We start from the raw sequence: 110,183 nt of genomic DNA, 5'->3' as shown, positions 1-110,183 counted from the left end.
GCTGGTCCTTGCGCGGCCGGACCTCCTCGGGGATCGACAGCCACCATTCCTCGGTGTTGTCGAAGACCGGGTCGACGTCGAACACGACGCCCCGAAAGGGGTAGATCCGGTGGCGCACCACGGCGCCGATGGCGAATTTCGCGGTTCTCAGGGTTACGTCCGTCATGGTTCAGTCCGTCCTGACCGGACAGATAGGACCGATGGCGGGGCCTGTCACCGGGCGGGCGCCGATCCCCCCGGCCCGGCGGCCCGGGCCAGCAGGTCCCGGACCGCGATCGCCGCGGGCAGGGGGCGCCACAGGACGCTCATCTCGGCGATCCGCCCGGCCGCGTCGAGGCGCCAGACGTCCACGCCGTCGAGCCGGTGCGGGCCGGCCGACGCCCCGAAATACGCCGCCGCCCGCCCGGGTCCCTCCAGGATCTCGCGGATCTCGAAGGTATCGATCGTCGCCAGCAGGGCATCGACCACCGGGCGGATCGCCGCCTTGCCGCGCACGGGCTCGGCGGAGAGCGGCGTGTTGAGCACGACGCCGTCGGCCATCTGCGCCAGCATGCCGTCGGCATCCTTGGCCTGCATCGCCGCCGCGAAGGCGCGGACGTGGGTGAGGGTCATCGGAGGTCTCCTGCCTGTTCGAGGGTCCGGATGCCGAGTTCGGCCGCGATCACCCGCGCGGTGGCCGCGCGCCGGGCGGTGAGGTCGGCCACGCGCGCGCGCGCGGCCTCCACGAGGGCCGGTGGGGCGGTCCGGGGGGTGCCGCTGTCGAAGGGCGGCTCGGGGGCGTATTGCATGCCGAGCTGGATGCCCTGCGCGGCCTCGTCGCCGCGCAGTTCGGCGGCGAGGCGCAAAGCCCCGTCGATCCCCGCGGTGACGCCGGCCGCGAACACCCAGGTGCGGTTCTCCGCGTCGCGGTCGATCACCACCCGCGCATCCACCGGCTCGGCCCCGAAGAAGGGCAGGAGGTGGACCGCGTTCCAGTAGGTGGTGGCCCGGCGCCCGACGAGGAGGCCGGCCGCCCCGAGGATCAGCGCGCCGGTGCAGACCGAGAGGACGTGGGAGGCGCTCCCCGCCTGCTGCCGGATCCAGCCGAGCACCACCGGATCGCGCATCAGCGCCTCCTGGCCCTGGCCGCCCGGCACGTGGAGCACGTCGAGCCGGGGCGCCGCGTCGAGGGTCGCGTCCGGCAGGATCCGCAGGCCGCGCACGTCGCGCACCGGATCGGGGCTGGCCGCGTAGATCCGGTAGGTGCTGTTCGGGATCCGGGCCAGGATCTCGAACGGGCCGGTGAGGTCGATCTGGTCGAGCCCCTCGAACAGGAGCGAGCCGATCTGCAGGTGTCTGTCGGGCGGGATCATCGAAGGGCTCCGGGGTGGACAGGGCGACCCTACCGCGTCACGCTCTGGCCTGAATGACAAAGAGCCCTCGTTTCCCGCCAGATGCGCGACGGCCCGTCGAGGTGCTGGCCTTTCCCGCGGTGCAGCTCCTCGACGTGGCGGGGCCGCTCCAGGTCTTTGCCACCGCCAACGAGCACGGCGGGGTCGGCCTGCCTTACGCGCCGCGGGTGATCGCGCCCGGCGAGCCGACGCTCACCGCCTCGGCGGGCCTGCGGCTGGTGGCCGAGCCGCTGCCCGGCGACGACACGCCGGTGGACACGCTGGTGATCGCGGGCGGACCCGGCGTCCTGGCGGCCTGCGACGACCCCGCCCTGGTCGCGTGGGTCCGGGCGCGGGCCGGGCGGGCGCGCCGGGTCGCGTCGGTCTGCACCGGGGCGTTCCTGCTCGGGGCGGCCGGGCTCCTCGACGGGCGGCGGGCCGTGACCCACTGGCAGCATTGCGGGGCGCTCGCCGGGCGCTACCCGCGGATCCGGGTCGAGCCCGACCCGATCTTCGTGCGCGACGGCCCGGTCTGGTCCTCGGCGGGGGTCACGGCGGGGATCGATCTGGCGCTCGCGCTGGTCGAGGAGGATCTCGGCCGTCCGCTCGCGCTCACGGTGGCGCGCCACCTCGTGATGTTCCTGAAGCGTCCGGGGGGCCAAGCGCAGTTCAGCGCGGCGCTGGCCCTCCAGGCGGGCGAGGAGCGGTTCGGGGCGCTCCACGCCTACATCGCCGACAACCTGTCGGGGGATCTCGCGCTGCCGGCGCTCGCCGCGGCGGCGGGGATGAGCGAGCGCAGCCTCAGCCGGCACTACCGGGAGGCGACCGGCCTCACCCCCGCGCGGGCCGTGGAGCGCCTGCGGGTGGAGGCGGCCCGGCGGGCGCTCGCCGAGACCGCGCAGCCGGTCAAGCGCATCGCCCGGACCTGCGGCTTCGGCTCCGAGGAGACGATGCGGCGGAGTTTCCTGAGGCACGTCGCGGCTACGCCGCAGGCGTACCGGGCGCGGTTCGGGGGGTGAGGGGGGATCACCCCAGCTGATACAAAGCCGCCAATTCCGGATCCTTCGCGGCGACCAGCTTGGCCAGATCGACGATGACCTTGGCCTGCTTCCACGTGGCATCGTCCTGCATCTTGCCGTCGAGCATCACCGCGCCGGTGCCGTCCGGCATCGCCGCGACGATCCGGGCCGCGAAGGCGACCTCGGCGGGATCCGGCGCGAAGACCCGCTTGGCGATCGCCACCTGGCTCGGATGCAGCGTCCAGGCCCCGGCGCAGCCCATCAGGAAGGCGTTGCGGAACTGCGCCTCGCAGGCATCCCCGTCGGAAAAGTCGCCGAACGGGCCGTAGAACGCCTTGATGCCGTTGGCCATGCAGGCATCGACCATCCTGGCGATCGTGTAGTGCCAGAGATCCTGCTGGGCCGCGGCCCGGGGGGCGTCGCCCGCGGGATCGCTGAGCACCCGGTAATCCGGGTGGCCGCCGCCGACCCGGGTGGTCTTCATGCCGCGGGACGCCGCGAGATCGGCCGGGCCCAGGCTCATGCCGTGCATCCGCGGCGAGGCCGATGCGATCGCGTCGACATTGGCGACCCCCTCGGCGGTCTCCAGGATCGCGTGGACCAGGATCGGCTTCGTCACCCCGTGGCGCGCTTCGAGCTGGGCGAGGAGCTGGTCGATGTAATGGATGTCCCACGGCCCCTCGACCTTGGGCACCATCACGACGTCGAGCTTATCGCCGACCTCGGCCACGATCGTGAACAGGTCGTCGAGAATCCACGGCGAGTTGAGGGCGTTGATCCGGGTCCAGAGGCCGGTGCCGGTGGCGGCGAAGTCGGTCGCCTGCGCCATGGCCACGAAACCCTTGCGCGCCGCCTCCTTCTGGTCGGCGGGGACCGCGTCCTCCAGGTTGCCCAAAACCACGTCGACCGTGCCGGCCAGCTCCGGCACCCGGGCGCGGACCTTGTCGTTGTGGGGCGGCACGAAGTGGATCATCCGCTCCAGCCGCACCGGCAGCTCGCGGAACGGGGCCGGCGCGCCGGTGGCGAGCGGCTGGAAGAAGCGGCGGGGCAGTTTCATCGGGGGCCTCTTGGACGGGCTGGCGTCTATCTCCCGTTAGAGCCGATCCCGATCGCATTGCAATCGGACCCGATGAGGGATTCCAAAGGACAAGTCCTTTGGCGGTTGCAGGGCAGAGCCCTGCGGTACGGCTCTTTCACCCCCTGCGAGGGGGTGGAAGAGCCGTGCGCCGGGGTTTCACCCCGACACCCCACCAAGGGGACGGGGTCCCTTTGGAAACCCGTCAGCCGCGCCGGCCGCCGCGGTCGCTCAGGCCGATCCGGCCGAACAGGCCGCCGTCGCCGGCCACCACCACGAGGCGCCGGACCTCGCCCCGCAGGAAGGCCTGCAGGAAGCGGTTGTAGTCGCGGAACGAGACGCAGCCGTTCGAGGCGCCCGGCTGGCGCAGCATGTAGGTGTGGGCGAGCAGCCCGTCACGGCCGTGGATCGACCCGCTGCCGGCCACCGGGGTGAGGCGGATCGCCCGCACGCCGTGGAACAGGCGCTCGCGCTCGGTCAGCATGTAGGTGCCCGGCGGCGTCGAGCCGCGCATGCGCAGGTGGACGAAGCGCGGGTTGTCCATCGCCTCGCCGAGGCCGGAATGCGCCTCCAGCACCTCGCCGGAGGGGAGCGTCACCGTGCGGGCGGTGATGTCGTAGACGGCCGTGCCGGCGACGGAGTCGGGCTCCGGGCTGATCCGGGCGCGCGGGGCCTCCTGGGGCAGGGTATCCGGGCTGGCATAGGCCAGGGCCTGACGCGGTTCCTGCCGGGGCGCGGCGGCGCCGACGCCGAACAGCTTCTCGAAGAAGGACGGCTCCTCCGCCATGGCGGCGCGGAACACGTCGCGGGTGCGGGGCAGGGCGCGGGCCGCGACCCGGGCGGGCGGGGCGGTGGTCGCCACCGCGGGCGGGCGCCGCAGTTCGGGCGGACGGGCCATCGGCAGCGGCACCAGCGCGGGCGTCGCCTCGGCCGTGGTGAGCCGCAGCGGCGCGGGCTTGGCCGGATCCGCCTCGGACGCGGCCTGCGCGGTCCGGATCCGCTCGGCCTTGTTCCGCTCGGCTCTGTCCCGCTCGGCTCTGTCCCGCTCGGCCTGGGCGACCTGCCGGGCGATCTCCCGGACCGCCGGGAACGGCTCGGCCACTGCGACCTGGGTCGTGGCAACTTGGGTCGTGGCAACTTGGGTCGTGGCAACTTGGGTCGTGGCAGCTTGGGTCGTGGCAACTTGGGTCGTGGCAACTTGGGTCGTGGCGACCTGGAACTCGGTCGGCAGCGCCACGCCCCCGAAGTCGGTCGCGGCGGCCGAGCCCAGGGCGGGGCTCGGATCGAGCATCCAGGCGACGTCCGGCTGCGGCGTGGCGTGCGGGGCGGTGGCCAGGGCGGGCCGCAGCGCGGGGGCCTCGGCGGGGGCCGGGGCCTGCGGCTGACCGAGGATCGCCCACCCGGCCAGGGTCATGGCCGTCAGGCCGATGAGCCCAGTCAGACGGGCGCGGCGGCGGGCGCGCCGCATGGCGCTGGGATAGGGCGCCCGGGTGCGGGCGATCGGATCGTAGGGGGTCTCGACATAGACGATGGGCCGGGGCGGCGCCGTCCGCACGGGCTCCGCCGCGACGCGGTACGCAGTTCGGGACAACGCAGCCTGGGCCATTCGGGGAACTCGCGTGCGCGCTTCCCCGCGGGCAGCCGCCGCCGTTCGCCCGCGGACGCCGTGTCCGCACGCGTGGCTTGGCTTGCCCATCTGGGAAGGACATCAACCGTCCGTCCCATTAAGCAGCCTTATGGTTAAGTCTTGCTGAAGACGCGCACGTCGCCGCGAATACGCGTTCAGGACGCGTCCGCGGGGGCCCCCGGCGCGTCCATCGGACCGTGCCGGTGCGCGACCAGCAGGCAGAGGAGGGCCACCGGCACGCCAATCAGCGACGTGCCGACGAAGAACCATGAGAACCCGGTCCACTCGATCACGAAGCCCGAGAGCCCCGCGAGCAGGCTGCCCGGCAGGGCGCAGAGCGAGGTCAGCAGGGCGTACTGGCTCGCCGCGTGGGCGGTCGCCGAGAGCCGCGACATGTAGGTGATCAGCACGATCGACGCGAAGGCGTAGGCGAACCCGTCGATGCCGACGGTCGCCGCGAAGGTCCAGAACGCCGCCCCGCCATGGCCGCCGTGCCACGCGAGATAGGCCAGCGCGAGGTGCGAGGTCGAGGCCGTCACGGTGCCGATGAGCAGGCTCGCCATCATGCCGATCCGCGGGATGATGGCGCTGGCCAGGAACGTCCCGCCGAGCGCGATCCAGAACCCGAACAGCTTGGTCACCGTGGCGATGTCGGTGTTGGAGTAGCCCAGCGTCTTGAACAGCGGGATCGCCATGGCGCTCGACACGTAGCCGGGCATCCGGAAGCCCGCCACCAGCGCCAGCACCGGCACGGCGAGCGGCCCGAGCCGGGCGAGGAGGTCGCGGATCGGCGCCCAGACGGTCTCGGCGAAGCCACCGGTGGCCGGCGTCTCGGGGGCGGGGGGCTCGGGGGCCATGAGCGCCGCGATCGTGCCGGGGGCCATCAGCGCGGCCATGCACAGGTAGGCGGCGCGCCAGCCATACGCGTCGGACAGGTAGAGGGCGCCCGCCCCCGCCGCGAGGTTGCCGACCCGGTAGCCGATCTCCGACCACGACGACATCAGCGCCTGCCGCGCGGGGGGCGCGACGGTGATGCGCCAGCCGTCGATCACCACGTCCTGTGTCGCGCCCGCGACGCCGAGCGCCAGGGAGAACGCCACCGTCCAGCCGAGCCAGTGGGCCGGATCGCCGAAGGCGACGCCCGCGAGCGCCAGGGCGACCAGGATCTGCGTGGCGACGATCCAGCCCCGGCGGCGCCCGAGCCAGCGGCCGACCAGCGGCGCGTCGTGCCGGTCAAGGAACGGCGCCCAGAGGAACTTCAGCTTGTAGGCGATGGTCAGTTCGCTCATCAGCCCGATCGTGGCGAGCGGGACCTTCGCCTGGACGAGCCAAGCCGACTGCGTCGCGTAGACGAGCAGGAACGGGATGCCCTGCGCGAAGCCGAGGCCCAGCACCGCGGCGACCCGCCGGTCGGTGAACAGGGGCGTGAGGAAGGCGTTTTCCTGGGACTTTGCCGGCGTGGACGGGGCGCTGGCTGCAGCCGGGTTTGCCATCCATGCGTCTCCTGAGCGTCGCGAAAGAGAGAGCAGAGATGGGCGGGCGGTGCAACGATCGTGCGACTGTCCGGCTCGCACGCTCATCCCGAGGTCACGGTGGCGCGAGCCCCGACGACGGGCTCCGTCGGGGCCTGCACTGCCCCAGGATGCGCGACGGCACCCCGTTGCGGGGGCATTGGGTGATCCCGCCAATGCCCCTTATCCTGGGGTGTTGCGCAGCAGCCTCGAAGGAGGGCTCCAGGGATCGCACGGCTGGCTGGAGGGCTCCTTCGAGGCCTGCGCTGCGCGCCGGCACCTCAGGATGCGGGGGTTGGATCGGAGAGCCGATCAGAGCCGTTTCACGCGTGTGTCGTGTCCCTTGGCGCTGCGCTGTCCGGCGCCTCCGAGCCGGGGCGACGGACATCCCTGTTGACGCCGGGTCCCGTACCGCTTGACCCCGCCGTCGTGCCGCGCTCTTTCGGAACAGATCAGGAACTCACGGCGGATCTCTGAGGCGGCGATGGATCCGGAGGTCGCGCTCCGAAAGATCATCCACATCGACATGGACGCGTTCTACGCCTCGGTGGAGCAGCGCGATAACCCCGCCCTGCGCGGCCGGCCGCTCGCGGTGGGCGGCTCGAAGGAGCGCGGCGTGGTGGCGGCGGCGAGCTACGAGGCCCGCACGTTCGGCGTCCGCTCGGCCATGCCGTCGGCCACCGCCCGGCGGCTCTGCCCGGATCTGCTGTTCGTGAAACCGCGCTTCGAGGTCTACCGGGGGGTCTCGGAGGAGATCCGCGACATCTTCGCCCGGCACACGCCCCTCATCGAGCCGGTGGCCCTCGACGAGGCCTATCTCGACGTCACCGAGAATCTTCTGGGGCTGACCACCGCCACCGCCGTGGCCAAGGCGATCCGGGCCGAGATCCTGGAGCGCACCGGACTCGTGGCCTCGGCCGGGGTCTCGTACAACAAGTTCCTGGCCAAGGTGGCCTCCGACCATCGCAAGCCGAACGCCCTGTTCGTCATCACCCCCGCGATGGGGCCGGACTTCGTGGCCGCATTGCCGATCGGCCGGTTCCACGGGGTCGGCCCGGTCACCGAGGCCAAGATGAAGCGGCTCGGGATCCACACCGGGGCCGATCTGCGCGCCTGGACGCCGGAGCGCCTGCGCGAGACCTTCGGTTCCGCGGGCGCCTACTATCACGCGGTCGCCCGGGGGATCGACGAGCGGCCGGTGCGCGCCCACCGGGTGCGCAAGTCGATCGGGGCGGAGACCACCTTCTCGGACGACACCGCTGCCTTCGAGGTGCTGGCCGCACGGCTCGCGCCCCTGTTCGACAAGGTCTGGGCCGGGGCCGCCGCCAAGGGCATGCGCGGCCGGACCGTGACCCTGAAGCTCAAGTTCTCGGACTTCGCCCAAGTCACGCGGGCGAAGTCGCTCATGGCCCCCGTGCCCGACCGGGCGAGCCTGGAGCGGATCGGCCTCGACCTGCTCGCCGGCCTGTTTCCCCTGCGGCGCAGCGCGCGGCTGGTCGGCGTCTCGCTGTCGGGCTTCGCGCAGGGGGCGTCTGAGGCGCCGATGCAACTCGGATTCGAACTCTAGAGAAGCGATCAACGACAGGCCACGGATCGTCGGATGGCCGCCGCGCCGATCGCGCGGACGCCGCCGCCTTCAGCGCCCCGACACGGCGCTTCCACCGGACAGGACCGCGGGCCACGGCCGCCGCCCCTGCGGGCCGAGCACCGCCGGCGAGGATCGGCCCGACACCGGCTCCGTCGCCCTCACGCCGCCTTCTTCCCCCGCTCGGCGATCTTCACCAGGCTCCGCAGCACCTCGGTGGCGGTCTTGAGCCGCGCCGGGATGGTGTTGAGCTCGCGCACGAACACCACGCTCATGTCGGGCCGCACCTTCGCGAAGGAGGCCTGCTCGGCGACGTAGGCCACCAGCCCCTGCGGGTTGGCGTAGGACCGGTCGCGGAAATGGACCACCACGCCCTTCGGCCCGGCCTCGACCTTCTCGACATTGGCCTTGCGGCACAGGATCTTGATCGTGCCGATCTTGAGGAGCTGCTCCACCTCCGGCGGCAGCGGCCCGAACCGGTCGATGAGTTCCGCTCCGAAGCTCTCCATCTCGGCATCGTCCTGGAGGGTGGCGAGGCGCCGGTAGAGGGCCAGCCGCACCCCCAGATCCTCGACGTAATCCTCCGGGATCGTCACGGGCGCGCCCAGCGCGATGGTCGGCGACCACGCCTCCTCGGGCAGGTCCTCGATGCCGGCCTTCAGCGCCGTCACCGCATCCTCCAGCATCTGCTGATAGAGCTCGTAGCCGACCTCCTTGATGTGGCCGGACTGCGCGTCGCCGAGCAGGTTGCCGGCGCCGCGGATGTCGAGGTCGTGGGAGGCGAGCTGGAAGCCCGCGCCCAAAGTGTCGAGGCTCTGGAGCACCTTGAGGCGCTGCTCGGCCTGGGCGGTGAGCTGGCGGTTGGCCGGCGTCGTGAACAGCGCGTAGGCCCGGGCCTTCGAGCGCCCGACCCGGCCGCGCAGCTGGTAGAGCTGGGCCAGCCCGAACATGTCGGCCCGGTGGACGATCAGCGTGTTGGCGGTGGGGATGTCGAGGCCCGATTCCACGATCGTGGTCGAGAGCAGCACGTCGAACTTGCCCTCGTAGAAGGCCGTCATCACGTCCTCGAGCTGGCCCGCCGCCATCTGACCGTGGGCCACCGCGACCTTGATCTCGGGCATCTCGGCGTCGAGGAATTTCTTGACCTCGGCGAGATCCTCGATCCGGGGAACGACGTAGAAGGCCTGGCCGCCGCGGTAGCGCTCGCGCAGCAGGGCCTCCCGGATGGTCAGCGGGTCGAACGGCGTCACGAAGGTGCGCACCACCAGCCGGTCCACCGGGGGCGTCGCGATGATCGACAGTTCCCGCACCCCCGTCATGGCGAGCTGGAGCGTGCGCGGGATCGGCGTCGCCGAGAGGGTCAGCACGTGGACGTCGGCCTGGAGCGCCTTCAGCCGCTCCTTGTGGGCCACGCCGAAATGCTGCTCCTCGTCCACGATGATCAGGCCGAGATCCTTGAAGGCGATGTTCTTCGCGAGCAGCGCGTGGGTGCCGACCACGATGTCGACCGTGCCCGCGATGAGGCCCGCCCGGGTCTGCTTCATCTCCCCGGCGGAGGCGAAACGGGAGAGCTGCGCCACCTGGACCGGCAGCCCCTTGAAGCGCTCGGCGAAGGTGCGGAAATGCTGGCGGGCGAGCAGGGTGGTCGGCACGATCACCGCCACCTGCTTGCCGGCGATCGCCGCCGCGAAGGCGGCGCGGAGCGCCACCTCGGTCTTGCCGAAGCCGACATCGCCGCAGACCAGCCGGTCCATGGGCCGGCCGGCATTGAGGTCGTCCAGCACCGCGTCGATGGCGTTGGCCTGATCCTCGGTCTCCTCGAACGGGAAGCGGGCGGCGAATTCTTCGTAGAGGCCCTCGGGCGCCTTCAGGGACGGGGCCTTCCGGACGAAGCGCTGGGCCGCGACCTTGATCAGCTCGCCCGCCATCTCGAGGATGCGGCGCTTCATCTTGGCCTTGCGGGCCTGCCACGCGCCGCCGCCGAGCCGGTCGAGGGCGACCTCGGAATCCTCCGAGCCGTAGCGGGTCAGGAGCTCGATGTTCTCCACCGGCAGCAGCAGCAGGCCGCCGGTATATTGCAGCTCCAGGCAATCGTGCGGGGCGCCCGCGGCGTGCACGGTCTTGAGGCCGACGAAACGACCGATGCCGTGATCGGCGTGGACCACGAGGTCGCCGGGCTGGAGCGCCTGCACCTCCAGGATCACGTCCTGGGGCCGCTTGGCCTTGCGCTTCTGACGGACCAGCCGGTCGCCCAGGATGTCGCCCTCGGAGACGACGGCCAGTTCCCCCGCGGTGAAGCCCGCCTCCAGGCCCCAGACGGCGACCGCTGCGTCCGTGCCGCGCTTGAGCGCGTAGACGTCGGTGAGCCGGGTGATCGCCACGGGCTTCTTCAGGCCGTGGTCGGCGAGCACGCCGCAGAGCCGGTCGCGCGACCCGTCGGACCAGGCTCCCAGGATCACGTGATGACCGGATCCCTGGAGGTCGCGGATATGCGTCACCGCGGCGTCGAACACGCTGGCATTCTCGTCGGCCCGCTCCGGCGCGAAAGTCCGTCCGGCCCTGGCGCCGCAATCGATCACGGCGCGCTCCGGAGATTCGGGCTGCGCGAAGGGCGTCAGCCGCGCCACCGCGGCGGTCCCGATCCGCTCCTTCAGCTCGTTCGGCATCAGGTAGAGGGCACGGGGCGGCAGGGGCTTGTAGGGGGCGACGCCGGCCTGCGGCGTCTTCATCGCGGCCTCGCGGGCCTGGTAATAGTCCTGGACCAGACTGATCCGCTCGGCGGCGGCGTCCTCGACCTGCGGGTCGAAGATCAGCGGTACGCCGGGGAGATAGTCGAACAGCGTGTCGAGGTGGTCGTAGAACAGCGGCATCCAGTGCTCGAGGCCGGCATAGCGTCGCCCCTCGCTCACGGTCTCGTAGAGCCGGTCGTCCCGGGTCGCGGCGCCGAAACTCTGGATGTAGCCCTGGCGGAAGCGCCGGATCGTCTCGGTGGTGAGCTGGACCTCGCTCATCGGCATCAGGTCGAGCGAGCGGAGCTGGCCGGTGGTGCGCTGCGTCTCCGGGTCGAAGGCGCGGATCGATTCCAGCGTGTCGCCGAAGAAGTCGAGGCGGATCGGCGCCGGCAGGCCCGGCGGCGACAGGTCGAGGATGCCGCCGCGGACCGCATATTCGCCGGTGTCGCGCACCGTCCCCGTGCGCAGAAAACCGTTGGCCTCCAGCCACGCCACCACGTCGTCCATCGCCACGACGTTGCCGATCGCCGCCGAGAACGTCTCCCGGGCGATGTGACCCCGGGGCGGCACCCGCTGCACCAGGGCGTTGACCGTGGTGCAGAGGATGCGCGGACGATCCTCGGCCGAGCGCGTGCGGGCGAGGCGGGCAAGCGCGGTCATGCGGGCGGCCGCCGTGGCCGTGGTCGGCGAGACCCGGTCGTAGGGCTGGCAGTCCCAGGCCGGCAGGCTCATCACGTCCATCTCGGGGGCGACGAAGCCGAGCGCCGCCTGGAACGACGCCGAACGCCCGGAATCGCGCGCCACGTGGACCAGCACGGCCGGGGCATCGACGGTCGGCGCCAGGGCGCGGGCGAGGTCGGCCAGCGCCAGGGCGTCGAAGCCCTCGGGGGCGTTCGCCAGCACCGGGCTGTCGCCGCGCTTGAGGGCGTCGATCGCCCGGGCGAGGGCGGAGGATTTCGGCAGCGCGAAGCGCGCGACCTGCGGCTTGGCGGCGGGCTTCGCGACGGGCTGGGCGGCAGCCTTGGCGGCGGGGGCGGAAGGCTTCGGTTGCGGCTTGGCCATCGGGTCTTTCGCGGGGGATCCCGCCGGGCGCGTCAGGGGGCGATGTCGGGTGGCGTTAGCCCATCGGGCCGTCGCGATAAAGCATCCCGGCGGTGGCGTTCGGGTGGCTGAACGCCTCCTATATGGCCGTTCCGGCGCGGCTTGGAACGGTGGTCGTCGTCGCGCTGCACCGGATCACGCCGCTGCGCTCGCAGGGACGGGACTCGCCCCCACGCGGCAGCCCGCGAGAGCCGTGCCCGATCGCAACGCGCGGCTCTCAGCAGGTTTCGCAAAAGTGGACTCCGGTTTTGCGACGAAAACCTGCGGCACACTAAGGACCTCAGCGGACGAAACGTTGGCCTGCCTACTCAAGTCTGCTTAGAACGGCGGCCGGCCCCCCGTATCCGTGGACTCGCGCAGGACGAGGCGAGTGGGAAAACGCTTCTGCGCCAAGTCGTCCGGCGCCCGCGTGCCTTCGATCACCGCCACCAGCGTCGCGAAGGCGAAGCGCACCATGTCGAGGGTCGGCACCGCGATCGAGGTCAGGCTCGGGATCGCGTAGGCGCCCTGGGCGACGTTGTCGAAGCCGACGACGCGGATCTCCCCGGGGGCGCGCACGCCGCGGTCGTGCAGGGCCTTCAACACCCCGAACGCCACCCGGTCGTTGGCGGCCACGATCGCGTCCGGGCGGGACGGGCCGTCGAGCAGGGCGAGCGTCGCCCGGTAGCCGCCCGCGGGGGTCCAGTCGCACGCCGCCACCAGATCCGCGCGCAGGGGCAGACCGGCCTCCGCCAGGGCGTCCCGGTAGCCCCGGAACCGTTCGGCCGCGCGCTCGCCCCCGAGGAAGCCGATCGCGCGGCTGCCGGTCCGGGCGAGGTAGGCGACGGCCTCGTGGACCGCGTCGCGGTCGGCCCGGGCGGCGCAATGCGCACCCGGCACGTCGAGGCCGAACACCACGAACGGGACGCGCCTGGCCTGCAGCAGCGCGATCAGCGGATCGTCCCGCCGCTCGGCGCAGACCACCAGGCCGTCGACCCGGGCCTCGCTCACGAGGCTCGCGATCCGGGCGCGGCTCTCCGGGTCGTCGCTGCGGCAGCGCCGGTGGATCAGCGTGTAGCCGTGCTGGTCGGTCACCTGCGCGAAGGCCTGCAGCACGAGGCCCGGGTCGGCCTCGGGCATCGAATCCGGCTCGTCGTCGGGGGTCTCGAGACCCAGGCAGCCCACGCAGGCGATGCTGCGGCTCGGCTTCTTGCGCAGCGCGCGGGCCGCGAGGCTCGGCACGAACTCGAGGTCGCGCATGGCCGCCTCGATGGTCGCGCGGGTTGTGCGGGCGACCTTCTCGGGGTGGTTCAGGACCAGCGACACCGTCTGGAAGCTGAAGCCGGCCCGCCGCGCGACGTCCTTGATCGTCGTCTGGCCCATCGTCCCCTCCGGCCGGGGCGGCGCCCCTGGAGGATTCCGCTTCGCCCGTCTCGACCAGTCTAGATCCGGGCGGATCCGAGATAAAGCCGCACGGATCCGCGGTCCCATTTCCGAATATGGCGATGTTCGCCCATATCGAGGTCGAAAACCGGCATACCGCCCGATAAGAAGCCCGCCGCGGCCGGGCCGGGCGGGCTGAAGGTGATCTCGTCTCGGAGTACGCCGCCACCGTAAGCCTCGTGGACGGGCGGCGCATCCCTCATCCGGGTGAGGCCGGCACACGATCCTGCGACCGTCTTCAGGACCGCGCGCGCCGGCTCGGGCGGGTCCGCGACCACGCCCGCGCGGTAACGCCCGGTCCCGACGCGGATGGGGGCGGCCATCGGCGCCTCGATCCTCCGGGGCGCGGATCAGCCGGCGACAACGGCGTGCTCCTCGATCGCCGGACGCGCGGCGCGCGGCGCGATCTCGCGGGAGAACCACGCGATCGTCGCCTCCAGCCCCTCTTCCAGCGGCACACGGGGTGACCAGCCCAGCAGGGTCTCGGCCCGGGTGATGTCGGGGCGGCGGCGCTGGGGATCGTCGACTGGCAGCGGCCGGCGCACGATCCGGGAGGGCGTCCCGGTCATCCGCACCACGCGGTCGACCAGCTCAACGACAGTCATCTCGTGGGGGTTGCCGAGGTTGACCGGCCCGGCGAGGGGGGTCTCGGCCGCCATCAGGCGGAGCAGGCCGTCCACGAGGTCGCTGACGTAGCAGAACGAGCGGGTCTGCGCGCCGTCGCCGTAGACCGTGATGTCGTCGCCCGCGAGCGCCTGGCAGATCACGTTGGAGACGACGCGGCCGTCATCGGCGCGCATCCGCGGCCCGTAGGTGTTGAAGATCCGGGCGACGCGGATGTCGAGGCCATGCCGGCGCTCGAAGTCGAAGGTCAGGGTCTCGGCCGAGCGCTTGCCCTCGTCGTAGCAGGCCCGCGGCCCCGTGGGGTTGACGTTGCCCCAGTAGGATTCCGCCTGCGGGTGCCGCTCCGGATCGCCGTAGACCTCGCTGGTCGAGGCCTGGAGGAAGCGCGCGCCCGTATCCCGCGCCAGTTCCAGGAGCCGGCCGGTGCCGAGCACGCTGGTCATCATCGTGTGGACCGGGTCGGCCTGGTAGTGCGGCGGCGAGGCCGCGCAGGCGAGGTTGAACACCCAGGCGGCCTTCGGCAGCGCCGGCAGCGGCTCGGTCACGTCCGCCTCCACGAGATCGAAGCGCGGCTCGCGGGCGAGATGGGCGAGGTTCGCCCGCCGTCCGGTCAGCAGGCTGTCGACACAGGTGACGCGGGCGCCGTCGGCGAGGAGCGCGTCGATCAGATGCGAGCCGATGAACCCGGCGCCGCCGGCGACGAGGACTCGGATACCGCTCCTGGTTCCCACCATCATTCTCCCGAGTGCCTGAGGACCGATCATCGCGAGAGCGGATGCGCGCGCCTCGCACAGATAGCGCTCCGGCTCCGCGGCGCGGGCGGCGGCGGTGTGCCGCGCCACGTTCTTCGCATTGAGGCGCCGCCGCGCGCCCGCGGATCGCGCGCAGCCGGGCGCGATCATCATCCGGGGCTTTCGGACGGCGCTGGCGTGCTCTCAGCGGTGACGGCGACCTTGAGGGTGCCCTGGAGCGGCAGCACCTCGCCACGCGGTGCCGAGCGCCCTGCGCAAGTGCATGTCCCCCTCGGGGAGACGCCCCGCGGCAACAGCAGTCGACCGCTCGGTCCGGATCAACGCCGTACTGCGCCGCTTCGGACCTGCGTACGGTCGGGCCGTTCGGCTGTCAGTCCAGGACGGACGTGATCGCCATGAGGCCTTCGCGGAGGATCCTGTCCGCGACGGGTCTCTTCACCGGGATGCCGGTAGGCGTGTCCGCGCGGTTGGGGGCGCCCGGGGTGCAAGCGTTCACCGCCTGCATGATCCTGGCTCCGTGTCCTCGCCGAGAGGCCGGGGCGGACCGTAAGGGGTGGGGCCTCGGACACAAGGATGCACATCGATCGCCCCTAGTATCAGAGAGGATACCGTGATGGGACGGAGTCGCCATCCAAATTTCGATTGCGGCCCGGGCTGCCCGGTCGAGGGAACACTTGAGCTGATCGACGGCCAGTGGAAGGGCGTGGTGCTTTACCATCCCCTGTCCGGCACGCTGCGCTTCAACGCGCTTCGCCGCCACCTGAAGACCTGCACGCAGCGGATGTTGACCAACCAGCTGCGTCAGCTCGAAGCCGACGGGCTAGTTCATCGCGCGGTCCATGCCGAGGTTCCGCCGAAGGTCGAATACGGCCTGACGCCGCGCGGCCGCGCGCTGGAGCCGGTGATCCGAGCCTTGAGGGATTGGGGCGAGGCGACCATCCTCGTCGGCAACGCGCCTGTTGCTTGAAGCGGCGGCGTCCCGTTGGCGCCCCGCTCATCAACGGTGCGCCTCCCTGGATCGCTCCGCTCAGCGCGAAAACGGCCGGGTCCGGCCTCAGCCCCCGAAGGCCCGGGGGTGGCTCGCCGCGCGGATGGCTGGGTCGGGTCCGATCTCGGTCCGCTTCGCCTTCCTGGGCCTGTTCTCGACTCAGGCCGGGCCCGTTTCCAGCACCGCCCCGATCGAGCGACGGAAGTCTCTTCAGGGACCGGATCGGCGGTCGTAGTCTCCCGTCCAATCCTGCGCATCGCCACCCTCGGCAGAGGCGCGGCGTTCGTACACGTCACGCGCGATGGTCCTTCCTGCCGCGGTCTGCGATCTGCCGGTGGAGATTGTCGGCCGACGGAATGACACCCATCCGTTCCAGGGCCACCAGGAAGGCCCAGGTCTGGAGCAGATGGACGTGCCTGCCGAAGGTCATGCGCTTGACCTTCTCCTCCTCGAACAGGACGAGGATCTGGTCATCCAGCGGCAGAACATCGCCGACCCGTGCCGCGAACTCCCTGATGGATTCCTCGCCGGCATTCGGGAATTGCCGCTTGATCGTCCGTCGTGTCGCTTCGGGCAGCGCCCGCCACATGGTGCCGTACAGGGTCTCCACCGTCTGGATCCGGTTGGCCCGCCCGGCATACCAGCGCTCGAAGACGGCTTTGTCGGATGCCGTATCGGGTCCGCGCGTCAATTCGGCGTGGATCATGTCGGTGACCAGGATCGGGCACCGGAACCGATCGAGCAGATCCAGGCGGTCGACGAGCGCCAACGTGATCAGCGGCCCCGAATCCGGGATCACGAGGTCAAGCATTGCCGCGGCCATCGTCGAGAACGGACAGCAGTAGAGGCATCGCCGCGGCCAGTTGAGCCTCGACCTCCGCCTCGGCCGGGCGGGGCAGTCGATGGCCCGCATCGGCCATCGCGACGATCAGGTCGCGATACCCGTTCAAACCGAGCGACGCGATGGCATCGTCCGCGCCGATCTCGGCCCGGGAATAGGCGGACAGGATGTCGTGCGGGGTGACCAGATCCATCCGTATCCCGTGATGCCGCTCCTGACGGGAATCGATGGTAGCACGGCATTATCGACGACGCCCGCAGCGTGAGGGCCGCCAGGTCCCGCCGTCACCCCCCAAACGCCCGCGGCGGCAGCCCCCGCACGCCGACATCGACCTCGAACAAGGCCCCGGCCTCCGGCACATCCTCGGCTCCGCGCGCGGCCGAGGTGACGAACAGGCGGTCGAGCCCCGCGCCCGCGAAGGCGCAGCTCGTGATGTTGGGGGCGGGCAGCGCGACCGCCCGCATCACACGCCCGTCCGGATCCGCGCGGCTCAGCCGCCCGCCGCCCCAATGGGCGATCCAGAGGCAGCCCTCCGCGTCCGTGGTCATCCCGTCGGGCCAGCCCCACGCCTCCGGGAAGCGCAGGAACGGCCGCTTGCCCGAGAGCGTCCCGTCCTCCGAGAGGTCGAAGGCGTAGACCGTCCGGGCGGCGCTGTCGCTGTGATAGAGGGTCCGGCCGTCGAGGCTGAAGGTCGGGCCGTTGGCGACCCCGTATGCACCGTCCATCCGCTGCCAGGTCAGGTCAGGGTCGAGCCGGTGCAGGGAGCCCGAGACTGCGGTCTCGGCCTGGTGCATGCTCCCGGCCCAGATCCGGCCGGCGAAATCCACCTTGGCGTCGTTCAGGCGGTTGTCGGGGTAGCCGGGCTCGGGATCGCCGATCGGCACGATGCGGTCGGCCTCCAGATCGTAGGTCGCGAAGCCGCTCTTCAGCCCGACGACGAAGTCCCGCCGGCCCGCGCGCGGGATGATCCAGCCCAGAGGCTCCGGGAAGGGCCGCCGGCCGGTCTCGCCGCGCGCGAGGTCGAGCCAGTTCAGGGCCGGGGCCTCGATGTCGACCCAGAACAGCCTGCCCCGTTCCGGCACCCAGATCGGCCCCTCGCCGAGCCGGTCGCGCGCCATCTGGGTTCCGGAACGGGTGACGATGCGGATCCCTGCCCCCATGGCTTCGCCCCTCGGTCAGGTCGCGCGCGGGGCCCGGCAGCCCCAGACGGCGTAGAACAGCACGTAGAGTTCGCAGGCCGCGGTGATCAGGAAGGAATGCTGCAGCCCGAACCGGTCCGCCGCCCAGCCCTGCACCACCACCAGGGAGCCGCCCGCGATCGCCATGATCAGCAGCCCCGCCCCCCTCTCGGTGAGCGGCCCGAGGCCGCGGATGCCCAGCGTGAAGATCGTCGGGAACATGATCGCGTGGAACAGACCGACCGCGATCAGCGCCCACATCGCCGCGGGTCCGGTGGTGAAGGCCGCCGCCAGCATCACCGCGCAGGCGCCGACCGCCGCCCCGGCGAGCACCGCCTCGGCCGGCCGGCTCTGCATCAGGTAGCTGCCGACGAAGCGGCCGATCATCATCCCGCCCCAGAGCAGGAACAGGTAGCGCGCGGCCTGGGCGTGGGTCAGGTCGCCGATCCCGGGCTGCGACACGAAGCTGATGAACAGGTTCGACACCCCGATCTCGGCGATCAGGTAGATGAAGATCGCCGGCACGCCGAAGACGAGGTTGCGGTGGCGCCAGAGCGACCCGCCCGCGCCCTCGGCCTTGGCCGACAACGCATCCACCCCTCCGCGGATGGCCGGCAGCGGGAACCGGGCGATCACCACCGCGAGCACGATGAGCACCGCCGCCACGATCAGGTAGGGCAGCTGCACCGACTGCGCGTCGGCCAGCCGCTCGGCGGGGGTCAGGACGGTGCCCGCCGCGGCGTTGCCCGAGGTGGAGCGGCCGAGGATCAGGGCGCCGCCGAACAAAGGCGCCAGGGTGGTGCCCAGCGCGTTGAACGCCTGCACGAGGTTGAGCCGCGCCGAGGCACTCTCGGCCGGGCCGATCACCGCCACGTAGGGGTTGGCGGCGACCTGCAGCAGGGTGATGCCGCTCGCGATCACGAACAGGGCCGTCAGCGTGATCGCGTAGGAGACCTCACGGGAGGCCAGCACCATCCCGAAGGTGCCGGCCGCCATGATGCCGAGGCCGATCACCAGGGCGCGCTGGTAGCCGACCCGCGCGATCAGCTTCGCCGCGGGGATCGAGGCCACGAAGTAGGCGATGAACCAGACCGACTCGATCAGCGTGGTCTGGGTGTAGTCGAGGTCGAACACGCTGCGCAGGTGCGGCAGCAGCGTGTTGTTGATCACCGTGATGAAGCCCCACATGAAGAACAGGCTGGCCAGCAGCGACAGGGCCGGGCGGTAGCGCCCCTGTTCCTGCGCGCCGGCCGCCGTCCGGCCGGCCGCCTGTCCGACGCCCGCGATCGGTGCTGCCATCGCGCGTTTCCTTTCCCTTCCCCGCCGGACCCCTAAGCGGGACACCGTGTTGCCCATTTAATTTGTCTGAGTATATAATGGATCTTCAGTGGTCAACCGCGGCTGCCGGCGCAGGATCGGCGGAGCGGGTGGACCCGCCAAGGAGGGAACCAATGCGCGGCGGGGGACCTGTGACGCTCTGCGCCGGCGCGATGATCCCGGCCCTGGCCCAGGCGGCCGAGCCGGTCCGAACCGTGTTCGGCACTCTTCCGGACGGCCGCACGGTCGAGGAGGTGACGCTGACCAACGGGCACGGCATCACGGCGCGGATCCTGTCCTGGGGGGCGTTGCTGCGGACCCTCGATGTCCCGGACCGTGCCGGCAAGCCGGCCGACGTGGTGCTTGGCTACGGCGACCTCGCCGGCTACCTCGCCAAGCCCAACTATTTCGGCGCGAGCGTCGGCCGCTACGCCAACCGCATCCGGGCGGGCCGCTTCACCCTCGACGGGCGGACCTACCGGCTCGCCACCAACGACGGCCCGAACGCCCTGCACGGCGGCACCGCCGGCTTCGACAAGCGGCTCTGGACGATCACCGCCGTGACCGGCGGGGCGGCCCCCTCGGTGAGCCTGCGCTACGTCAGCCCGGACGGCGAAGAGGGCTATCCCGGCACGCTGACGGCGACCGCCACCTACCGGCTGGACGACACCGATACGCTCACCCTCACCTACGAGGCGACCACCGACCGGCCGACCATCGTCAACCTGACCAACCACAGCTTCTTCAACCTGGCGGGGGAGGGCTCCGGCCGCACGATCCTCGATCACGTCCTGACCATCCCGGCCGAGCGCTACACGCCGGTGGACGCCACCCTGATCCCGACCGGCGCGCATCGGCCGGTGGCGGGCACGCCGTTCGACTTCCGCACGCCGACAGCGATCGGCGCGCGCATCCGCGACGGCCGGGACGCGCAGATCGTCCGCGGGCGCGGCTACGACCACAACTGGGTGGTGACCGACGCGCCCACGGCCGAGCCGCACCAAGTGGCGCGGGTCGAGGATCCGCATTCGGGCCGGGTGCTGGAGATTGCCAGCAACCAGCCGGGGGTGCAGTTTTACGCCGGCAATTTTCTCGATGCGACCGCGGTGGGTAAATCCGGCCTCGCCTACCGGCAATCGGACGCCCTCGCCCTGGAGCCGGAACTTTTTCCCGACACGCCGAACCAGCCGGCCTTCGGCTCCGCCCGGCTGGACCCGGGCCAGACCTACCGGAACGTGATCACCTACCGCTTCTCGACCAGCCCAGCCCACCGGACCCGCCGATGACCGATCCCAAGACCGCCCGGCCCCAGACCGCCCGCCCGCTGCGCTCCCGCGCCTGGTTCGACAACCCCGACAATATCGACATGACGGCGCTCTATCTCGAGCGTTACCTGAACTTCGGCCTCAGCCTGGAGGAGTTGCGCTCGGGCAAGCCGATCATCGGCATCGCCCAGACGGGCTCCGACCTGTCGCCGTGCAACCGCCACCACCTCGTGCTGGCCGAGCGGGTCCGCGAGGGCATCCGCGAGGCCGGCGGCATCGTGCTGGAATTCCCGGTCCACCCGATCCAGGAGACCGGCAAGCGGCCGACCGCGGGGCTCGACCGCAACCTCGCCTATCTCGGCCTCGTGGAGTTGCTCTACGGCTACCCGCTCGACGGGGTGGTGCTGACCACGGGCTGCGACAAGACCACCCCGGCCTGCCTGATGGCGGCCGCCACCGTGAACATCCCGGCGATCGCCCTCTCGGTGGGGCCGATGCTCAACGGCTGGTTCAAGGGCCAGCGCACCGGCTCGGGCACGATCGTGTGGAAGGCCCGCGAGATGCTGGCGGCGGGGGAGATCGACCATGACGGCTTCATCAAGCTCGTGACCTCGTCGGCGCCCTCGACCGGCTTCTGCAACACGATGGGCACCGCCACGACGATGAACACGCTGGCCGAGGCCCTGGGCATGATGCTGCCGGGCTCGGCCGCGATCCCCGCCCCCTACCGCGACCGGCAGGAGGTCGCCTATCGGACCGGCAAGCGCATCGTCGAAATGGTGGCGGCGGATCTGAAGCCCTCCGAGATCCTGACCCGCGACGCCTTCCTCAACGCCATCGTGGTCAATTCGGCGATCGGCGGCTCGACCAACGCGCCGATCCACCTCGCGGCGATCGCCCGGCACATGGGCGTGGACCTCGACATCACCGACTGGCAGACCTACGGGCTCGACGTGCCGCTGCTCGTCAACCTGCAGCCAGCCGGCACCTATCTCGGCGAGGATTACTACCGCGCCGGCAGCCTGCCGGCCGTGGTGGCGCAGCTCATGAGCCGCGGCCTGATCCGCGAGGGCGCGCTGACGGTCAACGGCCGCACGATCGGCGACAATTGCCGGGGCGCGACCATCGAGGACGCGGACGTGATCCGGCCGATCGACAGGCCCCTGATGGAGGCGGCCGGCTTCCTCGTGCTGCGCGGCAACCTGTTCGAGGCCGCGGTGATGAAGACCAGCGTGATCGGCGCGGAGTTCCGCAACCGCTACCTGTCGAACCCCGAGGATCCGGACGCGTTCGAGGGCCCGGTCGTGGTGTTCGACGGGCCGGAGGATTATCACCACCGGATCGACGATCCGAGCCTCGGCATCACCGACGAGACCCTGCTGGTGATGCGCGGTGCCGGGCCGGTGGGCTATCCCGGCGCCGCCGAGGTGGTGAACATGCGCCCGCCCGCCGACCTGATCCGGGCCGGAATCCACGCGCTGCCCTGCCTCGGCGACGGGCGGCAATCCGGCACCTCGGCCTCGCCCTCGATCCTCAACGCCTCGCCGGAGGCGGCGGCCGGCGGCGGCCTCGCGCTGCTGCGCACCGGCGACCGGGTGCGGGTCGACCTGCGCCGCGGCACCGCCGACATGCTGGTGGACGCGGACGAGCTGGAGCGCCGCCGGAAGGCCCTGGAGGCGGCGGGGGGCTACGCCTACCCGGCCTCGCAGACCCCCTGGCAGGCGATGCAGCGCGCCGCGGTCGGGCAGATGCACACGGGCGCGATCCTGGAGGGCGCCGAGCGCTTCCAGCGCATCGCGCAGACCAGCGGACTGCCGCGCGACAACCACTGAGCGGATCCGAAAGGTCCGGGACCTTTCGCGGGTGCAGGGCGGAGCCCTGATGGGCTCGGGCAAAGCCCGACATCGGGGCTCCGCCCCGATAACCCCGCCAAAGGGCTGAGCCCTTTGGGATCCCGGTTTCTCAGGGCCGCAGCGCCAGCTCGGTGTCGGCCAGGGCGAGGCGGACCAGATCGGTCATCGTCCGGCGGGCGGCGTCCGGGTCGCCCGCCACGATCGCCTCGTAGAGGACGCGGTGGTCGGGCATCGGGTCCCGGGGCAGGCCCTGGCGGCGATGCTTGAAGATCGTCGTCCACGTGACGGCCGCCGCGATGGAACTCGACAGGGCGATCAGCGGCCCGTTGCGAGCAGCCTCCAGGATCGCGGTGTGGAAGGCCTGGTCGGCGGCCCGGCCGGCCTCCGTACTGAGGCCGTGGCGGCCCATCTCCTCCAGGGCATGGCCCATCCGGGCGAGGTCGAGGCCCGAACGCCGCTCGGCCGCGAGCGCCGCCGCGGCCGGCTCCACGATCATCCGCAATTCGAACAGGTCGCGGATGAACGTCTCGCTCGGCTCCGATTCGAAGGTCCAGGCCAGGATGTCCGGATCGAGCAGGTTCCAGCGGCTGCGCTGGCTCACCCGCGTCCCGGTGCGCGGCCGGCTCTCCAAGAGCCCCTTGGCGCTCAGGATTCGAACCGCCTCGCGGTAGGCGGTTCTGGAAACCTTGAGTTGCTCCGCGAACTCGATCTCCCCGGGCAGCACGTCGCCCGGCGCGTAGCGGCCCCCCAGGATCGCCACCCCGAGATCGCGCGCCACCGAGCCGTGGATGCGACGCGAGCCTGAGGCGAGCGGGAGCCTGATATCCTCGTGTCCGCGATCCTGTCTCACCCACGACCTCCAGTCCGAGCCACGGGACGGGCCAGGATCGCCAGGATCGTACCCGGAAGTTGTAGGAGCGCAAGATTCGACACCCTTAAGCGAATGGATGAACGCTTGCGGCTCCGATCGAACTGCTCTACCCTATTTGTATGAGTAAACAACCTCGAGACATCGCGGCGATCCGCGGCACCGCCCTGGTCGGCGAGGCGGAGGTGACGACGTCGGAGACGTTCCGGGCGGTCGAAGCGGCGACCGGGGCAGCCCTGGAGCCGGCCTTCGCATCCGCAGGCGCCGGGGAGGTCGAGGCCGCCTGCGCGCTGGCGGAGGCGGCGTTCCCGAGCTTCTCGGAGACCGATCCGGAGACGCGGGGGCGCTTCCTCGAAGCGGCGGCCGAGGAGATCTCCGGCCTCGGCTCCGCCCTGATCGAGCGCGCCATGGCGGAAACCGGGCTGCCCCAGGCGCGCCTGGAGGGCGAGCGCGGTCGCACGATCGGGCAGTTGCGCCTGTTCGCGAACCTCGTCCGCTCGGGCGACTGGATCCAGGCGACGATCGATCCGGCGCAGCACAAGCGCCAGCCGCTGCCCCGGCCGGACCTGCGACGGCGCCACGTCGCCCTGGGTCCGGTGGCGGTGTTCGGGGCGTCGAACTTCCCGCTGGCCTTCGCGTGGGGGGGGGGCGACACCGCCTCGGTGCTCGCGGCCGGTTGCCCGGTGGTTGTGAAGGGCCACCCGGCCCATCCGGGAACCGGGGAGCTGGTGGCCCGGGCCCTGCGCGCCGCGGTGGCGGCGAGCGGCCTGCCCGCGGGGGTGTTCTCCTACCTGCCGGGGCCGTCGAACGCGCTGGGCACCGCCCTGGTGGCGGATCCGCGGATCAAGGCCGTGGGCTTCACTGGTTCCCGCGGGGGTGGGCTGGCGCTGATGCGCGCGGCGGCCGCGCGCCCTGAGCCGATCCCGGTCTATGCCGAGATGAGCGCGGTCAATCCGGTCCTGCTCCTGCCCACCGCCCTGCGGACCCGGGGCGCGGCCCTGGCCGCGGGCTTCGTCCAGTCGCTCACCATGGGGGCGGGGCAGTTCTGCACCAATCCGGGGCTGCTGATCGGCATCGCGGGGCCCGGGCTCGACGCCTTCGCGGTGGCGGCCGGCGCCGCGATCCGGGCGAGCGCGCCGCACACGATGCTGACGGCCGACATCCGCGCCCGGTTCGAGGGCGCGGTCGCCGCGATGGCGGAGCGCCCGGGGGTGATGGTAGCGGCCCGCGGCGAGAAGGCCGGGCCCGGGGGCGCCCCCGCCGCGCTGCTGCGCACGGAGGCCCGCCACCTGCTGGCCGATCCGTCGCTGACCGAGGAGATGTTCGGCCCCGCGGGGATCCTGGTGGCGGCCGCCGACGCAGCGGAGCTTACCCGGGTGATCGAGTCCCTCGGGGGGCAGCTCACCGCGACGCTGCACATGGACCCGGCGGACGAGCCGCTGGCCGCCGGGCTGGTGCCGCTGCTGGCGCGCAAGGCCGGCCGCGTCCTCGCCAACGGCTGGCCCACGGGCGTGGAGGTGTGCCACGCGATGGTGCATGGCGGCCCGTTCCCGGCGACCTCGGACGTCCGCACCACCTCGGTCGGGACCCTGGCGATCGAGCGGTTCCTGCGCCCGGTCTGCTACCAGGACCTGCCGGCGGCGCTGCTGCCGCCGCCCCTGCGCCCGGACAATCCCTGGCATCTCGCGCGCCGGATCGACGGCGTCCTCGAACCGCAATCCGGCCGCTGACGGGCCGCCTCGGCCGCGCATCGGGACGGCCCGCAGAGGCCGCCGAACAAGAACGCCCCGAGGGGGAATTTCGAATGGGACGATCACTCCTACAATTCCAGCGTCTGAACAGGGGGCGCGGCGTCAGCCGCATCCTGCGCGACGGCGCCGTGCTCTGGGAGAAGCCGTTCCCCTCGGGCGAAGCGAACATGTCCCACAGGATCGACAACCTGGAGCGGCACCACTTCAAGTATGCGCTGTTCCGCCGGCCCGGGGACGTGCACGTGCATTTCTTCGGGACCGCCACCCTGTCGTTCAGCGACGGGGTCGCGGCCCGGCCGGGCGACGTGTTCGAGATCGCGGCCGCCCCCTTCACGCTGCCGCTACGCAATCCCCTGGCGGTCGCCCCGGCCGCCGACATCGCCGTCCGGGGGCTCTGAGATGACGCATCCGATCCGCATCGGGCTGGTGGGCGTCGGCAAGATCGCCCGGGACCAGCATCTGCCGGTGATCGGCACCTCGCCGGACTACACCCTGGTGGCCGTGGCGAGCCGCCACGGCGGCCTCGACGGGGTGCCGAACTACCGGACGCTGCCCGAGATGCTGGCGGGGGAGGGCGATCTCCAAGCGGTCGGCCTGTGCCAGCCGCCGCAGGCGCGGTTCGCGGCCGCCCTGGCGGCGATCGAGGCGGGGCTGCACGTCTTCCTGGAGAAGCCTCCGGGGGCGACCCTGGCCGAGGTCGGGATCCTGTCCGAGGCCGCGCGGCGGCGGGGGGTGAGCCTGTTCGCGAGCTGGCACTCCCGTTTCGCGCCGGGCGTGGAGCCCGCGCTCCAATGGCTGTCCGCGCGTCGGATCCGGTCGGTCTCGATCGCCTGGATGGAGGACGTGCGGCACTGGCATCCGGGCCAGGACTGGATCTGGGAATCCGGCGGGATGGGCGTGTTCGATCCGGGGATCAACGCCCTGTCGATCGCGACCCACATCCTGCCGCCCTTCTTCCTGACCGGCGCGACCCTGGAGGTTCCGGAGAACCGGCAGGCGCCGATCGCCGCCGACCTGCGCTTCACGGATTCTGCCGGCACCCCGATCCACGCCGTGTTCGACTGGCGCCAGACCGGGCCGCAGACCTGGGACATCCGCGTCGAGACCGAAGACGGGACCCTGGTCCTGTCGCGGGGCGGCGCGGCCCTGACGATCGACGGCCGCGACCAGACGCTGCCGCCCGAGGCCGATTATCGCGGCCTCTACGACCGCTTCGCCGCCCTGATCCGCTCCGGCGCCAGCGACGTCGACCTCAATCCCCTGATCCACGCCGCCGACGCCTTCCTGCGCGGCGAGCGCCGCAGCGTCGCGGCCTTCACGGACTGACCGGGAAGCCCCTGCGGGACACGAACGCGACGGACTCGAGACGGCCGCACGGGCAGGTTCGCCGCCAACCCAAGGGGCGGCATCCGACGGGCGGCATCCGCGACCGCTCGGCCAGAGGATCCGGGAGCCGCCGAGGCAAGGATTGCAGCCAGGATTGCAGCAAGCGCCATCCGGCGCTGTGGCTGCACACGAAAAAAGGGCCAGCCGCGAGGGCTGGCCCGGTCGTTCCATCTCCGCCGGGACGCGGAGAGCCCTGCGGGCCTTACTCGGCCGCGGTCATCTCGGCGGTGAAGTGGCCGCACCAGTCGTTCGTGGAGACCACCGGCCACAGGCCCTTGGACTCCGGCTCCGGCTGGCTGACCGGCGGGTTGAACCGGCACAGGCCGGCATCGGCCTGGGGCGCAGCACCGTTGCCGGTGTGCTCGTCGAAGAACTTGCAGCTCTCGCAATGGGCGTTGGCCATGTCGCGTATCTCCCGATGACGATCGGCGCCGTGCCGCTCTGTTGCGAATTAGAACAGCTATAATCTGGAAGTCAAGACTGCTATTCGGCCGCGGCCCCGGCTGCCGGCCCGATTGGACGACGCGGGCCACACGGCCGGGCGACGGAGGTCCGCGCGTCGGCCCGGCCCCGAAGCCGATGAGATTCCTCCTCGGGCGCCGGCTTTCGAAGGATGATCGAACGCCGCGCCGCGCGATCCGGAGACTCAACCTGCCGCCGAAGCGGCTTTCCGGAAGGTCATCCCGATCCGTCGCGAGATATCCAAGCGCGGCGCCGGATAAAACTTCGCTATCGATGCGGGGAATTGAGGAGAACCATTTTTCCATCCCGCATGAATAGGGAAGAGCATTTCATTGACCTGCGGCGGAAGGAGCGTCAAGTCTAGGACCTGTCGGGAAATCGGGCCGGACGCCCGTGCGTCTCGACCGGCGCCCCGCGCCTCCCCATGGCCTCCGAGCAAGGCACCTGAAGCATGACACGACCGAGACTCGTCGGGCTGAGCGCGAACGTGCAGCGGCCGTCCAAGACGCGCGCACTGGTCGACGCGGTGCTGCGCGCGGCCGGCGCACGGGGCGCGCTCGACGCCCGCGCGCTGGACTTCGTCGATGCCGGCCCCGGCCTCGGCGCCGCCTGGACCCGCGACCAGCTGCCGCCGCCCGCCCGGGCGCTGCTCGACGCGATCGAGGCGGCGGACGGGCTCGTCGTCGGCTCGCCGGTCTACAAGGGCGCCTATACCGGCCTGTTCAAGCACCTGTTCGATCTGGTCGATCCGGGGGCGCTCGCCGGCAAGCCGGTGGCCATCGTGGCCACCGGCGGCGGGGCGCGGCACGCCCTCGTGGTGGAGCACGCCTTCCGGCCGCTCTTCGGCTTCTTCGGCGCCCTCCAGATCCCCACCGCAATCTACGCCTCGGACGCGGATTTTCGCGAGGGCGTGCTCGTCGAGGCGGGCGTGCGCGCCCGAGCCGCGGAGGCGGGCGGGCAGCTCGCCGCGCTGCTGGCCCACCGTGCCGCTCAAGGCGCGGCCCACAGAGCGGCCCCGGTCGCCCTCGCGGCCGCCGAGTGAGTCTCAGAGTGTGAGCCCCGCGATGCTCGACCGCCGCAGCCTGCTCGCCGCCCTGCTGGCCGTTCCGGCGGCCCTCGCCAACGCCCGGGCGGCCGAGCCGGGCGTGCTCCGGATCGGCTACCAGAAGAACGGCATCCTGGTGGTGGCCAAGCAGCAAGGGATCATCGAGCGCCGCCTGGAGCCCCTCGGCCACACGGTACGCTGGATCGAGTTCTCCTTCGGGCCGCCGCTGCTCGAAGCCCTCTCGCTCGACGGGATCGATCTCGGGCAGACCGGCGACGCGCCGCCGATCTTCGCCCAGGCCGCGCGGTCGAACCTCGTCTACGCGGCCGCCCAGGAGGCGGGCGGGTCCGGCGCCGGGATCCTGCTGCCGAAGGGCTCCGGGATCCGGAGCCTCGCCGAGCTCCGGGGCAAGCGCGTCGCCTTCGCCAAGGCGTCGAGCGCCCACAACCTGACCATCGCGGCCCTGGAGAAGGCCGGCCTGACCTACGCCGACATCGAGCCCGTGACCCTGGCGCCCGCGGATGCGGCGGCGGCCTTCGCCCGGGGCAGCATCGACGCCTGGACGATCTGGGACCCGTACTTCGCCATCGCGGAGGCGGGGGAGGGGGTGCGCGTGCTGGCCTCCGCCACCGAGATCGCCCCGCAGACCAACTTCTTCCTGGCGAGCCGGCCCTTCGCGGAGGGCCGGGGCGCCGTGCTCGCCGCGGCGATCGACGCCCTCGGCGACGTGGCGGCCTGGTGCACGCAGAACCGCGGCGCGGTGGCCGCGCTGCTGTCGCAGGGCACCGGCGTGCCGCTCCCCGCGACCCGCCGGGCGGTGGACCGGACCGACTACGTGATCGGGCCGATGACCGCGCGCGTGATCGCCGCGCAGCAGCAGGTCGCCGACCGGTTCCACGCCCTGAAGCTGATCCCGAAACCGGTCCGGATCGCCGACGCGGTCTGGGCAGCCCCCGCCCGCAACGGCTGAGCCCCATGACCGACCGAACGCCCCGCGCCCTGGCCCTGCCGTCCCCGGCCGGCCCTGCCCCGCACCGCCGCCTGCTCCTGTCCGCCGGGCTCGGCCTCGCGGCGGCCGCGCTGCTGCGCCCCGCGCGCGCCGCCGGCAGCATCCGGATCGGCTACCAGAAATACGGCTCCCTGGTGCTGTTGAAGGGCCGCGGCACCCTGGAGGCGGCGCTCCAGCCGCTGGGCACCACGGTGTCGTGGTCGGAATTCCCGTCCGGGCCGCCGCTGATGGAGGCGCTCAACGCCGGCGCGGTGGATTTCGGCTCGGCCGGCGAGGCCCCGCCGATCTTTGCCCAGGCCGCGAGCGCGGAGCTGCGCTACGTCGGCACAGAGCCGCCGGCCCCGAGGGGCGAGGCGATCCTCGTGCCGAAGGACAGCCCGATCCGCAGCCTCGCCGACCTGCGCGGCAAGACCATCGCCCTCAACAAGGGCTCGAACGTCCATTACCTGCTGGTCCGCGCCCTGGGGCAGGGCGGCATACCGTATGACGCGGTGAAGCTCGCCTTCCTGGCGCCGGCCGATGCCAACGCCGCCTTCGTGCGCGGGTCGGTCGATGCCTGGGCGATCTGGGACCCGTTCCTGGCCGCCGCCGAGCGCTCCACCGGCGCCCGGGTGCTGGCGGACGGCAAGGGGGTCGACGGGACCGGGATCGCCCCGAACCGGCAGTTCTACCTGTCCCGGCGCGGCTTCACGGATTCGAGCCCGGAGGTGGTCTCGGCCGTCCTGAAGGCGATCGGGGAGGTCGATGCCTGGGCCGCGGGCCATGCCGAATCCGTGGCGGCGGAGCTCGCCCCCACGGTGGGCATCCCCGCCCCGGTCCTGAGCGTCGCCCTCGGCCGCCTGTCCTACGGCGTGGCGCCCCTCGACGCGACGGTGATCGCCGACCAGCAGAAGGTCGCGGACGCCTTTCACACGCTCGGCCTCCTGCCGAAGCCGATCCGGATCGCCGACGCGGTCTGGACGCCGCCCGAGCGCCGGGCCGAGGCCCTGGGAGCCAACCGCTGATGCCCGCATCCAAGCGCGACCGCCTGCGCGACGCCGCGATCCCCTGGCTGCTGCCGGCCGCGATCCTGGTGGGCTGGCAGGCCGCGGTCTCGACCGGGCTCGTCTCGAACCGGTTCATGCCGGCGCCCCTCGACGTGGTCCGGGCCGGCTGGGAGGCCGGACGGACCGGCGAACTCTGGACCAATCTCGGGGTCAGCACCCTGCGGGCGCTCGCCGGTTTCGTAGTCGGCGGCGGGATCGGCTTCGCGCTGGGGCTGGCCAACGGGTTGTCGCGCCTGTCGGAGCGGCTGACCGACACCTCGGTGCAGATGGTGCGCAACGTCCCCCACCTGTCGCTGATCCCGTTGGTGATCCTGTGGTTCGGCATCGGCGAGGCGGCGAAGCTGTTCCTCGTGGCGCTCGGCGTGTTCTTCCCGATCTACGCCAACACCCTGCACGGCATCCGCTCGGTCGATCCGGGCCTCGTGGAGATGGGCCGGGTCTACGGCATGTCCCGGGCGGAGCTGTTCGCCCGGGTGGTGCTGCCCGGCGCCCTGCCGTCGATCTTCGTCGGCCTGCGCTACGGCCTGGGCATCATGTGGCTGACCCTGATCGTCGCCGAGACGATCTCGGCCTCCTCGGGGCTCGGCTACATGGCCATGCAGGCCCGCGAGTTCATGCTGGTCGACGTCGTGGTGCTGGCGATCCTGATCTACGCGGCGCTGGGCAAGCTCGCCGACGCCCTGACCCGCCAGCTCGAGCGCGCCTGCCTCGCCTGGAACCCCGCCTACAGGAGCGCCTGATGCTGCTCGACGCCGTCCGCCGCGAGGCGCTGTCCGATCCGGGCCCCGAGCCCCGGCAGTCCGGAGGCCCGACCCCGTCGCCCGCGGAGCCCTCCGCCCGCGGGATCGCCGTCACCGTCCGCGACCTGCACAAGAGCTTCGACGGCCATGCGGTCATCGAAGGTTTGAACCTGTTCCTGCCGGCGGGCGGGTTCACCGCGGTGGTGGGCCGCTCGGGCTGCGGCAAGAGCACCCTGCTGCGCCTGATCCTCGGCCTGGAGAATCCGACCGGCGGCCGGATCGACCTGGAGGGGCCGGAGGGCTCCCCCCGCCGGTCCGAACCGCCGAAGCGGATCATGTTCCAGGAGCCGCGGCTCCTGCCCTGGGCGCGGGTGGTCGACAACGTCGCGGTCGGCCTGTCGGGCCACGGCACCCGGGCCGAGCGCCGGGAACGGGCGCGCGCCGCCCTCGCCGAGGTCGGCCTGTCCGACAAGGCCGGGCATTGGCCCGCGACGCTCTCGGGCGGCCAGCGCCAGCGCGTGGCGCTCGCCCGGGCGCTGGTGAGCCGGCCGGGCCTGCTCGCCCTCGACGAGCCGCTCGGGGCGCTGGACGCCCTCACCCGCATCGGCATGCAGGACCTGATCGAGCGGATCTGGCGGGCGCAAGGGTTCACGGCGCTCCTCGTCACCCACGACGTCGCCGAGGCGGTGGCCCTGGCGGACCGGATCCTCGTGGTCGAGGCGGGCCGCATCGCCCTCGACCTGCGGGTCGACGTGCCGCGCCCGCGCCGGCGCGGCGACCCGGACCTCGCGCGTCTCGAAGGGCGCATCCTCGATCACCTGCTCGGCGGATAGCAAGGACCAGGTTCCCAAAGGGCGAGCCCTTTGGCGGGGTATCGGGCAGAAACCCGAGTTCATTGGCCCCGATCTCGGGCTTCGCCCGAACCCAGCATGGCTCCGCCCTGCACCCGCAAAAGGGCTCGCCCTTTTGAAACCCCAATATCGTTCAGTGAGGAAGATCCCGATGACCGCACCGCAAGACGGGCGTGCCGACGTCCTCTGGTTCCTGCCGACCCACGGCGACGGCCGCTATCTCGGCGCCGGCGAGGGGGCCCGCGCGGTGTCCCTGTCCTATCTCCGCCAGATCGCCCAGGGCGCGGACGACCTCGGCTATTACGGCGTGCTGCTGCCGACCGGGCGGTCCTGCGAGGATTCCTGGATCGTCGCCTCGGCGCTGGCGCCGCTGACGAAGCGCCTGCGCTTCCTCGTGGCGGTGCGGCCGGGCCTGATGGAGCCCTCCGCGGCGGCCCGCATGACGTCGACCCTGGACCGGATCTCGGAGGGGCGCCTGCTGATCAACGTGGTCACCGGCGGCGACCCGGTGGAACTCGCGGGCGACGGCGTGTTCCTGTCCCACGATGCGCGCTACGCCGTCACCGACGAGTTCCTGACGATCTGGCGCGGCCTGCTCGCGGGCGAGACCGTGACCTTCGAAGGCACTCATCTGCGCGCCGAGAACGGCCGGCTGATCTACCCGCCGGTGCAGAAGCCCTATCCGCCACTCTATTTCGGCGGCTCCTCGCCCGCCGGCATCGCGGTGGCGGCCGAGCATTGCGACGTCTACCTCACCTGGGGCGAGCCCCCGGCCCAGGTCGCCGAGAAGATTGTTTCCGCACGCCAGGCGGCCGAGGCACGCGGAAGGACGTTCTCCTACGGCATCCGCCTGCACGTGATCGCCCGGGAGACGGAGGGTGAAGCCTGGGATGCGGCCGAACGGCTGATCTCGCGGCTCGACGACGCCACCATCGCCAGGGCGCAGGAGACCCTGAAGCGGCAGGATTCCGTGGGCCAGAGCCGGATGATGGCCCTCCACGGGGGTAATCGCGAAAAACTGGTGGTGTCGCCGAACCTCTGGGCCGGCGTCGGCCTCGTGCGCGGCGGGGCCGGGACGGCTCTGGTCGGCTCGGCCGATCAGGTCGCCGACCGGATGAAGGAATACATCGATCTCGGGATCGACCGCTTCATCCTCTCGGGCTACCCGCACCTGGAGGAGGCCTACCGCTTCGCCGAGCTGGTCTTCCCGAAGCTGCCGCTGCGCGCCACCACGGGCCGCCCGGCCACCGACGCCCGCAACGACGGCCCGTTCGGCGAGATCATCGCCAACGACCTCGTGCCGGCCCGGCGGGTCGGGGCGCATTGAGCGGGCGATCAGCCTGAGCTGTCCAGTATTGGGCATGGCTGATCTGCATCCGTGCCACCCGGGTGTCATGCTGACGCCATCCTTGGCGTCCATCCGCACCGCCCATCGCCGCGTCCGCGCGGCCCGGATGAGCGAATGATGTCCATGCCTTCGACGATTTCGACCAAGACGGCCCTGCTGGCGATCGGCCTCGTCGCGGCCCTTCCCGTGGCGGCGCTCGCCGAGCAATCCCCGGCCCGGGACGCGCTCAAGCAGCACTGCACCGGCGACTACATGGATTATTGCAGCGCCTACGCGCCGGGCGGCCCGGAGGTCGAGGCTTGCTTCAAGGCCAACCTGAAGAAGCTCTCCGCCGGCTGCTCGGCGGCGATCATCGCCTACAAGAAGGAGCAGCGGGCGACCAGGCGGGTCAGCGAGGCGCGCTGAGCGGTCGCTCTTCCGTGCGGGCCGCGATGTTCACGGATCGCTCGGAGACGGGGCGTGATACCCCCTGCCCCGCGCGCGGGGCAGGGGGACTTGCGGCCCTCACCGGCGCGGCGCGCGATGTGGGAATCCGCTGGCGATGCGTGGAGATCACGGCGGCCTAGCGAGGGGCAGCGACCACGCCGCGTCGACCCTCGGACCCGACCTCACCCAGCGATGCCAGCGCTCGACCTGACCGACCCGGCCGCCCTCCGCGGAGCCGACGACCACGCCGCACGCGCCCGGCGCCTGTCCACACGGCTGCTGTTCCTGATCGTCGGCCTCGCCAACGCCACCTGGGCGCCCCTGGTGCCGCTGGTGAAGGACCGCGCCGGCCTCGACGAGGCCGGGCTCGGCCTGCTGCTCCTCACCTTCGGCATCGGCTCGATCCTGGCGATGCCGAGCGCCGGGGCGGCGGCGGCGCGGCTCGGATACCGCCCGGTCCTCCTCGCCGGGACGTCGGCGATCGGCCTCGCCCTGCCGGTGCTGGCCGAGGGCACGGGTCTCGTGCCGCTCACCCTGGCGCTCCTCCTGTTCGGGGCCGGGATGGGGGCGGTGGACTGCGTCATGAACCTGCAGGCCATCGCGGTGGAACGTGCCGGCGGGCGGCCGATGATGTCGGGCTTCCACGGCCTCTACAGCCTCGGCTGCATCCTGGGGGCGCTCCTCGCCAGCGGATTGCTGGCCGCCGGGCTCGGGGCAAGCTGGGCCGTGCTGATCCTGGTCGGGGGCATCGCGGCCCTGTTCGCGGCGGCCTGGCCCGGCATCCTGCGGGCACCCGGCCATCGGCCGGGCGACAGGGCGGGGGACATGACGGGCGGCAGCGGCGGCCCGTCCTCGCGCTGCCCCGGGGTCCGGTGCTGGTGCTCGGCCTGCTCTGCTTCGTGGTGTTCCTCACCGAGGGCTCGGCCCTCGATTGGAGCGCGGTCTTCCTGATCCAGCAGCGCGGACTCGATCCGGCCTGGGCGGCGCTCGGCTACGCGGCCTTCTCGGTGACCATGACGGCCGGGCGGCTCGCGGGTGACCGGATCGTGGCCCGGCTCGGCCGACGGCGTGTGGTGATCCTCGGCGGCCTGCTGGCCGCCGCCGGCTTGGCGCTGTCGGTGGTGATGCCGGCCTGGGCGGCGACGCTCGCGGGCTACGCCCTGGTCGGGGCGGGCTGCGCCAACATCGTGCCGATCCTGTTCACGGCGGCGGGCCGCCAGACCGCGATGCCCGCACACGCGGCGGTGCCGGCGGTGACGACGCTGGGCTATGCCGGCGTGCTGGTGGGCCCCGCCCTGATCGGCTTCGTCGCCCACGCGCTCGGCTTGCCGGCCGCCTTCCTGATCGTAGCGGCCCTGCTCCTCGGTGTGGCGGCGGCCGGGCGGTCGCTTCGGTTCTAAGACCCTGTTCGACGGGAGCACATGGGGTCGTGCGTCGCGCGGACGGATCCCGTCGCGGTTTCGAAAGGTCGAGACCCAGCCGTTTTAGGGTGTTTCGCGCTCGACTTGGCCACGACCGCTCGCCGTCATCGCGAGCGCAGCGAAGCGACCCAGGGCAGCGCGACCTCGGTGAGCGTGCGCCACCCTGGATTGCTTCGCTGGCGCTCGCAAGGACGACGGCCGCGCATAGGGCGCGATAATCCAGTGCCTGACAGGAAGAAAACTTCACCTGAGCGGCTGTCGGAAACACCTTGAAAGGGCTGGGGCTCAGCCCTTTGGAACCCCGGACTCGGCCGCGTAGGGATGGGTCGAGCCGAGCGGATCGGCCATGAAGTCCTGGACGGTCCCGGCGCCCGTGCCGAAGGTGATGAGCAGGAAGCCGCCCGCGAGGGCGAAGTTCTTCAAGAAGTCCCAGAACAGGTCGCGGCCCTTGCCGCCGGACCAGAAATCGCCCGGCTTCCAGAACGGCTTCCACAGGAGCGCCGTGACCCCGCAATAACCGGCCAGCACGAAGGCGGCGGCCCGGTCGGCGGTGCCGGTCAGGATGCACAGCGACATCCCGATCTCGACGGAAAGCCCGATCAGGATCAGCACCGTGGCGAGCGCGGTGGCGTGCACGGCCTGCCGCGCCTGCCCGACCGCGCCCTTGAAGTTCAGGATCTTGTCGAGGGCGCTGAACGGCAGGAACAGCAGCACGAGGAGCAGGCGGACGCCGAACGCGACTGCGACGCTGAGGCTGGCCATGGGCGTGAGAGGGTGTCCGATCCGGCGCCGGGGGGCGTCAGCGATCAACTAGGGCGTGATCGGGCAAGGGGAATCCGGTTCGTCGGGGGCCGCGCATGATGGCAACGCGCCCGGGCACGGCGCCCTGGAGACCGGCCGTCCGGAACTGGCTCTACGGGTTCTGCGGGTCCCGGTGATCGATCATGGACGATGGCGCATCGGTGATGTCGTCCATCACGAGCTGGTTCACGGCACAGATGAACGACGACAGCCGGTAGCCGTCGTGGCGCGAGAGGGCGTTGTCGAAGGCCCGGACGTTCCAGAACGGGTCGTTGGGGCGGGTGATCGGCGCGATGCCGGTCAACTGAAGGCCGTGCAGGAAGCGTGCGGCCGGGCCGCTCTCGTCGGACCGGCCGGGCGCGAGGTCGGCACTGTCCCAGAACATGCCGCGCCGGGCCGCGCGCGCCGCCCGGGCCCGGGTCAGCCAGTGGTCGGAGCGCGGGCAGTCGAGGGCGGCATCGGCCAGGGTCGCGTAGGGGTGGTGCCGTTCGAGGCCGGGCGCATCCAGCCCGAGCAGTTCGTGGGTCGTGCCGAACGGCGCGGCCGAGGGCTGGGCATCGGCGAGCACGCCGGCCGCCGGCCGCGGCGGGTCGAGGTTGCCGATGGTGTGCGAATCCTCGCGCGCGGTGTTCTGGAACGGGAAGGTCGCGGCCAGCAGCGACAGGGTGCGCAGCGGCAGCGTCAGCAATCCGGCTCCGAGGCCGACGGGCGGCGGCGGGCTGCAGCTTTCGCCCCGGGGCTGGCGGCCCTCGAACCGCGCCGCCACCCGGTCGAGAAAGCCCGCGGCCGGTCGGAAATCGAACTTGAAGGTCGGGAACAGGTCGTGCGTCGCCCAATCGTAGTCGACGCCCGCATCGAACATGCTGTCCGTCGCCGCGAGCCGGCTCCGTATCTTCCGGCGGGCGGCCGCGAAGGCGTCGTCGACGTCGAGGCCGATCCACGCGCAATCCCCGGGTCGCAGCCCGCCCGCCGGGAAGGCCAGGGCCGCGGTCACCGACATCAGGACCGGCCTCTGGTCGGCCGGAAAGAAGCCGTCGTCGTGCACGACCTCGGCGGCCGGCGTATGCGCGTCGGCATGGTCGGCCAGCCTCATCCAGACCTCGCGCTGGATCGCGGTCCATTTGCTCGCCTCGGAGGCGGGGTTGATCAGCACCACGAGATTGCCGAGGACCGGCGGCAGCGTCTCGCCGAACCGATGGCGGCGCACCGCCTTGACCACGTCGTCCTTGAGCCCGCTCGCCAGCATGTTGCCGCCGAGGCTGTGCCCGGCGACGATCAGCTTGTTGTGCGTGCCCGGCGCGCTGAGGGTCGTCTCGAGGGTGCGCAGGGCCGAGATCGCCGCGGGCGCGATGGCCTCGCTCACGGGCTTGCGATCGAACAGGGTGGCGCCGGCCGACAGGTTTCCGAAGACGCCGCCGAGCGCGTCGCCGAACCGGAGCCGCAGGCCGCGCTCGTCGACGCGGGCCCCGCGCCAGCCGATATAGATCGCGGTGACGTCCATGTCGCAGACGCTCGGGTCGCTCGGGCAGCGCTGCGCGAGAAAACGGGCGGCGTGCGCCGCGTAGAGGCGCAGATCCGCCACGTTGCCGTCGCCGATCCGCGCGTCGTGCCGCCAGCCGTGGATGAAGGCGATCACGTAGTGCGACCCGGTCGAGAGATGCGTCTTCAGCGCGTCGAGCTGCGTGATGACGGGCTTGACCATCGTGGCCGGCTGGCCCTTGGCCCGCATCTCGGTCTCCATGGCGTGGCGCAGCATCGCGCTGTCGATGGCGGCGTCGCTCGTCCCCTCGCGGGAGACCAGGGCGTAGGGCTCGCCGTCCTCCTGAAACTCGATGAAGCCGAGGTGGTAGGCGAGGTCCTGTCCGCCGGCCTCGCGGGCCGGAACGACGTGGCGCTGAAGGGCGCAGCGCAGCCGTGTCGCCCAGCGGGCATCCGTCGCGATCACCGCGTCTTCGTCGTTGCTGGCGTCGACCCAGCCGTCGCCGTCGGTCGGCATCGTCGCCCGCAGGGTCTCGCGGCCGGTATCGGCCAGGATCGTCCAACCCCGCGCGAGCCCGTCGCGGCATTCGGCGAGGCTCGGGTCGAGGTTGCGATAGGCGTGCGCCTTGTCCGTGGAGAGCACGACGTAGTTCAGAAACAGGATGCCGAGGGCTCCGAGGACGAGGGCGCCGGCAATCCGGATGGTGGTCCGCAACGCGGACAGGACCCCACGCACGAGCCGCAGGGTGGCCCGGCGTGTGGCCCGCCGCGGCTCGCCCTGCGCCGATACCCGTCCCAAACTCATCGCGCGCCCACCCCGGCCGGAGGCACCGACGGTCGCCGCAGCCGTCGAAACGCGTACGGCGTCATCGAGATGCCTCCCTGTCCTGCCGCCCTTCTCTCGACGTCAGCCCGCCGCGGGCGATGATGGCCCGATCCCGGTAACGGCTCAGCCCCGGACCGCGAAGTCCCATCGATCGAACCGGAAGGGATTTATCATGATGCGCGCAATTGTGCCGGCTGTCGCTCTCCTCGCCGGCACCGGCGCGGCCATGGCCTCCCTATCGGGCCTCGTCGGCGCCTGGGGACACGATTTTGTCGTCACGCCGTTCGAGCCGATGCAGCTCATGGTCGCGATGGCGACCGACAAGATCACCGGAAAGCAATTCAACATCATCAAGATGCCGGATGGTCACGTGATGGCGGTCGTGCCCTTCGACCAGATGGCCAAGATGCCGGAGATCGACAGCAGGAGTTTGTTACCGATGAAGGGCGGGCGATAAGCGATCGTACGCCTGCCTGGCGTCTCATGAAAGGCATTCAGCGGGATGACACCTTGCAGAAAACCGGGCGGCGGGCGGCCCGAAGGCATATCCAGCGGAGATGGATCTGAGAGGAGGCTCCAAAGGTCGTCCATCGCGTGCGGGAAAATTGCCGATCGAAAGGTGTAACCTGGGGGAGACTGCGTCGAATTCAGCTCAGTGCCACGACTTGGCACCGCATTGCAGGAGCACCGACATGCGCAATCTGTTCCGCCTCGCCTCGGCCGTCTTCCTTGCTGCCTCGGTTGCAGCGAGCCCCGTGATCGCCGCCGAAGCGATGGGCAAGGATACGATGGCCAAGGACTCTATGGCCAAAGATTCCATGGGCAAGAAGGACGCCATGGCCAAGGATCATATGGCCAAGGATCATACGGGTAGGGACTCCATGGCCAAGGACAGCATGGCCAAGGACTCGATGAAGAAGTAAGATCACAACGGATTCCGGGTGGCTGTATTCGGCAACCCGGCCTCCCGCTTCGTTCGCGATCACCTCCGTCGCAAGGCTCGCGACGGCCGACGGTCGAGAAGGCCAGGCCCCTCCCCTCAAGCCGCCCGCACCCGGTCCAGAAAGCCCGCCACGGCCTGGCGCAGGGCGCCGGCCTGCCGGGAGAGGTCGCCTGCGGCCTGCAGCACCTGGGCCGAGCCCTGGCTCGCCGTGTCGGCCGCCTCGCCCACGCCCGCCATGTGGCGCGAGACCCCGCTCGTATCCTGAGCGGTCTGCGCCGTGGTCCGGGCGATCTCGGCGGTGGCCGCGCCCTGCTCCTCGACCATCGCGGCGATCTCGGCGCCGATCCGGGCGAGGTTGCGGATCACCCCGGTGATGCCGCCGATCGACCGGACCGAGGCCTCCGTGGAGCCGGCGATCTCCGCGACCTTGGTGCCGATCTCCTCGGTGGCCTTCGCGGTCTGCTCGGCCAGCGCCTTCACCTCCGCGGCCACCACGGCGAACCCCCGGCCCGCCTCGCCGGCCCGGGCCGCCTCGATCGTGGCGTTCAGCGCCAGCAGATTGGTCTGGCCGGCGATCTGCGAGATCATCGCGACGATCTCCCCGATGCTGCCGGCGGCCTGCGCGAGGCGCCGGATCTCCCCGGCCATGCCGTCCGCGTCCCGGGTCGCGGAGGCCGCGAGGTCGGCCGAGCTCCCGACCTGCACGCCGATCTCCCGCACCGAGGCGGTGAGTTCCTCCGTCGCCGCCGCCACCGTGTCGGCCGAGCGCGCGGCCGAATCGGCCGACGCCGCCACCGCCCGGCCGAGGTCGGTCGTGTCCCGGGCGGCCCGGGCCATGCCGTGCGCGGAGGCCTCCAACTGGGCGGCCGCCGCCGAGACCGCCTCGACGATGCCGCCGACCTGGCGCTCGAAACTGTCGGCGAGGCCGCGCGCGGCCGCGCGCTGGGCCTCGGCGTTCCCGGCGGCGAGCCGCTCCTGCGCGGCCCGCGCCGCGCGGCGCTCGGCGACGCTGTCGCGGAACGCGAGAGCCGCCGCGGCGATCGCCCGGACCTCGCGCGGGCCGCCCGACGGGATCGCCAGGTCGGCCGTGCCGTCCGCCGCCTCATCCCGGCCGATCGCCGTCAGCACCGCGGCCATCCGGCCGAGCGGCCGGGCGATCGCCGTGCCCAGCCAGACCGCGAGGCCGGCCGAGAGGGCGAACAGGGCCAAGCCCCCCGCGCCCCAGAGGGTCAGCATCCGGTCGGCCCGGGCGCGCACGGCGCCGGCGGCTGCCACGAGATCGGCGGTCAGCCGATCCTCCACGCCCTTCAGGGCGTCGATGCGCTGCGTGGCGAGGCGGAACCAGCCCGGCGCGTCGCGGAACGCCGGGCTTGTGCCCGGCATCGTCTCCTGGGCGACCTGGCGCAGGCGCGCCACGTCACGCGCCGGTTCCGTCGCCTCCGCGGCGTCGAGCAGGGCGGCCTGGGGCGGCTCGGCCCCGGCCCGGAACAGGCCGGCATAGGTCGCCTGCTCGGCCGAGAGCGTGGCGAGCCGGCGCGCGGCCGGCAGGTCCAGGCTGCCCGACGCGAAGGCCGCGGAGACGGCCGCCCGCTCCTGGCCGGCGGCCTCCTTGAGCGCCAGGAAGGCCGCATAGGCGTTCGCCCGGGCGGCGAGGCCGGCCTCGTCGATCACCCCGCCCATCCCGCGCACGAGCCCGAGCCCCTCGCCGATCAGGCCGGTGTAGAAGCGGGCGGCCTCCGGTGCGCTCGGCGTCAGGGCGTCCACGGCCCGGCGCTGCGCCGCGAGCCCGGTGAGCGCCCGCGTGAACCCCGCCCCGCGCGCCGCGAAGGCCGGTCCGAAGCCCGCGGCGGCCGTCATGGCCTCCGGCAGCCCCGCCAGCGCCGCGTCGGTGCGCCCGCGCTGGGCGGCGAGCTCCGGTCCGAACTGCGCGCCCTTCGCCCCCAGGAACAGGCTGGAGGCACCGCGCTCGCGCTGGACCTCGTGCACGAAGGCGCTGATCCGCGAGGCGAGGCCGACGAGGCTCTCCACCCGGTCCATCTCGGCGCGGCGCGCCCACTGATCCGCGATGGTCAGGCCCGCCGCCCCCGCGAAGGCGAGGCAGGGGGCGAGCGCCACCGCCAGGATGCGGGCGCGGAGCGAGGACAAGAGACGCATCGGAAAGCTCTGGGACCGCGATCGTTCAGACCTTCCGGTGTCGATGAGTTTGGTAAACAGCCCGTTCACGCACCGACCGGCGATCTGCGAAGAGTTGCGCCTTCAGGCTGCAGTGTGCGTCGGTACTGGTGCTTCCGCATACAGATCAACTCGGATCTTCCGGGCATCGATGACCGTCTCCAGGGATCGATCGTGCGCGTTCAGGCTGTATTCCTGCTTCGGGGATACCTGAGCGTGGATCGTGCGCGTGATCAGCCGGCTCGCGTCCATCGCGCGCACCTGATGGGTGCGCCTGCGCCGCATCGCGCTGGTCAGTCGCCGCCGGCGCGCGTCGAACCGCAGCGTGCCGTCGATGAGCCGGAGGGGCGCCGCGACGGCGCAGCCGGGGCTGCCGGCGTGGGGCGGAAGCCACGGGGCATGGCGACGCCTCTCACGGTACCCTCCTCGACCCTATGGGCCCTTTATGTGCGTCCTTGCGCATCGCGAAGGCGGGCGGCATCTCTCCGGCATTGAGCCACAGGAGGCCGTGATGCGTGCCGTCGGATACCGCAAGTCCCTGCCGATCACCGATCCCGAGGCCCTGGTCGATTGCGACCTGCCCCAGCCAGAGCCCGGCCCCCGCGACCTCTTGGTGAAGGTCGAGGCAGTCTCGGTGAATCCAGTCGACACCAAGGTCCGGCGCCGGGCCGAGCCGGAGGAAGGCGGCGTCAAGGTCCTGGGCTGGGACGCGGCCGGCACCGTCGTCGCCGTCGGCGCGGAGGTCGAAGGCTTTTCCGCGGGCGACGCGGTGTTCTACGCGGGCGATCTCACCCGGCCGGGCACGAACGCCCAATACCATTGCGTCGACGCCCGCATCGTCGGGCACAAACCCGAAACCCTCGACTGGGCGCAGGCCGCCGCCCTGCCGCTCACCGCGATCACCGCCTGGGAGACCCTGTTCGACCGGCTCGACGCGGGCAAGCCCGTGCCGGGTGCTGCCCCGGCGATCCTGATCGTCGGCGGCGCGGGGGGCGTCGGCTCGGTGGCGATCCAGCTCGCCCGGCAGCTCACCGATCTCACCGTGATCGCCACCGCGTCGCGGCCCGAGACGGCGGCCTGGTGCCGGGATCTTGGCGCCCACCACGTGGTCGACCATGCGAAACCCCTGGCGGCCGAAGTGGCGGCGCTTGGCCTCGGCGCGCCGGGCCTCGTCGTCTCCACCACCAACACCGACGACCACCTCGCCGCGATCGTGGAGCTGATCGCCCCGCAGGGCCGGCTCGGCCTGATCGACGATCCGGAGCAGCTCGATGTCGGGCTGCTCAAGCGCAAGAGCCTGTCGCTGCACTGGGAGTTCATGTTCACCCGCTCGATGTTCGCCACCGCCGACATCGCCGCGCAGGGCGCGCTCCTCGACGAGGTGTCCCGCCTCGTTGATTCCGGGCGCCTGCGCACCACCCTGGGGGAGCATTACGGCCGGATCGACGCCGCGAACCTGCGGCGCGCCCACGCGCTGATCGAGAGCGGGCGGGCGAGGGGCAAGATCGTGCTCGAAGGCTTTGCGGAGTGAGGCGATGGCGGAATCGGGCACCGGCCTGTTCGACGTGGCGGCGCTGGCGGCTTCCCTGCCGGACAGCGCAGAAACCCTCCTGGTCGACACCTACCTGACCGACCGGGCGGCGGCGAGCGCCCGGGTGTTCCGGGTCTACCGGCCGACCCCGCCGCACTACCACGCCACCTGCGACGAGTACCTCTACTGCGTCTCGGGCCGGGGCCGGGTCTGGCTGGGCGACCCGGCCACCGAGACGGCGTTCGGCCCCGGCCAGCTCCTGTTCTTCGAGAAGGGCACGGTCCACGCGATGCCGGACCTCGAACCCGGGGACCCGGTGGTGTTCCTGTCGATCGACACCCCGCGCCGAGCGCCGACCGACATCATCTTCGTGAACCCGGAGGACGGCACCCCCGCCACCTTCATGGCACGCAACGCGGAGGCCTGAGCCTCAAGATCCCGGGTTTCCGAAGGGCTTGCCCCAGCCCTTTCAAGGTGTTTTGCCGGCCAGGCGGGATGCGGTTGAGAAGTGGGGGCCGCTGTCGGGTCCGGGCTTTGCCGTTCGATCCTTGGGTTTTCGGTGGCTGGTTCTGACGCGTGCGGGGTCGATGCGGCGGGCCAAGCTGCGGGCCAAGCTCAGGAGGCGTGCAGCCAGGGCTGGCGGGTCGATCGGGCCGCGGCCCGCCCGGTGCTCAGGCGCCAGGGCGATGCACAGGCCATCGTAGCCGCTGCGGATCTGCAGCACGAGATGGTAGAGCGACACCTGCGGCGCGGCCCCCGCGTCAGGGGCGCGCGCTCTCCACGCAACGCGCGATCAGCGCCAGCACGGTGTAGGCCAGCAGCGCCACACCGAAACCGAGCAGCGCCGCGCGCGGATGGCCCAGGCTCGGGATCTCGCTGCGCAGCACGCCCTCCAGACGCTGGAACATCCCCTCGATCCGCCAGCGGTCCCGGTAGGCTTGCGCGATCTGCCTAGCCGTCACCGCGGCCGGCAGGTTGCTCCACAGCCGCCCAGGGCGCCGGAAACGCCTGTTCCAGCAGTGTGCGCGCCATCACGCTGGCCGGCGCCCGCTGCTCAAACTGCTCCAGAACAGCGTGCCCGAGTGGTCCCGATCCGTCCAATGGGCTCGTCATCCCGATGATGTGGGGCCAGCTCAAACACCTTGAAAGGGCTGGGCCGAAGCCCTTTGGTGGGGTGTCGGGGCAAAGCCCCGACCGTCTCGGGCGAAGCCCGACACCAGGGCTCCGCCCTGGACCCGCGAAAGGGCTCGGCCTTTCGAAACCCGGACCGGCGCTCAGCCCTTCGGTACGGTGGCGGTCATCGAGGGCCGGCGCTCGGCCGTCGCGAACCACGCCGCCAGGGCGGGGCGGCCCTCCCGCCACGCGAGGTCGGGGAAGCGCAGGTCGAGGTAGCCCAGGGCGCAGGCGAGCGCGACCGTGCCGATATCGAGCGCCGGCAGGGCGGCCGCCAGGGTCTCGAACCGGTCCAGCGCCGCCGTGATCTTGCCGATCTGGCCGGCCTCCCAGGCGTCCCAGCGCTGCGCCTCCGGGCGCAGGACGAGCTCGTAGCGGGTGAGCAGCGCCGCATCGAGCAGCCCGTCGGCGAGCGCCTGCCGGGTCAGCGCGTCCCAGCGGGCCGCCCCCTCGGGGAACAGGCGCGGGCCGGTGGAATGGCCGTCGAGGTATTCGCAGATCACCCGGCTGTCGTAGAGGGCGGTCCCGTCCTCCAGCACCAGCGCGGGGATCTTGCCGAGCGGGTTATGGCCGGCGACCTCCGCGGCGGAGCCGGTCGGGGAGGCCGCGGCGGCCGTGACCGTGATCCGGTCGATCAGCCCGGTCTCGTGGGCGAGGACCAGCACCTTGCGGGCATAGGGCGAGGCGGGAGAGTAGAGGAGCTTCATCGGACCGTCCCGGTTGGTCGTGACGCCGCGAGGGCGGCGCCGGACCTTGCACCGATGGGACCGGGAATCCAGTCCCCGGCCCGGTGTCGGACTATCCGTCAGACCTTCCGGGTCAGCCCGGGACCGGCATGCACCACCCGGCCCCGGCGCGGCTGCCGCGATGGCTGCCTGGCGCGTTCGCGCCACGCGAGGAGGGCGCTCGCCGTCCGGTCGAGGAACAGCATGAACAGGCTGCCGACGATCGCCAGCACGCAGGCGGCCCCGATCAGCACGCCCCAGATCCCGGGAGCCGGGATGATCATCAGGCACAGGAGACCGAACACGGCCGCGCCGGGTATCCACTTCGCCATCGCGCCGCTCGCCTGTATCCGATATCCGTATCTGGCCAATTGAAACTGCACCGATAGCCTCGATAGCGGTGGCTCAACTTGTAGATCATCACAGGGATTTGTATAAAAACCAACATATCCCGTCCGTTGTGGTTTATAATGAGTTCTTACTGGTCACGGTCGGTGATGCGGGAGCGCCATCGAGCCCCCCCGGGCCGGGCTCGGCCAGCGGCAGGGTCCGGCCCTCGCTGATCAGATGGTAGAACCGGCCCTCGAACAGCTGCATCACCGCCTCGGTGGCGGCGTGGGATTCCGGGCGGATCGAGGACGCCAGGCAGGCATCGAGCGCCGCTTGGTCCAGAAAATCCATCTCCAGGATCATGGCGATCGGCCGCGCATCCGCGTCCTTGGAGACGAGGCGCTGGACCCGCACCGCGGTGACGCCGGGGAAGCGCCGCCAGAACGGCTCCAGCTCGTCGCGCACCCGGCGGAAGAACTCGTCCTCCCGGCCATCGCGCACGGTGCCCTCGTAGATCGCGGTCCTGGTCAGCATCGGGCGTCTCCGCAGTCGAATCCCGACTCTCAACCGACGGGGGGCGGGATCGCTCCCGGTCGGTGACAGCGCGCACGGGCTGTCCGCGGAACGGGCAGGATGCCGGGAATCCGGGCTTCTCGGGGACCGCCGAATCGGGGTATCGAGGGGTCAGCCCATCGCGACGATGCGGGAGAGACCGGGATCCACCCACAGAGGGGGACCCGGCGCCGACGGAGCAACCGCCCCGGAAACTCTCAGGCACCGGAACCGTGTCGTCAGGGCGATCTGGAGAGCGGTGCAGCGGGCAAGCCCGTGGGCACCCGCCGAAGGGGACGTCCGCCAAAAGGCCTCGCCAGGCCGGATGCGGATCAAGCTCTCAGGCACCGGGACAGATGGGGCGCGCAACCGGCCGACCGTTTGAGGCGGCCTCCACGCGTCCTCGTTCCGGAGTATCACCCATGACCCACATCGCCGTCATCGGCGCCGGCATCACCGGCGTGACGACCGCCTACGCGCTCGCCCAGCGCGGCTACCGCGTCACCGTCCTCGACCGGCAGCGCTACGCCGCCATGGAGACCTCCTTCGCCAATGGCGGCCAGCTCTCGGCCTGCAACGCCGAGGTCTGGAACAAGCTCTCCACCGTGCTCCACGGCGTCCAGTGGATGATGCGCCGCGACGCGCCTCTGCTGATGAACCCCACCCCCTCCTGGCACAAGCTGTCCTGGATGGCGGCGTTCATGCGCGAGATCGCGCATTACCGCCAGAACACCGTGGAGACCGTGCGGCTGGCGCTCAAGGCGCGCACCGCCCTGTTCGCCATGGCGCAGGCCGAGGGGATCGACTTCGACCTGAAGACCCGCGGCATCCTGCACTTCTACCGGGACCGGGCGAGCTTCGAGAAAGCGACCGCCGTCAACGCCCTGCTGCGGGAAGGGGGTCTGGAGCGCTACGCCGTGAACCCGGAGGAGATCCGCGCCATCGAGCCGACGCTCGCCGGCACCTACCACGGCGGCTATTTCACGCCCTCGGACGCCACCGGCGACATCCACAAGTTCACCCGGGGCCTGGCCGCCGCCTGCGCGCGCAAGGGCGTGCGCTTCATCCAGGACGCCGATGTCGCGACGATCGCGCCGGGGGAGGGGGGCTACGCCGTCGGCTGGCGGCGCGCGGGCGATCACGCCGCCGAGGCACCGCAGGTCCTGCAGGCCGACGCGGTGGTGATCTGCGCGGGCTGCGCCAGCCGGCACTTCGCGGCGATGCTCGGCGACCGGGTCAACGTCTACCCGGTGAAGGGCTACTCGATCACCGTGAACCTGCTGACCCCGGAGGCGCAGACGGCGGCACCCGAGGTCAGCATCCTCGACGAGGCGGCCAAGATCGTCACCAGCCGGCTCGGCGACGAGCGCCTGCGGGTGGCCGGCACGGCCGAGTTCAACGGCTTCAACCGCGACATCCGCCACGACCGGATCCAGCCGCTGGTCGACTGGACCCGGGAGCAGTTCCCGCTGGTCGACACCGACCGGGTGGTGGCCTGGAGCGGCCTGCGCCCGATGCTGCCGAACATGCTGCCCAAGGTCGGCCGGGGCCGCCGGCCGGGGGTGTTCTACAACACCGGCCACGGCCATCTCGGCTGGACCCTCTCGGGCGCCACGGCCGAGCTCGTCGCCGCGGCGATCGCGGCCGAGCACGCGCCGGAGCGGGTGGTCCTGCCACTGGCGGCCTGAAAAGTCCGGGATCCCAAAGGGCCTGAGGCCCTTTGGCGGGTTGTCAGGGCGGAGCCCTGACGCGGATCGCGGCGCGCGGTCCCATCCCCGCGACGGGGGGCGCGCCGCGGAAGATTATTTTGTATTCTCTTTCCGAACCGCCCCGGAAACCGAGCCGCGATGCCCTCATCCGCCGCCTATCTCGACCCCGCCACCGGGGCGACCTACCCGATCGAGGTGCCGCGCTGGCGCTCCGAGACGGGCGGGCCGCTGATGATCACCGACCTGCCGGGGATCGACCGGACCGAGATCGACACGGGCACGCGCTCCCTCTGGCGCTACGCCGCCGCGCTGCCGGTGGCGGTGTCCGACCCGGTCACCCTCGGGGAGGGCTGCACCCCGCTGGTGCGCCGGCCCTGGCGGGGCGGGCACGCGCATTTCAAGCTCGAATGGTTCGCCCCCTCGGGCAGCTTCAAGGACCGGGGCGCCTCCGTGATGCTGTCGATCCTGCGCCAGCAGGGGGTCGACGCGGTGCTGGAGGATTCCTCGGGCAACGGCGGCGCCGCGGTGGCGACCTACGCGGCCGCCGCCGGGATGCGGGCCAGGATCCTGGTCCCGGCCGCGACCTCGCCGGCCAAGACCGTGCAGATGCGCGCCGCCGGCGCCGCGGTCGAACTGATCCCCGGCACCCGCCAGGACACCGCCGATGCGGCCGTCGCCCAAGCCGATTCGATCTTCTACGCCAGCCACAACTGGCAGGCCCATTTCCTCCAGGGCACCAAGACGCTCGCCTACGAGCTGTGGGAGGATCTGGGGTTTTCCGCGCCCGACCATGTCATCATCCCCTGCGGGGCGGGCAGCAACATCCTCGGCTGCGATATCGGTTTCTCGGAACTGCTGCGCCGGGGGGCGATTCCCCGGCTTCCCCGCCTCTACGCGGTGCAGCCGGCCCATTGCGCGCCCCTGCATGCGGGCTTCGAGGCCGGCGCGGAGGATTTCGTACCGGTGACGCCGCGCCCGACCCTGGCCGAGGGCGCCTCGATCGCCCAGCCGGTCCGCGGCCGCGAGGTGCTGGCGGCCTTGCGCCGCTCCGGGGGCGGCACCGTGGCGGTCTCCGAGGCGGCCATCGAGGCGGCGCTGATGGAGCTCGCCCGCGCGGGCCTCTACGTCGAGCCGACCTGCGCAATGGCGGCGGCCGCACTCACCGACCTGACCGCGCGCGGCGCGATCCGGCCGGAGGAAACCACCGTGGTGGTGCTGACCGGCACCGGCATCAAGGCGACGCCGCGGATCGCCGAACTCCTGGGCCTCGCCCCCTGACGGGACCCGTCGACCCGACACCAACGATCCGGAGGAGACACCCATGCGCAACAACATCCCCGCCAGCGTCGGCATGACGGTCGAGGAAGTCGATACCCCCTGCCTGCTGGTCGATCTCGACGCCCTCGAGCGCAACATCGACAAGCTCGGCGGCTTCATGAGGGAGCGCGGCCTGCGCCACCGGGCGCATGCCAAGACCCACAAGTCGTCCGACATCGCCATCCTGCAGATCGAGCGGGGCGGGGCCTGCGGCGTCTGCTGCCAGAAGGTCAGCGAGGCCGAGGCGCTGGTCAGCGCCGGCATCCGCGACGTGCTGGTCTCCAACCAAGTGACCGCGCCGAAGAAGATCGAGCGCCTCGCGGCCCTGGCCAAGCGGGCGCGGGTGCTGGTCTGCGTCGACGATCCCGGCAATGTCGACGACCTCTCGGCGGCGGCGGTCCAATACGGCGTCACCCTCGAATGCCTCGTGGAGATCGATGTCGGCGCCGGCCGCTGCGGCGTCGCCCCGGGCGAGCCCGCTTTGGCGATCGCCAGGCGAATCGCCGCGGCGCCGGGCCTGCACTTCGCGGGCCTTCAGGCCTACCAGGGCAAGGCCCAGCACGTGCGCGATTTCGGTGAGCGCAAGGCCCTGATCCAGGCGGCGATCGACGAGACGAAGCGCACCGTCGACCTGCTCAAGGCCGAGGGCCTCGACTGCGCCATCGTGGCGGGAGCCGGCACCGGCAGCTTCGCCATGGAGGGCGGCAGCGGCGTCTACAACGAGCTGCAATGCGGCTCCTACGTCTTCATGGATGCGGACTACCAGCGGGTGAAGGACGCCGAGGGGCGGCCGATCACCGATTTCGAGAACAGCCTGTTCATCTACACGGCGATCATGAGCAAGGCGAAGACGGACGTCGCGATCTGCGACGCCGGCCTGAAGGCGCAGAGCGTCGACAGCGGCCTGCCCCTGGTGTTCGGCCGGGACGACGTGGAATACATCAAGTGCTCGGACGAGCACGGCGTTCTCAGCGACCCCGGCAACGTCCTGAAGCTCAACGAGCGCCTGAAGCTGATCCCCGGCCATTGCGACCCGACGGTCAATGTCTACGACTGGTACGTGGGCGTGCGGAACGGCCGGGTCGAGGCGATCTGGCCGGTCACCGCCCGCGGCATGACGCTGTAACGGGATCCCAAAGGGCGGAGGCCCTTTGGCGGGGTGTCGGGGCAGGGCCCCGGCACCGGGCGAAGCCCGGCAGCAGGGCTCTGCCCTGCACCCGCGAAAGGTCTCGACCGTTCGAAACCATGACTTGGGAGGTCCATGAACCCATGCGCTTCATCTCGGAGGAGGAATCGGCCGCGCTGGTCGATCACGCCATGGCGTTCGACGCGGCCCGCGAGGCGCTGATCGCCGCGGTGACGCCGGGCACCACCCTGTTCCCGGCGGTGCTCGGCCACGGCTCGGAGCCGACCAACCGGTTCTCGATCAAGTCGGGCGCGACGGCCGACTATGCCGGCCTGAAGGTCGGCTCGTTCTGGCCCGGCAATCCGGACCGGGGCCTGCCCCGGCACAATTCGGTGATCCTGCTGTTCGATCAGGCCGTTGGTCGGGTCGATACGGTGATCGAGGCGGGCCGCGTCAACGCCTATCGCACCGCCGCCGCCGACGCGGTGGCGGCGAGCGTGCTGGCCCGGCCGGATTCGGCGGTTCTCGCCGTGTTCGGGGCCGGCAACCAGGCCGAGTTCGAGTGCGCGGCGCTGGCCCGGGTGCTGCCGATCCGGACGGTGCTGGTCGTCGCCCGGGACACCGCCAAGGTCGCGGGTTTCGCCGCGCGCCTGGCAGGGCAGGGGGCCTCCGGGATCGACGTGCGGGCGGCCGCGCCCCGGGAGGCCTGCGAAGCCGCCGACATGATCGTCACGGCGACACCCGCCCGCGCGCCGCTGTTCGAGGCCGATTGGGTCCGCCCCGGCACGCATGTCTCCGCCATGGGGGTGGATGCCAAGGGCAAGCAGGAATTGCCCCCCGCCCTGCTGGAGCGGGGGCGCCTGTTCTGCGACCTGCCGGAGCAGTCGCGCACCATCGGCGAGTTCCAGCACGCCTCCGCGCAGGCCCAGGCGAGCCTCACGGCGATCGGCGCCGTGCTGCGGAGCGGGGAGGGGGGCCGGATGGATCCGGAGGCGATCACCGTATTCGATTCCTCCGGCATCGCCCTGCAGGACCTGACCATCGCCCGGGCGATCCTCGCCAAAGCCGACGCGCGCTTGTAGGGAGGCCGGCGCCGGCCCGCCCCGGCGGAGGACGGTATGCAGAACAGGCAGATCCGCGTCATCGGCATCGGCACGGGCGATCCCGAGCACCTGACCCTCCAGGCGGTGCGGGCGCTCGCCGACGTCGACGTCGTGTTCGTGCTCGACAAGCGCGCCGAGACCGCCGACCTCGTCGAGATCCGCCGCCGGATCTGCGCGGCCCATATCCGAAAACCCCACCGGGTGATCGCCGTGGAAGATCCGCCCCGGGAGCGCCAACCGGTCGATTACGGCAGCACCGTCGCGGCTTGGCACGCGGCCCGGGCCGAGCGGCTGGAGGCGGCCTTCGCGAAAGATCTCGGGCCGGGGGCGGTGGGGGCGATCCTCGCCTGGGGCGATCCGGCCCTCTACGACAGCGTGCTGCGCATCCTCGACCGCATCGCCGCCCGCCAGCAGGTGGCGTTCACCCGCACGGTGATTCCCGGCCTGACGAGCGTGCAGGTGCTCGCCGCCCGCCACGGCGTGCCGCTGAACGGCATCGGCGGATCGGTGCTGATCACCACCGGCCGGCGCCTCGCCGCGGGTTGGCCGGGGGAGATCGACAGCGTCGTGGTGATGCTCGACGGCGACCCGGCCTTCGGCCATCTCAACCCGGATCTGACGATCTTCTGGGGCGCCTATCTCGGCAGCCCGGACGAGATCCTGATCGCCGGCCGGCTGGGCGACGTCAGCGACGCGATCCGCCGGACCCGGGCGGAGGCCCGGGACCGCCACGGCTGGATCATGGACATCTACCTGCTACGCCGTGACCCCACCGACACGGACAGGGACGCCAAGCCCCGCTAGAGGGCGGTTCCACCACGCGACAATCCCAGATTCAAAAGGTCTGCGACCTTTTGCGGGTGCAGGACCGCGCCCCGCGGTCGGGCTTCGCCCGATATCGGGGCTCTGCCCCGACACCCCGCCAAAGGGCCTAGGCCCTTTGGAATCCGAGAATGGCGGCGGATCGGGCTGAGGCGAAGACGGGTATGCCACGTCCTGAGCAGGGATTGCGACTGCGGGACTACCAGCGCGCCAGTCTCGATGCCCTCGCGGCCGCCTGGGGGCGGGGCGGGGCGGACGCGGCGGCGCCCGGCCACCTGATCGTGCTGCCCACCGGCGCCGGCAAGTCGCTCGTGATCGCGACCCTCGCCCGGGAGACCCTTGCAGAAAACCCCCTCGCCCGGGTGGCGATCGTCACCCACAGCCGCGAGCTCGTGGCCCAGAACTTTTCCGAACTCACCCGCGCCTGGCCGGAGGCGCCGGCCGGGATTTTTTCCGCCGGGCTCGGGCGGCGGGAGGCCGGCGCGCAGGTTCTGGTCTGCAGCATCCAATCGGTAGCCGGTCGGCTCGACGCGGTGGGGCCGCGCGACCTCGTGATCGTCGACGAGGCCCACCTGATCCCCCGCGCCTCGGAAACGCGCTACGGCCGCTTCCTGGCGGGACTGCGGGCGCGCACGCCCGGGATGCGGGTGGCGGGCTTCACCGCGACCCCCTACCGGCTCGATTCCGGCCGGCTCGACGAAGGCCCGCACCGGCTGTTCTCCGGCATCGCCTACGAGGCCGACACCTTCACGCTGATCCGGCAGGGTTTCCTGGCGCCGCTCATCTCCAAGGCGACGCTGACCCAGCTCGACGTCTCGCGGGTCGGCCGGCGCGCGGGCGACTACATCCCGGGCGAGCTGGAGGCGGCGGTCAACCGCGACGCGGTCACCCGGGCCGCGGTCGCGGAACTCGCGGATTACGGGCGCGGGCGCCGGGCCTGGCTCGCCTTCTGCGCCGGGCTCGCCCATGCCGAGGCCGTGCGGGATGCGGTGCGGGCGGAAGGGTTTCCCTGCGAGACCGTCTCGGGCGAGACGCCCCGCCGGGAGCGCGACCGGATCGTCGCCGCCTTCCGGGCCGGAACAATCCGCTGCCTGACCTCGGTCGGCGTCCTCGGCACCGGCTTCAACGTGCCCGAGGTCGACCTCGTGGCGCTGCTGCGCCCGACCCGCAGCACCGGCCTCTACGTCCAGCAGGTCGGCCGCGCGCTGCGCCGCGCGCCGGGTAAGTCCGACGCGCTGATCCTCGATTACGCCGGACTGGTGCGGATGCACGGGCCGGTGGACGCCGTGACCGCCCGAAGCGCCGGAGAGGTCCAGAGCCAGCTGCTCGGCGGGGCAGGGGGCCTGCGCGCCAAGCCCTGCCCCGGCTGCGGCGCCCTGATCGCCCTCAACGCCTCGACCTGCGAGCCCTGCTGGACAGAGCCGGACACGGATGCGCAGGGCGATGCCCCGCACGCGGCCGCGGCCGACGACGAATGGCCGATCCTCTCGGCCGATCCCGGCGCGGACGGCATCGGACCGGCCGGCCCTGCCCCCGCGCCGGACGACCCTCGGGACGAGACTCCCTGGCATCCGGTGACGACGTTGCGCCTGGAGGCCGCGCCCGACGGGCTCGACCTCGTGCTCGGCTGGCGCGACGGTGCCGTGGAGGCCGCTTGGTCCGTGCGCTTGCGCCCCGAGCGCACCGGTTACGAGCGCGAGAAGGCGGTGCACTGGTGGCGCGGCCTCGGGGGCGGCCGGGATGCGCCCATGACCACGGACGGGTTTCTGGACCGCGCCGATCACCTGATCCGCCCGGCGGTGATCCGGATCCGGCCGGGCCGGCTGACGGAGCAGATTGAGTGCCGGGCAGATGACGGACGGATGCTCGGCGATACCCGTCGGCGGCGCGGATGCGCAGCGTGATACAAGCACGCGGGGAGGGGGCTGAGACCGCCCTCACCCGGATCATTCGAACTCGCCGTGACGTCGACCCGGCCGGCTCGCACCGCCTCGACCATCCCCCCCGCCCCGCCGGTACGGCCTTTATGTTCCATAATATATCTTATGCGAACACCTGATGGCTTTAGCGTTCCCCGCCACCGCGGAGATCGGTTCGGCGTCGGAGCGCGTCGGCGGCCGCGATGAACCGCCGTCACGCGATCGAGGCAGGACTTTATCGAGGCAGGACTTTCTGGCGGCCGCCCGGAGATGCGGCGACAGAGGTTGACCGGACGGAGAGACCGATCAGAGCTTCGTTGGTGAGGGATTCGGCGCGGGCTGACGGCACGGGGCGGCGCTTTGCCGGGTGAGGGCCGTTCAAGGTGCCCTCCCCGCGCAAACGCGCCGCGGTGGCGCCCGGTCTGCACGCGTGTTCCCGCGGACTCCGGTGATGGGCCGGGTCGAGGCCCAGCCTTGCGGGCGCCGGCCGGTCTCGATGCCCCGGCTGGATCTGTCGGTGCCAGGGCGACGCGTCGAAGCCAGCGTCAGTCCGGCGACACCGCGGTCGCCGTGGCTTCGAGACCGATGGCGGGTTTCGGTATCGCGCATCGGGTTCTTCCGGCCGCTCCACCAAAACCGGACCACGCAATCTATTGACTTATTTACGACGGTAAAAATTCGTTCATTCTAAATGTTTGTGCGTCTTTAACGAGCCGACGCTTAGATTCGCTCGCCGGTCGGTCTCGTCACGAAGATTCGGCCAGCGGGATCGTTCGCGTCAGGAGCTTCGTCGATGCTCAGATTCCTCACGGCTCCGGCCGCTTATCTGATCCTATGTGGCGCGGCCGCCGCGCAGGACATGCCCGGGCTCGCGACGCTCGGCCCGCCCGATCTCGTACAGCCGAGCGAGCGGGTACCCGAGCCGAAGGTCGACACCGATCACCCGCAGGGCGATCCGTCCGTGTTGCGGGTTCTCGGGACCGGCGAGCAGCCGTCCGGCGGCCTCGCCCCGCGCGGGGCCGAATCCGGTGCAGGCCAAGCCGTCGCCAACCTGAAGACCGCGCCCAGCCCCGCCAGGCCCTGGTGTGTGCAGGAGCGCCGGATCGGGACCGGGGCCGGCTTCTGCATGATCAACTGAGCCGGGCCGCGCGGCCGGCGGCTCATGAGGCCGCGTAGACCGACACCTCGTCGAAGGTCTCGTCGGCTCCCGGTGCGTAGGTGAGGGAGGCGGCGAGGAGCAGCAGCACGGTCGCCACGACGACCGCGGTGACGAGCAGGCGCGTGAGGCGTTCCGCATGCGCCCGGGCGGCATGGATCACCGCACAGCCGAGCACGAAGGCACAGGCCTGCGCGGCCGGGTTTGCGAGCGCCGCCGTCACCGCGCAGCTCCCGGAACGCGCCCAGGATTCCGTCCCCGGTGGATCCCGTCCATGACATCCCCTCCCCGGCCCGGAGGCCCGGCCGCGGCGCGGGCCCCGCGCCGTCCCGCAGCGCGACCAGTCCCATCAGGTTTTCCGGCGCCCTGCGACCCCGATATGAGGGAGGCGGTCCCGGCCGGGGCCGGCCGTCGCGCATTCGTGACCGGTCGGCGGCCGATCAGGCCGATACCCCGTCCGCCGCCAGCGCGTAGGTGGCCTCGCCGACGCGCCGCAGGGGACCACCCGGGCCGGACCGTTTCCACAACCGGGTATTGAGCGCCGCCACGGGATCGCGGCCCGGCAGGGTGAAGCCCTGCGCCGAGAGGACGTCCAGGATCTCCGCCGCGTGCAGGGGCCGGCCAGCCCGCGCGAGGGCCGCGCAGGCGGCCTCCACCAGGGCCCGGCCATAGCGTCGGGCCCCCGCGACATCATCCGTAAAGGCGATGGCCGGTGGGATCGTCGCCGCCATCGGTCGGGCCTCGGAATGCCGCGACGCGGGCAATCCGGCGGGTGTGATTCCGTGGTCGGACGTGCGCTCCGCGCCCGGCGCCGGATCCGGCGGGATCGTTCGGTCCGCGGCGGGACAGGGGGGTGGGGTCGTGTCCCGTTCGCATGTCCGAGCGGGCGCCGGGGCGGAGACCGGGCCTGCGTCCGATCCGGTATCCGGATCGTGCCCGTCGGCCCCGCCCCTCACGGCCCCGAGGCGGCGGCCAAGTTCCTGATAGAGGACGAGATCCGCGATCTCCCGGTCGAGCGCCTCGCGCTGGCGCCGCAGGGCCGCGAGCCGCATCTCGATCTCGGCATCCGAAACGCCCATCGATCAGTCCCTCCCGACAGAGGGAATACAACCTTTGTTCCCTAAATGGAATAGCCGTCCGTTGGCTTCGACCGTTCCGGAATACGACCGCCCTATTCCCTTGCGCGCGATCGTGTTCCCTTTGCGGCCGGCCGGGGCGGCACCAGCAGGGTACTGGGATCGGCCGGGTGCAGGGTCAGGCCGCCATCGTCGAGCAGGATCGGCAGGCGCGGAAAAACCTCGCGCAGATGCGTGAGATCCGCCTTGAAGGCCTGCCGGAAGCTGCGGATCGAGGCGTTCTCGGCCCCGAACTGCGCGTGGAGGTTGTTCCAGGTCAGCCGCAGCGGCCGCTGGAGCGACCGCAGCCGGTAGCCGGTCCAGAACAGCAGGTCGAGCTTGCGCGCCGAGCCCGAGAAGGCCCGGGCGGCCCGGATATCGACCGGCAGAGCGTGCCGAATCAGGGTCTCGTAGAATTCCGGATCGAAGCGCACGGTGCGTTCCGCGGTCTCGTCCCCCTCCCCGGCCCGGGGGCGCCACAATTCCAGGCTGCGGAAGGGCGGCACGTTCAGGGTGGTGGCGCTGTCGCGTCCGTCCCACAGGCCGATCTGCATCGAGCAGGCGGCGAGCCGGTTCAGCTGCTCCTTGAACTGCCGGATGGTGCCGCGCTCGCCGCCGGTCACCGCAAAACCCATCTCGCGCATGAAGCCCGACAGGGTCTCGGCGACCTTCACGGTGGGGCTGCGCTGGCGCACGGCCTCGGTGCAGAGGTGGAGCAGCATCAGCCGGGCTTTCGGCCCGTAGGGCAGGCCCTGGGCCACGAAGGCGCCGGTCTCCGGATCCTTGATCCGCCCGGCGATCAGGCTCAGCGAGTTGCGCCCGTAGGTGCGGGAGAACTCGCGCACCGGCCCGGGGTCGCGGTACGGCAGGCCGCAGAGCGCCAGCACCGAGTGGATGTGCTGCAGGCTCGACGGCAGGGCCGGCTCGCTCTCGATCACCAGCCGCACGGCGTCGCGGCGGCGCTGGTCGCGGGAGAGGCCCGACCGGCGGCGCTCCTCCTCCCCGAGCAGGGCCGCCTGCGCGTCGCGCGCGCGCTGGCGATGCAGGACGTGCTCGACGATCTGCGCGAACAGGAAACCGCCGCGCGCCGCCTCGACCTCGGCCCGCAGGTCCGGATCGTGGATTCCGGCGATCTTCTCCTCGATGGTCATCGCCCCTCGGCCCGAGTCGCACGGTCGCGTCCCACCCTGGCAGGCGGGACGGCGGCCCGAACCCGCCATGCCACGATTCGGCGGTCGGGGTCCGGGTCCGATCCGGTTTGTCCCGGCAATCCACGCTTCCCCTCCCCGCCCGGATCCGCGGGGTTGTGGGCGGGATCGCGCAGAGTCGCATACGGCCCGCGCCAGCCGCCCGACCCTGCGCAGAGTTCGATACGCCGCGGACCGGGTATTCCATCCCCGTTATCCACCGCGCCCGGCCGGATTTCGCGCCGAATCCGATACGCGGATGCGCAGACTCCGATACGCCGACCCGCCGATCCGGCGCAGACTCCGATACGCCGGGACGCAGAGTTCAATGCGACGCTGCGCAGAGTCGGATACCTGAAGCGCCATCAAGTCTTTGATGGGCCTCATCAATTTGCCACAGCATATAGTCTGCTGAACTGACTCTCTGAAAGACTCGTCTAGATATTTTTCCTAGCGCGCGCGGAGCCGTTCGTTGCAACGAACGAAGCATAGGCAGAAGGAATTTACACAGGGATCAAAGGGAATATACCTGTCTTGTCCACATTCCGCAGCGATCCGCATCTCAAACGAGCCCCGGCGCTTCGCTCGGAGGCCGGCTTGACGCGGACGACGACGCCCGGTTTCTCGGGACCGTCGAAGAAGGCCCTGCGGAAAAGCCATGCCGATGTTCCGTTCACCCGTCGCGTCCCGATGACGGACCGCCGCAACGACGCCCGCCCGCCCAAAGGCCGGTCACCGGAAGGCCGCCCGTCCGGTTCCTGGAGGCCTGGGGCCCAGCCCGGTCCTCGGCCCTCTGCGGCCGGCCCGCGGCGGGAAACCGGCGGCGCGGAAGCCGCCGTGCTCTACGGCTGGCATCCGGTGGTCCAGGCCCTGGGGAACACCGCGCGCGGCCTCCACCGACTCCTCGCCACCGAGAACGCCGCCGCGCGGCTGGAGGCGGAATTCGGCGGCGCCCTGCGGATCACGCCTGCGCTGGTGCGGCCGAACGAGATCGGCCGGCTGCTCGGCCCGGATGCCGTCCACCAGGGCCTGTATCTCGAGGCGGAGCCCCTGCCCGCCCCCGGGCTCGACGACCTGCCGGCCGACGCCCTGCTCCTGGCGCTGGATCAGATCACCGACCCGCACAATGTCGGGGCGATCGTGCGCACCGCCGCGGCCTTCGGGGTCGCGGGGATCGTCACCACGGCCCGCCACGCGCCGGGCGCCACCGGGGTCCTGGCGAAATCCGCGTCCGGCGGGCTGGAGCACGTGCCGTTCGTGACCGTACGGAACCTCGCCGAGGCGCTGATCGCCCTGGGTGAGCGGGGCTTCACGCGGGTCGGGCTCGATTCCGATGCGCCGGAGAGCCTCGATACCCTGACCATCGCCCGGCCGCTGGTGATCGTGCTGGGCGCCGAGGGCAAGGGCCTGCGCGAGCGGACCCGAGGCTGCTGTGACGTCCTGGCCCGGATCCCGTTCTCGGGCGCGATCCGCAGCCTCAACGTCTCGAACGCCGCCGCCATCACCCTCTACGCCCTGGGCCGGGCTCGGACCTGAACGCGCCCCGGACACGTTCGGAAACACGGAACCGGCGGCGCGGGCGCTGTTTCGCCTAGGCATGGGGCGGCGACCTGCCGTAGAATACCCGGCGAGGGGGCGTGGCCTCAAGGCGGCGCCGGATGCTGGACGATGCGTTTACCTACGGGGGCTGGGCCTTCAGCCTCGTCGCCGTCGGCGTGTGGCTGTGGCTCGCGCAGCGGGCCTTCCCGAGCTTCGACAGCTTCGTGAAGGGGTTCGACGACGAATTGCAGCTCGGCGCGAGCTGCGAGGAACGGGCGCGCCGAGCGCGCTGGCATCAGGTCCGGCAGGCCGCCGTGGCCCTGACCGCCGTGGCGGCCCTGTGCCTGTCGATCGGCTTCGCGATTCCGGATTGATCGGCCCGGAACGCTCTCCGCCGCGGTGGATGCCGGTTCGCAGAGAGCGCGTCACGACAGGGCCCCGCGGTCGGGGCGCTGACCCGACACCCCGCCACGGGGCTCCAGTCCCTCGGGATCCCTCGACGCTCCGGCGTAGACCTGCGCGGCGATCGCGCCCGCGGTGGTGAGCCAGATCCGGTCCCGGTGGGACGCGATGTGGGCCAGCGCCGCCTTGAGCGGTCGCAGCCGGTGGGGCTGTCCGACGATGTAGGGGTGGAGCGCGATCCCCATCACCAGGGGCGCCGTGGCGGATTGTTCCAGCATCTCGTCGAAGGCATCGACGATCGCCTCGGCGAACGCGCGGCCCGTCTCCTTGCGGGCGACGATCGCCGGGATGTCGTTCAGTTCCTGGGGGTAGGGCACGGCGAGGATCCGCCCGCCGCCGCGGGTCGCCATCCAGGTCGGCTGGTCGTCGTGGCACCAGTCGAGCAGGTAGCGGTAGCCGGCCTCGGCGAGCAGGTCGGGCGTGACCCGCGATTGGGAGATCCACGGGCCGAGCCAGCCTGCGGGCGCCCGCCCCTCCTCCCGGGTGAGGATCGCGGTGGATTCCGCGATCAGGGCCCGCTCGTCGGCCTCCGGGAGGGTGCCCTGCCGCTCGGCATTGGTGCGGCCGTGGCCGACGATCTCGTCGCCGCGCGCCCGGAAGGCCTCGATCAGGCCGGGGCAGTCCCGGTAGAGCCGGCTGTTCGCCAGGACGCTCGCCGGCAGGGCCAGAGTCTCGAGGGCATCGCGCAGCCGCCATGCCCCGATCCGGTTGCCCCAGTCCCGCCAGGCGTAGTTCAGCACGTCGGGCTGCGGGCCCCCCGGTGCGAGCTCGGCGCCGAGCCCGGTACCGAAGTCGAAGGTCTCGAGGTTGAGCCCGACATAGACCGCGAGCCGCCGCCCGCCGGGCCAGTCGTAGACCGGCCGATCGGGTAGGGCGCTGTAGCCGTAGCGGCCGTGTCGGGCATCATCCATCGCGGGGTCCGGGGTTCGGGTCAGATCCCCGCGAGATAGGGCGGCGCACCGGCGAACATCATGGTTTCGAAAGGTCGAGACCTTTCGCGGGTGCAGGGCAGAGCCCTGCGGTCCGGCTCTTCCACCCCCTCGCGAGGGGGTGGAAGAGCCGTTCGTCGGGGTTTCACCCCGACACCCCACCAAAGGACGTGTCCTTTGGGATCCCGTGATCTCAGTCCCGGCAGGTCGCGATCAGGCGGCGCACGAAGCCCGCGCAGGCCTCGAGCTCGGCCCGGGTCACGTACTCGTCGGCCCGGTGGGCGCGGGCGATGGAGCCGGGGCCGATCACCACGGCGGGCACGCCGCCGAGCCGCTCGAACAGCCCGCCCTCCGTGCCGTACGAGACCTTGGCGTGGCCGTTGCGGCCGGCGAGCCGCTTGGCCAGGGTCACGACCGGCGCCTCCGGGTCGGTGTCGAGGCCCGGATAGTCGATCAGCGGCTCGACCGCGACGCCGCAGGCCGGGTCCACCGCCCGCATCAGCGGCGCCAGCGTGTCGGTGGCATACGCGATGGCCGATGCGGCCAGGGCCCCGGCATCGTCCGCGCCGATCGCCCGGTACTCGAAGCTGACGCTGCAGGTGTCGGGCACGATGTTGAGCGCCGAACCGCCCTGGACCACGCTCGACAGGCCGGTGGTGTGGGGCACGTCGTAGAGCCCATCCCGGGCGCCGTCCCGGGCGAGCGCCTCCGCGGACAGCCGGACATGCTCGATGAACCGAGCGGCGTATTCCACCGCGTTGACGCCCTGGGGCGCCAGGGCGGAATGGCTGGCCCGGCCCCGGAAGGTGAGGCGGGCTGCGGCCTTGCCCTTGTGGCCGACCACCACCTCCATGCCCGTAGGCTCGCCCACGAAGCAGCCGAGCGGTCGCGGCACCCGCTCCAGCATCCGGGCGATCAACGGGCGCACCCCGAGGCAGCCGACCTCCTCGTCGTACGAGATCGCGAGGTGGAGCGGGGTGGCGAGATCGGCCGCCGCCATCTCGGGCAGGAGCGCGAGGCAGACCGCCAGGAACCCCTTCATGTCGGAGGTGCCCCGCCCGTAGAGCCGGTCCCCGGCCTCCCGCAGGGTGAACGGGTCCGACGACCAGGGCTGACCCGCCACCGGCACCACGTCGCTGTGGCCGGACAGCACGTAGCCGGGCCGGCTCTCGAACGGGCCGACGCTCACCAGCAGCGCCGCCTTCCGGCCGGTCGCGTCCGTCACCCGCTCGACCGCGGCGCCGTGGCGGCGGCCATAGGCCTCCACCCAGTCGATCAGCGGCAGGTTCGAGCGGTCGCTCACCGTGTCGAACCCGACGAGGGTCGCCAGCAGCGCCGCGGGATCGGGGGCGGGGTACGGATCGGACTCTGGCATGGATAGCGCGACTCGTTTCCGGGAAAGACCACCTTGTACGGGGTTTTCGAAGCGCCGGGGATCCCGGAACCGAAGGCGCCCGTGCGGCGTAGCTGCCGCAGGCCCCTCCCCCGCCGAGCCCGACCCATGGCCCGATCCATGCGCCTCCCGCCGCAAGCGATGGCCGCTTCCCTGATCCTGCTCGTCCTGCTGCCGGCCGCGGCCGCAGCCCGCCCGTACCGGCACCCGCCGGACCGCGCGACGGACACGGACCGGACGCTCACCCGGATGGCCGCCCGCGACCGTTTCCGGGACTGGCGGGCTTGGCAGGAGGTCCGCCCGCCCGCCCGGATCTTCGCCCCGGCCACCCGGGAGCGGGTGGCGGCCCCGCCCTTCACCGGCTGGGGCTACGGCGGCACGATCCCCGGGGCACAGGCCGGCTTCTGAACCCACCTCGACCCGGATCCCGCACCCTGCCATGGTGTGCGAGCTGGGCGGTGCCGGAGACAACCCACAATGGATCAAGCGACCCCGGACCAAACGACCCCGGACCGAGCGTTTCGCCTGGACGATCCGACCCCGGCGGATCCGCGCCGTCGCTGGGCCTCCCTCGATCCCGACGCCCGGGACGCCTGCTACGACAACACCCGCGCGGTGGCCGACAGCGCGCAGCGGGTCGCCGCCCGGGACGCGGCCTCGGCGGCCTACCGGGCGGCGCATCCCCGAGGCCTCGACCGGCCCTACGGCCCGGGAGCCCGCAACGCCGTCGATCTCTATCCGGCCCGGGATGCCGCTGCGCCCTGCCTCGTCTTCCTCCACGGGGGCTACTGGCAGCGGGGCGCCCGGGAGCTGTTCGCCTGCTTCGCGGAAGGGCCGAACGCCGCCGGCTGGTCGGTGGCGATGGTCGGCTACACCCTCGCCCCGGAGGCGGGCCTCACCCGGATCGCGGCCGAGATCGATGCGGCCCTCGACTGGCTGGCCGCGCAGGGTCCGGGGCACGGGATCCGCGGCCCCCTGGTCCTGTCGGGCTGGTCGGCGGGCGGGCTGCTCGCCGCGCTGCGGCTCGGCCATTCGGCCGTAGCGGCCGGCCTCGCCATCTCGGGCGTCTACGACCTCGCGCCGATCCGCCAGACCACGCTCAACGCCAAGCTCGCTCTGACCGACGCGGAGATCGAGACCCTCTCGCCCCTGCGCCTGCCGGTCTGTGCCAAGCCCCTGTGCATCGCCTACGGCACGGCCGAGCTGCCCGCGCTGATCCACGACGCCCGCAACCTGCACGCCCTGCGGGCGGCGGCCCATGCCCCCGGTCCCCTGCTGCCGGTGCCCGGGGCCGAGCATTTTTCCGTGCTCGACGCCCTGCGCCGGCCGGACGGGATCCTGGTGCGGGCGGCCCATGCCCTGCTCGGGGGCTGACGGCTTCGGGAATGTCGAGTCATATTTGCAACTGGTGGTAGAGATTCTGGGCCGCAGGACGCCGATCCCGTCTTGCTGAGCGCCCTGTCTCATGGTGAGACAGGCATTGGGATAACGGGGCGCCGAATCGGTTCGGCGGGCGCGATCTCCGGCGGCGGGGCAGGCCGGATCCGAGGGGAGATCGGATGCGGGTTGTCGCGCGATCGGACGACCCTGCCGCGGCGACGCCTCCGGCGGCCTCTCCCCCTCCCCCCTTCGGGGCCTCGGCCGGTCAGGGCGGATCACAGGGCGAAACCAGGGCCGGTATCCGCGCCGGCCTGCGCCGAAGGCCGGTTCCGCGGCTGCGTGTGGTTCTGGCCCTGGGCTTCGGGACCCTCGGCCTCCTCGCCACCCTGGCGCTGGCCGCCCTGGTGAGCCGCGACGCGACCGCCCGGCTTGAGGCGGAGGTCGGCGGCCAGCTCGCCGAGATCGCCGGCCAGATGGCCCGCAGCCTCGACCTCGGCATGTTCGAGCGCTGGCGCGACATCCAGATCGCCGCCGCCTCCGACAGCCTGCGCGATCCCGGGGCCAGCGCGGCCGCCAGCACGGCCGCGAAGCGCGCCCTGATGGAGCGGATGCAGGCGACCTACCCGGCCTACTCGATCATCGGCCTGATCGATCCCGACGGGCGCGTCGCGGTGACCAGCACCGGCGCCCTGGAGGGGGCGGACGTCTCCGGCCGCGACTATTTTCGCGGGGGCCGCGAAAGGCCGTTCGTCGGCGACGTGCATCCGGCCAAGCTCCTGCAAACGGCGCTGGCCCCGACGGCCGCCCCACGGGAGCCGCTGCGCCTCCTCGACCTCGCGGCGCCGGTGCGCGCCGCGGACGGGCGGCTCGTCGGGGTGCTCGCCGCCCATCTCGACTGGACCTGGGCGCGCGACATGGCGCGCCTGCTCGAAGGGTCGTTCCGGGGTCACCGCGCGGGGGCCGAGATCCTGATCCTGGCGCGCGACGGCAGCGTGCTTCTCGGCCCGCCCGCCCTGCAGGGCGCCCCCCTGCCCCGGGACGTGCTGAACGGCGGGCGACCCCTCGACCCGCAGGGCGCGAGCCGGGTCGGATTCTGGCCCGACGCCGCCGCTTCCTATCTCAGCGCCCGCGCCGCCACGGCCGGATACCGGGACTATCCCGGGCTCGGCTGGCAGGTGGTGGTGCGCCAGACCGCCGACCGGGCCCTGGCGCCGGCCGCCGCCCTGCGCCGGCGCATCCTGATGGCGGGCAGCGCGGTGGCACTCGCGGCGGCTTTGCTCGCGTGGCTGCTCGCCGGCCTGATCGCCCGGCCCCTGCGGGAGCTGGCCCTCGCCGCCGGCGCCCTGGGGAACGACCGGCCGCTGCCGCCCCTGCCCCGTTCCCTCGTGCGTGAGGGCGCGCTGATCGCCGAGGCCCTGGGCACCGCGGCGGACGAACTCGCCCGACGCGGGGAAGCCCACCGGCTGCTGATCGATGAACTCAATCACAGGGTGAAAAATACCCTCGCCACCGTGCAGTCGATGGCGGCGCAGAGCCTCAAGAATCTCGGCGGCGGCGCCGTGGCCGGGCGCGACGCCTTCGAGGCCCGCCTGCTCGCCCTGTCGCGCGCCCACGACATCCTGACCCGGGAGAGCTGGGCGAGCGCGGACCTGCGCGGGATGGCCGACCAGGCCGTGCGCCCCTTTCTGGGCGAGCCCGGCTCCAAAAGGTTCCCGCGCGTCACCCTGGACGGGCCGGACCTGCGGCTGCCGCCCGAGGGGGCGCTGGCGCTCACGATGATCCTGCACGAACTCTGCACCAACGCGGTCAAGCACGGGGCCCTGTCGGTCCCGGGCGGCCGCGTGGCGCTGGCCTGGACGCTGGAGACGAGTCCGGGGGGCCGGGCCCTGCGCATGACCTGGCGCGAGCGCGGCGGTCCCCCGGTCGTGCCCCCGTCGCGGACCGGGTTCGGCACGCGCCTCCTGGAGCGGGGTTTCGCGGGCCGAACCACCGCCAGCCTCACCTACGCGGCCGAGGGGCTGGTCTACGTGGCGGCGAGCCCCCTGCCCGACGAACGCGCGGAGACCGGGCCGGCGCCGCCGCGCCTCCGGGCCGGGCGCGCCTGAGCCGGTCCCTGCATCAGGCCGGTGTCCTGCGGCGCGGGGCAGTGGGCGAGATGGGTCAGCTTATCCGGGGCTGTGTCCGAGAGGGGTGGCTTCGCGACGATCCACTTTGGGTGACGAACGCGTTGATCAAGCCGAAGGGCTGATCGCGTGGCCAAAGACAAGGGCGTTGATCCTGCCCCTCTGGCGTCGCATCCTCTGTCTCGTGCTCGGATCCGCGATCCTCTACGCCTGCTACGTATTCGGGCTTGAGCTATACGATGCTCGAACGATCCAGCTGTTCATGGTGGCTGGTCTCGGCCTGACTGGATGCGTCGGTCTGGCGCTCATCATCAGCGCGCGCGATCCCCGCCGCTTCCGGCGGCCATGACCCGGACGATATCCCGCTCTGCCGAGATGTGTGTTCCGGACTGGGTCAAAACCCAACCCGAACAGCGCATGCCGATCGCGAGCGCCCGTAATCCCGACGCCGGAAGTCGACGACACTTCGGCGTGCGCCGACACACAGAGTAGATCCCGGGCCAGGGATTAAATTTTTCATTATTCTACTGTGCCGGGACGCACATCGAGCCCGTCTGATCGCGTCTATGTTCACGACATCAGCGGAGACACAGTGTCGTCCGCAGAGCCAGAACAGACGAGGAGACACGACGATGCCCGCACGCCCCCTCTCGATCCTCCGCCCGGCCCTCGGCCTCGCCGTCCTGGCCGCCGCCGTCGCGGCACCCCTTACGGTGCAGGCCGGCGAGGGCGGCAACGGGAGCCGCCAAGCTGCCGGGGGCGCCCATATGAGCTCCTACATCAGCGATCCCGATCACGACCCGCGCTCGCTCCATTCGCAGCGCCTGGGCACCGGCCAGATCCTCGGGGCGCCGATGCTCCACGAGCGGGCCGGGGCCGCGATGGTCCGCCGCCCGGTCGAGCCCCACTGGGCCTCCGGGACCGCCGAGCGCCGCCGGCCGGCGCGCTGAGATCAAGCGCTGAGATCACGCGCCGAGATGACCCCGCCGCCGGGCTCCAGCCCGGCCGGCCCCCTCCCCGCTTCCTTTCCCGCTTTTCCCCCCGCGTCAGGGATCCGTTCATGAACAGCCTCATCCAGGGCATCGCCGCCTTCCAGGGCCATGTCTTCCCCGGCCAGCGCGCGATGTACCAGCAGCTCGTGCGCGACGGTCAGCACCCGAGCGCGCTGATCATCGCCTGCGCGGATTCCCGGGTCTCGCCGGAGCACATCACCCAGGCGGGGCCGGGCGAGCTGTTCGTCTGCCGCAACGCCGGCAACATCGTGCCCCCGGCCTCCGACGTGATCGGCGGCGTCTCCTCGGCGATCGAGTACGCCGTGGTGGCGCTCCAGGTGCGCGACATCGTGGTCTGCGGCCATTCCGATTGCGGCGCGATGCACGGGCTGATGCACCGGGACGCGCTGGCGCGGATGCCCGCCGTCGCGGCCTGGCTGCGCCACGCGGAAGCCGCCGAGCGCATCGTCTGCGAAGCCTATCCGGAGGACCTGGACGGACAGGCCCGCCACCACGCCCTGGCCCTGGAGAACGTGGTGGTGCAGCTCGCCAACCTGCGCACGCATCCGAGCGTCGCGGCCGCCCTCGCCAAGGGGACGCTGCGCCTGCATGGCTGGTTCTTCGAGATCGAGACCGGCGCCCTCCTGGCCTATGACGGCGCGGACGGCCGCTTCCGGCCGATCGCGGAAGCCGACATGCCGGTGGCCCAGGCTTCCGCCGCCGGCAACCGCCGGCGGGCGGCTTGACCGGGGTTCCCACAGATCCTCGCCCCGTCCGAAGACGGGGCGAGGGCCGATCAGACGGTGGTTCAGGCCGCCATCGGCGCGTAGCGCCTGTGGCCCTTCACGTCGTAGCGGTCGAGCATCATGACCTTGTCCCAGACCCGGACGAAGTCCTTGACGAACCGCGCGTCTCCGTCGCTGCCCGCATAGGCGTCGGCGATGTTGCGCAGCTGCGCGTTCGAGCCGAAGACGAGGTCGCTGCGGGTGGCCTGATACTTCGGCTGCCCCGTCGCCCGGTCCTTGAGCGTGAAGGTCATGCCCTGCGGATCGGCCTTCTCCCAGACGAGGTCGGTGTCGGTCACCGCCCGGAAGAAGTCCGCGCTCAGCACGCCGACGCGGTCGGTGAAGACGCCGTGCCGTCCGCCATCGTGGTTGGCGTTCAGCGCCCGGAGACCCGCGGTCAGGACCGCCCATTCCGGGGCCGTCAGGGTCATCAGGTTGGCCTTGTCGAGGAAGAGTTCCTCCGGCGAGACGCTGCGGGCCACCTGGCCGAACCCGTCGGCGACGTAATTGCGAAAGCCGTCCGCCACGGGCTTGAGCCACTCGAACATCTCGATGTCGGTCAGCTCCTGCGTGGTGTCGACCCGGCCGGGGGTGAACGGCACCGGGACGGCGGCGCCCGCCTCCGAGGCCGCCTTCTCCACGGCGACGCAGCCCCCGAGCACGATCAGGTCGGCGAGCGAGACCCGCTTGCCGTCGCTCCGGCGATCGTTGAACGCCTCCATCACGCCGCGCAGGGCCTCGACCACCGGGGCGGCCCGGCAGTTGACCGCCCAATCCTTCTGGGGGGCGAGCGCCAGCCGCCCGCCATTGGCGCCGCCGCGCTTGTCGCTGTCGCGGTAGGTCGCGGCCGCCGAGAAGGCCGTGACGACGAGGTCCGAGACCGACAGGCCCGTGTCGCGGATCGCCTGCTTCAGCGCGGCGACCTCGGGCTCGCCGACCGGCGCGTAGGCGGCGTCGGGCAGCGGGTCCTGCCACAGGAGCCCGTCCTCGATCGTCACCTCCGGGCCGAGGTAGCGGTGCTTCGGCCCCATGTCGCGGTGGGTGAGCTTGTACCACGCCTTCGAGAAGGCCTGCGTGAAGGCGTCGAAATCGCTTAAGAACTTCTCGCAGACCTTGCGGTATTCCGGATCGACCTTGAGGGCGATGTCCGAGGTCATCATCATCAGCGGATGCATCTGGCCGGCGACATGCGCGTCGGGGGTTTTGGGCGCATCCGGATCCTTCGGGGTCCATTGCAGGGCGCCGGCCGGGCTCTTGGTCTGCTCCCACTCGAACTTGAAGAGGTTCTCCAGGTAGGCATTGTCCCACTGGGTCGGATCGGGGGTCCAGCTGCCCTCGATGCCGTTGGTCATCGTGTCCTTGCCGGAGCCCGCGCCCCGCGGGTTGTGCCAGCCCAGGCCCATCGCCTCCATGGGTGCCATCTCGGGGGGCGGCCCGATCTCCTTGGCGGGGGTCATGCCGTGGCTCTTGCCGAAGGCGTGGCCGCCCGCGATCAGCGCCACGGTCTCCTCGTTGTTCATCGCCATGCGGGTGAAGGTGACCCGGATGTCGTTCGCCGAGCCCTGCGGATCGCCGTTCGCGTAGGGGCCCTCCGGGTTCACGTAGATCAGCGACTGGTGGGAGGCGGCGAGCGGGTTCTCGAGGTCGTAATCGGGGTCGCCGTTCTGGCCGCGCCAGCGCTTGTCGCGGTTCACCATGTCGTCGAAGCTCGACACGCTGCCCATGTCGACCACTTCGGGTCCCCAGTAGGTGGCGTCGTCGGCCTCCCAGGCGTCGAGCCGGCCGGCGGCGAAGCCGTAGGTCGGCAGGCCCATGATCTCCAGGGCGCAATTGCCGGTGAGCACCATCAGGTCGGCCCACGACAGGGCGTTGCCGTATTTGTGCTTGATCGGCTGCAGGAGGCGGCGGGACTTGTCGGTGTTGCCGTTGTCCCACCAGCTCGAGATCGGCGCGAAGCGCTGCATCCCGGTGCCGGCGCCGCCGCGCCCGTCCGCGATCCGGTAGGTGCCGGCCGAGTGCCAGGCCATGCGGATCATCTGCGGCCCGTAATTGCCGTAGTCGGACGGCCACCAGTCGACCGACGAGGTCAGGAACTGCTTGATGTCCTGCTTGAGCGCCTCGAAATCGAGTTTGGCGAAGGCGGCGGCGTAGTCGAAGTCCGGCCCGAGGGGATCGGCGGCCAAGCCGTTCTGGTGCAGGAGCTCGACCCGCAGGCGATGGGGATACCAGTTCTCCAGGGCGGGGCGACCGCCGAAGGCGCCGCCGATCCGGTCGCCGCCGAAGGGGCACTGGCCCGCCATCTCGAAGGTCGCGGTGTCGGTCTTGTCGCGTCTCATGTCGTCCATCGGGAATCCCCCTGTCTCGCGCAACCGGTGCGGCCGGCCCCCGCCACGCCCCTGGAGGCCGCGATGGCCCGGAGCGTGGCAGGCGAGACGCCCCACGGCGGTCGGTTCCTGTCAACGTTCAGACAGTCGGCGAAATCTGGCCGCAGCCCCGGAAATCAAGGGCCTCCCGGCCGGCCATGGGACGCGCGAACGCCCCCGGCCGTCACGTTCGGAAGACCGGACCGACAGGCAGCGGCATTTTGCCCGCCCTCACCAGAACCGGGATCGCAACCGCGCGAGGAGATCCCGGCCGGGAAACCGGGCGGGCGGCAGGACGGGCGCGGGCGTATCCCCCGGGATCGGGCCCTCGGCGAAGCGCGCCCCGATCGACCAGAAATCGTCCCGGCGGGTTCCGATCATCCCGAGGCCGACAGGCTCGCGCGGCTGGTCGGGACGCAGCCGCCCCGCGGCCCAGACGCGCTGCCAGCAGCCGCGTCGGGACAGGTCGGCATCGCGCCAGCCGAGCCGCGCGTAGCCGGCCGCCGCGAAGACGCGGTTCCCGGCAAAATCCTTCGGGATCCACACCCAGCTCGAGAACACGTAGACCGCGTCGCCGCGGAAGCGTGTCGGGTCGACCGCCCGCGTGAAGGCGCTCAGCGCCGGCTCCCGGTGCCGGCCGACATGCCGGCGCAGCCGGCCCGACAGCGCCAGCGCCTCCGGAAAGGCGGCGGCGTCGAAGCAGGTCGGCGCCCCGCCCCGCACCAGCGCGTAGGCCCCGTCCACGAGATGCATCCAGGGCTCCAGATCAACGTCCCAGGCCTGCTCCACCGGTGCGAACCGGCGCACCCGTCCCGCGATCAGCCGCTCGGCGACCTGGCGTACGGGCTCCGGCCTCCAGGCCGGCCCGGCCTCGGTGACGCGCAGCAGCGTCGCGGGTCCGTGTGCCCGGACCGCCTCGGCGAGCTGCGCGAAGCCGGAGTCCGGCTCGTCGCGGCCGCGTTTGCGCACCAGGATCTTCGAGCCGTCGGCGAGCTCGTCCAGGAACTTGCGCTTGAGATGGGCGAGCCGGCCGTATTCCCGCTCCAGCAGCGCCTCCGGCGCGATCGAGCCGGCCGGATGCCCGGTATTGGCCCAGATGTTGTACGCGAGGCTGTGGCAGTAATAGGTGCCGCCCGCGCTCACCGACAGGCGCAGATCGCCCGGCACGCCGAAATCCGAGAATCCGCAGCGCAGGCCGCGGATCAGATCGTCCAGCGGCGTGTAGGAGAAGCGCAGCAGGCCGGACGGCTCGACCCCGCCGTAGCGCTGCACGAACCCGAACTCGCAATTGTCGCCGAGGCTCCGGAAGGCGTGGAGCCGTTGGGCGAGGGCCTTGGCTGCCCCCTCCCCGATCCCGGCCGGTGCCCCTGGTGTGTCTCGCCGCGCCATCACGCCAGATCGCAGCGGCGCGCTGTCTTTGTCCAGTCCTGCGGAATCACGCCGACCGCGTGCCGCTCAATGCAGGCCCCGCGCAAGGGCCACGACCGCGCCGACGATCACCAGCGCCTGAAACCCGATCGAGCCGACCACCCACTTGATGATCTCGCCCTTGGTGGCCTCGATCTTCGCCTCCAGGCGCAGCTCCGCCTCGCGCAGGTCGGCCTTCGTGGACAGCCGCAGCGCCTCGATATCGGTCCGGACCATGGCGATGTCGGTCTTCGTGGAGAGTCGCAGCGCCTCGACGTCCGTCCGGACGGCGGCGATGTCGGTCTTCGTCGCCAGATCGTTCTGAATCGCCTCCGCGATGGCGTCGGCCAGTCCCTCCGCTTGCTCCGACGACATCTTCGCCTTCTCGCGGAGCGTGCGGACGAAGCGGAGCGTATCGAAGGCGACGGCGGTCATGAGCCCATATCCCGCCCCGATTCCGGCCCGTCACCGAGGGGATCGGGACGCGCAGACGTTCGGACACGGATGCGATGACCAAGAGCCTAATCACCGCGCACAGGCCGTGCAAGCGGCGCCCGTTGCGGTTTCGAAAGGTCCGAGACCTTTCGCGGGTCCAGGGCGGAGCCCTGGTGAACGCCCCAGGGCCAGATCGCTCAGGGCGCCAGCGGCACCTCCAGCCGGAAGCAGGCGCCCCGCGGCGTCTCCGGCGTCGTAAGCTGGCCGCCGAGCTGGCGGGTCAGGCTGCCGACGACCCGCATGCCGAGGCTCTTCGAGGCGCGCCCGACCTCGAAGCCCGGCGGCAGCCCGACCCCGTCGTCGGCCACCTCGACCACGAGGCCGTCGGGCCGGGCCTCGGCCCGGACCCGGATCTCGCCACCCGCGGGGTGCGTCCCGGGCGGGTAGGCGTATTTGAGCGCGTTGGTGACGAGTTCGTTGACCAGGAGCCCGATCGGGATCGCCCGGTCGGCCGAGATCCGGTGCGGCGCGGCCGTGCAGGCGATCCGCTGGTCCGGACGGCCCCCGGCGAGGTTGGCCACGAGCGTCTCCAGGAACGGCGCGAGGTCGAGTTCGCCCGGTACCCCCGCCCCCTCCCCGCTCCCGTCGCCCTGCCGCCAGAGCTGGTCGTGGACGCCCGCGATCGCCTCGACGCGGCTGCGCGCGTCCGTCAGGGCGGCCTGCACGGCGGGCTCGGCCTCGGCGGCGCGGGCCTGGAGGGCGAGCAGGCTCGCCACGATGGCGAGGCTGTTCTTGACCCGGTGGCTCATCTCCCGGGCGAGCAGATCCTGGCGGGCCAGAGCGGCGCGCAGCAGGCTCTCGGTGCGCTGCCGCTCGAGGGCGCCGCCGAGCAGGTTGGCGAAGCCCTGCATGAAGGCGATGTCGGCCTCCGCGAACATGCCCTCGCGGGTGTCGTCCACCTCCAGCACCCCGAAGGCGCCCTCCCGGTTCTCGATCAGCACGTTGATCGCCCGGCGGATGCCGTGCTCGGCCATGAGCTGGGGCGTGCGGAACCGGGTCTCGTCGGCGAGATGGTTCGAGATCACCGGCCGCCCGGTCTTCAGCGCGAAGCCCGCCGGGGAGGCGAGATCGGCGCCGACCCGCGCCTTGCCGATCACGTCGGGACCCCAGCCGACGCCCGCCCGCACCAGCAGCGTGTCGGCGCCGGGCCGGTATTCCAGGGCCTTGCAGAACTCGGCGCCCATGCCCTCCGCGCACAGTTCCGTGGCCCGCTGCAGCAGGTGATCGACATCGGTGCCGCGCAGGGCCGCGACGCCGAACTCCGACAGGATCGCCTGCTGGCGCAGGCGATAGTCGAGATCGGGGCGGAGGGGCCCGAAACGGGCGGGCCCGGATGGCGCGCCGGGGCTCGGTTCCACTGCGGTCAGGTCGGGTTTCGCGGTCATGGATCCCGCCATGGTAGCAGGAAGGACGGCCCGGCGCGACGCGTGCGTGTCGATGCCGCCGCACCCGTCGTCGCACCCCCGCCGGCGGCCGGAGCCCTCGGGGTCCTGTGGCGTTCGTCCGTCGAACCCGATGCGAGGAGCGCACAGCATGGCCGACGACCTGAACGGACTCTCCGACAAGGCGCTCTCGATCCTCGCCTTCGCGACCTATCACCGGCTCGTCAGCGGCGAGCGGGTCACCGCGGTGATCCGCAAGGACGGCGCCGGACACGAGGCCGATCCGGAGGGCGTGAAGGAGCTGGAGGAGCGCGGCCTCGTCACCGCGGGCGAGACCGATATCGACCTCGGCGAGACGGCGCAGCAGGCGGTCGAGACGATGGTGGCGGCCCTGCGCCGGGAGGTCGGCCGCTGAGGCCGGCGGTCCGTCGTCAGGCGGGCGCGGCGTCCACCATGCCGCCGCCCGAATCCTTGATGCGCCAGAGGTAGCGGGCCAGGAGCGAGCGGTACGGCGCGAAGGCCGCCGCCACGGCGCGCGTGTCGGCCTCACCGGTCAGCCGGCGCAGGCATCCCACCGCCGCCACGTCGCCCTCCGGCCAGATGTCGGGGTCGTGGAAGTGGAAGATGCCGACCATGTCGGCCGTCCAGGGGCCGACGCCGCGGATGCCGCACAGGATCGCGGCGCGCTCCGGATGCGGCAGCCCGGCCAGCTCCGGGCCGAGCAGGCCCGCCGCCTCGGCCGCGACGATCGCCTTCAGGGCCCGGACCTTGTTGCCCGAGAGGCCGCAGGCCCGCAGGAGGTCCGGGTCGCCGGCCGCGAACAGCCCGCGCGGATCGCAGGCGGCCGCGACCGCGGCGGCCTCGATCCGCGCCCAGATCGCCCCGGCGGCCCGGACGGAGAGCTGCTGGTTGACCACCTCGACGAACAGGCGCTCGGCGACGCAACGGTGCGCCGCCGGCTCGATCCGGATCGGGCCGGTCCGCGCCAGGGCGTCCCGCAGGGCGGGGTACGCGCCGGCCGCCGTCAGGAGATGGGCGTGGATGTCGGCATCGCGCATCGTCGTATGTCTAAGGCCGGCGCCACCCATGCGGAAGGCCGTCGCGTGCGCGGCCCCGCCCCGGTCGGCGGGCAGGATGCCGCGCGGCCTTGCCCGGGGCGCGGTCCGGTCCACCTCGATCCGAAGCCGCCCCGCCCCGATGGTATCGAACGCGATGCGGTCGCGGGCGCGAATCCCGGCGGCACGGCGATCCTCACAGCACTCCTCATGGCGACATTCTTCACCGCGGACACGCATTTCGGCGATCCGCACATCCTCCGGCACCAACGGGCCCGGTTCGACACGATCGGGGCCCATGACGAGACCCTGATCGCCCGCTGGAACGCCGTCGTCGGCCCCGGCGACAGCGTCTGGCATCTCGGCGACTTCGCCGCCCATGCGAGCCGCGACCATTGCGCGGCGGTCTTCGCCCGGCTCAACGGGACGAAACGCCTCGTCCGGGGCAACCATGATTCGAACCGCGTGCTGGACCTGCCCTGGGCCGAGCCGCCGGTCGACAGCGCCCGCCTGTCGATCCGCGACGCACGGGGCACGGAACACCGGCTGTTCCTGTCGCACTACGCGCACCGGGCCTGGCCGGGCCTCTGGCGGGAGACGCGCCACCTCTACGGCCACAGCCACGGCTGCCTCCCCGACACGAGCCGGTCCTGCGACGTCGGCGTCGATGCCTGGGACGATCGTCCGGCCACCCTGGACGCGATCCTGGCGCGCCAGGCTGCGGCCGCGCTCGTGCCGGAGGAACTCGCGGCCCTCGGGCTGCGCTGATTCCCATACCGGATTCCCGCACGAGGCCGTACCGCCATGACCGCCACCCCCGCGCCACCGCCCGGCTGGGCCGAAGCCGCTCTCCAGGCCGGGACCGAGCTCGGCCTCGGGAACGCCTTCGCGGCGATGGATCCGGCGGATTGGGACCGGGTCTGCCGCCGCACCGGCCAGATCCTGGCCGGCCAGGGGCAGGCCCTGCCGCCCGGCTGGGAGCGCGCGGTGGCGCGGCTGTTGAGAGGCGCCGATGCGGGCCTGCCGGCCGACGATGCGCTGGCGCGCGACACGGCCGACGCCGTCCTGGCCGAGAAGGGCGAAGTGTTCGCGCCCGAGGACGACGCCTGACAGCCGGCTCGACCCGGGATCCCGGGTTTCCAAAGGGCTTCGGCCCTCGCGCGGGTACTCCGGACGGAGCCCTGAGCTGTCTAGACCCGAGATCTCGCCGTGAGGTGGTCTCCAGGGCTCCACCCCGGACCCGCGAAAGGTCTCGACCTTTCGAAACCACGCCTCGATCCGTCCGCGGGACGCACGGCACCGGGCGCGCCCGTCGAACAGGGTCTGAAAGGCCGGTGCACGGACCGGGCCTCTGGAAAACTCCGTGGCCTGAGCGGTTGCCGTCGCCCGGGCCGGGGCCGATGTAGGGGGCATGCCCCAGTCCGAACATCAGCGCGCCGTCCCGAGCCCCGCCGAGTCTCGATCCGCCACACGGTCAGGCCCGGGCGGGACGCCGGTCGCCCTGCGGGTGGTCCCGGTCGCGAGCCGTCCGATCCTCGATGCGCCGACGCGCGCACGGCTCGGCCACCAGCTGCAGGCGCTGTACGATCCGGTGATCGACGAGGTTCTGGATCCGCGGCTGGCGGAACTGCTGCAGCAGCTCGACGCGGACCGGGCGGATGGCGCTTCGCGCTGAGGGCCCGGCCGGACGATCCGGCTCCGGGATTCGAAGGGGCTCCCGTCGGCGGATCGGGGGGATGTCGCACCGACGGGAGCCGAGCCGAGCCGACGGATCGACCCAACCCGCTTCATGTCGCCCAGATCTGCACCCGAGCGCTTTCACCTAAGTCAAATTCGCTGCTGAATACAGCCGGATCAGCGAAGAATTTGCCTATTGGCCGTTGAAAACCCTGCGGCCCGATGGCCGGTCAGGCCGTGGTGCCGGTCACCGACAGCATCACGCCATCGTTGCCGATCTCGTCCCCGCTGTAGCCCAGCATCCGGGCGAGCTGCTCTCGGGCGCGCCAGACCCGGCTCTTCACGGTGCCGATCCGGCAGTTCATCACGGCCGCGGCTTCCTCGTAGCTCAGGTTCTCGATCGCCACGAGGACGAGGGCCTCCCGCATCATCGGCGCGAGCCGTTCGAGCGCGGCGCGCACGTCCTGCAGGTCGAGGTGCCCGCCCTGCTCGGGGATGCTGGTCAGCCGCTCGGCATGGTTGCCGTCGGAATCGGCCACCTCCCGGCCCTGCTTGCGGTGCTGGCTGTAGAAGACGTTGCGCAGGATCGTGAACAGCCACGCCTCCAGGTTGGTGCCGGGGGTGAAGCTGCCCCGGCCGCGCCAGCCGCGCAGCAGCGTGTCCTGCACGAGGTCGTCGGCCGCCGCCGGGTCGCGGGTCAGCGAGACGGCGAAGCGATGCAGCGCCGGCACCACCTCCAGCAGCCCGGCGCGGAACGTCGCCTCCCGCGCGCCCGCGGCCTGCGCGAGGGCGGCCTCGAGCCGGGCCAGGAGCCCGGCGAAGCGGTCCGAGGCGGCCGCCGGCGCCGGGCCGATCCGGTCGTAGGCGTGGCCGAGCAGCGTCCCCAGATGGGCGCGCACGGCCTCCGGCAGGCCCTGCCGGGTCTTGTCGACGGACTCGTCCGCGACCTCTTCGACGGGATTCCCACGGGGATCCGCGACAGGTTCGAGGAGGAATGAGCCTTCGGTGTCGGGCATTCAGGTCCGGTCGTCGGCGGGCGGGCCGGTCGGACCCGTGGACCGGTTGTGGCGCGCCGGGGCTGCCCATGCCGCAACATGGGTTAGCGGTTCTCCCGAACGGCAATCGGCCGCGGGGGAGGCGGCTTGGCCCTCCGCGGGGCCCCCGGGCGTCAGTCCCGCCGCCGGACCGCCGCGACCCCCACCAGCAGGGCCGCGCAGGCCGCCGCGGCGGCGAGGCCGACGCTCAGCGTCCCCGCGGAGGGCACACCCTTGGCGGCGCGCAGGCCCCCGTCCGCGGAGGTCCCCTGCGGCACGGGCTCGCGCAGGGCGCCGTGCGTGCGCGGACCCGGATCGGCCCGGTCGAGGGCGAGGCGGAAGCCGAGGCCCATCAGGTGCTCGGTCGGGTACGGGGCGAGCGCGTAGCCGACCTGCGCGAGGCGGGCGGGCCAACCGACCGCGACCTCGTCGCGGGGGTGGCGTACGAGGCGGATGAAGGTCTCGGCCACCGCCTCGGGGGCGTAGAACAGGTGCCCGGGATTGAGCCGCTTGGCCGTGACGTTGGCGCCGTGCTCCAGGCCCGGCGTGTCGACGATGGCCGGGAAGACGCCGCAGACGTGGATGTGCCGGTGCCGGGCGAGTTCCTGGCGCAGGCTCGCCGAGAAGCCGCGCAGGCCGAACTTGCTCGCCGTATAGGCGGCCGCGAACGGCGTCGGCGCCCAGCCACCCATGGAGACCGTGTTGATCAGCGTGCCCCGGCCGCGGTCGAGGAAATGCGGCAGCACCGCGTAGGCCCCGTGCAGGGCGCCCAGCAGGTTCACCGCGATGGTCTGCCGGTGCAGGTCGAGGGGCGCGTCGAGCAGGGGCCCGAACACGCCGACCCCCGCGTTGTTGATCCAGACGTCGATGCCGCCGAAGCGGCGCAGGGCCGCCCGGGCCAGCGCCGCGACGGCCTCCGGATCGGTGACGTCGGTGGGCACCGCCAGAGCCTCGGCGCCGGCCGCGCGCAGGTCCCGGGCGAGACGGTCTAGCACGTCGGCCCGGCGGGCAGCCAGCACCACCCGGGCGCCCCGGGCCGCGAAGGCCTCGGCCGCGGCCCGGCCGATGCCGCTCGACGCCCCGGTGATGACGACGGTGCGGCCGTTCAGACGCGCCATGCCGGCTCTCCACGTGAGGACGCGATCGATGGTGTTGCAACTGGAGGGCGAACCGTTGCGTGCGATGCGGCGTTCCCCTTCGCGGCTGCGGCTATTCGGCTGCCGCCCTTCGAACGCATCGTCCGGCGCCTCGGGGTCCCCGCCCCGCACGCCGCCCCCTGAACCTGCCCGGGATCCGCCGATGCCAGCCCCCGAACCCGCCCGCCCCGAAGCCGCCGGTCCGCCCAGCCCCGCATCCACGGTCTGGACGCTGGCGCTCGCCACCGCGCTGATCGGGCTGGTCGCCTTCCCGCGCCGGGCGGGGCGGCCGGCCGAGCCATCCTCCGGCCAGGCTGGCGGGCAAACGGCCGGCCGAACGGCTTGGCAAGCCGATGGCGCCCGGGATGGCAGCCAGGATGGGGCGCGCCGCCCCTCCCCCTCGCATACAGGGCACGCGGCGCATGCGGTCGCCCGCAGCGAGGCCGATCGCGGGCGCGGCGCCGCGACGCCCGCCGAGATCCCCGCCAAGGGCTGGAAGGACATCGCGCTGCGCACCTACCACGACATCGGCGAGAACCGCCTGTCGCTGATCGCGGCCGGCGTCACCTTCTTCACCCTGCTGGCGATCTTCCCCGCGGTGGCGGCCCTGGTCTCGTGCTACGGCCTCGTGGCCGACGCCTCGACCATCAACGCGCAGCTCGCCAGCCTCCAGGGCATCCTGCCCCAGGGGGCGCTGGAGATCATCGGCGATCAGGTCAAGCGCCTGAACGAGCAGGGCCACACCACCCTCGGGTTCAGCCTGTTCCTCGGCATCGCCCTGTCGGTCTGGAGCGCCAACGGCGGCGTGAAGCACGTCTTCGACGCGCTCAACCTCGTCTACAACGAGCGCGAGCGCCGCAACGTTCTCGTCCTCAACCTCGCCTCGCTCGGCTTCACCGCGGGGGCGCTGCTGTTCCTCATCCTGGCGCTGGCCGCGGTCGTGGTGCTGCCGGTGGCGCTCGCATATGTCGGACTCGGCGCGGATGCGTGGTGGCTCGCCCTGCTGCGCTGGCCGGTGCTGCTCCTCGTGGTGCTGCTCGGCCTCGCCATGCTCTACCGCTACGGCCCCAGCCGGGACGCGCCGCGCTGGCGCTGGGTCACGCCGGGGGGCGCGCTCGCGGCCGTGCTGTGGCTCGCAGCCTCGCTGCTGTTCTCCTGGTACGTCGCCCATTTCGGCAGCTACAACAAGACCTACGGCTCCCTCGGCGCGGCCATCGGCTTCATGACCTGGATCTGGCTCTCGACCATGATCGTGCTGGCCGGCGCCCAGCTCAACGCCGAGATGGAGCACCAGACCGCCGAGGATACCACGGTCGGCGCGCCGCAGCCGCTCGGCACCCGCCGGGCGCGCATGGCCGATACGGTGGGGGCCGCTGCGGAATAGCGCGGCCCGCGCGGCGCGGGCGATGCGTCAGCGCAGCCCCGGCGGTCGCAAGCGAGGGCGGATCCGGGAGCGGATTCGCGGCGTGTCGAGCCCGGCGTGCACCCCCCCGTTCGGCAAACTAACACAGGTTGGCGCGCGTTTTCCCGGGCCAGGCACAAGCAGACCAAGAACATCCGGGTTCCGTCGTCCGATGAACCGTCTGCCTTCTGCCGATCGAAAGCTCTGTGCCTGACACCTTGATCGATACCGTGGACGACACCGTCGCGTGCTTCGACCCGGACACGCACCTGCGCCGGCCGTCCCGGCCCGGCCCGGCCGCAATGCCCCGGATGGTCGCCGGACCGGCGACATGAGGCCGGTGCAAGTCCGCCCCGCAGGCCCCGCCGCGACCTGACCGGAGGCGGGCGTGGAGACTCCGTTCGTCCGGAAGATCGAGCGGCATGTCCGCCTCGCGCCCGAGGACCGTGCGGCCCTCGACGGCCTCGCGCGCCAGCATGTCCGCCACGTCGCCGGCCGCCAGGACATCGAGGGGCCGCACACCGCGCCGTACCACACGCACCTGATCCTCGACGGCTGGGCCTGCCGCTACAAGCCGTTCCCGGACGGACGGCGGGCGATCGTCGCCCTACTGCTGCCGGGCGATTTGTGCGATCCGTTCGCGTTCCGCCGGGCGCGGATGGACCACGCCGTCGGGGCGCTGACCCCCGTCACGGTGGCGCGGATCACCCCCGAGCAGATCGGCGAGGCGGTCCGCGGCCGGCCCGCCATCGAGGAGGGCCTGTGGCGGGAGGTGCTCGCCACCACGGCGATCCACCGGGAGTGGATCGCCAGCGTCGGGCGCCGCTCGGCGATCGAGCGGCTGGCGCACCTGTTCTGCGAGCTGCACCTGCGGCTCACCTGGGCGGGCCTGGCGGACGGGACCACGCTGCCGATGCCGGTGACGCAGCCCGACCTCGCCGACGCCCTCGGCCAGACGAGCGTGCACATCAACCGCACCCTCAAGGAGCTGCGCACCGGCGGCCTCGTCGTCCTGCGCAACCGGCGGCTGACGATCCGCGACCTCGACGGCCTGCGGGAGCGGGGCCTGTTCGACCCGGCCTACCTGCAGCCGCCGTAGATCGGGCGGGCGATACGCCGCGGCACCGGTCGTTCCCGAGTCCCCCGGCGAACCTTGCCTTGGGGCCGATGCGGCCGATCTGAGCGGGACCTCGTGATTCACGGCAGGCCGACCGGCAGACGATGCACATTCACCTCGATGCCCTCGGCGGCGTGGCCGGCGACATGTTCGCGGCCGCGCTGCTCGATGCCTTCCCCGAGCACCGGGAGGGCGTGGGCGCGAGCCTCCGGGCGGTCGATGCCCGCATCGCCTGCGTGCTGCATCCGCACAACGACGGCATTCTACGCGGGGCGCGCTTTTCCGTATCCGGACCCGAGGTCGAGCCCGATCACCGGCCGGGTCATCGGCACGGTCATCATCACCACGACCACCCTGATGACCATCACGCGCACCACGATCACGACCGGACCCACGGCCCCGGCCCCGGCCACCGCCCCTGGTCGGAGATCCGGGCCGCGCTGACGGAAGCGGACCTCGCGCCCGCGGTCCGGGCGCACGCGCTCGGCATCTTCGCGCACCTCGCCGCGGCGGAGGCCCGGGTCCACGGCATCCCGGTCGAGGCGGTGGCGTTCCACGAGGTCGGGGCCATCGACTCGATCGCCGACATCGTGGCGGCCGCCCACCTGATCGCCGCCCTGGAGGCGCGGAGCTGGAGCGTCTCGGCCCTGCCGCTCGGCTCCGGCCGGGTGCGGACCCAGCACGGCCCCCTCCCCGTCCCGGCCCCCGCCACGACGCTGCTGCTCGACGGCTTCTCGACCCTCGACGACGGGGTTCCCGGCGAGCGCGTCACCCCCACCGGGGCGGCGATCCTGCGCCATCTCTGCGGCGCCGATCCCGGGCGGGGCCGACCGCGCGGCATCCTCGGGCGCACCGGCATCGGCTTCGGCACGACGGTGCTGCCGGGCCTGAGCAACTGCCTGCGCGCCCTCGTGCTGGAGGACGGACCCGCCGCAACGGGCCGGCGGGACCTCGCGGTGATCGCCTTCGAGGTCGACGACCAGTCCGGCGAGGATCTCGCCCTGGGCCTCGACCGCTTGCGCGCCGAGCCCGGGATCCTCGACGTCGTGCAGGCCGCGGTCCTCGGCAAGAAGGGCCGGATGATGGCCCATATCCAGGTTCTGGTGCGGCCCGAGAGCCTGGAGGCGGCGATCGCCTCCTGCTTCCGGGAGACCACCACGATCGGCCTGCGTTACCACCTTGTGGAGGGCGCGGTGCTGGACCGCGTGGCCCGCACCGTGGAGCAGGCCGGCCAGAGCGTCCGGGTCAAGGTCGTCGACCGCCCGGGCGGGCGCACCGCCAAGGCCGAGGCCGACGATGCCCGGGACCATGCGGGCCACGCGACGCGGGCGACCCTGCGCCGCGAGGCCGAGCGGCTCGCGCTGGAACAGGAGCAGGAGGAGCGGTGACGCGCCAGCATCTCGAATCCGTCCTCGCCGGGCTCGGCCCCGTGGCGGTGGCGGCGAGCGGCGGGGTCGACAGCCTGACCCTCGCCACCCTCGCCCACCGGCTGGCGCCGGGGGCGACCCTGGTGGTCCACGCGGTCTCGCCGGCCGTGCCCGGGGAGGCGACCGCGCGCGTGCGCGCCGAGGCCGCCCGCGAGGGCTGGTCCTTACGGGTGATCGAGGCCGGCGAGTTCGCCGATCCCGCCTACCGGGCGAACCCGGTCAACCGCTGCTTCTTCTGCAAGACCAATCTCTACGGCGCGGTCCGGCGGGTCACCGACCGGCAGATCCTGTCGGGGGCCAACCGCGACGACCTCGGCGAGTACCGCCCCGGCCTCGACGCCGCCCGGGAGCACGGCGTGCGCCACCCCTACGTGGAGGCCGGGTTCGACAAGGCCGCCGTCCGGGCGCTCGCCCGCGCCCTCGGCCTCGGCGCGGTGGCGGAGCTGCCGGCGGCGCCCTGCCTGTCGAGCCGGGTCGAGACCGGCATCGCGATCGAGCCGGAGATTCTGGGCTTCATCCACGCGGTCGAGCGGCTGGTCGGCGGGGCGCTGGATGCGGGTGCGGGCGCCCAGCGCGCGGTCCGCTGCCGGGTGCGGGCCGAGGGGGTGGTGGTGGAGCTGGATCCCGGGAGCCTCGCCGCCCTCGACGCCGCGGATCGTGAAACGCTCGGGGCGGGCATCCGGGACATCGCACCGCCGGGCCTCGCCGGCCCGGTCCGCTTCGCCCCCTACCGGGCCGGCAGCGCCTTCCTGGTCGAGCCGCGGGAGACCCGGGCGTGAGCGTGACGGAAGAATTCACCCTCGATTTCGCCCGGGCCGAGCGGATCGGCTTGGAGGAGGCGATCTTCTGCGCCGGCAAGAGCCCGGAGCAGATCGACGCGATCCTGGGGGCTGCACGCGCCCGCGGCGCCTCGCTGCTCCTCACCCGCCTCGATCCGGAGAAACGCGACCGGCTCAACGCAGCTTTGCGGCTGGACTATTGCCCGGTCTCGCGCACGGCCGTGTTCGGCACGCCGCCGGAGGTCAAGGGGCCGGCCCGTGTCGCCGTGGTGGCGGCCGGCACCTCGGACGTGCCGGTCGCCCGCGAGGCCTTGCGGGTGCTGGCCTATGCCGGCCGGGCCGCGTCGCTCTTCGCCGACGTCGGCGTCGCGGGCCTGTGGCGGCTGACCACGCGCCTCGAAGAAATCCGGGCGCATCCGGTGGTGATCGTGGCCGCCGGGATGGATGCGGCGTTGCCGAGCGTGGTCGGCGGCCTCGTGGCCGGGGCGGTGATCGCGGTGCCGACCTCCGTGGGCTACGGCGTCGCGGCGGGCGGCCGGGCGGCGCTCGAGGCGGTGCTGGCGAGCTGCGCGCCCGGCATCACGGTGGTCAACATCGACAACGGTTACGGCGCCGCCTGCGCCGCCCTGCGCCTGCTCCACGCGGCAGGACGCCTCGCCGAGGAGCGCGAACGATGATCCGGTACGACCTGTTATCTCCCCGCACCCGGACATCCGCGAACGGAGACAGCCGATGGAACGCCGCAGCTTCCTACAGGGCGCCGTACTGGGCGCAGGGCTTACAGGGACAACTCTGGCAGGCGCCGGCAGCGCAGGTGCGGCCGTGAACGCCCCCGCCAGCACCGGCCCCTTGCCGAACACCCGCCCGCAGGATCCGGCCGACCTGCCCTTCGTCACCGACCCCGGCGAGCGCCGGGGCGAGATGCTCTACCGGACCTTCGGGAAGACCTCCGAGAAGATCTCGGCGATCGGGATGGGCGGGTTCCACCTCGGCAAGGGCGCCGTGACCGACGACGAGGCGACCCGGCTGATCCATGCCGGGATCGACCGCGGCATCACCTTCATGGACAATTGCTGGGACTACAACGACGGGCGCTCCGAGCTGCGCATGGGCGCGGCGCTGGCCCAGGGCGGCTACCGCGACAAGGTCTTCCTGATGTCCAAGATGGACGGGCGGACCAAGGCGGAGGCGCTCAAGCAGATCGACCAGTCGCTCCTGCGCCTGCGCACCGACCGGATCGACCTCGTCCAGCACCACGAGATCCTGCGCTACGACGACCCGGACCGGGTCTTCGCCGAGGGCGGCGCCATGGAGGGCTTTCTGGAGGCCAAGAAGGCCGGCAAGCTGCGCTACATCGGCTTCACCGGCCACAAGGACCCGCGCATCCACCTGCAGATGCTGGAGGTGGCGGCCGAACGCGGCTTCCACTTCGATTCCGTGCAGATGCCCGTCAACGTGATGGACGCGCATTTCCGCTCGTTCAGCCACCTCGTCCTGCCGTATCTGGTGCAGAACGGCATCGCGCCGCTCGCCATGAAGACGTTCGGCGACGGGGTGATCCTGAAGGCGGACGCGCCGATCAAGCCGATCGAGTACCTGCACTTCTCGCTGAACCTGCCGGTCTCGGTGGTGATCACCGGCATCCAGAACCAGCGCGACCTCGACCAGGCCTTCGAGGCGGTGAAGACCTTCACGCCGATGGACAAGGCGGCGGTGGCCGAGCTGCTGTCGCGGTCGAAGCCCTACGCGCTGGAGGGCAAGTACGAGCTGTTCAAGACGAGCGCCACCTTCGACGGCACGGCCAAGAACGCGGCGTGGCTGGGGGATGATGTGCAGGGCGTGAAGAAGCTCGCGCCGGTGATGGAGTAAGTCGGTCGCAGAACGGCACGCGCTCCCTCCCCCGCAAAGGGGGGAGGGAGAGGTGGCGCCCCTCTACGCCACATCCTCCAGCCGGATCGGCAGCTTGCGGATCCGGCGGCCGGTGGCGTGATGGACGGCGTTGGCGATGGCCGCGTTCACCCCGATGATTCCGAGCTCGCCCAGGCCCTTCAGCCCCAGCGCGTCCACCTGATCGTCGGGATCGGGCACCAGCAGCGCCTCGACCTCCGGCGCGTCGGCCGCCGTGGGGACGAGGTATTCGGCCAGATCCGGGTTGCGGTAGGCGGCACCGTCCACCACCGTCTCTTCGAGCAGCGCCGAGCCGAGGCCCCAGATCATCCCGCCCATGAGCTGGCTTTTCGCGGTCAACGGGTTGAGGATCCGCCCCGCCGCGAAGGCGCCGGTCAGCCGCGCCACCCGGATCTCCCCGGTCTCGGCATGGACATGGACCTCCGCGAACTGCGCGCCGAACCCCCAGGAGACGGCCTTGCCGCCCCCGCCAAGGGTGAGCCCGATATGGCCCCGCCGCAGGCCGGCGAGCGCTGTGTCGCGGTCGCCGCCCGCCGGCACGAACGCCGCGACGGTCTCGACGCCCTCGGGGCCGACGGCCTCCGCCAGCGCGATCCCGGTCCCGTCCGGCGCCGCAAGCCGGCCGCCCGCGAGGCGTAGAACGCTCGGATCCCGGCCGGCGAGGCGCCCGCCCTGCCCGGTCGCGGCCTGCGCGAGGGTCTCGCGGATCTGCCGGCAGCCGAGCGCCAGGGCATGCATCAGGCTGGTGGTCGTGCTCGACCCGCCCGAGATGCCGGCCGCCGGCAGGTCCGTGTCGCCGAGCCGGACGGTGACCCGCGCCACCGGCACGCCGAGCCCGTCCGCCGCACCCATCGCCAGCAGCGTGGTGATGCCGTTGCCGATCTCGTGGTGCGCGCAAGAGACCTCCGCGGACCCATCCGGGCCGAGCCGGACCCGCATCGTCGCGGCGGCGATCTTGGCCGGCCGCACCGAGGTCGCGCAGCCGAGGCCGACCCGCCAGGGTCCGTCGCGCATCGAACCGGGGCGCGGCACCCGGCGCGACCAGCCGAAGGCCTTCGCGCCCGCCGCGAAGCAGGCCATCAGCGGCCGGGTCGAGAACGGTTTTCCCGAGACCGGATCGACCGCCGTGTCGTTCAGCCGCCGCAGTTCGATCGGGTCGATGGCCAGCGCCACCGCCATCTCGTCGACGGCGCTCTCCAGGGCGAACAGGAACGGCACCTCCGGGGGCGCCCGCATCGGCCCCGGCGTGTTGCGGTCGACCCGCACGGCCCGCTCCTCGGTGCGGATGTTCGGGCAGGCGTAGAGGCTCGCCGTCACCTCCGCGCCCTCCATGACGAAGGGATCGAACCGCGACGTCACGGTCTCGGCCTCGTGGACCAGGGCGGTGAACCGGCCGGCCCGGTCGGCGCCGAGGCGGAGGGCGTGGCGCGATTCCGGCCGGTAATTGGCGATGGTGAAGCAGTGCCGCCGGCTCGGCACCAGGGAGACCGGTCGGCCGAGGCGCCGTGCCGCGAGCGCGACCAGCGCCGTGTGCTGCGACAGCGCGAATTTCGAGCCGAAATGGCCGCCGATCAGGCCCGCCACCACCCGCACGTTCGCGGGATCGAGCCCCAGCTGCGCGGCGAGCCCGTGCTGCACGGCGCCAACATAGCGGGTCGGCTCGTGCACGGTGAGCCGGTCGCCGTCCCAGGCGGCCCGGGTGGTGAACAGCTCGATCGGGTTGTGGTGCTGGACCGGGGTCTCGTAGCGCGCCTCGATGCGCAGGGCCGCCTCCGCCAGGCCGGCCCCGGCATCGCCCCGGGCGATGTCTTCGTGGTGGGGCTTCAGGTCGGCAAGGCGCACGGTCTCGGCGCCGGGGGCATCGAAGCCGCCGGCGGCGGGCTCGGCCGCGTAGGAGACCCTGACGGCGCCAGCCGCCGCCTCGGCGGCCTCCTGGGTCTCGGCGACCACGAGGGCCACGATCTGGCCGGCATAGGCGACCGCGTCGGACGCGAGCGGCCGGTGCGAGCTGTTGGCGTAGCCGCCGGCCATCAGGTGAGCCACCGGCGCCACCGCGCCGGAAAAGTCCCGGTGGGTGAAGATGGCGAGCAGGCCCGGCACCGCCCGCGCGGCGTCGCAGTCGAACCCGGTGATCCGGCCCCGGGCGATGGTGCTGGTCACCAGGGCGGCGTGGGCGGTGTCTCGATCCGGGCCGATGCGGTCGGAGCTGTAGAGGGCCCGGCCCGTGACCTTGTCGGGTCCCTCGACCCGGGTGTGGGGGCGGCCGAGATGGCCGTCGGTGTCCTGCGCGCCCGCGTCCATGCCGCCCTCCGGAGTCAGCAGCCGCTCGGGCTGCGTTACGGACAGGAAGCGTTGCGAAGGCCGTTCGGCTCCCCAGACGGGCCGCCGGGCGACAGGATGCAGCAGAGCCGATCCGACCCGGCCGTCATCGCGAGCGCAGCGAAGCGACCCAGGGCGGCGCGCGGTTGGTGAGCGTAGCGCTTCTGGATCGCTTCGCTCCGCTCGCAAGGACGGAGCGGGCTGCGGCAGCCTTCACCGCCGCAGCCCGCCTTCTCAGTTCAAGACCTTCCCGTCCGGGCCGACCTTGACCTCCTGCTCCTTGTCGGTGCCAGCGACCTTGATCTCGTACTGGACCGCCGAGCCGTCCTTCTCGACCTCGGCCTCGTAGGCCTTGCCGCCGCCGGCCTTCTGCTCGGCGATGGCGAGCGCGTCCTTCAGGGAGGTCTTCGCGTTCTGGAAGTCGGAGGCCTTCAAGCGGGTGAAGTAGCGCTCGAACGGCTGGTTCTCGGTCTTGTAGAGCGCGCCGGTGTCGGCGTTGATGCCGTATTCCACGAGCTTGCCGCTCGGGTAGACGACCTTCACGCTGTAATGGGCCGGATCCTTGCTGCCGGCCTTCTCGAAGTCGGCGTCGATGGCGCGGCCGCCCTTCTCGTCGCCCTGCGACTCGGCGGTGGTCAGCGCCTGGGCGAGGCCGACCTTGGCGAGCTTGGCGACCTGCCATTCCTTTAGGTTGCTGTCGGCCCTGGAGGCCGGCTCGGCGGGGGTCGCGGTGGCGGTCTGGGCCGGCGCGAGGCTCGTGGAGAGCGCGAGCAGGCCGGCTGCGGCGGTGAGACGGATGATCATGGCGGGCGTCCCTTTGCGGGTTCGTTCACGGGAGCGTGAAACGCCGGCTCCGGGATACGGTTGCCCCCGGCAGGGCAATAAAGCCGCCCGGTATCCCGATGGCGCCGGCCACCGCTCCGCCTGTATGAGAGACCGACCCACCCGAGACGGAGCCCCCCATGACCGGACCCGAGCCCGAGGCGCTGGACGAATTCACGCGCCTGCACGCCAAGATGTCCGCCCTGGAGATCGTGCTGGGTGTCCTGATCGGGCGCCTGTCGGAGGAGAATCCCGAGATCCGCGAGGACGTGAAGCGCGACGTGGCGGCGATCCTGTCCGACATGCCGATCGACGGCCCGAGCGAGGAGATGATCGCCGCTGAGGTCCGCCGGGCCGCCGAGGTGCTGACCAGCGTCTCGATCGGCTGATCCCAAGTTCTGGGATCCCAAGTTCTGGGATCCCAAGTTCGGGGATCCCGAGTTCGGGGATCCCGAAGGGCAAGCCCTTTGGCGGGGCGTCGGGGCGGCGCCCCGACATCAAGCCTCGCCCTCAGCGCGGCGGCATCCGCAGCGCCCCGTCGAGGCGGATCGTCTCGCCGTTCAGCATCGGGTTCTCGCAGATGTGCCGGACGAGGGCGGCGTACTCGTCCGGGCGGCCGAGCCGCGGCGGGTACGGCACGCTCCGGCCGAGCGCGTCCTGCACCTCCGGGGACATCGCCGCCATCATGGGCGTCTCGAAGATGCCGGGGGCGATCGTCACCACCCGGATGCCGTGCCGGGCGAGTTCCCGGGCGATCGGCAGGGTCATGGACACCACCCCGCCCTTCGAGGCCGCGTAGGCCGCCTGCCCGATCTGCCCGTCGAAGGCCGCGATCGAGGCGGTGTTGACGATCACGCCCCGGGCGCCGTCCGCATCGGGCGCCTCCCGGGCGATCGCCTCGGCGGCCAGCCGGATCATGTTGAAGCTGCCCACGAGGTTGACCGAGACCGCCCGGGCGAAGCTGTCGAGCCGGTGCGGCCCGTCGCGGCCGACCACCTTCTCACCCGGCGCGACGCCCGCGCAGTTCACGAGCCCGTGCAGGTGCCCGAAGGCGTCGAGCGCCGTCCGGACCGCCGCGGCGCCGTCCGCCTCGCGCGTGACGTCGGTCTCGGCGAAGCGCGCCGCTGCGCCGAGTGCCGCCACCACCCGGGCGCCGGCCTCCCGGGCGATGTCGGCCACCACGACCCGGGCGCCCGCCGCCACGAGGCCGCGTGCCGTGGCCTCCCCCAAGCCCGAGCCCGCCCCGGTGACGATGAAGACGCGATCCTGGATCATTCCGGCCTCCCCCGCTTGTTCCGAGCCGCCGCGTCCGGCCCTCGCGGACACGACGTAGCGCCCCCCGGCGGGACCCGGAAGTCATCGGCGCCGGCTCGACGGCCGCCGGCGTTCCTGTTGACGTGTGAAAAATTCCCACGTACAAACTCAGGGTGACTTGGCGCTGTATTGATTCGTATTTCTATCTGTTTCCGGCGCCGTATCACAGGATCGAGAAATATTCCGGCGCGTGTTCCCGGTCGAGGACCGTCGACCCACCGCGCCGAAATCCGAACCGTGCTCCCGCCCCGGCCCTCCGGGCGGCCGATGCCTCACGCCTGCACGAGGACAGCCCATGCGCGCCCCCTGGTTCGAGACCGTCGCCCGCCGCTGGCATCACGGCCGGCTCGTGGGGCGACACCAGGCCGTGCGGTTCCCGGAGATTCGCGCCGCGCTGCGCGCCGCCACGCCGGACAGCGTGCTGCTGGCGGGCAATTCCCACGCGGAGTACATCGGGACGCCGGATCTCGGCGGGCGGCCCAGCCTCAACATCGCGGTCGGCGGCAGCACCGCGGCCGATTGCGCCAAGCATCTCAAGGATCTGCACCGCACGGTCCTGCACCGCGCGGACCGGCGGGTGCCGGTCCGCTGCGCAGCCTCCGTGCTGATCATCGGCACCAACGACATCATGGGCTGGCGTCACCCGGAGCGGCCCCGGAGCGCGGACAGGTTCGCCGCGGAGGTCCGGCGCATCCTGGGTTTTCTGGAGGCGTGGTCGGCGCAGGTCTTCGTCGCCGCAATCCCGCCGGTCGGCGCCTGGGCGACCGGCCGGGATCCGGCCGCCGTGGCGGTCTTCTCGGACAGGCTCGCGGCGCTCTGTGCCGAGCGCGGCCACGGCTTCATCGACCCGTTCGCCGCGCTCCGCGCCGGCACCGGGGGGCTCGCCGGATCGGGCCTCTACCGGGACGGCGTGCACCTGGCCGATTACACCCGCCTGGCCGCCGAGGTCGCCCGTCTGGCGGTGATCGATCCGGTTCCATCCAGGCCGCCCGCCAGCCAGCCCGCCCGCCGCACGGTCGCGCCGAACCCGGCGGTCCATCTCCGGGTCCTCCGGGCGGCCTGGACCGGCCGGCCGTGAGGGTCTTCGCCCGCCCGTCCGCCCTCCTCCGGCTCCGTCCGCGGCGGGGCGGAACCGGGCGGCCCCCGCCGGTGCGCGTCTGGCCCGGGGAGGCGGCTCTGTGGCTCGGCGAGAACGGCGCGTGCCGGCCCCGGGCGGTCCGGCACATGCTGGCGGCGCTGGCGATCTCCGGTACGCGCGGACGGTACGCCGCGCGCGCGGCGGGCGGCAGCAAAGTCGTGATCGGCCCGGTCAGCGCCCTGGCGCTCCACGATGCGGAGGCCGAGATGCAGTTCGTTTTTCGGATTACGCCCTACGGATACGGCGAGGAAGCGTTCTGAGAGCGCGTTTGACTGACGCGTACGATGTTGCGCGTCGGGCGCATCGAGTCCCGGTTTCGAAAGGTCGAGACCTTTCGCGGGTCCAGGGCGGAGCCCTGGAGACCCTCTCAGGGCTCCGCCCTGAGCACCCGCCGAAGGACCGAGCCCTTTGGAAACCCGGGATCGCAGGTCGAACAGGCCCGGCGACCACCCCCGCGCCTCACGACGGGCTCGTGCACAGCAGGATCGGCGCGCAGACCGTCCGGAAGCCCGCCCGGACGGCCAGCGCCTCTAGGCCGCCGCCGGCCGGACAGTGCAGGAACACCTGGACCACCCCGCGCGCCCGCGCCGCGCGCAGGGCCGCGACGGTCACGGCGGTGCCCAGACCCCGGCGCTGCCGGTCGAACCGGGTGGCGACGTTGTACAGCCCGGCCGTGTCGCCCCGCAGGTAGAGGCTCGCGCAGGCCGCCGGGCCGGTGGCGTCGCGCAGGACGAGGTGGAGCGGCGCGAGGCCGGGCCGCGCCTTGGCCGCCCGCAGGGCTGGCAGGTGGGTGCGGCGCAGATGCGTCCGCACGGCCGGATCGTCCGACAGGTTGGCGAAGACGCCCTCGAAATCCGGCCCCGGCGCGGGCGTGGCCTGCAGGGCGACCGCGCCGTCCGCGGTGAAGGGCGCCGGCGGCGGCCGCGCCATCATCCAGCGCGCCGGGCGGAGGATCGCGGGCTCGAACAGGGCGCGCAGCAGGGCGACCTCCTCGGCATCCCGCGCCAGGAAGGCCGGCGCCCGGGCGCGCCCGAGGGCCGCCGCCCCCGCCCAGGCGAACTGGTCGGGCCGGCGCACCCCGTAGGCGAAGTTCAGGGCCGGGTCCGGGACGCTCCGCGACCAGACGTAGCCCGCGCCCCCGGGCCCGTGCGCGACGCCGTCGATCAGGGAGCCCGCGAGGGCCGCGACATGGGCATCGCGCAGGGCCTCGAAGGCGTGATCGCCATCCCGCATGGTCAGGTGGCCGGGCCCGACGCCCTCGCCGCGCGCGATGTGCTCAGGTTGCAATCCCGGACCGCCAATCTCGCCCTCGTGGTGTTCGCGATGCGGTCCGGGCTATCACGCACAGGATCGATACAACAATGTTTATCTTCCGGAATTGGAACGGTTAAAATATGGATCTTACCATCGCGTGCGATCATGATTTGTCTTGGATGATGTTTCTATCGTGTAGAACATTGAGCGAATGCTGATTTCGATCAGGGGCGGGTTCGACGCGCGTCGATCCACGGCGCGCCGGGATGCGGGCGGCGGTGTATGCTGGAGCGCCGCGATTCGACGCGCGCGACAGGAGAACCAGCCCGGCGATGCCGTCCTTCGACACGCCCGTTTCGGTCGGCGCCTTCGCGCTGCTGTTCCTCGCCTTCGCGGTGAAGCAGCTCGGGGCGGATTTCCTGCTTCAGACCACCTGGATGGCGCGCGGCAAGGACCGGGCCTCCGCCTGGATCCTCCCGCTCTGCGCCCATACCGGCCTGCACGGCCTGGGCACGCTGCTGATCGCGCTGCCGGTCAAGCCGGCCCTGTGGTGGCTGGCGCTGGTGGATTTCGCCGTTCACACGGTGATCGACCGCGGCAAGGGCCTGATCGGCCGGCGCACGCACTTCCCGCCCACCGACACCCGATTCTGGTGGCTGATCGGCATCGACCAGTTCCTCCACCAGGTGACCCATATCGGGCTGGCGGCGGTCCTGGCAGCGGGCTGACGAGAGGGGGGCGTCTCGGGTCTGATCCTGACCGGCCGTTGACGGGTTTCGACCCGAGTTGATCGAAGCGGGCGATGCGCGCACGTCTCGAATGCCGACACCAGCGGTGCGACGTGCCTCGGCGACGGTCGTAGGCCGTGAAGTGCCGCGCGTAGTCCCGTGCTCCCCAGGGCGAAAAAATGCGAAACGCCCCTAGACGACCGGTCTAATCCGGTCTATCTCTGCGCCATGGCACGCGTCACCGCACATACCGACACCCGCCAGGGGATCCTCGACACCGCCTACGGCCTCGTCGGCGCGAAGGGGTTCTCAGGGGTCGGACTCAACGAGATCCTGACCTCGGCCGGCGTGCCGAAGGGGTCGTTCTATCACTACTTCGGCTCCAAGGAGGCTTTCGGCGAGGCCCTCCTGGCGGACTACTTCGAAAGCTATCTCGCCGACCTCGACACGACGCTGGCCGAACCGGGGCTCAGCCATGCCGAGCGCCTGATGAACTACTGGCGCAAATGGCAGGCCACGCAAGGGAGCATCGACTACCAGCGCAAGTGCCTCGCGGTGAAGCTTGCGGCGGAGGTCTCGGACCTGTCCGAGGCGATGCGCCTCGCCCTCAAGGCCGGCACCGCCGCGATCATAGAACGGCTGTCGCGATCCATCGCGGCGGGCGCGGCGGAGGGTTCGCTCAAGGTCGGGAGCGAACCGCATACAGCCGCCGAGGATCTGTATCACGTCTGGCTCGGTGCGAGCCTGATGGCCAAGATCGTCCGAACCGACGCACCGTTCGAGGCTGCGATCGGGACGACCCGGCGCATCCTCGGCCTCGCGTCGCACTGATCCACCTTCGTTTCGACCTTGCCCAGGACGGCTTCTTATAACGCCAAAACTTGAGACGACCGGTCTACTTTAGGCGAACGTGAACTGCCTCCCTCTGGCCGGCGGGGGAACAGAACCCAAACGGAGAAAACCCATGTCCCAGCACACGCAGACCCCGGTAGCCGCAGCCCTCACCGTAGCCGGGCTGATGACGGTCCTGACCGCGTCGGAAGCGACGGCACAGGAGCGGATCACCCTGGAGACGATCGGCGCAGTCCGCATGGCGCGGTTCGAGGAGGTCCGCGGCGCGACCCCCCAGCCCCGTCCCGCGCAAGCGACGCCGACGCGCGATCAGGCGGCGGGACGCACCGCGAAGGCGCGATAGGGCCGGCCCGCCCGACCCAGCCGGCGCCGAAAGCGGCCCCGGCGGGCCACCCGAACCTCAAGACTTTCCGCCCCCAACCGAAAGACCCGGAGACCAATGATGAAGATCCTGATGGTGCTGACCTCGCACGACCGGCTCGGCGACACCGGCCGCAAGACCGGCTTCTGGCTGGAGGAACTCGCGGCCCCCTACTACGTGTTCAAGGATGCCGGTGCGGAGGTGGCCCTGGTCTCGCCCGAGGGCGGCCGCCCGCCCCTTGATCCGAAGAGCGCCGAGCCGAGCTTCCAGACCGACGCGACGCACCGCTTCGAAGCCGACGCGGCCGCCATGGCGATGCTGGCCGAGACGGGCCGGCTCGATGCTGTCGGCCACGAAGGCTTCGACGCGGTGTTCTATCCCGGTGGGCACGGGCCCCTCTGGGACCTCGCCGTAGATCCGGCCTCGATCAGGCTGATCGAGGCGACGCTCGGCGCCGGCAAGCCCCTCGCCTTGGTCTGTCACGCACCCGGCGTCCTGCGCCATGCCAAGGCGGCCGACGGGAGGCCCTTGGTCGAAGGCCGGCACGTCACCGGCTTCACGAACACCGAGGAAGAGGCCGTCGGCCTCACCCAGGTGGTTCCGTTCCTGGTTGAGGACGAGCTCAAGCGGAACGGCGGCCTCTACGCCAAGGGTGCCGACTGGGGACCCTTCGTCGTGACGGACGGCCTGCTCATCACCGGCCAGAACCCGGCCTCCTCCGGGCCCGCCGCCGAGCGTCTCGTCGCGCACCTCGCGAACCGCTGAGGACGCGGGTGCCCTCGGCGGCGCCCGCACCCGACCGCCTGCCCACAACCCATGATCGTCGCCCGGCCCAGCCAGGGCGATCCGCCCGCATCGGCGACCTCACAGGATCCCAGCCCATGACCATCGACATCGTCTTCTCGGACGCGACCCGACTCGCCGAATTGATCCGCACGCGGCAGGTCTCTCCGGTGGAGGTCGTGCAAGCGCACCTCGATCGCATCGAGGCCGTCGACCCCAAGGTCAACGCCATCGTCACCGTCGCCGAAGGGGCGCTCGCCGCCGCGAAGGAAGCCGAGGCGGCCGTCATGGCGGGCAGGGACCTCGGACCGCTCCATGGCGTGCCCTTCACCGTGAAGGACTCCATCGACACCGCCGGCGTGATGACCCAGCGCGGCTCGCCCATCTTCAGGGGCCGCACACCCGATACCGATGCGACCAGCGTGGCGCGCTTGAAGAAGGCCGGCGGCATCCTGCTCGCCAAGACGAACCTTCCCGAGTTCTCCTACTGGATCGAGAGCGACAACCTGCTGTCCGGCCGCTCGAACAACCCGTGGGACCTGGAGCGCACCCCGGGCGGATCGAGCGGCGGCGAGTCGGCGGCCATCGCGGCCGGCATGTCGCCGCTGGGCCTCGGGACCGACCTCGCCATTTCGGTGCGCGGTCCGGCCGCCCAGACCGGCATCGTCTCGCTGAAGGCCACCCACGGGCGCGTGCCGATGACGGGCATCTGGCCGCGGGCGCCGCGCCGCTTCTGGCACGTCGGCCCGATGGCGCGCTCGATCCGCGACCTCGCGCTCGCCTTCTTGCAATTGGCCGGCCCCGATGGACTGGACGCCTTCGCGACCAGCACCGTCCCGTTCGACGCCGGTATCGGCGCCGCGCCGGACCGCAAGCTCCGCGTCGGCTGGATGATCGGGCCAGGCTTCGGGCCCATCGACACGGCGGTCGCCGCGACAGTGCGCGCGGCGGCCGAGGCCCTCAAGGGCGAGGGTCACGCCGTGGAGGAGGTGCGCATCCCGGCGCTGGAGCGCGACTTCGCCCTCGACGTGTTCAACAAGCTCCACGTCATGGAGATGAAGCCCGCCTTCCGAGAGGCGATCGCGGGCCGTCCCGAGGATGAGATCTACAAGATGGCGCGGACCATGCTGTCGCTGCCCGACACGTCGATGGCGGACTACGTCGCGGCCGAGCAGGCGGCGGAGCGGCTCCGGGACGGCTATGCCGCCTACTTCCGGGACTACGACGTGCTCCTGACCCCGGTGCTGCCCGTCCCGGCGCACCGGCACGGCATCCAGGACCTCGTCGTCAACGGCGAGACCGTCGACCTGACCTACCTGCAGGGCGCGACTGTGCCCCTCAACGTGACGGGCCTGCCGGGCCTGTCGATGCGCTTTGGGACGAGCCGCGAGGGTTTGCCAATCAACGTGCAGGTGGTGGGCAGCTGGCAGGCGGAGACCACGATCCTGCACGCCGCCTCGGTTCTGGAGCGCGTGAGCCCTGTCCGCGGCCTACGCGCAAGCCTCTGACAGGAGGGAACCGGCCGGGGAGCGCCACGCGGATCCCGGCCTTGGGCGGATGTCGAAAGGCTGAACGAGAAGCGGCCCGGCCAACCCGAGCGTCCCGAGCGAATGTTTTTCGAGGCCGGACTGTCGGAGATCCACCCAGAACGGGCTTCACAAGAAGAACCCGATCGCGCTCACCCTCCGGGCCGGCCGCGAAACCATGACGTTCGGGTCTGCGGTGCGAACCCGCGGCCCGTGGAGGACCTGTGCGGAGGAAACCTTTGCTTGGCCGCGGCCGCGCCCCGGACCCTGAAACCGGGACGCCGCTCAGTGCAGCTCGACCTCGAGCAGCCGGTTCGTGTCGGTGAGCTTGCCGGCCAGTTCCAGGATCAGGAAGCGCTGGACATGCAGCGCGAGGTCGGGCCGCGCCCGCTCCATGCGGGCGAGGCCGTCGCGGTCGATGCCGACCACCCGGCAGGGGCGCTCGGCCACGGCCGTGGCGGTCCGCTCGCCGCCCTGCGCCAGGGCGACCTCGCCGATCACCGTGCCCGCCGTGGTGGTGCGCAGGCGCATGTGGGGCCGCCCCGGCACCGCGATCTCGATCGCGACGAGGCCCTGTTCGAGGAAGTACAGCGCGTCGGCCGCCGCGCCCTGGCGCATCAGCACGGCGCCGGCCTCCAGGTCGCGGACGGTCACGTAGGGCGCGATGTCGCCGGGCTCGATCGTGCAGCCCAGCTGGTCCGACAGGTGCCGGGCGAAGGGCGCGGCCGCGCCGGCTTCGGAGATTCCCGCCTCCGCCAGCAGCGTCGCCTCCGCGTCCCGCAGGGCCTCGTCGAGGGTCGGCAGGACACGGATCCGCGGCCCGGCGGTGAGGCCGTTGCGCGTGAACTGCCGGAGCATCGTCGGCCCGGGATGGGCGAGCAGCACGTCGAAGCCGCGCGCCTCGGCGAGCTGCCCGATCTTGCGGAACGCCACGAGGGCCGAGCTGTCGAGGCCGACGCAGTCGCGGAAATCCAGGATCAGCACCCGCAGGGTCCCGGCCTCCGCGGCGACCCGCCGGTGGATCGCCTGGCCGTTGAGGAAGAACAGGAAGCCCTGCAGCGTGTAGATCCGCGTGCGGGTTCCGGCCTCGCGCAACCGGGCGGCGGTGTCGGGGTCGCGGATGATGCTGCTGCGCCGCTCCGCCCCGGACAGCGCCCGGCGGATGGTCGGAACTTGCGCGTACTGGACCGCGAAGATCAGCATCGCCATCAGGACGCCGGTCAGGAAGCCCACCGTCGCCCCGAACAGGGCGGTGGCCGCGCACACGCAGGCCGCCACCGCGACCTCCCAGGGCAGCAGGGTCCGGTGGGCCCGGGAGAGGTTGAGGAGGTGCCCGAGCGCGATGGCGATCAGGGCGCCGCCGGCCAGCGGGCGCGGCAGCAGGCCGAGCGCGCCTGCGCCGAACAGCAGCAGGGCCGCCGTGACGGCCAGCGTCAGCCACCGGCCGAGCCACTGCCCGCCGCCGATATTGTGCAGGTACAGCGTCGAGGTCCGGTCGAAACCCATCACGGGGCTGCCGAACAGGCTGCCGAGGACGTTCGCCCAGCCCGAGGCGACGAAGATCCGGTCGATGTCGAACGCGCGCCGCAGGTCCAGCTCGACGCTGACGACGTAGAGGATCTGGATGATGACCGCGACCAGGATCTCGGTGGCGATCTTGGGCAGGACCGGCAGGAGCAGGGCGGGGTCGAGGCCCGAGAGGCTTCCGATCGCGGGGGCGCGCAGCAGCGGGCCCGGCGGCAGCGGGTCGATCAGCCAGCCGGCCGCCTGCGCGGCGGCGGTGTCGAGGCCCCGCACGGACAATCCGAGATGCACCAGCGCGAAGCTCGCGATGACGATCGCCGGGAAGGTGCTCCAGTGCGGGAAGCGCCGGGGCAGCGTGAAGGCGCAGAACCCGATGCCGAGCGTCAGGGCGATGCGCCCGAGCGTGCCGGGCTCGAGCAGGCCGGAGGCCGGCGCCCCCGGGTCGAACAGGCCGGACACGACCGCGACCGCGTCGTCGATATGGGCGCCGATCTGCACGCCGCTGCGCACGAGCAGCAGGCCGACGCCGGCGAGGAAGCCGGTCAGGATCGGGTAGGGCAGCAGCTGCATCACCAGCGACGCGCGCAGGGTGCCGAGCGACACGAAGACGAGGCCGGTCAGCAGGGTCACCGCGCCGCAGGCGAGCAGGACGATCGGGCCGACCGCGTCGGGGTCGGTCACGCCCGCCGCGTGCAGCTGCCCGGCGACCGTGGCGGCGATCGCCGCCTGCACGATCGCCGCCGCCCCGAAGTACGACAGGGAGATCACCAGGTCCCGCTTGAGCACCGCGAAGACGAGGCCGCCCAGGACGTAGGCCGCGAGCATCGCCGCCAGCCCGGCGGTCCGGTTCTCGGCGAGCGGGCCGGAGAAGATGAGCTGCGAGTAGACGATGAGATCGAGCACGACCATCATGGTGGCCACGCAGCCGCCCAGGATCGTCCGCGACACGCGCGCCGACGCCGCGCGCACCGCGCTTCCGGCTGAGATCGTGTCGGTGGTGGTCATCGGCGCGGGATCCGGATCTACGAAGCTCCGACGGGGCCGGGACGACAGGTCTTGCACGGCCGTGCGGGACCGGTGGAATCGGGCTTATCTGAACTAGCGCCTCGCCATGGCGGCCGCACGCTTAAAATTTCGTGATGCGTGCGGGAGAAGGTCAGACCTTGCTGTCGCCTCACGGGGGCAAAGTCTGACGGTGCTTCGGCGAAGCCTGCTTCAGATCCGGACGGCGCGTGGAGGTCGCCGTCAACATCGTACCGTCAACTGTCAGGAGATCGCCGTAAGGAGTATTGCGCTCTGCGGGCTATGGGCGACACAGATCCGATACCGCGCCCGGCGGAGGATTGCCGCCGCGCCTTCGCGCGGACGAACCGCGATCAGGCAGGCGCATCAAGGTTCGGTGTGCGGCATGCGGGCTGCGACGGCGCGCGGCGGCCCCCGCTCCCCGCGTGCGGGACGCGGGCGGGCGGATCCGGAAGAGCCTCGTCCTGACGAGCCCCCGCGCGCTGGCGTAAGCGCCCTGCTTGATCCGCGCCTCGACCGGATCGGGCAGAGAAACGGGCGTGGCCGCCGTGGGGCCGAGGATCACGGGATCGAGCATCCGCGTTCTTCACGGACGCTCCCATGCTCTCGGTTCGCCGATGGCCTGATCCACCGTTGCATCGGACGGTTGCCGCCGTACGCGTTTCGTTCTAGCAAAGGCGGCGCATGACGGGCCTGCGTCCCGCCGGCCGCATCTTGCCGCGGGCCCCCTCGGGCTCGACATGAGCCGGAGCGGCGGCTGGCCCGCGCGCGAATCCGATCCGGAATCCGATTCGACTTCGTCGACGCCTCGAAAGACCGCCGCCCCCATGGCCAAAGCCCAAGCTGGAAGTCGTGCCGCAAGCCGCGCCGGCGCCGCCCAAGCCGCACCGAACGCCGCCGCCGAAGCGCCTTCCAAGACGGCTCCGAAGGCCCCCGCGACCGCCAAGGCCCCCGCGACCGCCAAGGCGCCCCAGTCCAAGGCGCCCCAGTCCGAGACGCCCCGATCCAAGCCGGCCCGCGCGAAATCCGCCTCCTCCGGTGCCCGGACCGAGGCCGCCGTCGATGCCAGGCTGGAGGCCCTGTTCGACGCCGCCCCGGTCCCCATCGAGGACCGGCGTGTGATCGCGGTCCGCGGCGCCCGTGAGCACAATCTCAAGAACGTCGACCTGACCATCCCGCGGGACAAGCTCGTGGTGTTCACCGGGCTCTCGGGCTCGGGCAAGTCGTCGCTCGCCTTCGACACGATCTACGCCGAGGGGCAGCGCCGCTACGTCGAGTCGCTCTCGGCCTATGCCCGCCAGTTCCTGGAGATGATGTCGAAGCCCGATGTCGACCAGATCGACGGGCTGTCGCCGGCGATCTCGATCGAGCAGAAGACCACCTCCAAGAATCCCCGCTCCACCGTGGGGACGGTCACCGAGATCTACGACTACATGCGCCTGCTCTGGGCGCGGGTCGGCATTCCCTACTCCCCCGCCACCGGCCTGCCGATCGAGAGCCAGACCGTCCAGCAGATGGTCGACCGGGTGCTGGAATTGCCGGAGAAGACCCGGCTCTACCTGCTCGCCCCGGTGGTCCGCGGGCGCAAGGGCGAATACCGAAAGGAAATCGCTGAGTACCAAAAGAAGGGTTTTCAGCGGCTGCGGGTGAACGGCGAATATTACGCCATCGACGACGTGCCCAAGCTCGACAAGAAGTTCAAGCACGACATCGACGTGGTCGTCGACCGGATCGTGGTCCGGGCCGATATCGGCTCCCGGCTGGCGGACTCCTTCGAGACCGCGCTGGAACTCGCCGACGGCATCGCGGAGGTCGTGTTCGCGGACGCCCCCGAGGGCGAGGCGCCCCGGACCATCACCTTCTCGTCGCGTTTCGCCTGTCCGGTCTCGGGCTTCACCATCGCGGAGATCGAGCCGCGGCTGTTCTCGTTCAACAACCCGTTCGGCGCCTGCCCGACCTGCAGCGGCATCGGCCACGAGATGCGGATCGACCCCGAGCTGGTGATCTCGGACCCCGGCTTGAGCCTGAAGCGCGGCGCGGTCGGCCCCTGGGCGAAGTCGACCTCGCCCTATTACGGCCAGACCCTCGACGCGCTGGCCGAGCATTTCGGCTTCAAGACCGGCGTCCCCTGGCAGAGCCTGTCGGAGGCGGCCCGCGCCGTCGTGCTGTACGGCTCGGGGAAACAGTCGATCCGCTTCGCCTACGATGACGGGTTGCGCAAATACACGGTCAACAAGCCGTTCGAGGGCGTCATCCCGAACCTGGAGCGCCGCTACAAGGAGAGCGATTCCGACGCCGTCCGGGAGGAGATCGGGCGCTTCATGAGCGAGACGCCCTGCGCCGCCTGCGGCGGCAAGCGGCTGAAGCCCGAGGCGCTGGCCGTGAAGGTCGCCATGGCGGACATTGCCGATGTCACGGCCCTGTCGGTGAGCGAGGCGCATCGCTGGTTCTCGGAGCTGCCGGAGAAGCTGACGGCGAAGCAGAACGAGATCGCGGTCCGTATCTTAAAAGAAATCCGCGACCGGCTGAGCTTCCTGGTCGATGTCGGCCTCGAATACCTGACGCTCGCCCGCGGCTCCGGCTCGCTCTCGGGCGGCGAGAGCCAGCGCATCCGGCTGGCCTCGCAGATCGGCTCCGGGCTGACCGGCGTGCTCTACGTGCTGGACGAGCCCTCGATCGGCCTGCACCAGCGCGACAACGAGCGGCTGCTCGGCACGCTCAAGCGCCTGCGCGACCTCGGCAACTCGGTGATCGTGGTCGAGCACGACGAGGACGCGATCCTGCAGGCCGATTACGTGGTCGATGTCGGCCCGGGCGCCGGGATCCACGGCGGCGAGATCATCGCGCAGGGGACACCCGCGGAGGTGCTGGCGAATCCCGCCTCGCTCACCGCGAAATACCTCACGGGCGAGATGGCGGTCCGAACCCCGACCGCGCGTCGAAAAGGCCGGAAGGGCAAGCTCGGGCTGTTCGGGGCGCGGGGCAACAACCTCAAGGACGTGGATGTCGAGATCCCGCTCGGCACCTTCACGTGCATCACCGGGGTCTCGGGCGGCGGCAAGTCGACCCTGGTGATCGACACGCTCTACAAGGCCGTCGCGAAAAAGCTGAACGGCGCCCTGGAGCACCCGGCCCCCTACGGGCGGCTGGAGGGGCTGGAGCACCTCGACAAGGTCATCGACATCGACCAGTCGCCGATCGGGCGCACCCCGCGCTCGAACCCCGCCACCTATATCGGCGCGTTCACGCCGATCCGCGACTGGTTCGCGGGCCTGCCGGAGGCCAAGGCGCGGGGCTACCAGCCGGGGCGCTTCTCGTTCAACGTCAAGGGCGGGCGCTGCGAGGCCTGCTCGGGCGACGGCGTCATCAAGATCGAGATGCACTTCCTGCCGGACGTCTACGTCACCTGCGACGTCTGCAAGGGCAAGCGCTACGACCGCGAGACCCTGGAGGTGAAGTACCGGGGCAAGTCGATCGCCGACGTGCTCGATTCCACCGTCGAGGAGGCGGCCGAGCTGTTCAAGGCGGTGCCGGCGATCCGCGACAAGCTCGAGACCCTGAAGCGGGTCGGCCTGCACTACGTCCATGTCGGCCAGCAGGCCACCACCCTGTCGGGGGGCGAGGCGCAGCGGGTGAAGCTCTCCAAGGAGCTGTCGAAGCGCGCCACCGGCCGCACCCTCTACATCCTCGACGAGCCGACCACCGGCCTGCACTTCCACGACGTCGCCAAGCTGATGGAGGTGCTCCACGAGCTGGTCGACCAGGGCAACACCGTCGTGGTGATCGAGCACAACCTCGAAGTGATCAAGACCGCCGACTGGGTGATCGACATGGGCCCCGAGGGCGGCGACGGCGGCGGCCGGCTGGTGGCGCAGGGCACCCCGGAGGAGATCGCCCGCTCCAGGGCCAGCCATACCGGCCGGTTCCTGCGCGAAGTGCTGGCGCGGCGCCCGGCACCGCAAACCGCCACCCGCCGCAGCGCCGCCGAGTAGCCGGACGAGCGCCGGTCCGGGCGGGCGCCATCCCCCCTCTGCTGCGGGCTACGGGCGACACAGGTCGACGCCGCGAAAGGTTCGGCCGCCGGCGGCACGTAGGGGCGCGGGTCCCCGCTCCCGCCCGGGAGAGGGGGCGTGTCGCGCTCCGTCACCGCCGGCGTGTCTCAAAGCTGGAGCCCGCAGCTCTGCGGCAGAGGCAGGGCCCGCAGCGGACCCGAAGCCCCATATCCGTCGACTCCGACCGACCGGGACAGGGGCGGCACGCGGCAATTTTTGCCGGGATCCGAGCTGGGATCGGCCTCCGCCGGCGGTGATTCGAGTCTCCGGGCGACCGTCCGGCCCGGTCGCGGACCCGTCCGGATGCCGCTTTCGCGTCGATCCGGACCGCTGCGCCCCGACCGGCCTCCTACCCGATCACCCGCCGGGGTTTGCCGGATTCTCCCGCAATCGGCGGCGACAACAGCTTGACCATTCAACGATATTTTGCCGGACCGGGCGGTTTGAACCGGATTGTGGACAGTGTTGCATCGCCGCAAAAATGCGGCTTTTCGGCAACGGTTCGGCCGGTTCTAGCTTTCCAGCGAGCATTCCACTGTCTTTCCGAGGGTCTCTGTAGAATAGTCGCAGACGTTGAGACGGGCAGGCTCCGTGGGGGCGCTCGGCAGGTCCGAAGCCGGCAGCCGCAATGGGCGAGCAGACCGGCAGGGAAGTGCCGAATGCGGGACGGACGCCTTGGGACCTTGGGAAGGAATGAGACAATGATGAAGAACTGGCTCGCGGCCGGCACGGTCGTGCTCACGGTCGGCATGGCCTCGACGATCGCGCAGGCGCAGACCACGACGGTTCCGGGCGAGCAGGTCGGTCTCGCCGTCGGCGCGCCGCTGCCGGAAGGCATCTACGCCATCAACACGTTCACCTACCGCCGCACCGACGGCCGGAACGATGCCGACACGGCCGTCAACATCCCGGTCCTCGTGTGGTCGACCCCGCTGGTGCCGTTCGGCGGCCGCATCGAGCTGCTCGTGGCGCCCCCGACCGTGTTCGCCTTCACCCGCAACCCGGCGGGCACGCCCAACAAGGACATCTCGATCAACGTCGGCACCTTCGTCGGCGGCATCTGGGCCTTCGACCTCGGCAGCAACTTCGGCGTCAGCTTGCTCGGCGGCGTGTACCTGAACGACCTCGACGGCGATCGCGGCTCGCTTTATCCGGGTCCCGGAGCAAACAGCTTCACCCCCAACCCGCGCTCGCCGTACGGCGTCAGCCCGGTCGGCACGCCAGTGCTCGGCATCCTGTCCTCGAACACCTACCGCTTCGGCATCGCCGGCAGCTACACCGGTGACGGCTGGAACATCACCGGCAACCTGACCGCCAACATCTACGACTCGCCCGGTCGCTTCCCCGGCCAGGTCGGCGCCGCCATCGGCCCGCTGCGCCTCTCGGACGCCCTGAACTTCGACATCACCGCGACGAAGAAGTTCGGCAACTTCGAGATCGGCCCGGTCGCCTACGGCACCTATAACTTCGACATCAGCCAGTACAGCGCGGCAGCCAACAACCGCGGCCGCTTCGCCATCGGCGGCCTGATCGGCTACGACTTCAAGATCTTCACCGTCCAAGCCTACGTCGCCCGCGACGTCGTGACCGGCGCGACCCTCACCAACGCGTTCGGCCGCACCCGCAGCGATTACTCCACCGACGGCTGGATCCGGTTCATCGTCCCGCTGTATTCGCCGACGCCCGCCGCCTCGCCGGTCCCGGCGCCGCTGGTCCGCAAGTACTGAGACACGCGACCCGGTTCCCCGCCGCAGGGCGGGGACCGGACGCCTGCGATGGACCGCCCGGCCCCGGCCGGGCGGTCCTCTTCGTTTTCACCCCTGCGGCAATGGTGTGCGGGTCGCCCAGCATGGGTGTCGCGCGCGGCGCGAACATCCTATCTTGTCGTCTTTCGCGCACCCGGTCCCGACCAGGGTGCGGACGCACGAAGGACTCTCATGGCGACGCAGGGCGAGTGGAAGATCCCCGCGCAGGCCCAGCCGCGGCCCGCGGATTACGGCTACGACCTCGACCGGGCGCTCTCGGCGGTGCTGGCCCTGTCGGCGCGGGTGCCGGAGAGCGCCTTCACGGCCGAGACGCTGGGCACCGAGCGCGCCGGCAACGGCGTGGTGATCCGCGAGGACGGACTGGTCCTCACCATCGGCTACCTCGTGACCGAGGCCGAGAGCGTCTGGCTCACCACCCGGGACGGCCGCTCGGTCCCCGGCCACGTCCTCGGCTTCGACGCCGCCACCGGCTTCGGCCTCGTCCAGGCGCTGGGCGACCTCGGCGTGCCCGCCCTGCCCCTCGGCCGCTCGGCCGGGCTGCGGACCGGCGACCGGGCGGTGCTGGCGGGGGCGGGCGGACGGCAGCGCTGCGTCGCCGTCGAGGTGGTCGCCCGGCAGGAATTCGCCGGCTACTGGGAATACGTCCTCGACGAGGCCCTGTTCACCGCCCCCGCGCACCCGCACTGGGGCGGCACGGCGCTGATCGGACCTCAGGGGGAACTGCTCGGCATCGGCTCGCTGCAACTGCAGCAGGGCGGCTCGGGGAGCGCGCGCCCGATCAACATGGTGGTGCCCATCGACCTGCTGCCGCCGATCCTCGACGACCTCGCGACGCGCGGCCGCGCGAACCGGCCGCCGCGCCCCTGGCTCGGCCTGTTTGCCACCGAGAGCGAGGAGGGCATCGTGGTGATGGGGCTGGCCGATGGCGGCCCGGCCGAGACCGGCGGCCTCCAGGCCGGCGACGTGATCGAGGCGGTGGCCGGCGAGCCCGTGGCGGACCTCGCCGCCCTGTTCCGCAGCGTCTGGGCGCTCGGCGAGGCGGGGGTGCGGGTGCCGCTCAACATCCGCCGCGACGGGCGCGGCGTGAAGCTCGCCCTGGTCTCCGCCAACCGGGAGAAGTTCCTGCGCACGCCCTCGCTGCACTGACCCGCGCGAAATCCCGGTCGGGAAACCGCGCTGCCCGAATGCCGCCGTGAGCCTGTACCCGATACAACCTCTGGCTCAGCGTCGGTTCAGGCGGCGGAGCCGAATCTTCCTCGACCGGCTGCCGTTCCGCCGGAGGTAATGAGGAGATCCCGTCATGACGCTTCTGAGCGCACCGCGCCTGAAGGCGCTCGGTGTGGCCGCCGCGATCGCCGGCAGCCTCGGGCTTGCCGGTTCCGCCGAGGCGGCCGGGGGCTGCGGCCCCGGCTTCCATCCCAATCCCTGGGGCATCTGCCGCCCGAACTGGGGGCCCCGCCCCTACGGCGACTGGCGCCGGCCGGTCTATTACGGCGGCTACGGCTACGTGCGGCCCCGCCCCTTCTACCGGCCCTACGGCTATCACGGTCCGCGCCCGTTCTACTGAGGCGGGATCCGATCGGTCCGACGTTCAGGGCGCTCCGCCGGCCGGTGGGGCGCCCTTCGCATGTGCGGCAGGCTTTACATGCGCTTAAAGAATGACCAGCCGGAAAGGTTGCCGATATCTTAATCGCGTCATGCGATCTCTGCAGGTCTGATGCTTGACCTTTCGACTCCTGCTGCGCTGCAGCGGGCTTATATGTGCATTGCACCAACAAGAGGCACCGATGCGCATCGAAGCGCCACCGGATGCCCGAACAGAGGTCAAAGCATATCATGTCCGCCGCCCGTAGCGTCCTGAGCCGCGTCCGCGCCTATCTCCGGTACCGCGACACGGTCACCCAGCTCTCCCGCCTGTCGGATCGCGATCTGGCCGATCTCGGCATCAACCGCAGCGAGATCCGCGGCATCGCCCGCGTCTGATCCCCGACAGCGTGAAAGCCCGTCGAAGGACCGCCGCCCGTTGATCCGGGCGGCGGTCCTTCGCTATTCTCGGGTATGACACAGACCATCCACATCATCGGCGGCGGGCTCGCCGGGTCCGAGGCCGCGTGGCAGGTGGCCGAGGCCGGCCATCGCGCCGTCGTCCACGAGATGCGCCCGGTGCGCGGCACCGAGGCCCACCGGACGGACGGCCTGGCCGAGCTCGTGTGCTCGAACTCCTTCCGGTCGGACGACCCCGAGGGCAACGCCGTCGGGCTGCTGCACCAGGAGATGCGCGCCCTCGGCTCGCTGATCATGCGGGCGGCCGACGCCAATCAGGTGCCGGCCGGTGGGGCGCTGGCGGTGGACCGCGAGGGGTTTTCCGCCGCAGTCACCCGGGCGCTGGAGCAGCACCCCGACGTGACCCTCGTCCGTGGGGAGGTCGAGGGCCTGCCGCCGGAGGATTGGGGGGCCTGCATCGTCGCCACCGGACCGCTGACGGCTCCGGCACTGGCCGAGGGCATCCGCCGGCTCACCGGGGCCGAGTCCCTCGCCTTCTTCGACGCGATCGCGCCGATCGTCCACTTCGACTCGATCGACAGGGACGTGGCGTGGTTCCAGTCGCGCTACGACAAGCCGGGCCCGGGCGGCACCGGAGCCGACTACCTCAACTGCCCGATGACGCGTGAGCAGTACGCGGCCTTCGTGGACGCCCTGGTGACGGGCGAAAAGATCGGGTTCAAGCAGTGGGAGGGCACGCCCTATTTCGACGGCTGCCTGCCCATCGAGGTGATGGCCGAGCGCGGGCCCGAGACCCTGCGGCACGGCCCGATGAAGCCCGTGGGCCTCACCAACCCGCGCGATCCCCTGGTCAAGCCCTGCGCGATCGTCCAGCTGCGCCAGGACAACGCGCTCGGCACGCTCTACAACATGGTCGGCTTCCAGACGAAGCTGACCTACGCCGAGCAGGTCCGGATCTTCCGCACGATCCCCGGCCTGGAGCGGGCCGAGTTCGCCCGCCTCGGGGGGCTGCACCGGAACACCTATCTCGACAGCCCGCGCCTGCTCGACGCCACGCTGCGGCTGAAGGCCCGTCCCGCCTTGCGCTTCGCAGGCCAGATCACCGGCTGCGAGGGCTACGTGGAGAGCGCGGCGGTCGGGCTGATGGCCGGCCGCTTCGCGGTGGCCGAGGCCGCGGGGCACCCGCTCGCCCCCCTGCCCCAGACCACGGCGCTGGGCGCGCTGATCGCCCACATCACGGGCGGCCATGTCGCGGCGGATGGCGAGGCCAACGCCCCGCGCTCGTTCCAGCCGATGAACGTGAATTTCGGCCTGTTCCCCCCCCTGGCGCAGGCGCCCCGCAACGAGACCGGCCGCCGCCTGCGCGGGCCCGAGAAGGCCGCCCTCAAGAAGCGCGCGCTGACCGACCGCGCCCGGGCCGACCTCACCGCCTGGATGGCGCAGCCGGCGGACTGGCGACAGGCGGCGGCGGAGTAGCGCCAAGTCCCGGATTCAAAAGGTCCGGGACCTTTTGCGGGTACAGGGCAGCGCCCCGCTGTCGGGCTTCGCCCGCTGTCGGGGCTCTGCCCCGACACCCCGCCCAAGGGCTTGAAGCCCTTTTGAAGCCCGCACCTGCGCATGGGCCTTGCACGGCCGGCGTGCTCAGCCCCCGGGGACCCATGACCGAGATCGACACCCAAGCCTTCCTGGCCGACCTCTACGAACTGCGCGCGATCGGGCGGTTCCGCACCGGCGTCCATCGCCCGACCTTCTCGGCCGACGACATGGAATCCCGCCGCTGGCTGATGGCCAGGCTGGAGGCCTGCGGGCTGGACGCGTCCATCGACGGGATCGGCACCGTGCTCGGGCGTCATCGCGGCCCCGGCCCGCATCTGCTGGTCGGCAGCCATATCGAGACCCAGAACGAGGCCGGCTGGCTCGACGGGGCGCTGGGGGTCGTGGCCGGGGTGGCGCTGGCCCGGGCCGGGCTGCCGGTCGACGTCGTCGCCTTCGCGGACGAGGAGGGGCATTTCTCCGGCGGCTTCCTGGGCAGCCGCTCGGCGATCGGCGACCTCACCGAGGCCGAGATCGACGCCGCCCGCAACCGCACCGACGGCACGCCCCTGCGCGAGGCCCTGCAGGCTGCCGGCCTCGCCGGCCTGCCCCGGATGCGGCTCGACCCGGGGCGCTACCGCGGCTTCCTGGAGATGCATATCGAGCAGGGCACGCAGCTCGAATCGGCCGGGCTGCATCTCGGCGTGGTGAGCGGCATCGTGGCGATCTGGCAGTTCCGGATCGATTTTTCCGGCAACCAGGACCATGCGGGCGGCACCACCATGGTGGAGCGCCGGGACGCAGGCCTCTCGGCGGTGCGGCTGCTCGCGGCGATCGACCGGGCGTTCCCGAACGTCTGCGGCCCGCGCAGCACCTGGACCACGGGGCGGATCACCCTGGATCCCGGCGGCCACAGCATCATCCCGGGCCGGGCCGAGGTCTTCTTCCAGTTCCGCGACGTGTCGATGCCGGTGCTGGAGCGGATGGAGGCCTGCCTGGAGGCGCTGGTGCGCGAGTCGAACCGGCGCGAGCGCTGCCCCGCCACGCTGACGGCCCTCTCGAAGGCGATCCCCGCCCTCTGCGACCCGGACCTGATGCGTGCCCTCTCGGAGGCCGCCGAGCAGATCTGCCCGAGCGGCTGGCAGGTGATGCCCTCGGGCGCCGGCCACGACGCGCAGAACGTCGCCCGGATCCTGCCGGCCGCGATGCTGTTCGTCCCCTCGATCGGCGGCATCAGCCATCATTGGGCGGAGGATACCAGCGATGCCGACCTGGCGCTGGGGGTGCGGGCGCTCGGGGCGGCGGCCGCCCGGGTGCTGGCGGGGTGAGCGGGACCCGTCGGGGTCCCAGGGCGAGTTCTACAGCTTCAGAACAGCTTCGCGTTCTAGAGGTCGGGGTGCGCTCCCGACTCGACAATTGAATATTATGCTGAGCAGTGATCGGATGAGGCTGATACGAACGATCGGCCCGCGCAACAGGTTCTTCCTCGCTCGGCATCGTGTCCGGGGCGCTTGCAATCCATGAGCCTCGCTGTCGTCACCCCGTATTACCGCGAGGACTTGGCGGATCTGTTGTCCGCCCACATTGCCAAATTCATATTTGCACATCATGTAGTTAGCTCCAAGCACTTGGGATCTACCCACGTTTATATCTACGGCACCATCGTGGATTTAGCCGGAGAGCTACGGACTATGGTGGACTCTACCGCCCGCACCGGATGCGCTAGCAGCGTTGGTAGTCAGGCCCTTTGCGCCTTCTCAGCCCTCGCCGCCAAGATCATCTCAGCCGTGACCCGGATCATGTCGCTTCCTTCCCAGACCACATCACCCGGCTCCAGATCCTCAATGCCGTTGTACCTCCTGCGGCTCTCGGGAGAGGGACAGGCGTCGTTCTCGAACGCGTCTTCGTGGATGAGACCGGTGCCGGTTCGATAGAAGCTGGCCATCGTCTCCTCGCTGGCTGACTTGGTCTGATACGTCCGCTTCGAATGCGCGAGTGGCGTTCGTGAAGCGGAGCGGCGACTGCCTTGCTCTCAAGCGCTCGTCGTGGGCGCCGAGGCGTCCACCGTGTGTATCCTGATCCCAATCTGTCTCATCGCGGGCGTGACGCTCGCTGGCATTGCTCCGAACCGACCTGTCCGCCAAGCGATGCTTGAGACCGTTGGTGGTAGTCTGATCGTACTGGGACTCGGCCTTCTCGGAACATGCTTACCGCTGTTCCGCTAAGGCATACCGCTCGCCCCGATGCGCGAGCGGCGTTCGCTACGGACACTCCCTGCGGGAATTTAAACTATCAGTTGAATTCTTTGATCGCCGGGTTGTATCTATATTTGGCCGGTTCGCGCCGGCCTTCCACGCCCGCCCGCAGCGACATGCCCCTCAGCTGTCGACGGTGGGCGTGGATGCTGAGATCCGGCTCGGCAGTCTGAGAACGGGTTCGTTCTGCCAAAAGCGTCATCGTGTCGTGTTTGGCCCTCCGGAATCTGGCTCGGCAAAACGGAAACCGTTTCCGTTTTTCCGAAAGCGAAACCGTTTCGCATTTGCGCTCCCCTGATTCGGGGAGCGGCTGTCGTGAGGCCCGGCCAGGCTCAGAGCAGTATCCGACAACTTGTCGGAAACTCGACAGCGCGAGCGGCCGGGCCGGGGTATCAGCGGCGTGCGAGCAATCGTGCCAGCGGTTGGCCAGCGCGATCAGCGAGGCGATGGCCGAGAGCGATGCGTTCGCGAGCCCGGGTCAGGGCCGCTTCGGCGTCGTCCATCAGCATGTCGCCCCGCGCATAGTCGAGGCGGGCGAGGCGCAGTTGCGCGAGGGCGAGTAGGCCGAGGATCAGGCGCATAGCGCATCCTCCCGCGCCCACGCCGCAAAATCGTAGCCAGCCTGCTCCTCCCAGCAGTCCAACAGGTCTGCCACACGGGCCTTCCAGCCGATGGCCAGCAGAGTGGTCATGCGCTCCGTCATGAAGTCGGTGACGAGCTTGTCGACAGCATCGGTATGCTTCGCCCATGCCTCCCAGGCTTCGTGGTAGCCGTTACGGTCCCGGGCTGCCTCAGCTCGCAGCCGCCAAGCCTTCGCGGCAGGTGGATCGCCCCAACCGGGATGCTCTCCGGCAATGCGATCGCCGTCCTCGTAGAGAGCATGGGCGAACGCCTTGGCGCGTTCGATGGGTGGGATCAGCTTCCGAAGCTGCGGGATGAGCGCGAGGAACTGAACCTCGTGGTCCGGCAAACTTGCGGAGCCGGAAGGGAGGGCCATGACGGCCCCACCTGTGATTGGGGCCGCGAGGATGGCACCGAGCGCGGCGCGGCGGGTAGACGGGTTCACAGCCATGCCGAGCCCTCCCGCCAGTCGCAGCCGACCGTGCTGAGCACGAGGGCGGCGCGGGTGGACGGGAACGACACGCCGTCGCCCATCGGCTGCCCCTCGCTGTCGAGACGCAGCTTACCGCGGACACGGTGCCAGCGAAGTGCTTCGCCGTGACAGCAGTTGATGCTTTCGCTGGCGGCGCTTTCCCCCGCCATCTCACGGACAAGGCAGCTCCGCTCGAACATGAGCCAGTCGTGGTACTCGCGTAACAGGCGCGGCGTGATGGGCTCGGCCACGGCGGCCGGCGCTCCGATGAGGGCCACACTGCCGCCGATCAGCGGGAGCGTGGTGAGGCCGCGCAGGAAGCCGCGGCGATTAGCGGGAGCGGTCATTAGGCCCTCCCCCCGACCTTGCGGAAAGCTTCCGTGCGTCGCGTGTCGAGTCGCCGGGCCATGTCCAGCAGCACGATGCTGATGACGTAGATCTCCTCCGGCTCA

Annotated in this window: 106 protein-coding genes, 1 pseudogene and 2 riboswitches (1 of these 109 running past the window's edge); of the genes and pseudogenes, 62 read left to right on the top strand and 45 right to left on the bottom strand. The window is 71.7% G+C overall.

Annotation, left to right across the window (positions count from 1 at the left end):
- The 3 genes in view from hspQ to MKK75_RS31915 are tightly spaced (at most 47 nt apart) and all read right to left on the bottom strand, a layout consistent with a single transcriptional unit that may run on beyond the window.
- A protein-coding gene (gene hspQ, locus MKK75_RS31925; protein WP_244046487.1) for a heat shock protein HspQ crosses the window boundary here: on the bottom strand, positions 1–166 show its 5' end (the start). 173 nt of this gene lie to the left of the window's left edge; the window shows 166 of its 339 coding nt (coding positions 1–166); the start codon lies at positions 164–166; the stop codon falls past the left edge of the window.
- A gap of 47 nt (positions 167–213) precedes the next feature.
- Positions 214–612 carry a nuclear transport factor 2 family protein gene (locus tag MKK75_RS31920; RefSeq protein ID WP_244046486.1) on the bottom strand — a complete coding sequence of 133 codons (399 nt, stop codon included), beginning with the start codon at positions 610–612 and terminating at the stop codon, positions 214–216.
- Positions 609–1,352 (bottom strand): DJ-1/PfpI family protein, encoded by a 744-nt coding sequence (locus tag MKK75_RS31915; protein WP_244046485.1) that lies wholly within the window; start codon positions 1,350–1,352, stop codon positions 609–611. Before MKK75_RS31915 ends, MKK75_RS31920 begins: the two co-directional genes overlap by 4 nt.
- 53 nt (positions 1,353–1,405) lie before the next feature.
- On the opposite strand from MKK75_RS31915, the gene MKK75_RS31910 reads away from it, so the two are divergent.
- A complete protein-coding gene (locus MKK75_RS31910; RefSeq protein ID WP_244046484.1) occupies positions 1,406–2,389 on the top strand; it encodes a GlxA family transcriptional regulator in 984 nt (327 codons plus the stop codon).
- Positions 2,390–2,396: 7 nt separating this feature from the next.
- On the opposite strand, the gene MKK75_RS31905 is transcribed toward MKK75_RS31910, so the two are convergent.
- A complete protein-coding gene (locus tag MKK75_RS31905) occupies positions 2,397–3,446 on the bottom strand; it encodes an HpcH/HpaI aldolase/citrate lyase family protein (RefSeq protein ID WP_244046483.1) in 1,050 nt (349 codons plus the stop codon).
- A 223-nt stretch (positions 3,447–3,669) separates the two neighbouring features.
- The gene (locus tag MKK75_RS36525; RefSeq protein ID WP_409567643.1) at positions 3,670–4,041 is read right to left on the bottom strand and encodes a DUF2778 domain-containing protein; all 372 of its coding nucleotides are present in this window, start codon (positions 4,039–4,041) and stop codon (positions 3,670–3,672) included.
- On the opposite strand from MKK75_RS36525, the gene MKK75_RS36520 reads away from it, so the two are divergent.
- Positions 4,027–5,208 carry a pentapeptide repeat-containing protein gene (locus MKK75_RS36520; protein ID WP_409567642.1) on the top strand — a complete coding sequence of 394 codons (1,182 nt, stop codon included), beginning with the start codon at positions 4,027–4,029 and terminating at the stop codon, positions 5,206–5,208. The genes MKK75_RS36525 and MKK75_RS36520 overlap by 15 nt on opposite strands.
- Before the next feature lie 38 nt (positions 5,209–5,246).
- On the opposite strand, the gene MKK75_RS31895 is transcribed toward MKK75_RS36520, so the two are convergent.
- On the bottom strand, positions 5,247–6,584 hold the full coding sequence (locus tag MKK75_RS31895) for an AmpG family muropeptide MFS transporter (RefSeq protein WP_244046481.1): 1,338 nt from the start codon (positions 6,582–6,584) through the stop codon (positions 5,247–5,249).
- A 502-nt stretch (positions 6,585–7,086) separates the two neighbouring features.
- Between MKK75_RS31895 and dinB the strand changes: the two genes are divergently transcribed.
- Positions 7,087–8,169 (top strand): DNA polymerase IV, encoded by a 1,083-nt coding sequence (dinB, locus tag MKK75_RS31890; protein WP_244046480.1) that lies wholly within the window; start codon positions 7,087–7,089, stop codon positions 8,167–8,169.
- Between the two features lie 179 nt (positions 8,170–8,348).
- Here dinB and mfd read toward each other — a convergent pair whose 3' ends face one another.
- The 4 genes from mfd to MKK75_RS31870 form a co-directional block, all read right to left on the bottom strand.
- On the bottom strand, positions 8,349–11,981 hold the full coding sequence (gene mfd / locus MKK75_RS31885) for a transcription-repair coupling factor (protein ID WP_244046479.1): 3,633 nt from the start codon (positions 11,979–11,981) through the stop codon (positions 8,349–8,351).
- A 357-nt stretch (positions 11,982–12,338) separates the two neighbouring features.
- On the bottom strand, positions 12,339–13,382 hold the full coding sequence (locus MKK75_RS31880) for a LacI family DNA-binding transcriptional regulator (protein WP_244046478.1): 1,044 nt from the start codon (positions 13,380–13,382) through the stop codon (positions 12,339–12,341).
- 59 nt (positions 13,383–13,441) lie between these two features.
- Entirely contained in the window at positions 13,442–13,765 is a 324-nt protein-coding gene (locus tag MKK75_RS31875; RefSeq protein ID WP_244046477.1) for a hypothetical protein, read from the bottom strand.
- Between the two features lie 27 nt (positions 13,766–13,792).
- Positions 13,793–14,800: a UDP-glucuronic acid decarboxylase family protein gene (locus tag MKK75_RS31870; protein WP_244046531.1), complete on the bottom strand. Its 1,008-nt coding sequence runs from the start codon at positions 14,798–14,800 to the stop codon at positions 13,793–13,795.
- Between the two features lie 631 nt (positions 14,801–15,431).
- Here MKK75_RS31870 and MKK75_RS31865 point away from each other — a divergent pair.
- On the top strand, positions 15,432–15,785 hold the full coding sequence (locus tag MKK75_RS31865) for a winged helix-turn-helix transcriptional regulator (RefSeq protein WP_244046476.1): 354 nt from the start codon (positions 15,432–15,434) through the stop codon (positions 15,783–15,785).
- Positions 15,786–16,098: 313 nt separating this feature from the next.
- On the opposite strand, the gene MKK75_RS31860 is transcribed toward MKK75_RS31865, so the two are convergent.
- From MKK75_RS31860 to MKK75_RS31845, 4 genes are all read right to left on the bottom strand, one after another.
- A complete protein-coding gene (locus MKK75_RS31860; RefSeq protein ID WP_244046475.1) occupies positions 16,099–16,617 on the bottom strand; it encodes a hypothetical protein in 519 nt (172 codons plus the stop codon).
- A complete protein-coding gene (locus MKK75_RS31855; protein WP_244046474.1) occupies positions 16,610–16,840 on the bottom strand; it encodes a hypothetical protein in 231 nt (76 codons plus the stop codon). The genes MKK75_RS31860 and MKK75_RS31855 overlap by 8 nt, the downstream gene beginning before the upstream one ends.
- A gap of 91 nt (positions 16,841–16,931) precedes the next feature.
- Positions 16,932–17,807 (bottom strand): SMP-30/gluconolactonase/LRE family protein, encoded by an 876-nt coding sequence (locus tag MKK75_RS31850; RefSeq protein WP_244046473.1) that lies wholly within the window; start codon positions 17,805–17,807, stop codon positions 16,932–16,934.
- 15 nt (positions 17,808–17,822) lie between these two features.
- Positions 17,823–19,124, bottom strand: a complete 1,302-nt coding sequence (locus MKK75_RS31845; RefSeq protein WP_244046472.1) for a sugar MFS transporter — start codon at positions 19,122–19,124, stop codon at positions 17,823–17,825.
- Positions 19,125–19,276: 152 nt separating this feature from the next.
- On the opposite strand from MKK75_RS31845, the gene MKK75_RS31840 reads away from it, so the two are divergent.
- Positions 19,277–20,428: an aldose epimerase family protein gene (locus MKK75_RS31840; protein WP_244046471.1), complete on the top strand. Its 1,152-nt coding sequence runs from the start codon at positions 19,277–19,279 to the stop codon at positions 20,426–20,428.
- Positions 20,425–22,239, top strand: coding sequence for an IlvD/Edd family dehydratase (locus MKK75_RS31835; protein ID WP_244046470.1), 1,815 nt, complete (start codon positions 20,425–20,427; stop codon positions 22,237–22,239). Before MKK75_RS31840 ends, MKK75_RS31835 begins: the two co-directional genes overlap by 4 nt.
- Before the next feature lie 130 nt (positions 22,240–22,369).
- Here MKK75_RS31835 and MKK75_RS36235 read toward each other — a convergent pair whose 3' ends face one another.
- A complete protein-coding gene (locus MKK75_RS36235) occupies positions 22,370–23,110 on the bottom strand; it encodes a FadR/GntR family transcriptional regulator (RefSeq protein WP_244046469.1) in 741 nt (246 codons plus the stop codon).
- A 140-nt stretch (positions 23,111–23,250) separates the two neighbouring features.
- Here MKK75_RS36235 and MKK75_RS31825 point away from each other — a divergent pair, with 140 nt between their 5' ends.
- From MKK75_RS31825 to MKK75_RS31815, 3 genes and pseudogenes are all read left to right on the top strand, one after another.
- Complete coding sequence (locus tag MKK75_RS31825) at positions 23,251–24,858, top strand: aldehyde dehydrogenase (NADP(+)) (protein ID WP_244046468.1); 1,608 nt, start codon at positions 23,251–23,253, stop codon at positions 24,856–24,858.
- A gap of 116 nt (positions 24,859–24,974) precedes the next feature.
- Positions 24,975–25,277 (top strand): annotated as a pseudogene (locus tag MKK75_RS31820) (FAH family protein); the annotation flags it as partial.
- A gap of 1 nt (position 25,278) precedes the next feature.
- Complete coding sequence (locus MKK75_RS31815; protein ID WP_244046467.1) at positions 25,279–26,205, top strand: Gfo/Idh/MocA family protein; 927 nt, start codon at positions 25,279–25,281, stop codon at positions 26,203–26,205.
- Between the two features lie 262 nt (positions 26,206–26,467).
- On the opposite strand, the gene MKK75_RS31810 is transcribed toward MKK75_RS31815, so the two are convergent.
- Entirely contained in the window at positions 26,468–26,668 is a 201-nt protein-coding gene (locus tag MKK75_RS31810) for a hypothetical protein (RefSeq protein ID WP_160536328.1), read from the bottom strand.
- A gap of 510 nt (positions 26,669–27,178) precedes the next feature.
- On the opposite strand from MKK75_RS31810, the gene msuE reads away from it, so the two are divergent.
- From msuE to MKK75_RS31765, 9 genes are all read left to right on the top strand, one after another.
- Complete coding sequence (gene msuE / locus MKK75_RS31805) at positions 27,179–27,769, top strand: FMN reductase (RefSeq protein ID WP_244046466.1); 591 nt, start codon at positions 27,179–27,181, stop codon at positions 27,767–27,769.
- Between the two features lie 22 nt (positions 27,770–27,791).
- Positions 27,792–28,742 carry an aliphatic sulfonate ABC transporter substrate-binding protein gene (locus MKK75_RS31800; protein WP_244046465.1) on the top strand — a complete coding sequence of 317 codons (951 nt, stop codon included), beginning with the start codon at positions 27,792–27,794 and terminating at the stop codon, positions 28,740–28,742.
- A 5-nt stretch (positions 28,743–28,747) separates the two neighbouring features.
- Entirely contained in the window at positions 28,748–29,785 is a 1,038-nt protein-coding gene (locus MKK75_RS31795; protein WP_244046464.1) for a sulfonate ABC transporter substrate-binding protein, read from the top strand.
- Positions 29,785–30,567, top strand: coding sequence for an aliphatic sulfonate ABC transporter permease SsuC (gene ssuC / locus MKK75_RS31790; RefSeq protein WP_244046463.1), 783 nt, complete (start codon positions 29,785–29,787; stop codon positions 30,565–30,567). The genes MKK75_RS31795 and ssuC overlap by 1 nt, the downstream gene beginning before the upstream one ends.
- Positions 30,567–31,400: an ATP-binding cassette domain-containing protein gene (locus tag MKK75_RS31785; protein WP_244046462.1), complete on the top strand. Its 834-nt coding sequence runs from the start codon at positions 30,567–30,569 to the stop codon at positions 31,398–31,400. The genes ssuC and MKK75_RS31785 overlap by 1 nt, the downstream gene beginning before the upstream one ends.
- 169 nt (positions 31,401–31,569) lie before the next feature.
- Positions 31,570–32,745 carry an FMNH2-dependent alkanesulfonate monooxygenase gene (gene ssuD / locus MKK75_RS31780; RefSeq protein ID WP_244046461.1) on the top strand — a complete coding sequence of 392 codons (1,176 nt, stop codon included), beginning with the start codon at positions 31,570–31,572 and terminating at the stop codon, positions 32,743–32,745.
- Positions 32,746–32,889: 144 nt separating this feature from the next.
- A complete protein-coding gene (locus MKK75_RS31775) occupies positions 32,890–33,171 on the top strand; it encodes a hypothetical protein (protein ID WP_244046460.1) in 282 nt (93 codons plus the stop codon).
- A 213-nt stretch (positions 33,172–33,384) separates the two neighbouring features.
- Positions 33,385–34,143, top strand: coding sequence for an MFS transporter (locus MKK75_RS31770; RefSeq protein ID WP_244046459.1), 759 nt, complete (start codon positions 33,385–33,387; stop codon positions 34,141–34,143).
- Positions 34,071–34,592 carry an MFS transporter gene (locus tag MKK75_RS31765; protein WP_244046458.1) on the top strand — a complete coding sequence of 174 codons (522 nt, stop codon included), beginning with the start codon at positions 34,071–34,073 and terminating at the stop codon, positions 34,590–34,592. The genes MKK75_RS31770 and MKK75_RS31765 overlap by 73 nt, the downstream gene beginning before the upstream one ends.
- A 306-nt stretch (positions 34,593–34,898) precedes the next feature.
- Here MKK75_RS31765 and MKK75_RS31760 read toward each other — a convergent pair whose 3' ends face one another.
- Both MKK75_RS31760 and MKK75_RS31755 read right to left on the bottom strand, forming a co-directional pair.
- A complete protein-coding gene (locus MKK75_RS31760) occupies positions 34,899–35,375 on the bottom strand; it encodes a DoxX family membrane protein (protein WP_244046457.1) in 477 nt (158 codons plus the stop codon).
- 151 nt (positions 35,376–35,526) lie between these two features.
- Complete coding sequence (locus MKK75_RS31755) at positions 35,527–37,698, bottom strand: hypothetical protein (RefSeq protein WP_244046456.1); 2,172 nt, start codon at positions 37,696–37,698, stop codon at positions 35,527–35,529.
- A gap of 193 nt (positions 37,699–37,891) precedes the next feature.
- On the opposite strand from MKK75_RS31755, the gene MKK75_RS31750 reads away from it, so the two are divergent.
- Entirely contained in the window at positions 37,892–38,176 is a 285-nt protein-coding gene (locus tag MKK75_RS31750; protein ID WP_244046455.1) for a hypothetical protein, read from the top strand.
- Between the two features lie 235 nt (positions 38,177–38,411).
- On the top strand, positions 38,412–38,642 hold the full coding sequence (locus MKK75_RS31745; RefSeq protein ID WP_244046454.1) for a pentapeptide MXKDX repeat protein: 231 nt from the start codon (positions 38,412–38,414) through the stop codon (positions 38,640–38,642).
- A gap of 116 nt (positions 38,643–38,758) precedes the next feature.
- Here the strand turns inward: MKK75_RS31745 and MKK75_RS31740 are convergent, their stop codons facing one another.
- Both MKK75_RS31740 and MKK75_RS31735 read right to left on the bottom strand, forming a co-directional pair.
- Positions 38,759–40,816, bottom strand: coding sequence for a methyl-accepting chemotaxis protein (locus MKK75_RS31740; protein ID WP_244046453.1), 2,058 nt, complete (start codon positions 40,814–40,816; stop codon positions 38,759–38,761).
- A 102-nt stretch (positions 40,817–40,918) separates the two neighbouring features.
- A complete protein-coding gene (locus tag MKK75_RS31735) occupies positions 40,919–41,170 on the bottom strand; it encodes a winged helix-turn-helix transcriptional regulator (RefSeq protein WP_313901909.1) in 252 nt (83 codons plus the stop codon).
- A gap of 175 nt (positions 41,171–41,345) precedes the next feature.
- Between MKK75_RS31735 and MKK75_RS31730 the strand changes: the two genes are divergently transcribed.
- Both MKK75_RS31730 and MKK75_RS31725 read left to right on the top strand, forming a co-directional pair.
- Entirely contained in the window at positions 41,346–42,365 is a 1,020-nt protein-coding gene (locus tag MKK75_RS31730) for a zinc-binding alcohol dehydrogenase family protein (protein WP_244046451.1), read from the top strand.
- Between the two features lie 4 nt (positions 42,366–42,369).
- Complete coding sequence (locus tag MKK75_RS31725; protein WP_244046450.1) at positions 42,370–42,792, top strand: cupin domain-containing protein; 423 nt, start codon at positions 42,370–42,372, stop codon at positions 42,790–42,792.
- Positions 42,793–43,126: 334 nt separating this feature from the next.
- On the opposite strand, the gene MKK75_RS36515 is transcribed toward MKK75_RS31725, so the two are convergent.
- From MKK75_RS36515 to MKK75_RS31705, 4 genes are all read right to left on the bottom strand, one after another.
- On the bottom strand, positions 43,127–43,273 hold the full coding sequence (locus tag MKK75_RS36515) for a hypothetical protein (RefSeq protein ID WP_409567639.1): 147 nt from the start codon (positions 43,271–43,273) through the stop codon (positions 43,127–43,129).
- Between the two features lie 366 nt (positions 43,274–43,639).
- Positions 43,640–44,245 carry a glutathione S-transferase gene (locus MKK75_RS31715; RefSeq protein WP_244046449.1) on the bottom strand — a complete coding sequence of 202 codons (606 nt, stop codon included), beginning with the start codon at positions 44,243–44,245 and terminating at the stop codon, positions 43,640–43,642.
- 98 nt (positions 44,246–44,343) lie between these two features.
- The gene (locus MKK75_RS31710; RefSeq protein ID WP_244046448.1) at positions 44,344–44,595 is read right to left on the bottom strand and encodes a hypothetical protein; all 252 of its coding nucleotides are present in this window, start codon (positions 44,593–44,595) and stop codon (positions 44,344–44,346) included.
- A 133-nt stretch (positions 44,596–44,728) separates the two neighbouring features.
- Entirely contained in the window at positions 44,729–45,127 is a 399-nt protein-coding gene (locus tag MKK75_RS31705) for a hypothetical protein (RefSeq protein ID WP_244046447.1), read from the bottom strand.
- Positions 45,128–45,286: 159 nt separating this feature from the next.
- Positions 45,287–45,389, top strand: a riboswitch (glycine riboswitch).
- 3 nt (positions 45,390–45,392) lie between these two features.
- A riboswitch (glycine riboswitch) is annotated at positions 45,393–45,503 on the top strand.
- Between the two features lie 64 nt (positions 45,504–45,567).
- On the opposite strand from MKK75_RS31705, the gene MKK75_RS31700 reads away from it, so the two are divergent.
- The 7 genes from MKK75_RS31700 to MKK75_RS31670 all read left to right on the top strand — a co-directional run bounded on the left by MKK75_RS31700 (position 45,568) and on the right by MKK75_RS31670 (position 54,279).
- Positions 45,568–46,833, top strand: coding sequence for a D-amino acid dehydrogenase (locus MKK75_RS31700; RefSeq protein ID WP_244046446.1), 1,266 nt, complete (start codon positions 45,568–45,570; stop codon positions 46,831–46,833).
- 159 nt (positions 46,834–46,992) lie between these two features.
- Complete coding sequence (locus MKK75_RS31695) at positions 46,993–48,132, top strand: pyridoxal-phosphate dependent enzyme (protein ID WP_244046445.1); 1,140 nt, start codon at positions 46,993–46,995, stop codon at positions 48,130–48,132.
- 43 nt (positions 48,133–48,175) lie between these two features.
- Complete coding sequence (locus MKK75_RS31690) at positions 48,176–49,297, top strand: DSD1 family PLP-dependent enzyme (protein WP_244046444.1); 1,122 nt, start codon at positions 48,176–48,178, stop codon at positions 49,295–49,297.
- Between the two features lie 143 nt (positions 49,298–49,440).
- On the top strand, positions 49,441–50,379 hold the full coding sequence (locus MKK75_RS31685; RefSeq protein WP_244046443.1) for an ornithine cyclodeaminase family protein: 939 nt from the start codon (positions 49,441–49,443) through the stop codon (positions 50,377–50,379).
- 36 nt (positions 50,380–50,415) lie between these two features.
- A complete protein-coding gene (cobF, locus tag MKK75_RS31680) occupies positions 50,416–51,204 on the top strand; it encodes a precorrin-6A synthase (deacetylating) (RefSeq protein WP_244046442.1) in 789 nt (262 codons plus the stop codon).
- A gap of 182 nt (positions 51,205–51,386) precedes the next feature.
- A complete protein-coding gene (locus MKK75_RS31675) occupies positions 51,387–53,126 on the top strand; it encodes a DEAD/DEAH box helicase (protein ID WP_244046441.1) in 1,740 nt (579 codons plus the stop codon).
- An 808-nt stretch (positions 53,127–53,934) separates the two neighbouring features.
- Positions 53,935–54,279 (top strand): hypothetical protein, encoded by a 345-nt coding sequence (locus MKK75_RS31670; RefSeq protein ID WP_244046440.1) that lies wholly within the window; start codon positions 53,935–53,937, stop codon positions 54,277–54,279.
- A gap of 22 nt (positions 54,280–54,301) precedes the next feature.
- On the opposite strand, the gene MKK75_RS31665 is transcribed toward MKK75_RS31670, so the two are convergent.
- From MKK75_RS31665 to MKK75_RS31655, 3 genes are all read right to left on the bottom strand, one after another.
- On the bottom strand, positions 54,302–54,520 hold the full coding sequence (locus MKK75_RS31665; RefSeq protein WP_244046439.1) for a hypothetical protein: 219 nt from the start codon (positions 54,518–54,520) through the stop codon (positions 54,302–54,304).
- A gap of 217 nt (positions 54,521–54,737) precedes the next feature.
- Positions 54,738–55,376 (bottom strand): winged helix-turn-helix domain-containing protein, encoded by a 639-nt coding sequence (locus tag MKK75_RS31660; protein ID WP_244046438.1) that lies wholly within the window; start codon positions 55,374–55,376, stop codon positions 54,738–54,740.
- A gap of 92 nt (positions 55,377–55,468) precedes the next feature.
- Positions 55,469–56,563: a replication protein RepA gene (locus MKK75_RS31655; RefSeq protein ID WP_244046437.1), complete on the bottom strand. Its 1,095-nt coding sequence runs from the start codon at positions 56,561–56,563 to the stop codon at positions 55,469–55,471.
- A 726-nt stretch (positions 56,564–57,289) separates the two neighbouring features.
- Between MKK75_RS31655 and MKK75_RS31650 the strand changes: the two genes are divergently transcribed.
- Together MKK75_RS31650 and MKK75_RS31645 are read left to right on the top strand one after the other, a co-directional pair.
- Positions 57,290–58,135 (top strand): TrmH family RNA methyltransferase, encoded by an 846-nt coding sequence (locus MKK75_RS31650; protein WP_244046530.1) that lies wholly within the window; start codon positions 57,290–57,292, stop codon positions 58,133–58,135.
- A gap of 122 nt (positions 58,136–58,257) precedes the next feature.
- Positions 58,258–58,512, top strand: a complete 255-nt coding sequence (locus MKK75_RS31645; protein WP_244046436.1) for a hypothetical protein — start codon at positions 58,258–58,260, stop codon at positions 58,510–58,512.
- Positions 58,513–58,563: 51 nt separating this feature from the next.
- On the opposite strand, the gene MKK75_RS31640 is transcribed toward MKK75_RS31645, so the two are convergent.
- Both MKK75_RS31640 and argE read right to left on the bottom strand, forming a co-directional pair.
- Positions 58,564–59,511 (bottom strand): polysaccharide deacetylase family protein, encoded by a 948-nt coding sequence (locus tag MKK75_RS31640; protein WP_244046435.1) that lies wholly within the window; start codon positions 59,509–59,511, stop codon positions 58,564–58,566.
- 211 nt (positions 59,512–59,722) lie between these two features.
- Entirely contained in the window at positions 59,723–60,904 is a 1,182-nt protein-coding gene (gene argE, locus MKK75_RS31635; protein ID WP_244046434.1) for an acetylornithine deacetylase, read from the bottom strand.
- A gap of 126 nt (positions 60,905–61,030) precedes the next feature.
- On the opposite strand from argE, the gene MKK75_RS31630 reads away from it, so the two are divergent.
- The 6 genes from MKK75_RS31630 (at position 61,031) to MKK75_RS31605 (ending at position 66,163) form a co-directional block, all read left to right on the top strand.
- Positions 61,031–61,330 carry a hypothetical protein gene (locus tag MKK75_RS31630; RefSeq protein WP_244046433.1) on the top strand — a complete coding sequence of 100 codons (300 nt, stop codon included), beginning with the start codon at positions 61,031–61,033 and terminating at the stop codon, positions 61,328–61,330.
- A gap of 69 nt (positions 61,331–61,399) precedes the next feature.
- Positions 61,400–62,296 (top strand): alpha/beta hydrolase, encoded by an 897-nt coding sequence (locus MKK75_RS31625; protein WP_244046432.1) that lies wholly within the window; start codon positions 61,400–61,402, stop codon positions 62,294–62,296.
- A gap of 347 nt (positions 62,297–62,643) precedes the next feature.
- Positions 62,644–64,407: a sensor histidine kinase gene (locus tag MKK75_RS31620; protein WP_409567638.1), complete on the top strand. Its 1,764-nt coding sequence runs from the start codon at positions 62,644–62,646 to the stop codon at positions 64,405–64,407.
- A 106-nt stretch (positions 64,408–64,513) separates the two neighbouring features.
- Positions 64,514–64,774 (top strand): hypothetical protein, encoded by a 261-nt coding sequence (locus MKK75_RS31615; protein ID WP_244046430.1) that lies wholly within the window; start codon positions 64,514–64,516, stop codon positions 64,772–64,774.
- Positions 64,775–65,057: 283 nt separating this feature from the next.
- Entirely contained in the window at positions 65,058–65,375 is a 318-nt protein-coding gene (locus tag MKK75_RS31610) for a hypothetical protein (RefSeq protein ID WP_244046429.1), read from the top strand.
- A 110-nt stretch (positions 65,376–65,485) separates the two neighbouring features.
- Entirely contained in the window at positions 65,486–66,163 is a 678-nt protein-coding gene (locus MKK75_RS31605; protein WP_244046428.1) for a carbonic anhydrase, read from the top strand.
- Positions 66,164–66,225: 62 nt separating this feature from the next.
- Here MKK75_RS31605 and katG read toward each other — a convergent pair whose 3' ends face one another.
- The 4 genes from katG to MKK75_RS31585 form a co-directional block, all read right to left on the bottom strand.
- Entirely contained in the window at positions 66,226–68,547 is a 2,322-nt protein-coding gene (gene katG / locus MKK75_RS31600) for a catalase/peroxidase HPI (RefSeq protein WP_244046427.1), read from the bottom strand.
- A 249-nt stretch (positions 68,548–68,796) separates the two neighbouring features.
- Positions 68,797–69,954 carry a hypothetical protein gene (locus MKK75_RS31595; protein ID WP_244046426.1) on the bottom strand — a complete coding sequence of 386 codons (1,158 nt, stop codon included), beginning with the start codon at positions 69,952–69,954 and terminating at the stop codon, positions 68,797–68,799.
- Positions 69,955–70,020: 66 nt separating this feature from the next.
- Positions 70,021–70,407 carry a coiled-coil domain-containing protein gene (locus MKK75_RS31590; RefSeq protein WP_244046425.1) on the bottom strand — a complete coding sequence of 129 codons (387 nt, stop codon included), beginning with the start codon at positions 70,405–70,407 and terminating at the stop codon, positions 70,021–70,023.
- Positions 70,408–70,604: 197 nt separating this feature from the next.
- Positions 70,605–71,852, bottom strand: coding sequence for a sensor histidine kinase (locus tag MKK75_RS31585; protein WP_244046424.1), 1,248 nt, complete (start codon positions 71,850–71,852; stop codon positions 70,605–70,607).
- 148 nt (positions 71,853–72,000) lie between these two features.
- On the opposite strand from MKK75_RS31585, the gene MKK75_RS31580 reads away from it, so the two are divergent.
- The gene (locus MKK75_RS31580) at positions 72,001–72,264 is read left to right on the top strand and encodes a hypothetical protein (protein WP_244046423.1); all 264 of its coding nucleotides are present in this window, start codon (positions 72,001–72,003) and stop codon (positions 72,262–72,264) included.
- 16 nt (positions 72,265–72,280) lie between these two features.
- Here the strand turns inward: MKK75_RS31580 and MKK75_RS31575 are convergent, their stop codons facing one another.
- On the bottom strand, positions 72,281–72,907 hold the full coding sequence (locus MKK75_RS31575; RefSeq protein ID WP_244046422.1) for a DNA-3-methyladenine glycosylase family protein: 627 nt from the start codon (positions 72,905–72,907) through the stop codon (positions 72,281–72,283).
- 207 nt (positions 72,908–73,114) lie between these two features.
- Between MKK75_RS31575 and MKK75_RS31570 the strand changes: the two genes are divergently transcribed.
- The 3 genes from MKK75_RS31570 (at position 73,115) to MKK75_RS31560 (ending at position 74,579) form a co-directional block, all read left to right on the top strand.
- Positions 73,115–73,672, top strand: coding sequence for a metallophosphoesterase (locus tag MKK75_RS31570; RefSeq protein WP_244046529.1), 558 nt, complete (start codon positions 73,115–73,117; stop codon positions 73,670–73,672).
- A 36-nt stretch (positions 73,673–73,708) separates the two neighbouring features.
- Positions 73,709–74,014, top strand: coding sequence for a hypothetical protein (locus MKK75_RS31565; protein WP_244046421.1), 306 nt, complete (start codon positions 73,709–73,711; stop codon positions 74,012–74,014).
- 301 nt (positions 74,015–74,315) lie between these two features.
- The gene (locus tag MKK75_RS31560) at positions 74,316–74,579 is read left to right on the top strand and encodes a hypothetical protein (RefSeq protein WP_244046420.1); all 264 of its coding nucleotides are present in this window, start codon (positions 74,316–74,318) and stop codon (positions 74,577–74,579) included.
- Positions 74,580–74,811: 232 nt separating this feature from the next.
- Here MKK75_RS31560 and MKK75_RS31555 read toward each other — a convergent pair whose 3' ends face one another.
- Positions 74,812–75,597 (bottom strand): sigma-70 family RNA polymerase sigma factor, encoded by a 786-nt coding sequence (locus MKK75_RS31555; protein WP_244046419.1) that lies wholly within the window; start codon positions 75,595–75,597, stop codon positions 74,812–74,814.
- Between the two features lie 152 nt (positions 75,598–75,749).
- Positions 75,750–76,733, bottom strand: a complete 984-nt coding sequence (locus MKK75_RS31550) for an SDR family oxidoreductase (protein ID WP_244046418.1) — start codon at positions 76,731–76,733, stop codon at positions 75,750–75,752.
- A gap of 181 nt (positions 76,734–76,914) precedes the next feature.
- Here MKK75_RS31550 and MKK75_RS31545 point away from each other — a divergent pair, with 181 nt between their 5' ends.
- From MKK75_RS31545 to MKK75_RS31520, 6 genes are all read left to right on the top strand, one after another.
- On the top strand, positions 76,915–78,135 hold the full coding sequence (locus tag MKK75_RS31545; RefSeq protein ID WP_244046417.1) for a YihY/virulence factor BrkB family protein: 1,221 nt from the start codon (positions 76,915–76,917) through the stop codon (positions 78,133–78,135).
- Between the two features lie 406 nt (positions 78,136–78,541).
- Positions 78,542–79,252 carry a Crp/Fnr family transcriptional regulator gene (locus MKK75_RS31540; protein ID WP_244046416.1) on the top strand — a complete coding sequence of 237 codons (711 nt, stop codon included), beginning with the start codon at positions 78,542–78,544 and terminating at the stop codon, positions 79,250–79,252.
- 122 nt (positions 79,253–79,374) lie between these two features.
- Positions 79,375–80,658 carry a LarC family nickel insertion protein gene (locus tag MKK75_RS31535; RefSeq protein ID WP_244046415.1) on the top strand — a complete coding sequence of 428 codons (1,284 nt, stop codon included), beginning with the start codon at positions 79,375–79,377 and terminating at the stop codon, positions 80,656–80,658.
- Entirely contained in the window at positions 80,655–81,476 is an 822-nt protein-coding gene (locus MKK75_RS31530; RefSeq protein WP_244046414.1) for an adenine nucleotide alpha hydrolase, read from the top strand. Before MKK75_RS31535 ends, MKK75_RS31530 begins: the two co-directional genes overlap by 4 nt.
- Complete coding sequence (gene larB / locus MKK75_RS31525) at positions 81,473–82,153, top strand: nickel pincer cofactor biosynthesis protein LarB (protein WP_244046413.1); 681 nt, start codon at positions 81,473–81,475, stop codon at positions 82,151–82,153. The genes MKK75_RS31530 and larB overlap by 4 nt, the downstream gene beginning before the upstream one ends.
- Positions 82,154–82,208: 55 nt before the next feature.
- Positions 82,209–83,345, top strand: coding sequence for an aldo/keto reductase (locus tag MKK75_RS31520; protein WP_244046412.1), 1,137 nt, complete (start codon positions 82,209–82,211; stop codon positions 83,343–83,345).
- A 63-nt stretch (positions 83,346–83,408) separates the two neighbouring features.
- Here MKK75_RS31520 and MKK75_RS31515 read toward each other — a convergent pair whose 3' ends face one another.
- A complete protein-coding gene (locus MKK75_RS31515; RefSeq protein ID WP_244046411.1) occupies positions 83,409–85,685 on the bottom strand; it encodes a xanthine dehydrogenase family protein molybdopterin-binding subunit in 2,277 nt (758 codons plus the stop codon).
- Between the two features lie 252 nt (positions 85,686–85,937).
- A complete protein-coding gene (locus tag MKK75_RS31510) occupies positions 85,938–86,507 on the bottom strand; it encodes a PepSY domain-containing protein (protein WP_244046410.1) in 570 nt (189 codons plus the stop codon).
- Positions 86,508–86,665: 158 nt separating this feature from the next.
- Here MKK75_RS31510 and MKK75_RS31505 point away from each other — a divergent pair, with 158 nt between their 5' ends.
- Positions 86,666–86,914, top strand: a complete 249-nt coding sequence (locus tag MKK75_RS31505; RefSeq protein ID WP_244046409.1) for a hypothetical protein — start codon at positions 86,666–86,668, stop codon at positions 86,912–86,914.
- 121 nt (positions 86,915–87,035) lie between these two features.
- Here MKK75_RS31505 and MKK75_RS31500 read toward each other — a convergent pair whose 3' ends face one another.
- Positions 87,036–87,800: an SDR family NAD(P)-dependent oxidoreductase gene (locus MKK75_RS31500; protein WP_244046408.1), complete on the bottom strand. Its 765-nt coding sequence runs from the start codon at positions 87,798–87,800 to the stop codon at positions 87,036–87,038.
- A gap of 334 nt (positions 87,801–88,134) precedes the next feature.
- Between MKK75_RS31500 and MKK75_RS31495 the strand changes: the two genes are divergently transcribed.
- Together MKK75_RS31495 and MKK75_RS31490 are read left to right on the top strand one after the other, a co-directional pair.
- Positions 88,135–88,917: an SGNH/GDSL hydrolase family protein gene (locus tag MKK75_RS31495; RefSeq protein ID WP_244046407.1), complete on the top strand. Its 783-nt coding sequence runs from the start codon at positions 88,135–88,137 to the stop codon at positions 88,915–88,917.
- Complete coding sequence (locus tag MKK75_RS31490; protein WP_244046406.1) at positions 88,914–89,237, top strand: hypothetical protein; 324 nt, start codon at positions 88,914–88,916, stop codon at positions 89,235–89,237. Before MKK75_RS31495 ends, MKK75_RS31490 begins: the two co-directional genes overlap by 4 nt.
- A gap of 199 nt (positions 89,238–89,436) precedes the next feature.
- Here MKK75_RS31490 and MKK75_RS31485 read toward each other — a convergent pair whose 3' ends face one another.
- The gene (locus MKK75_RS31485; RefSeq protein WP_244046405.1) at positions 89,437–90,264 is read right to left on the bottom strand and encodes a GNAT family N-acetyltransferase; all 828 of its coding nucleotides are present in this window, start codon (positions 90,262–90,264) and stop codon (positions 89,437–89,439) included.
- Between the two features lie 299 nt (positions 90,265–90,563).
- On the opposite strand from MKK75_RS31485, the gene MKK75_RS31480 reads away from it, so the two are divergent.
- From MKK75_RS31480 to MKK75_RS31460, 5 genes are all read left to right on the top strand, one after another.
- Positions 90,564–90,959 carry a DUF3307 domain-containing protein gene (locus tag MKK75_RS31480; RefSeq protein ID WP_244046404.1) on the top strand — a complete coding sequence of 132 codons (396 nt, stop codon included), beginning with the start codon at positions 90,564–90,566 and terminating at the stop codon, positions 90,957–90,959.
- A gap of 228 nt (positions 90,960–91,187) precedes the next feature.
- Positions 91,188–91,790, top strand: a complete 603-nt coding sequence (locus tag MKK75_RS31475; RefSeq protein WP_244046403.1) for a TetR/AcrR family transcriptional regulator — start codon at positions 91,188–91,190, stop codon at positions 91,788–91,790.
- A 133-nt stretch (positions 91,791–91,923) separates the two neighbouring features.
- Complete coding sequence (locus tag MKK75_RS31470) at positions 91,924–92,154, top strand: hypothetical protein (protein ID WP_244046402.1); 231 nt, start codon at positions 91,924–91,926, stop codon at positions 92,152–92,154.
- 99 nt (positions 92,155–92,253) lie between these two features.
- Positions 92,254–92,937, top strand: a complete 684-nt coding sequence (locus MKK75_RS31465; protein ID WP_244046528.1) for a type 1 glutamine amidotransferase domain-containing protein — start codon at positions 92,254–92,256, stop codon at positions 92,935–92,937.
- 116 nt (positions 92,938–93,053) lie between these two features.
- The gene (locus MKK75_RS31460; protein WP_244046401.1) at positions 93,054–94,463 is read left to right on the top strand and encodes an amidase; all 1,410 of its coding nucleotides are present in this window, start codon (positions 93,054–93,056) and stop codon (positions 94,461–94,463) included.
- 303 nt (positions 94,464–94,766) lie between these two features.
- Here MKK75_RS31460 and MKK75_RS31455 read toward each other — a convergent pair whose 3' ends face one another.
- Positions 94,767–97,010, bottom strand: a complete 2,244-nt coding sequence (locus MKK75_RS31455) for a cyclic nucleotide-binding domain-containing protein (protein ID WP_244046400.1) — start codon at positions 97,008–97,010, stop codon at positions 94,767–94,769.
- 845 nt (positions 97,011–97,855) lie between these two features.
- Between MKK75_RS31455 and uvrA the strand changes: the two genes are divergently transcribed.
- From uvrA to MKK75_RS31420, 7 genes are all read left to right on the top strand, one after another.
- Entirely contained in the window at positions 97,856–101,020 is a 3,165-nt protein-coding gene (uvrA, locus tag MKK75_RS31450; protein WP_244046399.1) for an excinuclease ABC subunit UvrA, read from the top strand.
- Positions 101,021–101,781: 761 nt separating this feature from the next.
- Complete coding sequence (locus MKK75_RS31445; protein ID WP_244046398.1) at positions 101,782–102,807, top strand: transporter; 1,026 nt, start codon at positions 101,782–101,784, stop codon at positions 102,805–102,807.
- A gap of 210 nt (positions 102,808–103,017) precedes the next feature.
- Positions 103,018–103,992 (top strand): S1C family serine protease, encoded by a 975-nt coding sequence (locus MKK75_RS31440; RefSeq protein WP_244046397.1) that lies wholly within the window; start codon positions 103,018–103,020, stop codon positions 103,990–103,992.
- A 154-nt stretch (positions 103,993–104,146) separates the two neighbouring features.
- A complete protein-coding gene (locus MKK75_RS31435; protein ID WP_244046396.1) occupies positions 104,147–104,413 on the top strand; it encodes a GCG_CRPN prefix-to-repeats domain-containing protein in 267 nt (88 codons plus the stop codon).
- Between the two features lie 269 nt (positions 104,414–104,682).
- Positions 104,683–104,829: a DUF1127 domain-containing protein gene (locus MKK75_RS31430; RefSeq protein ID WP_091717789.1), complete on the top strand. Its 147-nt coding sequence runs from the start codon at positions 104,683–104,685 to the stop codon at positions 104,827–104,829.
- A gap of 75 nt (positions 104,830–104,904) precedes the next feature.
- Positions 104,905–106,326, top strand: coding sequence for a methylenetetrahydrofolate--tRNA-(uracil(54)-C(5))-methyltransferase (FADH(2)-oxidizing) TrmFO (trmFO, locus tag MKK75_RS31425; protein WP_244046395.1), 1,422 nt, complete (start codon positions 104,905–104,907; stop codon positions 106,324–106,326).
- A 182-nt stretch (positions 106,327–106,508) separates the two neighbouring features.
- On the top strand, positions 106,509–107,711 hold the full coding sequence (locus tag MKK75_RS31420; protein WP_244046394.1) for a Zn-dependent hydrolase: 1,203 nt from the start codon (positions 106,509–106,511) through the stop codon (positions 107,709–107,711).
- A gap of 410 nt (positions 107,712–108,121) precedes the next feature.
- Here the strand turns inward: MKK75_RS31420 and MKK75_RS31415 are convergent, their stop codons facing one another.
- The 4 genes from MKK75_RS31415 to MKK75_RS31400 all read right to left on the bottom strand — a co-directional run bounded on the left by MKK75_RS31415 (position 108,122) and on the right by MKK75_RS31400 (position 110,078).
- Positions 108,122–108,328 carry a hypothetical protein gene (locus MKK75_RS31415; RefSeq protein WP_244046393.1) on the bottom strand — a complete coding sequence of 69 codons (207 nt, stop codon included), beginning with the start codon at positions 108,326–108,328 and terminating at the stop codon, positions 108,122–108,124.
- A 702-nt stretch (positions 108,329–109,030) separates the two neighbouring features.
- Positions 109,031–109,219, bottom strand: coding sequence for a hypothetical protein (locus tag MKK75_RS31410; RefSeq protein WP_244046392.1), 189 nt, complete (start codon positions 109,217–109,219; stop codon positions 109,031–109,033).
- On the bottom strand, positions 109,210–109,710 hold the full coding sequence (locus MKK75_RS31405) for a hypothetical protein (protein ID WP_244046391.1): 501 nt from the start codon (positions 109,708–109,710) through the stop codon (positions 109,210–109,212). The genes MKK75_RS31410 and MKK75_RS31405 overlap by 10 nt, the downstream gene beginning before the upstream one ends.
- Complete coding sequence (locus MKK75_RS31400; RefSeq protein WP_244046390.1) at positions 109,701–110,078, bottom strand: hypothetical protein; 378 nt, start codon at positions 110,076–110,078, stop codon at positions 109,701–109,703. Before MKK75_RS31400 ends, MKK75_RS31405 begins: the two co-directional genes overlap by 10 nt.
- Between the last annotated feature and the right edge of the window lie 105 nt (positions 110,079–110,183).

Source organism: Methylobacterium sp. J-030 (assembly GCF_022829545.1).
Classification (GTDB): Bacteria; Pseudomonadota; Alphaproteobacteria; order Rhizobiales; family Beijerinckiaceae; genus Methylobacterium.
This window is presented reverse-complemented; position numbering and strand designations above follow the sequence as displayed.

Excerpts from the sequence above, each read along its gene's own strand:
- MKK75_RS31920 (WP_244046486.1), bottom strand. The coding sequence starts at position 612 with ATGACCCTCACCCACGTCCGCGCCTTCGCGGCGGCGATGCAGGCCAAG.
- MKK75_RS31915 (WP_244046485.1), bottom strand. The coding sequence starts at position 1,352 with ATGATCCCGCCCGACAGACACCTGCAGATCGGCTCGCTCCTGTTCGAG.
- MKK75_RS31910 (WP_244046484.1), top strand. The coding sequence starts at position 1,406 with ATGACAAAGAGCCCTCGTTTCCCGCCAGATGCGCGACGGCCCGTCGAG.
- MKK75_RS31905 (WP_244046483.1), bottom strand. The coding sequence starts at position 3,446 with ATGAAACTGCCCCGCCGCTTCTTCCAGCCGCTCGCCACCGGCGCGCCG.
- MKK75_RS36520 (WP_409567642.1), top strand. The coding sequence starts at position 4,027 with ATGCGCCTCCAGCACCTCGCCGGAGGGGAGCGTCACCGTGCGGGCGGT.
- MKK75_RS31895 (WP_244046481.1), bottom strand. The coding sequence starts at position 6,584 with ATGGCAAACCCGGCTGCAGCCAGCGCCCCGTCCACGCCGGCAAAGTCC.
- dinB (WP_244046480.1), top strand. The coding sequence starts at position 7,087 with ATGGATCCGGAGGTCGCGCTCCGAAAGATCATCCACATCGACATGGAC.
- mfd (WP_244046479.1), bottom strand. The coding sequence starts at position 11,981 with ATGGCCAAGCCGCAACCGAAGCCTTCCGCCCCCGCCGCCAAGGCTGCC.
- MKK75_RS31880 (WP_244046478.1), bottom strand. The coding sequence starts at position 13,382 with ATGGGCCAGACGACGATCAAGGACGTCGCGCGGCGGGCCGGCTTCAGC.
- MKK75_RS31875 (WP_244046477.1), bottom strand. The coding sequence starts at position 13,765 with ATGGCCGCCCCCATCCGCGTCGGGACCGGGCGTTACCGCGCGGGCGTG.
- MKK75_RS31870 (WP_244046531.1), bottom strand. The coding sequence starts at position 14,800 with ATGGTGGGAACCAGGAGCGGTATCCGAGTCCTCGTCGCCGGCGGCGCC.
- MKK75_RS31865 (WP_244046476.1), top strand. The coding sequence starts at position 15,432 with ATGGGACGGAGTCGCCATCCAAATTTCGATTGCGGCCCGGGCTGCCCG.
- MKK75_RS31860 (WP_244046475.1), bottom strand. The coding sequence starts at position 16,617 with ATGCTTGACCTCGTGATCCCGGATTCGGGGCCGCTGATCACGTTGGCG.
- MKK75_RS31855 (WP_244046474.1), bottom strand. The coding sequence starts at position 16,840 with ATGGATCTGGTCACCCCGCACGACATCCTGTCCGCCTATTCCCGGGCC.
- MKK75_RS31850 (WP_244046473.1), bottom strand. The coding sequence starts at position 17,807 with ATGGGGGCAGGGATCCGCATCGTCACCCGTTCCGGAACCCAGATGGCG.
- MKK75_RS31845 (WP_244046472.1), bottom strand. The coding sequence starts at position 19,124 with ATGGCAGCACCGATCGCGGGCGTCGGACAGGCGGCCGGCCGGACGGCG.
- MKK75_RS31840 (WP_244046471.1), top strand. The coding sequence starts at position 19,277 with ATGCGCGGCGGGGGACCTGTGACGCTCTGCGCCGGCGCGATGATCCCG.
- MKK75_RS31835 (WP_244046470.1), top strand. The coding sequence starts at position 20,425 with ATGACCGATCCCAAGACCGCCCGGCCCCAGACCGCCCGCCCGCTGCGC.
- MKK75_RS31825 (WP_244046468.1), top strand. The coding sequence starts at position 23,251 with ATGAGTAAACAACCTCGAGACATCGCGGCGATCCGCGGCACCGCCCTG.
- MKK75_RS31815 (WP_244046467.1), top strand. The coding sequence starts at position 25,279 with ATGACGCATCCGATCCGCATCGGGCTGGTGGGCGTCGGCAAGATCGCC.
- MKK75_RS31810 (WP_160536328.1), bottom strand. The coding sequence starts at position 26,668 with ATGGCCAACGCCCATTGCGAGAGCTGCAAGTTCTTCGACGAGCACACC.
- msuE (WP_244046466.1), top strand. The coding sequence starts at position 27,179 with ATGACACGACCGAGACTCGTCGGGCTGAGCGCGAACGTGCAGCGGCCG.
- MKK75_RS31800 (WP_244046465.1), top strand. The coding sequence starts at position 27,792 with ATGCTCGACCGCCGCAGCCTGCTCGCCGCCCTGCTGGCCGTTCCGGCG.
- MKK75_RS31795 (WP_244046464.1), top strand. The coding sequence starts at position 28,748 with ATGACCGACCGAACGCCCCGCGCCCTGGCCCTGCCGTCCCCGGCCGGC.
- ssuC (WP_244046463.1), top strand. The coding sequence starts at position 29,785 with ATGCCCGCATCCAAGCGCGACCGCCTGCGCGACGCCGCGATCCCCTGG.
- MKK75_RS31785 (WP_244046462.1), top strand. The coding sequence starts at position 30,567 with ATGCTGCTCGACGCCGTCCGCCGCGAGGCGCTGTCCGATCCGGGCCCC.
- ssuD (WP_244046461.1), top strand. The coding sequence starts at position 31,570 with ATGACCGCACCGCAAGACGGGCGTGCCGACGTCCTCTGGTTCCTGCCG.
- MKK75_RS31775 (WP_244046460.1), top strand. The coding sequence starts at position 32,890 with ATGCCTTCGACGATTTCGACCAAGACGGCCCTGCTGGCGATCGGCCTC.
- MKK75_RS31770 (WP_244046459.1), top strand. The coding sequence starts at position 33,385 with ATGCCAGCGCTCGACCTGACCGACCCGGCCGCCCTCCGCGGAGCCGAC.
- MKK75_RS31760 (WP_244046457.1), bottom strand. The coding sequence starts at position 35,375 with ATGGCCAGCCTCAGCGTCGCAGTCGCGTTCGGCGTCCGCCTGCTCCTC.
- MKK75_RS31755 (WP_244046456.1), bottom strand. The coding sequence starts at position 37,698 with ATGAGTTTGGGACGGGTATCGGCGCAGGGCGAGCCGCGGCGGGCCACA.
- MKK75_RS31750 (WP_244046455.1), top strand. The coding sequence starts at position 37,892 with ATGATGCGCGCAATTGTGCCGGCTGTCGCTCTCCTCGCCGGCACCGGC.
- MKK75_RS31745 (WP_244046454.1), top strand. The coding sequence starts at position 38,412 with ATGCGCAATCTGTTCCGCCTCGCCTCGGCCGTCTTCCTTGCTGCCTCG.
- MKK75_RS31740 (WP_244046453.1), bottom strand. The coding sequence starts at position 40,816 with ATGCGTCTCTTGTCCTCGCTCCGCGCCCGCATCCTGGCGGTGGCGCTC.
- MKK75_RS31730 (WP_244046451.1), top strand. The coding sequence starts at position 41,346 with ATGCGTGCCGTCGGATACCGCAAGTCCCTGCCGATCACCGATCCCGAG.
- MKK75_RS31725 (WP_244046450.1), top strand. The coding sequence starts at position 42,370 with ATGGCGGAATCGGGCACCGGCCTGTTCGACGTGGCGGCGCTGGCGGCT.
- MKK75_RS36515 (WP_409567639.1), bottom strand. The coding sequence starts at position 43,273 with ATGTTCCAGCGTCTGGAGGGCGTGCTGCGCAGCGAGATCCCGAGCCTG.
- MKK75_RS31715 (WP_244046449.1), bottom strand. The coding sequence starts at position 44,245 with ATGAAGCTCCTCTACTCTCCCGCCTCGCCCTATGCCCGCAAGGTGCTG.
- MKK75_RS31710 (WP_244046448.1), bottom strand. The coding sequence starts at position 44,595 with ATGGCGAAGTGGATACCCGGCGCGGCCGTGTTCGGTCTCCTGTGCCTG.
- MKK75_RS31705 (WP_244046447.1), bottom strand. The coding sequence starts at position 45,127 with ATGCTGACCAGGACCGCGATCTACGAGGGCACCGTGCGCGATGGCCGG.
- MKK75_RS31700 (WP_244046446.1), top strand. The coding sequence starts at position 45,568 with ATGACCCACATCGCCGTCATCGGCGCCGGCATCACCGGCGTGACGACC.
- MKK75_RS31695 (WP_244046445.1), top strand. The coding sequence starts at position 46,993 with ATGCCCTCATCCGCCGCCTATCTCGACCCCGCCACCGGGGCGACCTAC.
- MKK75_RS31690 (WP_244046444.1), top strand. The coding sequence starts at position 48,176 with ATGCGCAACAACATCCCCGCCAGCGTCGGCATGACGGTCGAGGAAGTC.
- MKK75_RS31685 (WP_244046443.1), top strand. The coding sequence starts at position 49,441 with ATGCGCTTCATCTCGGAGGAGGAATCGGCCGCGCTGGTCGATCACGCC.
- cobF (WP_244046442.1), top strand. The coding sequence starts at position 50,416 with ATGCAGAACAGGCAGATCCGCGTCATCGGCATCGGCACGGGCGATCCC.
- MKK75_RS31675 (WP_244046441.1), top strand. The coding sequence starts at position 51,387 with ATGCCACGTCCTGAGCAGGGATTGCGACTGCGGGACTACCAGCGCGCC.
- MKK75_RS31670 (WP_244046440.1), top strand. The coding sequence starts at position 53,935 with ATGCTCAGATTCCTCACGGCTCCGGCCGCTTATCTGATCCTATGTGGC.
- MKK75_RS31660 (WP_244046438.1), bottom strand. The coding sequence starts at position 55,376 with ATGGGCGTTTCGGATGCCGAGATCGAGATGCGGCTCGCGGCCCTGCGG.
- MKK75_RS31655 (WP_244046437.1), bottom strand. The coding sequence starts at position 56,563 with ATGACCATCGAGGAGAAGATCGCCGGAATCCACGATCCGGACCTGCGG.
- MKK75_RS31650 (WP_244046530.1), top strand. The coding sequence starts at position 57,290 with ATGACGGACCGCCGCAACGACGCCCGCCCGCCCAAAGGCCGGTCACCG.
- MKK75_RS31645 (WP_244046436.1), top strand. The coding sequence starts at position 58,258 with ATGCTGGACGATGCGTTTACCTACGGGGGCTGGGCCTTCAGCCTCGTC.
- MKK75_RS31640 (WP_244046435.1), bottom strand. The coding sequence starts at position 59,511 with ATGGATGATGCCCGACACGGCCGCTACGGCTACAGCGCCCTACCCGAT.
- argE (WP_244046434.1), bottom strand. The coding sequence starts at position 60,904 with ATGCCAGAGTCCGATCCGTACCCCGCCCCCGATCCCGCGGCGCTGCTG.
- MKK75_RS31630 (WP_244046433.1), top strand. The coding sequence starts at position 61,031 with ATGGCCCGATCCATGCGCCTCCCGCCGCAAGCGATGGCCGCTTCCCTG.
- MKK75_RS31625 (WP_244046432.1), top strand. The coding sequence starts at position 61,400 with ATGGATCAAGCGACCCCGGACCAAACGACCCCGGACCGAGCGTTTCGC.
- MKK75_RS31610 (WP_244046429.1), top strand. The coding sequence starts at position 65,058 with ATGCCCGCACGCCCCCTCTCGATCCTCCGCCCGGCCCTCGGCCTCGCC.
- MKK75_RS31605 (WP_244046428.1), top strand. The coding sequence starts at position 65,486 with ATGAACAGCCTCATCCAGGGCATCGCCGCCTTCCAGGGCCATGTCTTC.
- katG (WP_244046427.1), bottom strand. The coding sequence starts at position 68,547 with ATGGACGACATGAGACGCGACAAGACCGACACCGCGACCTTCGAGATG.
- MKK75_RS31595 (WP_244046426.1), bottom strand. The coding sequence starts at position 69,954 with ATGGCGCGGCGAGACACACCAGGGGCACCGGCCGGGATCGGGGAGGGG.
- MKK75_RS31590 (WP_244046425.1), bottom strand. The coding sequence starts at position 70,407 with ATGACCGCCGTCGCCTTCGATACGCTCCGCTTCGTCCGCACGCTCCGC.
- MKK75_RS31585 (WP_244046424.1), bottom strand. The coding sequence starts at position 71,852 with ATGACCGCGAAACCCGACCTGACCGCAGTGGAACCGAGCCCCGGCGCG.
- MKK75_RS31580 (WP_244046423.1), top strand. The coding sequence starts at position 72,001 with ATGGCCGACGACCTGAACGGACTCTCCGACAAGGCGCTCTCGATCCTC.
- MKK75_RS31575 (WP_244046422.1), bottom strand. The coding sequence starts at position 72,907 with ATGCGCGATGCCGACATCCACGCCCATCTCCTGACGGCGGCCGGCGCG.
- MKK75_RS31570 (WP_244046529.1), top strand. The coding sequence starts at position 73,115 with ATGGCGACATTCTTCACCGCGGACACGCATTTCGGCGATCCGCACATC.
- MKK75_RS31565 (WP_244046421.1), top strand. The coding sequence starts at position 73,709 with ATGACCGCCACCCCCGCGCCACCGCCCGGCTGGGCCGAAGCCGCTCTC.
- MKK75_RS31560 (WP_244046420.1), top strand. The coding sequence starts at position 74,316 with ATGCCCCAGTCCGAACATCAGCGCGCCGTCCCGAGCCCCGCCGAGTCT.
- MKK75_RS31555 (WP_244046419.1), bottom strand. The coding sequence starts at position 75,597 with ATGCCCGACACCGAAGGCTCATTCCTCCTCGAACCTGTCGCGGATCCC.
- MKK75_RS31550 (WP_244046418.1), bottom strand. The coding sequence starts at position 76,733 with ATGGCGCGTCTGAACGGCCGCACCGTCGTCATCACCGGGGCGTCGAGC.
- MKK75_RS31545 (WP_244046417.1), top strand. The coding sequence starts at position 76,915 with ATGCCAGCCCCCGAACCCGCCCGCCCCGAAGCCGCCGGTCCGCCCAGC.
- MKK75_RS31535 (WP_244046415.1), top strand. The coding sequence starts at position 79,375 with ATGCACATTCACCTCGATGCCCTCGGCGGCGTGGCCGGCGACATGTTC.
- MKK75_RS31520 (WP_244046412.1), top strand. The coding sequence starts at position 82,209 with ATGGAACGCCGCAGCTTCCTACAGGGCGCCGTACTGGGCGCAGGGCTT.
- MKK75_RS31515 (WP_244046411.1), bottom strand. The coding sequence starts at position 85,685 with ATGGACGCGGGCGCGCAGGACACCGACGGCCATCTCGGCCGCCCCCAC.
- MKK75_RS31510 (WP_244046410.1), bottom strand. The coding sequence starts at position 86,507 with ATGATCATCCGTCTCACCGCCGCAGCCGGCCTGCTCGCGCTCTCCACG.
- MKK75_RS31505 (WP_244046409.1), top strand. The coding sequence starts at position 86,666 with ATGACCGGACCCGAGCCCGAGGCGCTGGACGAATTCACGCGCCTGCAC.
- MKK75_RS31500 (WP_244046408.1), bottom strand. The coding sequence starts at position 87,800 with ATGATCCAGGATCGCGTCTTCATCGTCACCGGGGCGGGCTCGGGCTTG.
- MKK75_RS31495 (WP_244046407.1), top strand. The coding sequence starts at position 88,135 with ATGCGCGCCCCCTGGTTCGAGACCGTCGCCCGCCGCTGGCATCACGGC.
- MKK75_RS31480 (WP_244046404.1), top strand. The coding sequence starts at position 90,564 with ATGCCGTCCTTCGACACGCCCGTTTCGGTCGGCGCCTTCGCGCTGCTG.
- MKK75_RS31475 (WP_244046403.1), top strand. The coding sequence starts at position 91,188 with ATGGCACGCGTCACCGCACATACCGACACCCGCCAGGGGATCCTCGAC.
- MKK75_RS31470 (WP_244046402.1), top strand. The coding sequence starts at position 91,924 with ATGTCCCAGCACACGCAGACCCCGGTAGCCGCAGCCCTCACCGTAGCC.
- MKK75_RS31465 (WP_244046528.1), top strand. The coding sequence starts at position 92,254 with ATGAAGATCCTGATGGTGCTGACCTCGCACGACCGGCTCGGCGACACC.
- MKK75_RS31460 (WP_244046401.1), top strand. The coding sequence starts at position 93,054 with ATGACCATCGACATCGTCTTCTCGGACGCGACCCGACTCGCCGAATTG.
- MKK75_RS31455 (WP_244046400.1), bottom strand. The coding sequence starts at position 97,010 with ATGACCACCACCGACACGATCTCAGCCGGAAGCGCGGTGCGCGCGGCG.
- uvrA (WP_244046399.1), top strand. The coding sequence starts at position 97,856 with ATGGCCAAAGCCCAAGCTGGAAGTCGTGCCGCAAGCCGCGCCGGCGCC.
- MKK75_RS31445 (WP_244046398.1), top strand. The coding sequence starts at position 101,782 with ATGATGAAGAACTGGCTCGCGGCCGGCACGGTCGTGCTCACGGTCGGC.
- MKK75_RS31440 (WP_244046397.1), top strand. The coding sequence starts at position 103,018 with ATGGCGACGCAGGGCGAGTGGAAGATCCCCGCGCAGGCCCAGCCGCGG.
- MKK75_RS31435 (WP_244046396.1), top strand. The coding sequence starts at position 104,147 with ATGACGCTTCTGAGCGCACCGCGCCTGAAGGCGCTCGGTGTGGCCGCC.
- MKK75_RS31430 (WP_091717789.1), top strand. The coding sequence starts at position 104,683 with ATGTCCGCCGCCCGTAGCGTCCTGAGCCGCGTCCGCGCCTATCTCCGG.
- trmFO (WP_244046395.1), top strand. The coding sequence starts at position 104,905 with ATGACACAGACCATCCACATCATCGGCGGCGGGCTCGCCGGGTCCGAG.
- MKK75_RS31420 (WP_244046394.1), top strand. The coding sequence starts at position 106,509 with ATGACCGAGATCGACACCCAAGCCTTCCTGGCCGACCTCTACGAACTG.
- MKK75_RS31415 (WP_244046393.1), bottom strand. The coding sequence starts at position 108,328 with ATGGCCAGCTTCTATCGAACCGGCACCGGTCTCATCCACGAAGACGCG.
- MKK75_RS31410 (WP_244046392.1), bottom strand. The coding sequence starts at position 109,219 with ATGCGCCTGATCCTCGGCCTACTCGCCCTCGCGCAACTGCGCCTCGCC.
- MKK75_RS31405 (WP_244046391.1), bottom strand. The coding sequence starts at position 109,710 with ATGGCTGTGAACCCGTCTACCCGCCGCGCCGCGCTCGGTGCCATCCTC.
- MKK75_RS31400 (WP_244046390.1), bottom strand. The coding sequence starts at position 110,078 with ATGACCGCTCCCGCTAATCGCCGCGGCTTCCTGCGCGGCCTCACCACG.